Origin of the sequence: Gimibacter soli (genome assembly GCF_028463845.1) — a bacterium.
Taxonomy (GTDB): domain Bacteria; phylum Pseudomonadota; class Alphaproteobacteria; order Sphingomonadales; family Kordiimonadaceae; genus Gimibacter; species Gimibacter soli.
Window position 1 is genome coordinate 1,243,205 of the sequence record NZ_CP116805.1, and the last position, 115,343, is coordinate 1,358,547.

Annotated in this window: 91 protein-coding genes (2 of these 91 running past the window's edge); 58 read left to right on the forward strand and 33 right to left on the reverse strand. The window is 61.5% G+C overall.

The annotated features are described in order from the left end of the window. Positions 1-1,522: the 5' portion of a glycoside hydrolase family 3 N-terminal domain-containing protein gene (locus PH603_RS05905; protein WP_289505082.1), read on the reverse strand. The gene continues 872 nt to the left of window position 1, outside the view; the window shows 1,522 of its 2,394 coding nt (coding positions 1-1,522); it begins with the start codon at positions 1,520-1,522; its stop codon lies beyond the left edge, outside the window. 10 nt (positions 1,523-1,532) lie between these two features. Then, positions 1,533-3,938, reverse strand: a complete 2,406-nt coding sequence (locus PH603_RS05910; RefSeq protein WP_289505084.1) for a glycoside hydrolase family 3 N-terminal domain-containing protein — start codon at positions 3,936-3,938, stop codon at positions 1,533-1,535. Between the two features lie 208 nt (positions 3,939-4,146). Here PH603_RS05910 and PH603_RS05915 point away from each other — a divergent pair, with 208 nt between their 5' ends. The 4 genes from PH603_RS05915 (at position 4,147) to PH603_RS05930 (ending at position 10,805) form a co-directional block, all read left to right on the forward strand. Continuing rightward, positions 4,147-6,288: an alpha-glucuronidase family glycosyl hydrolase gene (locus tag PH603_RS05915; RefSeq protein ID WP_289505086.1), complete on the forward strand. Its 2,142-nt coding sequence runs from the start codon at positions 4,147-4,149 to the stop codon at positions 6,286-6,288. Between the two features lie 76 nt (positions 6,289-6,364). After that, positions 6,365-7,420 carry a LacI family DNA-binding transcriptional regulator gene (locus tag PH603_RS05920; protein ID WP_289505087.1) on the forward strand — a complete coding sequence of 352 codons (1,056 nt, stop codon included), beginning with the start codon at positions 6,365-6,367 and terminating at the stop codon, positions 7,418-7,420. A gap of 127 nt (positions 7,421-7,547) precedes the next feature. Next, on the forward strand, positions 7,548-8,960 hold the full coding sequence (locus PH603_RS05925) for a sugar porter family MFS transporter (RefSeq protein WP_289505088.1): 1,413 nt from the start codon (positions 7,548-7,550) through the stop codon (positions 8,958-8,960). 63 nt (positions 8,961-9,023) lie between these two features. After that, positions 9,024-10,805, forward strand: coding sequence for an IlvD/Edd family dehydratase (locus tag PH603_RS05930; RefSeq protein ID WP_289505089.1), 1,782 nt, complete (start codon positions 9,024-9,026; stop codon positions 10,803-10,805). Between the two features lie 47 nt (positions 10,806-10,852). Here the strand turns inward: PH603_RS05930 and PH603_RS05935 are convergent, their stop codons facing one another. Genes PH603_RS05935 through PH603_RS05950 form a run of 4 tightly spaced genes read right to left on the reverse strand, consistent with a single transcriptional unit; the run spans position 10,853 to position 15,139 of the window. After that, positions 10,853-11,746 (reverse strand): SMP-30/gluconolactonase/LRE family protein, encoded by an 894-nt coding sequence (locus PH603_RS05935; RefSeq protein ID WP_289505090.1) that lies wholly within the window; start codon positions 11,744-11,746, stop codon positions 10,853-10,855. 1 nt (position 11,747) lies between these two features. Then, the gene (gene xylB / locus PH603_RS05940) at positions 11,748-12,536 is read right to left on the reverse strand and encodes a D-xylose 1-dehydrogenase (protein WP_289505091.1); all 789 of its coding nucleotides are present in this window, start codon (positions 12,534-12,536) and stop codon (positions 11,748-11,750) included. Positions 12,537-12,540: 4 nt separating this feature from the next. Further along, complete coding sequence (locus PH603_RS05945) at positions 12,541-13,971, reverse strand: aldehyde dehydrogenase family protein (RefSeq protein WP_289505092.1); 1,431 nt, start codon at positions 13,969-13,971, stop codon at positions 12,541-12,543. Between the two features lie 22 nt (positions 13,972-13,993). Then, positions 13,994-15,139 carry a fumarylacetoacetate hydrolase family protein gene (locus PH603_RS05950; protein ID WP_289505093.1) on the reverse strand — a complete coding sequence of 382 codons (1,146 nt, stop codon included), beginning with the start codon at positions 15,137-15,139 and terminating at the stop codon, positions 13,994-13,996. A gap of 247 nt (positions 15,140-15,386) precedes the next feature. Here PH603_RS05950 and PH603_RS05955 point away from each other — a divergent pair, with 247 nt between their 5' ends. The 4 genes from PH603_RS05955 to PH603_RS05970 all read left to right on the forward strand — a co-directional run bounded on the left by PH603_RS05955 (position 15,387) and on the right by PH603_RS05970 (position 23,670). Beyond that, positions 15,387-17,924, forward strand: coding sequence for a glycoside hydrolase family 3 protein (locus PH603_RS05955; protein WP_289505094.1), 2,538 nt, complete (start codon positions 15,387-15,389; stop codon positions 17,922-17,924). A gap of 87 nt (positions 17,925-18,011) precedes the next feature. Beyond that, complete coding sequence (locus tag PH603_RS05960; RefSeq protein WP_289505095.1) at positions 18,012-19,178, forward strand: dipeptidase; 1,167 nt, start codon at positions 18,012-18,014, stop codon at positions 19,176-19,178. A gap of 158 nt (positions 19,179-19,336) precedes the next feature. Next, on the forward strand, positions 19,337-20,470 hold the full coding sequence (locus PH603_RS05965; RefSeq protein ID WP_289505096.1) for an efflux RND transporter periplasmic adaptor subunit: 1,134 nt from the start codon (positions 19,337-19,339) through the stop codon (positions 20,468-20,470). Positions 20,471-20,493: 23 nt separating this feature from the next. Further along, a complete protein-coding gene (locus tag PH603_RS05970; protein WP_289505097.1) occupies positions 20,494-23,670 on the forward strand; it encodes an efflux RND transporter permease subunit in 3,177 nt (1,058 codons plus the stop codon). Here the strand turns inward: PH603_RS05970 and PH603_RS05975 are convergent. The 3 genes from PH603_RS05975 to PH603_RS05985 form a co-directional block, all read right to left on the reverse strand. Next, positions 23,652-24,413: a sulfite exporter TauE/SafE family protein gene (locus tag PH603_RS05975; RefSeq protein WP_289505099.1), complete on the reverse strand. Its 762-nt coding sequence runs from the start codon at positions 24,411-24,413 to the stop codon at positions 23,652-23,654. The genes PH603_RS05970 and PH603_RS05975 overlap by 19 nt on opposite strands. Before the next feature lie 91 nt (positions 24,414-24,504). Next, complete coding sequence (locus tag PH603_RS05980; RefSeq protein ID WP_289505100.1) at positions 24,505-26,094, reverse strand: PAS domain-containing sensor histidine kinase; 1,590 nt, start codon at positions 26,092-26,094, stop codon at positions 24,505-24,507. Positions 26,095-26,123: 29 nt separating this feature from the next. After that, positions 26,124-26,837 carry a Crp/Fnr family transcriptional regulator gene (locus PH603_RS05985; RefSeq protein ID WP_289505101.1) on the reverse strand — a complete coding sequence of 238 codons (714 nt, stop codon included), beginning with the start codon at positions 26,835-26,837 and terminating at the stop codon, positions 26,124-26,126. A gap of 218 nt (positions 26,838-27,055) precedes the next feature. Here PH603_RS05985 and PH603_RS05990 point away from each other — a divergent pair, with 218 nt between their 5' ends. The 10 genes from PH603_RS05990 to PH603_RS06035 all read left to right on the forward strand — a co-directional run bounded on the left by PH603_RS05990 (position 27,056) and on the right by PH603_RS06035 (position 42,174). Beyond that, a complete protein-coding gene (locus tag PH603_RS05990; protein ID WP_289505102.1) occupies positions 27,056-27,697 on the forward strand; it encodes a TetR/AcrR family transcriptional regulator in 642 nt (213 codons plus the stop codon). A 92-nt stretch (positions 27,698-27,789) separates the two neighbouring features. Further along, a complete protein-coding gene (locus PH603_RS05995) occupies positions 27,790-30,156 on the forward strand; it encodes a TonB-dependent receptor (protein WP_289505103.1) in 2,367 nt (788 codons plus the stop codon). An 89-nt stretch (positions 30,157-30,245) separates the two neighbouring features. Further along, entirely contained in the window at positions 30,246-31,814 is a 1,569-nt protein-coding gene (locus tag PH603_RS06000; RefSeq protein ID WP_289505104.1) for a tetratricopeptide repeat-containing sulfotransferase family protein, read from the forward strand. Then, a complete protein-coding gene (locus PH603_RS06005; protein WP_289505105.1) occupies positions 31,811-33,415 on the forward strand; it encodes a serine hydrolase domain-containing protein in 1,605 nt (534 codons plus the stop codon). Before PH603_RS06000 ends, PH603_RS06005 begins: the two co-directional genes overlap by 4 nt. Beyond that, complete coding sequence (locus PH603_RS06010; protein WP_289505106.1) at positions 33,408-34,628, forward strand: MFS transporter; 1,221 nt, start codon at positions 33,408-33,410, stop codon at positions 34,626-34,628. The genes PH603_RS06005 and PH603_RS06010 overlap by 8 nt, the downstream gene beginning before the upstream one ends. Further along, entirely contained in the window at positions 34,625-35,476 is an 852-nt protein-coding gene (locus PH603_RS06015) for a carbon-nitrogen hydrolase family protein (RefSeq protein WP_289505107.1), read from the forward strand. The genes PH603_RS06010 and PH603_RS06015 overlap by 4 nt, the downstream gene beginning before the upstream one ends. 343 nt (positions 35,477-35,819) lie before the next feature. Beyond that, positions 35,820-38,804, forward strand: a complete 2,985-nt coding sequence (locus PH603_RS06020; protein WP_289505108.1) for a TonB-dependent receptor — start codon at positions 35,820-35,822, stop codon at positions 38,802-38,804. 114 nt (positions 38,805-38,918) lie between these two features. Next, positions 38,919-39,629: a SapC family protein gene (locus PH603_RS06025; RefSeq protein WP_289505110.1), complete on the forward strand. Its 711-nt coding sequence runs from the start codon at positions 38,919-38,921 to the stop codon at positions 39,627-39,629. A 7-nt stretch (positions 39,630-39,636) separates the two neighbouring features. Next, positions 39,637-40,650: a cupin-like domain-containing protein gene (locus PH603_RS06030; RefSeq protein WP_289505111.1), complete on the forward strand. Its 1,014-nt coding sequence runs from the start codon at positions 39,637-39,639 to the stop codon at positions 40,648-40,650. Between the two features lie 27 nt (positions 40,651-40,677). Next, positions 40,678-42,174 (forward strand): tryptophan halogenase family protein, encoded by a 1,497-nt coding sequence (locus PH603_RS06035; protein ID WP_289505112.1) that lies wholly within the window; start codon positions 40,678-40,680, stop codon positions 42,172-42,174. A gap of 10 nt (positions 42,175-42,184) precedes the next feature. On the opposite strand, the gene PH603_RS06040 is transcribed toward PH603_RS06035, so the two are convergent. Both PH603_RS06040 and PH603_RS06045 read right to left on the reverse strand, forming a co-directional pair. Next, complete coding sequence (locus tag PH603_RS06040) at positions 42,185-42,976, reverse strand: glycoside hydrolase family 16 protein (protein ID WP_289505113.1); 792 nt, start codon at positions 42,974-42,976, stop codon at positions 42,185-42,187. Further along, on the reverse strand, positions 42,973-44,337 hold the full coding sequence (locus PH603_RS06045; protein ID WP_289505115.1) for an MFS transporter: 1,365 nt from the start codon (positions 44,335-44,337) through the stop codon (positions 42,973-42,975). The genes PH603_RS06040 and PH603_RS06045 overlap by 4 nt, the downstream gene beginning before the upstream one ends. Before the next feature lie 134 nt (positions 44,338-44,471). On the opposite strand from PH603_RS06045, the gene PH603_RS06050 reads away from it, so the two are divergent. From PH603_RS06050 to PH603_RS06060, 3 genes are all read left to right on the forward strand, one after another. Further along, positions 44,472-45,497, forward strand: a complete 1,026-nt coding sequence (locus tag PH603_RS06050; RefSeq protein WP_289505116.1) for a LacI family DNA-binding transcriptional regulator — start codon at positions 44,472-44,474, stop codon at positions 45,495-45,497. A gap of 186 nt (positions 45,498-45,683) precedes the next feature. Further along, positions 45,684-48,221, forward strand: coding sequence for a glycoside hydrolase family 3 protein (locus PH603_RS06055; RefSeq protein WP_289505117.1), 2,538 nt, complete (start codon positions 45,684-45,686; stop codon positions 48,219-48,221). Positions 48,222-48,383: 162 nt separating this feature from the next. Then, a complete protein-coding gene (locus PH603_RS06060) occupies positions 48,384-49,406 on the forward strand; it encodes a LacI family DNA-binding transcriptional regulator (protein ID WP_289505118.1) in 1,023 nt (340 codons plus the stop codon). A gap of 6 nt (positions 49,407-49,412) precedes the next feature. Here the strand turns inward: PH603_RS06060 and PH603_RS06065 are convergent, their stop codons facing one another. From PH603_RS06065 to PH603_RS06075, 3 genes are read right to left on the reverse strand one after another with little or no spacing between them, the layout of a single operon-like run. Continuing rightward, positions 49,413-50,381 carry a carbohydrate kinase family protein gene (locus tag PH603_RS06065; RefSeq protein ID WP_289505120.1) on the reverse strand — a complete coding sequence of 323 codons (969 nt, stop codon included), beginning with the start codon at positions 50,379-50,381 and terminating at the stop codon, positions 49,413-49,415. Next, positions 50,381-51,634, reverse strand: coding sequence for a kynureninase (gene kynU / locus PH603_RS06070; protein WP_289505121.1), 1,254 nt, complete (start codon positions 51,632-51,634; stop codon positions 50,381-50,383). The genes PH603_RS06065 and kynU overlap by 1 nt, the downstream gene beginning before the upstream one ends. Positions 51,635-51,671: 37 nt before the next feature. Further along, complete coding sequence (locus PH603_RS06075; protein WP_289505122.1) at positions 51,672-52,754, reverse strand: dipeptide epimerase; 1,083 nt, start codon at positions 52,752-52,754, stop codon at positions 51,672-51,674. Positions 52,755-52,906: 152 nt separating this feature from the next. Here PH603_RS06075 and PH603_RS06080 point away from each other — a divergent pair, with 152 nt between their 5' ends. Together PH603_RS06080 and PH603_RS06085 are read left to right on the forward strand one after the other, a co-directional pair. Next, positions 52,907-54,316: a Na+/H+ antiporter NhaC family protein gene (locus PH603_RS06080; RefSeq protein WP_289505123.1), complete on the forward strand. Its 1,410-nt coding sequence runs from the start codon at positions 52,907-52,909 to the stop codon at positions 54,314-54,316. Then, positions 54,313-55,833 (forward strand): serine hydrolase, encoded by a 1,521-nt coding sequence (locus PH603_RS06085; protein WP_289505124.1) that lies wholly within the window; start codon positions 54,313-54,315, stop codon positions 55,831-55,833. The genes PH603_RS06080 and PH603_RS06085 overlap by 4 nt, the downstream gene beginning before the upstream one ends. On the opposite strand, the gene PH603_RS06090 is transcribed toward PH603_RS06085, so the two are convergent. The 6 genes from PH603_RS06090 to PH603_RS06115 form a co-directional block, all read right to left on the reverse strand. Beyond that, positions 55,830-56,627 (reverse strand): crotonase/enoyl-CoA hydratase family protein, encoded by a 798-nt coding sequence (locus tag PH603_RS06090; RefSeq protein ID WP_289505125.1) that lies wholly within the window; start codon positions 56,625-56,627, stop codon positions 55,830-55,832. The genes PH603_RS06085 and PH603_RS06090 overlap by 4 nt on opposite strands. Before the next feature lies 1 nt (position 56,628). Further along, positions 56,629-57,669 (reverse strand): Gfo/Idh/MocA family oxidoreductase, encoded by a 1,041-nt coding sequence (locus PH603_RS06095; protein WP_289505126.1) that lies wholly within the window; start codon positions 57,667-57,669, stop codon positions 56,629-56,631. 1 nt (position 57,670) lies between these two features. Next, positions 57,671-58,201, reverse strand: coding sequence for a molybdenum cofactor biosynthesis protein B (moaB, locus tag PH603_RS06100; RefSeq protein ID WP_289505127.1), 531 nt, complete (start codon positions 58,199-58,201; stop codon positions 57,671-57,673). A 9-nt stretch (positions 58,202-58,210) separates the two neighbouring features. Continuing rightward, positions 58,211-59,248: a GTP 3',8-cyclase MoaA gene (gene moaA / locus PH603_RS06105; RefSeq protein WP_289505129.1), complete on the reverse strand. Its 1,038-nt coding sequence runs from the start codon at positions 59,246-59,248 to the stop codon at positions 58,211-58,213. Between the two features lie 46 nt (positions 59,249-59,294). Further along, positions 59,295-61,310, reverse strand: a complete 2,016-nt coding sequence (locus PH603_RS06110) for a tetratricopeptide repeat-containing sulfotransferase family protein (RefSeq protein WP_289505130.1) — start codon at positions 61,308-61,310, stop codon at positions 59,295-59,297. Between the two features lie 69 nt (positions 61,311-61,379). After that, entirely contained in the window at positions 61,380-63,785 is a 2,406-nt protein-coding gene (locus tag PH603_RS06115; protein ID WP_289505132.1) for a TonB-dependent receptor, read from the reverse strand. Positions 63,786-64,014: 229 nt separating this feature from the next. Between PH603_RS06115 and PH603_RS06120 the strand changes: the two genes are divergently transcribed. Beyond that, complete coding sequence (locus PH603_RS06120) at positions 64,015-66,075, forward strand: S9 family peptidase (RefSeq protein ID WP_289505133.1); 2,061 nt, start codon at positions 64,015-64,017, stop codon at positions 66,073-66,075. Here the strand turns inward: PH603_RS06120 and PH603_RS06125 are convergent. The 4 genes from PH603_RS06125 to PH603_RS06140 are packed head-to-tail and all read right to left on the reverse strand — an operon-like array spanning position 66,072 to position 70,841. Continuing rightward, entirely contained in the window at positions 66,072-67,835 is a 1,764-nt protein-coding gene (locus PH603_RS06125) for a SulP family inorganic anion transporter (RefSeq protein WP_289505134.1), read from the reverse strand. The genes PH603_RS06120 and PH603_RS06125 overlap by 4 nt on opposite strands. Positions 67,836-67,869: 34 nt before the next feature. Continuing rightward, complete coding sequence (locus PH603_RS06130) at positions 67,870-69,615, reverse strand: bifunctional protein tyrosine phosphatase family protein/NAD(P)/FAD-dependent oxidoreductase (RefSeq protein ID WP_289505135.1); 1,746 nt, start codon at positions 69,613-69,615, stop codon at positions 67,870-67,872. 24 nt (positions 69,616-69,639) lie between these two features. After that, positions 69,640-70,503 carry an MBL fold metallo-hydrolase gene (locus PH603_RS06135; protein ID WP_289505136.1) on the reverse strand — a complete coding sequence of 288 codons (864 nt, stop codon included), beginning with the start codon at positions 70,501-70,503 and terminating at the stop codon, positions 69,640-69,642. Positions 70,504-70,517: 14 nt separating this feature from the next. Further along, entirely contained in the window at positions 70,518-70,841 is a 324-nt protein-coding gene (locus PH603_RS06140; protein ID WP_289505137.1) for an ArsR/SmtB family transcription factor, read from the reverse strand. 126 nt (positions 70,842-70,967) lie between these two features. On the opposite strand from PH603_RS06140, the gene PH603_RS06145 reads away from it, so the two are divergent. The 5 genes from PH603_RS06145 (at position 70,968) to PH603_RS06165 (ending at position 74,503) form a co-directional block, all read left to right on the forward strand. Continuing rightward, the gene (locus PH603_RS06145) at positions 70,968-71,396 is read left to right on the forward strand and encodes a YeeE/YedE family protein (RefSeq protein WP_289505138.1); all 429 of its coding nucleotides are present in this window, start codon (positions 70,968-70,970) and stop codon (positions 71,394-71,396) included. Continuing rightward, a complete protein-coding gene (locus PH603_RS06150) occupies positions 71,393-71,806 on the forward strand; it encodes a YeeE/YedE family protein (protein WP_289505140.1) in 414 nt (137 codons plus the stop codon). Before PH603_RS06145 ends, PH603_RS06150 begins: the two co-directional genes overlap by 4 nt. A gap of 97 nt (positions 71,807-71,903) precedes the next feature. Then, positions 71,904-72,413 carry a GAF domain-containing protein gene (locus PH603_RS06155; protein ID WP_289505141.1) on the forward strand — a complete coding sequence of 170 codons (510 nt, stop codon included), beginning with the start codon at positions 71,904-71,906 and terminating at the stop codon, positions 72,411-72,413. After that, positions 72,410-72,829 (forward strand): VOC family protein, encoded by a 420-nt coding sequence (locus tag PH603_RS06160; protein WP_289505142.1) that lies wholly within the window; start codon positions 72,410-72,412, stop codon positions 72,827-72,829. The genes PH603_RS06155 and PH603_RS06160 overlap by 4 nt, the downstream gene beginning before the upstream one ends. Before the next feature lie 87 nt (positions 72,830-72,916). Further along, positions 72,917-74,503, forward strand: a complete 1,587-nt coding sequence (locus PH603_RS06165; protein ID WP_289505143.1) for a sensor histidine kinase — start codon at positions 72,917-72,919, stop codon at positions 74,501-74,503. 73 nt (positions 74,504-74,576) lie between these two features. Here the strand turns inward: PH603_RS06165 and PH603_RS06170 are convergent, their stop codons facing one another. Next, positions 74,577-75,368, reverse strand: coding sequence for a 3-hydroxybutyrate dehydrogenase (locus PH603_RS06170; protein ID WP_289505144.1), 792 nt, complete (start codon positions 75,366-75,368; stop codon positions 74,577-74,579). 218 nt (positions 75,369-75,586) lie between these two features. Here PH603_RS06170 and PH603_RS06175 point away from each other — a divergent pair, with 218 nt between their 5' ends. Both PH603_RS06175 and PH603_RS06180 read left to right on the forward strand, forming a co-directional pair. Beyond that, positions 75,587-76,972 (forward strand): polyhydroxyalkanoate depolymerase, encoded by a 1,386-nt coding sequence (locus PH603_RS06175; RefSeq protein WP_289505145.1) that lies wholly within the window; start codon positions 75,587-75,589, stop codon positions 76,970-76,972. A gap of 113 nt (positions 76,973-77,085) precedes the next feature. After that, entirely contained in the window at positions 77,086-80,067 is a 2,982-nt protein-coding gene (locus tag PH603_RS06180; RefSeq protein ID WP_289505146.1) for a VCBS domain-containing protein, read from the forward strand. A gap of 71 nt (positions 80,068-80,138) precedes the next feature. Here PH603_RS06180 and PH603_RS06185 read toward each other — a convergent pair whose 3' ends face one another. Further along, positions 80,139-81,428, reverse strand: a complete 1,290-nt coding sequence (locus tag PH603_RS06185) for a cystathionine gamma-synthase family protein (protein WP_289505147.1) — start codon at positions 81,426-81,428, stop codon at positions 80,139-80,141. 116 nt (positions 81,429-81,544) lie between these two features. On the opposite strand from PH603_RS06185, the gene PH603_RS06190 reads away from it, so the two are divergent. The 4 genes from PH603_RS06190 (at position 81,545) to PH603_RS06205 (ending at position 86,349) form a co-directional block, all read left to right on the forward strand. Next, positions 81,545-82,768 (forward strand): MFS transporter, encoded by a 1,224-nt coding sequence (locus PH603_RS06190; RefSeq protein WP_289505148.1) that lies wholly within the window; start codon positions 81,545-81,547, stop codon positions 82,766-82,768. Further along, a complete protein-coding gene (yaaA, locus tag PH603_RS06195) occupies positions 82,753-83,535 on the forward strand; it encodes a peroxide stress protein YaaA (protein ID WP_289505150.1) in 783 nt (260 codons plus the stop codon). The genes PH603_RS06190 and yaaA overlap by 16 nt, the downstream gene beginning before the upstream one ends. An 88-nt stretch (positions 83,536-83,623) precedes the next feature. Further along, positions 83,624-84,091, forward strand: a complete 468-nt coding sequence (locus PH603_RS06200) for a (2Fe-2S)-binding protein (RefSeq protein ID WP_289505151.1) — start codon at positions 83,624-83,626, stop codon at positions 84,089-84,091. Continuing rightward, a complete protein-coding gene (locus tag PH603_RS06205) occupies positions 84,091-86,349 on the forward strand; it encodes a xanthine dehydrogenase family protein molybdopterin-binding subunit (RefSeq protein ID WP_289505152.1) in 2,259 nt (752 codons plus the stop codon). The genes PH603_RS06200 and PH603_RS06205 overlap by 1 nt, the downstream gene beginning before the upstream one ends. A 73-nt stretch (positions 86,350-86,422) precedes the next feature. On the opposite strand, the gene PH603_RS06210 is transcribed toward PH603_RS06205, so the two are convergent. After that, a complete protein-coding gene (locus PH603_RS06210) occupies positions 86,423-87,208 on the reverse strand; it encodes a PEPxxWA-CTERM sorting domain-containing protein (RefSeq protein ID WP_289505154.1) in 786 nt (261 codons plus the stop codon). A gap of 198 nt (positions 87,209-87,406) precedes the next feature. On the opposite strand from PH603_RS06210, the gene PH603_RS06215 reads away from it, so the two are divergent. Continuing rightward, the gene (locus PH603_RS06215) at positions 87,407-88,204 is read left to right on the forward strand and encodes a helix-turn-helix transcriptional regulator (protein ID WP_289505155.1); all 798 of its coding nucleotides are present in this window, start codon (positions 87,407-87,409) and stop codon (positions 88,202-88,204) included. 55 nt (positions 88,205-88,259) lie between these two features. Here the strand turns inward: PH603_RS06215 and PH603_RS06220 are convergent, their stop codons facing one another. Beyond that, entirely contained in the window at positions 88,260-89,273 is a 1,014-nt protein-coding gene (locus PH603_RS06220; protein ID WP_289505156.1) for a PEPxxWA-CTERM sorting domain-containing protein, read from the reverse strand. 448 nt (positions 89,274-89,721) lie between these two features. On the opposite strand from PH603_RS06220, the gene PH603_RS06225 reads away from it, so the two are divergent. From PH603_RS06225 to tolB, 12 genes are all read left to right on the forward strand, one after another. Continuing rightward, positions 89,722-91,533 (forward strand): ATP-binding cassette domain-containing protein, encoded by a 1,812-nt coding sequence (locus PH603_RS06225; protein WP_289505157.1) that lies wholly within the window; start codon positions 89,722-89,724, stop codon positions 91,531-91,533. Positions 91,534-91,668: 135 nt separating this feature from the next. After that, entirely contained in the window at positions 91,669-92,538 is an 870-nt protein-coding gene (locus PH603_RS06230; protein WP_289505159.1) for a hypothetical protein, read from the forward strand. A 6-nt stretch (positions 92,539-92,544) separates the two neighbouring features. Further along, positions 92,545-93,420, forward strand: a complete 876-nt coding sequence (locus PH603_RS06235) for a hypothetical protein (RefSeq protein ID WP_289505160.1) — start codon at positions 92,545-92,547, stop codon at positions 93,418-93,420. A gap of 214 nt (positions 93,421-93,634) precedes the next feature. Beyond that, the gene (locus PH603_RS06240) at positions 93,635-94,384 is read left to right on the forward strand and encodes a YebC/PmpR family DNA-binding transcriptional regulator (RefSeq protein ID WP_289505161.1); all 750 of its coding nucleotides are present in this window, start codon (positions 93,635-93,637) and stop codon (positions 94,382-94,384) included. Between the two features lie 65 nt (positions 94,385-94,449). Further along, the gene (gene ruvC, locus PH603_RS06245; RefSeq protein WP_289505162.1) at positions 94,450-94,971 is read left to right on the forward strand and encodes a crossover junction endodeoxyribonuclease RuvC; all 522 of its coding nucleotides are present in this window, start codon (positions 94,450-94,452) and stop codon (positions 94,969-94,971) included. Next, on the forward strand, positions 94,968-95,588 hold the full coding sequence (ruvA, locus tag PH603_RS06250) for a Holliday junction branch migration protein RuvA (protein WP_289505164.1): 621 nt from the start codon (positions 94,968-94,970) through the stop codon (positions 95,586-95,588). The genes ruvC and ruvA overlap by 4 nt, the downstream gene beginning before the upstream one ends. Next, complete coding sequence (gene ruvB / locus PH603_RS06255) at positions 95,585-96,628, forward strand: Holliday junction branch migration DNA helicase RuvB (protein WP_289505165.1); 1,044 nt, start codon at positions 95,585-95,587, stop codon at positions 96,626-96,628. Before ruvA ends, ruvB begins: the two co-directional genes overlap by 4 nt. After that, on the forward strand, positions 96,625-97,101 hold the full coding sequence (locus PH603_RS06260) for a hotdog domain-containing protein (RefSeq protein WP_353507372.1): 477 nt from the start codon (positions 96,625-96,627) through the stop codon (positions 97,099-97,101). The genes ruvB and PH603_RS06260 overlap by 4 nt, the downstream gene beginning before the upstream one ends. Positions 97,102-97,127: 26 nt before the next feature. After that, positions 97,128-97,856: a protein TolQ gene (tolQ, locus tag PH603_RS06265; RefSeq protein ID WP_289505167.1), complete on the forward strand. Its 729-nt coding sequence runs from the start codon at positions 97,128-97,130 to the stop codon at positions 97,854-97,856. Positions 97,857-97,858: 2 nt separating this feature from the next. Beyond that, a complete protein-coding gene (gene tolR, locus PH603_RS06270; RefSeq protein ID WP_289505168.1) occupies positions 97,859-98,302 on the forward strand; it encodes a protein TolR in 444 nt (147 codons plus the stop codon). Next, positions 98,280-99,188, forward strand: a complete 909-nt coding sequence (locus PH603_RS06275; protein ID WP_289505169.1) for a UCP034077 family protein — start codon at positions 98,280-98,282, stop codon at positions 99,186-99,188. Before tolR ends, PH603_RS06275 begins: the two co-directional genes overlap by 23 nt. 44 nt (positions 99,189-99,232) lie before the next feature. After that, entirely contained in the window at positions 99,233-100,582 is a 1,350-nt protein-coding gene (tolB, locus tag PH603_RS06280) for a Tol-Pal system beta propeller repeat protein TolB (protein WP_289505170.1), read from the forward strand. Positions 100,583-100,585: 3 nt separating this feature from the next. On the opposite strand, the gene PH603_RS06285 is transcribed toward tolB, so the two are convergent. The 4 genes from PH603_RS06285 to cysQ all read right to left on the reverse strand — a co-directional run bounded on the left by PH603_RS06285 (position 100,586) and on the right by cysQ (position 103,366). Continuing rightward, entirely contained in the window at positions 100,586-101,152 is a 567-nt protein-coding gene (locus PH603_RS06285) for an NnrU family protein (protein WP_289505171.1), read from the reverse strand. A 30-nt stretch (positions 101,153-101,182) separates the two neighbouring features. Then, positions 101,183-101,758 carry a PAS domain-containing protein gene (locus PH603_RS06290; protein ID WP_289505172.1) on the reverse strand — a complete coding sequence of 192 codons (576 nt, stop codon included), beginning with the start codon at positions 101,756-101,758 and terminating at the stop codon, positions 101,183-101,185. An 86-nt stretch (positions 101,759-101,844) separates the two neighbouring features. Then, entirely contained in the window at positions 101,845-102,474 is a 630-nt protein-coding gene (locus PH603_RS06295; protein ID WP_289505173.1) for a PAS domain-containing protein, read from the reverse strand. Positions 102,475-102,550: 76 nt separating this feature from the next. Next, the gene (gene cysQ, locus PH603_RS06300; protein ID WP_289505174.1) at positions 102,551-103,366 is read right to left on the reverse strand and encodes a 3'(2'),5'-bisphosphate nucleotidase CysQ; all 816 of its coding nucleotides are present in this window, start codon (positions 103,364-103,366) and stop codon (positions 102,551-102,553) included. A gap of 140 nt (positions 103,367-103,506) precedes the next feature. Between cysQ and PH603_RS06305 the strand changes: the two genes are divergently transcribed. The 7 genes from PH603_RS06305 to PH603_RS06335 all read left to right on the forward strand — a co-directional run bounded on the left by PH603_RS06305 (position 103,507) and on the right by PH603_RS06335 (position 111,378). Then, entirely contained in the window at positions 103,507-104,151 is a 645-nt protein-coding gene (locus tag PH603_RS06305) for a histidine phosphotransferase family protein (RefSeq protein ID WP_289505175.1), read from the forward strand. 156 nt (positions 104,152-104,307) lie between these two features. Beyond that, positions 104,308-107,403, forward strand: coding sequence for a chemotaxis protein CheW (locus PH603_RS06310; protein ID WP_289505177.1), 3,096 nt, complete (start codon positions 104,308-104,310; stop codon positions 107,401-107,403). Then, the gene (locus tag PH603_RS06315; RefSeq protein WP_289505178.1) at positions 107,400-107,888 is read left to right on the forward strand and encodes a chemotaxis protein CheW; all 489 of its coding nucleotides are present in this window, start codon (positions 107,400-107,402) and stop codon (positions 107,886-107,888) included. The genes PH603_RS06310 and PH603_RS06315 overlap by 4 nt, the downstream gene beginning before the upstream one ends. Positions 107,889-107,996: 108 nt before the next feature. After that, complete coding sequence (locus PH603_RS06320) at positions 107,997-108,362, forward strand: response regulator (RefSeq protein ID WP_289505179.1); 366 nt, start codon at positions 107,997-107,999, stop codon at positions 108,360-108,362. A gap of 109 nt (positions 108,363-108,471) precedes the next feature. Further along, positions 108,472-109,674 (forward strand): protein-glutamate methylesterase/protein-glutamine glutaminase, encoded by a 1,203-nt coding sequence (locus PH603_RS06325; protein ID WP_289505180.1) that lies wholly within the window; start codon positions 108,472-108,474, stop codon positions 109,672-109,674. Then, positions 109,674-110,513, forward strand: coding sequence for a CheR family methyltransferase (locus tag PH603_RS06330; protein ID WP_289505181.1), 840 nt, complete (start codon positions 109,674-109,676; stop codon positions 110,511-110,513). Before PH603_RS06325 ends, PH603_RS06330 begins: the two co-directional genes overlap by 1 nt. 7 nt (positions 110,514-110,520) lie before the next feature. Beyond that, complete coding sequence (locus PH603_RS06335; RefSeq protein ID WP_289505182.1) at positions 110,521-111,378, forward strand: hypothetical protein; 858 nt, start codon at positions 110,521-110,523, stop codon at positions 111,376-111,378. A 67-nt stretch (positions 111,379-111,445) separates the two neighbouring features. On the opposite strand, the gene ctrA is transcribed toward PH603_RS06335, so the two are convergent. Continuing rightward, positions 111,446-112,150 (reverse strand): response regulator transcription factor CtrA, encoded by a 705-nt coding sequence (gene ctrA, locus PH603_RS06340; protein ID WP_289505183.1) that lies wholly within the window; start codon positions 112,148-112,150, stop codon positions 111,446-111,448. 200 nt (positions 112,151-112,350) lie between these two features. Between ctrA and fliI the strand changes: the two genes are divergently transcribed. The 3 genes from fliI to PH603_RS06355 all read left to right on the forward strand — a co-directional run. After that, positions 112,351-113,721, forward strand: a complete 1,371-nt coding sequence (gene fliI / locus PH603_RS06345; protein WP_289505185.1) for a flagellar protein export ATPase FliI — start codon at positions 112,351-112,353, stop codon at positions 113,719-113,721. A 51-nt stretch (positions 113,722-113,772) separates the two neighbouring features. Then, positions 113,773-114,177, forward strand: a complete 405-nt coding sequence (locus tag PH603_RS06350; protein ID WP_289505186.1) for a flagellar export protein FliJ — start codon at positions 113,773-113,775, stop codon at positions 114,175-114,177. Positions 114,178-114,238: 61 nt separating this feature from the next. Then, positions 114,239-115,343 carry the 5' portion of an aminotransferase gene (locus PH603_RS06355; protein ID WP_289505187.1) on the forward strand. 320 nt of this gene lie beyond the right edge of the window, so only the first 1,105 of its 1,425 coding nucleotides appear in the window; its start codon is at positions 114,239-114,241; the stop codon falls past the right edge of the window.

Below are 115,343 nucleotides of genomic sequence, written 5' to 3' on the forward strand. Positions count from 1 at the left end.
TGGTGATCCGCACGCCCTGGGCAAAGGTGACCTTCGCTTTGCCCTCAAGCCGGTCGCGGATGGCATCAAGGAGCGTGACCGTCTGCCGGGGTTCGCTTGAATAGCCGCCAAGCCGGGCAATTGCCGCGTTGGGGCCGATCACCGCCACGGTTTTCAGCTTGCTGTCGTCAAGCGGCAGGGTGCCGTCGTTCGTCAGCAGGCACAGCGATTTGCGCGCGGCCTCCAGCGCCAGTGCGCGAGCCTCGGCGTTGCCGGTGATCGCATCGGCCTTGGCGAAATCGCCGAACGGGTTTTCAAAAAGCCCGGCACGGAATTTAAGGGCGAGCATGCGGCTGGCGGCGGCGTCGATTGCCGCTTCCGAAACCTTGCCGGCCTTCACCTGTGCCGTGAGCGTGCGGTAGCCAAGCCCGTCCGGCAATTCGCAGTCAACGGTGGCCGCCAACGCCTTGCGGGCGGCGTCTTCAAGGTCGGTCGCCACATGATGCAGACTATCAAGCTCCTGCACCGCCATATAGTCGCTGGCGATCACGCCATCAAAGCCCCATTCGCCGCGCAGTATATCTTTCAGGAGCCAGGTATTGGCGTGGCTCGGCACCCCGTCGATCTCGTTATAGGACGGCATGACGGCGCCTACCGACGTCCGTTCCACGATGGCCTTGAAGGGCGGGAAGAAGTTTTCGCGAAGCTCGCGCTCCGACAATTGGGCGGGGGCAACATTGTTGCCACTTTGGGGCTGGCCGTGGCCGGTCATATGCTTCAGCGTCGCATAGACCTTGCCGTCAGCAAGCTTCTCAAACTTGCCCTTGCCTTGCAGGCCTTCCACGGCGGCGACACCCATTTCTGTTACCAGATACGGGTCTTCCCCGAAGGTTTCCTCGATGCGGCCCCAGCGCGGGTCCCGCACGATATCAACAACGGGGGAGAGGACATAAGGCACACCGTGCGCGCGCACCTCGCGGGCGATCACACTGGAAACGCGTACCATCAGGCCGGTATCAAAACTGCCGGCCAGCGCAATCGCCTGCGGGAACATGGTGGCATTCGGCGCCATGTAACCGTGCAGCGATTCCTCATGGAACAGCACCGGAATACCAAGCCGGGTTTCGGTGGTGGCCCACACCTGCACGGCATTGATGAATTTCACCGTGTCCTTCGGCTCGCGCCAGCGCGCAGCCGTGCCGCCTGCGGCATTCGCCACATTTGGGCCGCCGCGCCGATCCGAAGGCCGGGTGATCTGGCCGATCCCGTGCGGATAGGCGCGCGCCGCCTTGCCCGGATTGAAATCGAGCCCGTCCATGATCTCCGCCTTGGTGGCCCAAAGTGCCACCATCTGGGCGACCTTTTCTTCAAGCGTCATGCGCGACAGAAGATCGGCGACCCGGTCCTTGACGGGGGCGGTGGCATCGCGGTAGCGCGGTTCGTGGTCGGCGTGGACAAGCGAAGCGGGCAGGGCGCCCGCCGCCACGGCAAGCGCGGAGGCGGAGCCCATCCAGGCGAGCAGGCGGCGGCGGGTGAGGTTCATGTCAGGCCTCTCAGTTCGTGATCGTCAGGGTCACGGTTTTGAGGTCAACCGAGTTTGCACCGGTCATGATGTCGATCTCGCCGGCTTCTACTACCCGCTCCATCTTGTCGTTCCACAGGCGGAATGATTTCGGCGTCAGGGTCAGTTCCACCGTTTGCTTCTCGCCCGGCTTCAGGGTGACGCGCTTGAAGCCTTTCAGTTCCTTCACCGGCTGGGTGACGGAGCTGACCTTGTCGCGAATATAAAGCTGCACAACTTCGTCGCCCGCTACCTTGCCGGTGTTGGTGACATCCACCGATACGGTCACGTTGCCATCCGTGGCGATGGAGGCAGCCGAAAGACGCGGTTCGGAAAGATCGAAGGTCGTGTAGCTGAGGCCATATCCGAAGGGATAGAGGGGATCGACCGTGTCGAACAGATAGCCCCGGTGGGCCGTCGGCTTGTGGTTATAGAACATCGGCAACTGGCCGACGCTGCGGGGCAGGGTGACAGGCAGCTTGCCGCCGGGGTTCACATCGCCCATCAGCACAGCGGCGAGCGCGGGGCCGCCCTGTTCGCCCGGATACCAGGCCTCGATGATGGCGTTGGCTTCCTCGGCGATTTTTACGGTGGAAGCAGGGCGCCCGTTGATCAGCACCACGGTGATCGGCTTGCCAAGCTTCTTGAGCGCGTCAAAAAGCTCCTGCTGCTCGCCCACAAGATCAAGGCTTGCCCTGTCGCCAAGGTGACTGTCGGCCCAGGCTTCGCGGCTGGTCTGTTCGGTATCGCCGAGGGTGAGGACGATCTGATCCGCGCCCTTCGCCACCTTCACGGCTTCGGCGATGCGCTTGCGGTTCTCGGCCGGGTCGGCGAGTTTCACTTCATCGGCCCACCAGTCGTCATTCTCGGTGATCTTCACGCCCTCGGCAAACACGACTCTCACGGAATCGCCGAGTCTCGCCTTCATGCCATCCAGGAGCGACACCGGATTGCGCGGCTCGCCGTAATAGCCGCCAAGGCGGGCAACGGCGGCGCTCGGCCCGATCACGGCAACCGTCGGCTTCGATTTGCCAAGCTTCAGGGGCAGCGTGCCATCGTTTTTGAGCAGGATCAGCGAACGCTCGGCTGCCTTGCGGGCAAGGGCCACGCCCTCGGCATTATTGGCCACAGCTTCGGCTTCATCAGCGTTTGCATAGGGGTTTTCAAAAAGCCCGGCGCGGAACTTGACCGACAGCATGCGGCGCACCGCATCGTCGATCATCGCCATCGTCACCTTGCCGTCCTTCAGGGCCTCCGGCAGCGTTGCGTAGCTTGTGCCGTCCGGCAGGTCGCTATCGACGCCGGCCTTGAGCGCGAGGACAGCCGCACTTTCAATATCGGGTGCCACATGGTGGATGCTGGCCATCTGGTCGATCGCCACATAGTCGCTGACAATGGCGCCCTTGAAGCCCCATTCGACGCGCAGCACATCGTGCAACAGCCAGGTGTTGGCGTGGCTCGGCACGCCGTCGATTTCATTGTAGGAGGGCATCACTGCCTCGATCCCGGTGCGGGTGACGACTTCCTCGAACGGCGGGAAGAAGTTTTCGCGCAGTTCGCGCTCGGACACCGGCGCCGGGCCGATGTTGGTGCCGCTTTCGGGCTGGCCGTGGCCGGTGAGGTGCTTCAGCGTGGCGAAGACCTTGCCGGGCGCCAGCGTACGGGCACGGTTGGTGCCCTGCAGGCCCTCGACCGCCGCCACACCCATTTCACCGACCAGATAGGGATCTTCCCCGAAGGTTTCCTCGAACCGGCCCCAGCGCGGGTCGCGGGCGATATCAACGACCGGCGACAGCGCGAGATGCGCGCCGCGCGCCCGCATTTCAAGCGCGGTCAGTTCGTTCACTTCGCGGATGAGATCAATGTCCCATGAGGACGCAAGGCCGATGGCCTGCGGGAAGCTGGTGGCATCCACGGCTGCATAGCCATGCAGGCCTTCTTCGTGGAACAGCATGGGGATGCCGAGCCGGGTTTCCTCGACCATATATTTCTGCAGCTTGTTGACAAGCGCCACGGTGCCGCGGGCATCAAGGCGTTTGGCAACGCGCGGCGACACGGCACCGGCCACGTCCGACGGGCGGGCATATTGCCCGATGCCGAGCGGATGGGTGGCCTTCAGCTTGGCAAGGTCTACCTCGCCCTTGGCGCCGACAAACTTGACCTTGCCGTCCCAGACGGTGGTCATCTGGACGATTTTCTCTTCCAGCGTCATGCGGGCCAGCAGGTCCTCGACCCGGGCTTCAACGCTGGCGGTAGCGTCCTTGTAAACGGGCAGGTCGGCAGCAACGGCAGTGCCTTCAAACCAGACGCTTGCGGCCCCGGTCAGTGCCGGTGCGGCAACCCCGAGTGCGAGCGCGATGCTGGTGCCCATTAGAAACTGATTCATGCGGATGTGCATGGGTCCCCTCCCTTGGAAAATTGCGAACCGCTCCTCCCCAGAAGCGGCGGAAACTATGGTCGGCGGCCATCGATATGCGGGAAAATTCCCATCGGACGGTAGCCAATGATAGCGGTAACATGATATAGGCTTGCAAAGTTTGTCAATGCCCGATGGGAGGGCATGGTGTCGATTTGGCCATGTGAGGGGCCATATGAGGGGAGGGCGTATGGCGAACCGGACCTTGCGGAGCCTTGTGTTCCTGCTGGTTATGGCGGCGGGGCTTTCTGCCCGTGTTTTTGCCGAAGATGGATATGACCTGTGGCTGCGCTACCAGCCGCTCGCAGCACCGGTGCAGGCCGAGCTTCGGCAGGCGGCGGCACATATCGTAGCCCCCGGTGCGCGGACACCGACATTGCAGGCGGCGGTGGATGAACTGGTGCGGGGGATCGGCGGGCTTGCAAGGCAGGTGCCAGCGATTCCTGAGTCTGCCGAGTCCGGCGCGATTCTCCTTGTGAAGCCGGATACCCTGCCGGGAAATCTGAAGGGCAAGGTCAGCTTCGACGGGCTGGGCCAAGAAGGCTACCGTCTGCTATCGCTCGGCGGCGCACAGACGCTGATTGCGGCCAACAGCGATATCGGCCTTCTTTACGGCAGCTTTGCCCTGCTGCGGCATTTGCAGACGGGTGGTGGCCTTCAGGGGCTTGATATCAGCGATAGCCCGCGCCTGCAGCGTCGCATGCTCAATCACTGGGACAATCCCGACCGCACGGTCGAGCGCGGCTATGCCGGCCAGTCGATCTGGGACTGGTGGAAGCTCCCCGATCATCTGGACGCGCGCTACACGGATTATGCCCGCGCCAATGCCTCTGTCGGCATCAATGGCACCGTGCTGAATAATGTGAATGCCAAGGCCGAAATGCTGACCCCCCGCTGGATCGAAAAGGCGGCGGCGGTGGCTGATGTGCTGCGCCCCTATGGCATCCGTGTCTATCTGTCGGCACGCTTTTCGGCGCCCTTCGAGCTTGGCGCTACCGCTACAGCCGACCCGCTTGACCCGGCCGTGCGCGACTGGTGGGCGAAAAAGGCGGACGAGATTTACGCCACCATCCCGGATTTCGGCGGCTTTCTGGTGAAGGCCAATTCCGAGGGCCAGCCCGGTCCGCAGGATTATGGTCGCAGCCATGCAGACGGCGCCAACATGCTGGCCGCAGCCTTGAAGCCGCATGGCGGTATCGTCCTGTGGCGGGCGTTTGTTTACAGCGAAACGGATGCGACCGATCGGGCGAAGCAGGCCTATGCCGAGTTCAAGCCGCTGGATGGCCAGTTCGCGGACAATGTGACCGTGCAGGTGAAAAACGGCCCCATCGATTTCCAGCCGCGCGAGCCCATCCATCCGCTGTTTGGTGCCATGCCCGAAACCTCGGTGACTGCCGAGTTCCAGATCACCAAGGAATATCTGGGCTTTGCCACCCACCTTGCCTATCTCGGGCCCATGTATGAGGAAGTGCTGAAAACCGACACTTTCCGGGGCGGCGAAGGCCAGACGGTCGCGAAGCTTCTAATGGCCGAGCCGCTATCCGGCATTGCCGGGGTCGCCAATATCGGCAGCGACAGAAACTGGAGCGGGTCGCACTTCGATCAGGCCAACTGGTACACCTTTGGCCGCCTTGCCTGGAGCCCGGAAGGCTCGGCCGCAGATATCGCCCGCGAATGGGCGGCGATGACCTTCAGTCGCGACCGCGAGGTGATCGACAAGATCACCGGCATGATGATGGCCTCGCGTGAGGCCGTGGTGGACTATATGACGCCCATGGGGCTCGCGCACCTGATGGGCACCGGCCACCATTATGGCCCGGCGCCGTGGGTCAATGATCTCGCCCGTCCCGAATGGAACCCGGCCTATTATCACCGGGCGGACGCGGGCGGCATCGGCTTTGACCGCACGGCCACCGGCAGCAATGCCGCCGTGCAATATGCCGCGCCGCACGCCGCACTTTACGGAAACCGGCAGACGGTGCCGCCTGAGCTCCTCCTCTGGTTCCACCGCGCGGGATGGGATGAGGCGCTGCCGTCCGGGCGTACCGTCTGGGCTGAGCTTGTCTATCATTATGATCGCGGTGTGGCGGCCGTTGGCACCATGCGGCGCACATGGGCGGGGCTTGAGGTGCGCGTTGATCCGGCCCGTTTCAGGGATGTCTCCGACTTTCTGGCAATACAGGAACAGGAAGCCATCTGGTGGCGGGATGCCTGCCTCGCCTATTTCGCCGCCGTATCGGGGCGCGCCTTGCCGCCGGGCACACGCCTGCCGGCGCATCCGCTTTCCTGGTATCAGGCGCAGCAGTTTCCCTATGCGCCGGGGCATCCCTGAGGCGGGCTGTATTAGTCCGTGACAGGGGGCGGTCGCTATGGCATGGAACACAAGGCGAGCAAGGGCAGGGTAACCGATGAGTATCAAACAGCAGCGACGCGGCACAGGCAGTGCGACCATCAGCGATGTGGCGCGCCTTGCCGGCTTTTCTCCGATGACCGTTTCCCGCGTGATCAACGGCGGCGGCAATGTGAAGGAAAGCACCCGCGATGCCATCAATGCCGCGATCAAGGAACTGAACTATTCGCCGAACCCGGCAGCACGCAGCCTTGCCGGTGTCGAGCCGATCCGGATCGGGCTTCTCTACAGCAACCCGTCTGCCGCCTATCTCAGCGAAGTGCTGGTGGGCAGCCTTGACCGCGCCAGCCGCATCGATGTGCAGCTTGTGGTCGCGCGCTGCGAGCCGCCGGAAAATTACCGCGAGGCGACCGAGCACCTGTTGGAGCGCGGCGTGCACGGCTTGATCCTCACCTCGCCGCTTTGCGACCTGCAGGAAGTGGTGGATGTGGTGACCGAAGGCGACCAGCCGGTTGTGGCGCTCGCCGGTGGCAAACCGTCGGATGACCTGATCACCATCAACGTCGATGATTTCGAAGCCGCCTATGCGATGACGAAGCATCTGATCGGGCTTGGGCACCAGCGTATCGGTTTCATCATCGGCAGCCCGTTGCAGGCCGCTTCCGGTCGCCGTCTTGAGGGCTACCGCGCGGCATTGGCCGAGGCCGGCATCCCGGTGGACGACGCATTGATCCAGCAGGGTCATTTCACCTACCGCTCAGGCCTTGCCGCTGCCGACAAGCTGATGGAACTGGCCGCTGCGCCGACCGCCATCTTCGCCTCGAACGATGACATGGCTGCTGCCGCTGTGGCGGTTGCCCACCGGCGCGGGCTTGATGTGCCGAACGACCTGACCGTTTGCGGGTTCGATGATACGGCCTTCGCCAGCTCGATCTGGCCGGAACTGACGACGATTCGCCAGCCGATTGCCGAAATGGCCCGTACCGCCGTTGACATGCTGACAGATGAAATTCTTGCCCACCGTGCCGGGAAATCGCTGCCGCGCGAACACCGGCTTGCCGCGTTCGAGCTGATCAAACGCCAGTCCGACGCGCCGCCGAAGAACAGCAAGTAATTCCGGCGCTTGACGCCAGATTTGACCGAAAGGTTGAAATTTCGGCTTCTCTTTGTAAAAGTTAGCGCTAACATGCGTGCATGACCCGTGGGGACGGGTGCGAGATTGACAGGGGAGAACCAGTTACATGTCAGAGGGTAATGCTGACCGCGTGAATATGGCATTCATCGCGGCAATCGTGGCTGTCGCTACCATCGGCGGCTTCATGTTCGGATACGATAGCGGGGTGATCAACGGCACCCAGGACGGGCTTGAGAAAGCCTTCGACCTGAGCGAACTCGGTACCGGGCTCAATGTGGGGGCGATCCTCCTTGGTTGCGCCACCGGTGCGTTCCTTGCTGGCCGCATGGCCGACCTGATCGGCCGCCGCAACGTGATGCTGATCGCGGCTGTGCTTTTCATCATCAGCGCCATTGCGGCTGGGGCCGCGGATTCGTCCGGCCTCTTCATCGTCGCCCGCTTCATCGGAGGCGTGGGTGTGGGGGCGGCAAGCGTGTTGTCGCCCGCTTACATCAGCGAGGTAACGCCAGCCAGCATTCGCGGGCGGCTGATCAGCGTGAACCAGGTGATGATCATCTCGGGCCTGACGGGCGCTTTCGTCGCGAACTATGCGCTGGCGAAACTCGCTGGCGGCTCGACGGCTGAATTCTGGCTCGGCTTCCCGGCATGGCGCTGGATGTTCTGGATGCAGATCATCCCGGCCACCATCTTCCTCGTCACGCTGACCATCATTCCGGAAAGCCCGCGCTTCCTGGTGGTGAAGGGGCGTGAAGCCGAGGCTGAAGCTGTGCTGACCCGCCTTTTCGGCCCGACGGCCGCCAAGTTCAAGGTGAACGAGATCCGCCAGTCGCTTGCCGCAGATCACCAGCCGCGCCTGTCGGACCTGATCGATCCGTCGACCGGCAAGGTGCGCAAGGTTGTCTGGGGTGGCATCATGCTCGCCGTATTCCAGCAGCTTGTTGGCATCAATATCGTTTTCTATTACGGCGCAGTCCTCTGGCAGGCCGTCGGCTTCAGCGAGAATGATGCGCTTCTGATCAACATCATGTCCGGCAGCCTCTCTATCGGCGCCTGCTTCGTTGCCATGGCCCTCATTGACCGGATCGGCCGCAAGCCACTGCTGCTCATCGGCTCGGCCGGGATGGCAGTCACGCTGGCGCTGATGGCGATTTCCTTCGCCACCGGTACGCTTGACGAGACCGGCAAGCTGCATCTTTCCGACAATTTCGGCCTGATCGCGCTTGTCAGCGCCAATGCATACGCGGCACTCTTCAACCTCAGCTGGGGGCCGGTGATGTGGACGATGCTTGGTGAAATGTTCCCGAACCAGATCCGTGGCTCCGGCCTTGCGGTTTCGGGCTTCGCGCAGTGGATCGCCAACTTCGCCATTGTTGTCAGCTTCCCGTGGCTCCTTACCGTGGTTGGCCTGCCGATCACCTATGGCTTCTATGCTGCGTGCGCCTTCATCTCCTTCTTCCTGGTGCGGTCGCTGATCCGCGAAACCAAGGGGCAGGAGCTTGAGGAAATGCTCGGCTCGTAAGAGCCCGATCTTATGCGGGGCCGGTAAGCCGGCCCCGTCTATGTTCCGTTTCAGGAGGTTCAGTTGAACGACAGGAACAAGGACCGCCGCTTCCGCTCGGAAGACTGGTTCGCCGATCCCGCCCGGTCCGACATGACGGCGCTTTATCTCGAGCGCTTCATGAATTACGGCATCACGCCCGAGGAGCTGCGCTCCGGCCGCCCGATCATCGGGATTGCGCAAACCGGCAGCGACCTTTCGCCCTGCAACCGTATCCATGTGGAACTGGCGCGCCGCGTGCGCGACGGGATCCGCGATGCGGGCGGGATAGCCATCGAGTTCCCGGTTCACCCGATTTTTGAAAACTGCCGCCGCCCGACCGCAGCGCTGGACCGCAACCTCGCCTACCTCGGCCTTGTCGAGGTGCTCTATGGTTATCCGATCGATGCCGTGGTGCTGACCACCGGCTGCGATAAGACGACCCCTTCAGGTATCATGGCAGCCTCGACCGTTGATATCCCGGCCATCGTCCTTTCGGGCGGGCCGATGCTCGATGGCTGGCACGAAGGCGACCTCGTGGGCTCCGGCACCGTCATCTGGCGCAGCCGCCGCAAGCTGGCGGCGGGCGAGATTACGGAAGAAGAATTCCTAGACCGCGCCTGCAAGAGCGCGCCGTCCGCCGGGCATTGCAACACGATGGGCACGGCCTCCACGATGAATGCCGTGGCGGAGGCCTTGGGGCTTTCGCTCACCGGCTGTGCGGCGATCCCGGCGCCTTACCGCGAGCGCGGCCAGATGGCCTATCTGACCGGCAAGCGGATTGTCGAGATGGCCTATGAAGACCTGAAACCTTCGGACATCCTGACCCGCGAAAGTTTCCTGAATGCCATCGCGGCGGTGAGCGCGCTTGGCGGTTCATCGAACGCACAGCCGCACATCATGGCGATGGCGCGGCATGCGGGCGTTGAACTGACGCCCGATGACTGGACGGCGCACGGATACGATATTCCGCTCCTGCTCAACATGCAGCCGGCGGGCAAATATCTGGGCGAACGCTTCCACAGGGCTGGCGGCGTGCCGGCGGTGCTGCATGAACTCTTGGACGCTGGCAAGCTGAACGGCGACTGCCACACGGTGACCGGTCGTTCAATGGCGGAAAACCTGTCCGGCAAACAATCACCCGACCGCGAAATGATCCGCCCCTATGCCGATCCGCTGATGCAGAAGGCGGGGTTCCTCGCGCTCAAGGGTAACCTTTTCGATTTCGCGATCCTGAAAACGTCGGTGATTTCGGACGAATTCCGCAACCGTTACCTCCGCCGCCCCGGTCATGAAGGCGTGTTCGAGGCGCGCGCCATCGTGTTCGACGGGTCGGACGATTATCACCACCGGATCAACGATCCGGCCCTGAATATTGATGAAAACTGCATCCTCGTGATCCGTGGTTCGGGCCCCATCGGCTGGCCCGGTTCGGCCGAGGTCGTGAACATGCAGCCGCCAGACGCACTGATCAAGCGTGGCATCCAGTGGTTGCCGACGCTTGGTGACGGCCGCCAGTCGGGCACGTCCGACAGTCCGTCGATCCTGAATATCTCGCCCGAAAGCGCGGTGGGCGGTGGCCTCGCGTGGCTCAAGACTGGCGACACGATCCGCATCGACCTGAATGAAGGCACCTGCAACGCGCTGGTGGACGAAGCCGAGATCGCCCGCCGCAAGGCCGAACCTGCACCACCGGTCCCTGCCAGCAACACGCCGTGGGAAGAACTGTACCGCGAAAAGACCGGCCAGATGGCCACGGGCGCAGCGCTCGAGTTTGCGGTCAAATACCGGGGCATCGCGGCAAAAACACCGCGCCACAATCACTAGGGCAAACTGTATCGAGTAAGGACGGGGCCATCAGGCCCCGTTTTGTTTTAAGTGCGGTCCGGCCAGGCGCTGATCGGTATCACCGTTTGCCCCGCCACATCGGCGCGGAAAGCGAAGAGGTTCCCGGCATCCGGCTGCATGCGTCGCTCGTCGGCTGACAGGCCCTTGGTGGCGGTGGTGGCGTAAACAGTCATCAGGTCGTCGCTCCCGAAGGCGAGCTTGGTGACATTCGCCACAGGGAAGCGCACGGTGCGGACAAACGTGCCATCAGGGGCATAGCAGCGCGCGCCCCATCCGGCGAAAAGCCCGGTCCAGACATTGCCTTCGGCGTCCACAATCGGGCCGTCAGGATAGCCGCCGCCCGCTTCGATCCGCGCAAAAAGGCGGGTGTTTGTGGGCCAGCCATCAGCGCCTACGTCGCTTGCATGGATCGTCTGGCCGAGTGTGTCGGTATGGTATAGCGTGCGGCCGTCGGGCGAGATCGCAGGGCCATTGGTGATGCAGACGGGCGCGAGGCCGCTATCGGCAATCAGCCCGTCCCGGAAGCGGTATATACGCCCGCTGTCGGCTTCCTCGGCGTCGTCCATCGAGCCGAACCACAGCGCGCCGTCCTTGTCGGTTGTCGCATCATTCAGCCGGTTGCCGGGCAGGTCGCCCTCCACCTTGCGGACAAGGGTGAAGAAGCCGCTGTCGGGATCAAAAAGATAGAGCCCGCCCTGCAGGCCGGTCATCAGCTTGCCGCCCTCCACGGGCAGCACCCAGCCGATCTGGGCGGGCGCGTCCCAGCTGTTCAGGCGGTGGCTGACGGGATCGAAGCAATGGAGCTTCCGGCCCTTGATATCAACGAACCAGAGCCGCTTTTCTTCGGGCAGCCACACCGGCCCCTCGCCGAGCGTGGCACCAACGGGGCAGACACTCGCCGGGGTCCAGAGGTCGGTCATGTCAGCGCCATCCACCATCCACGAAATAGGTATGGGCGGTACAATAACGCGCATTTTCGGTCGCGAGGAAGACAATCATCGCGGCCACATCCGCCGGCATCACCCGGCCGGGCAGGCACTGGGCTTCCATGATGCGGCGGGTTTCTTCCTCGTCATGCCAGAGGGCATCCTGACGCGGGGTCTTGATGGCGCCGGGGATGACCGCATTGACGCGGATATTGTGAGGGCCGAGGTCACGGGCAAGCGCCCGGGTCATGCCCTCGATGCCTGCTTTGGCGGTCTGGTACAGAACCAGATCGGGCAGGCCCAGATGCCAGCTGATGGAACCGAGATTGATGATGGAACCGCGCCCGCGGGCTTTCATGCCCGGCACCACGGCTTGCGCCGCGAAAAACAGGTGGCGCAGGTTCACGGCCAGCCGGTTATCCCAGTATTCCGGGGTCACGTCCTCGATCTTGTGGCGATCGTCATTCGCGGCGTTATTGACCAGGATGTCGATGCCGCCGAGGGCCTTGTCGGCTTCCGTCATGGCAGCGGCGAGATCGTCAAGATCGGTCAGGTCAGTGCGGCGGAAGGTCGGGGCGATTGCCGCCGTCGGCTTCAGCCGTGCGACCAGCGCTTCTGAATCTTTCGCTGCGATATCAAGGAACACGACGCGCGCGCCCTGTGCCACGAAGCCTTCAACAATCGCCTCGCCGATGCCCGAGCCGCCCCCGGTGATGACCACGCGCTTGCCGGCGAGGTCGGGGTAAACGGCGGCGCGGACGGCACTTTCTACATGCTTGTTCAAGGCCTCAGTCTCCGACATAGCAGGTCTTCACCTGCGTGTAGAATTCGACCGCCGCGAAGCCTTGTTCGCGGGGGCCGTAGCTCGATTTGCGGGTGCCGCCGAACGGGACGTGATAGTCCACGCCAGCGGTCGGCAGATTGATCATCACCATGCCGGCGCGCACGTTGCGGCGGAAATGGCGGGCATGCTTCAGCGAGCTGGTCACGATACCGGCCGACAGGCCGAACTGGCCACGGTTGGCCAGTGCCAAGGCTTCCTCGTAATCCTTCACGCGCACGGTGGAGACGACGGGGCCGAAAACTTCCTCGTTGTTGATGCGCATCTCGGGCGTGGTGTCGGCGATCAGCGCCGGGCTCATATAATAGCCGGGGGTCGAAAGCTTCAGTGCCTCGCCGCCGGTGACAAGCCGGCCGCCATCCTTGGTGGCAACATCCACATATTTAAGATTCTGCAGGAATTGCGCCTCGCTGGAGGCCGGGCCTACCTGCGTGGCGGCATCGAGGGCGGCACCCACCTTCAGCGCCTTGGCGCGTTCGGCGAGGGCTGCGACGAACTTGTCATGGATGCTGTCCTCAACGATGACACGGGAGGATGCCGTGCAGCGCTGGCCGGTCTGGAAGAAGCCGCCATCAAGCGCGATGGCAACCGCGCGGTCGAGGTCGGCGTCGCCCATCACGACAAGCGGGTTCTTGCCGCCCATCTCAAGCTGCACGCGGGCCTGCCGGGCGACGGCACCGGCCGCCACCTTGGCGCCAACGCCTTGCGAACCCGTGAAGCTGATCGCATCCACATCCGGGTGATCGACAATCGCCTGGCCGACTTCACCGCGCCCGAGGACGACGTTGAACACACCGGCAGGCGCACCGCATTCCTGAATGATATTGGCAAGCGCGCAGGCGGTGGCCGGGGTCACGTTCGCGGGCTTCAGCACCACGGTGTTGCCGAAGGCGAGGGCAGGGGCCGCTTTCCATGCCGGGATGGCAATCGGGAAGTTCCAGGGGGTGATCAGGCCGTATACGCCGACCGCTTCTCGGTGCGTGGAAACATCAAGGCCGGGGCGGGTGGATTCGAGCGTGAGGCCGTGGCGGCGGAGCGCCTCGCCCGCGAAATATTTGAAGATGCGGGCAGCCCGCATCACTTCGCCTGTGGCTTCCGCGCGGGTCTTGCCTTCCTCGCGGGCAAGCAGTTCGCCAAGCTCGCCAGCGCGGGCCATCAGCGTGGCGCCAACCTTGTCGAGAAGGTCTGAGCGCACTTCGGGCGATGCCATCGACCATGCCGGGAAAGCCGCACGGGCAGCCGCAACAGCGGCGTCCACTTCGGCCTGTCCGCCAGCTGGGAAGGTGGCGACAACGTCGTTAGTGTCGGAAGGGTTGAGGCTTTCAAGCGGCGCGTCTGCGGCGACCGCCTCGCCATTGATCAGGTGATTGAGTTTCATGGTCTTGTCCCGTCCATCAGGTCTAGAGCAAACCGCGCTTCGCGAGATTGCCCATGAGGTCGCGGATGCCGAAGGTCCATGCCGGGGCCGCCTTCGACGTGGTGACGCGGTTGACAAGATTGCCAAGCCGCGCCGATGAAATGGTGACGATATCGCCAACCTTGTGGGTGAAGCCCCGGCCCGGCTCGTCGCGGTCCTGTACCGGCGCGAAAAGAGTGCCAAGGAAAAGGGCATAGCCATCCGGGTAATGATGTTCGCTCATCGCCTGCGCGGCGAGATCGGTCGGGTCCCGGCTGATCTTCGACATATTGCTGGTGCCCTTGAGGGAATAGCCCTCGGGCCCGAGGATATCGAGGTCGACAGTGGCGCTGCGCACATCGTCCATCGTGAAGCTGGCGTCGAACACCCGGATCAAAGGCCCAAGCGCGCAGGAGGCGTTATTGTCCTTCGCTTTGCCAAGGAGGAGGGCGGAGCGCCCTTCGAAATCGCGCAGGTTCACATCATTGCCGAGCGTGGCGCCAAGCGGCTTGCCCTTGCTGTTCATCACAAGGACGATTTCGGGCTCGGGGTTGTTCCAGGTGGAATCGGACCGGATGCCGATATCGGTGCCCCAGCCGACGGTCGACAGCACCGGCGACTTGGTGAAAATCTCGGCGTCGGGGCCGATTGCGACTTCCAGATACTGGGACCACATGCCGTCTTCGATGAGGGCGGCCTTCAGGGCAGCGGCCTGTTCGGACCCCGGTTTCACCGACTGGATGCCGGAGCCGACCTTGTCCTCAAGGGCGGCGCGGATGGAAGCGGCCTTGGCATAGTCGCCGCGGGCGCGTTCCTCGATCACCCGTTCCACTGCCGATACTGCGAAAGTCACGCCGGCGGCTTTCACGCATTGCAGGTCAACGGGGGAGAGAAGACGCTTTTTCGCGCCCGGCGCGGCTGAAAGGCCGAGCGCCGCGATGTCGCCAAGCGGGCGCCCGGCGGAAGCATCAAACGCAGCTTTTTCAAAGAGGTCGGCAACGGTTGCTGCCACCGGTGTCATATCGTGAAGATTGCCGCCGGAAAGAAGCACCGGGGTCGGGCCTTCGCCCGTGTCGATACGGCCAACAAATGTGCCATTCCGCCAGTCCGCGGGCAAAGCCAGGGACGGATCGAAGTCGGTAGAAAACATGTAGGAAGCCCCTCCCAAGGCTTGCGTATTGATAGCGCTACCATCAGCATCCGGGCCCTCGTTGTCAAGCTTCTTGACGGGGTCTTCCGGGTGCAGCCGCGCAGCAGGGCGGGTTTGTGCCGTTTGCGAACATTCCGACAGGTTTTTCACGATTTCCGTTGAAATGGTAGCGCTAACGCATAATATGTGGAAACGCTACCATCTGAGGGGATGGTGTAAATATATTGGGGATACAAGGGGATAGGGGATGAAGCGTTTCATCGCACTTGGCGATTCTGTAGCGGTTTTTGCGCTGGTGGTGGCAGGCGCAGGCCTTCTGGCGGCCTGTTCGGACCAGAAAACCGCCACTCCGGGTGAGGCCAAGGCCCCGGAATCCGCTGAGTCAGCCACTATCCCGGCCGAGTCCCCTGTCAATCCCGCCGCATGGCCCGAAGCACGCAGCAAAGGGCTGATTGATGCGGCAACGGAAGCAAAGATCACCGAACTGATGGCGGCCATGAGCCTTGAGGAAAAGGTCGGCCAGCTGATCCAGGGTGATCTTTCAACCATCCGCCCCGAAGACCTGCGCGACGTGCCGGTTGGCAGCATCCTTGCCGGCGGCAGCAGCGCGCCGCTGGGTTACCCTGATCGCGCCCCCGCCGAAGCGTGGGTTGAAACGGCAAAGGCCTTCCGGGCGGTGGCGATGGAAAGCCGCGACGGGCACACGGCCATCCCGCTTCTCTTCGGGATCGATGCCGTGCACGGACACGGCAATGTGGTGGGGGCCGTGGTGTTCCCGCACAATGTGGGGCTCGGGGCGGCGAACGACCCGGATCTGGTGAAACGCATATCGGAGGTGACGGCCATCGAGGTGGCGGCTACCGGCATCAACTGGGCCTTCGCGCCCACGCTTGCCGTGCCGCAGGATGACCGCTGGGGAAGGACATACGAAGGCTATTCGGAATCGCCCGACCTTGTTGCCTCCTACGCCGCCGCCGCTGTGGAAGGCTTGCAGGGCAAAGCGGGGGAAATCCGCATTCAGGACGGTCATGTGGCAGGCTCGGCCAAGCATTTCCTCGGCGACGGCGGCACCGAAGGCGGGATCGATCAGGGGGACACGAAAGTCTCCGAGGCCGATCTCGCCCGCATTCACGGGGCAGGCTATCCCCCGGCTATCGATGCCGGTGTGATGACGGTGATGGCCTCCTACAACAGCTGGTACGGCGTGAAGATGCACGGCAACCGGTCGGTGCTGACCGATATCCTGAAGGGCCGCATGGGCTTTGACGGCTTCGTGGTTGGCGACTGGAACGGCCACGGCCAGATTCCGGGCTGCGTGCCGACCAATTGCCCCCATGCCTTCAATGCCGGGCTCGACATGGCAATGGCGCCCGACAGCTGGCGCGAGCTTTATGCCAATACGCTGGCGCAGGTGAAGGATGGCACCATTCCGCTCGCCCGTGTTGAAGATGCCGTACGGCGTATCCTGCGTGTCAAATTCCATCTGGGGCTGTTCGATCCCGCCCGCCCGTTTGAAGGGCGCACCGACCTTGTCGGCAGTGCGGCGCACCGTGCGGTGGCGCGCGAGGCCACGGCCAAATCGCTGGTGCTGCTGAAAAATGAAGGTGGCGCCCTGCCGGTGAAGGCTGGTGCCAACGTGCTGGTGGCGGGCGCTGCGGCCAATGACATGGGCCAGCAAACCGGTGGCTGGACGCTCAGCTGGCAAGGCGATGGCAACAGCCGCGCCGATTTCCCGAACGGGCAAACGATCCTTGAAGGCCTGCAGCAAACGATGGCAGCGGGCGGCGGCAGCGCCACCTTCTCGGCTGATGGCAGTTTCACCGACAAGCCGGATGTCGCCATCGTGGTGTTCGGCGAGCAACCCTATGCCGAAATGCGCGGCGACCTTCGCACGCTCGAATTCGAGCCGGGCGACAAGGCCTCGCTTGCCATCCTCAAGAAACTGAAGGCCGCCGGTGTGCCGGTCGTTTCCGTGTTCCTGTCGGGTCGCCCCATGTGGGTGAACCCGGAGCTGAACGCGTCCGATGCTTTTGTCGCCGCGTGGCTGCCGGGCAGCGAAGGTGGCGGCGTGGCCGACGTTCTGATCGGCGACAAAGATGGCAAGGCCCGCACCGATTTCACAGGCAAGCTCTCCTACAGTTGGCCGAAAAGCGCCGACCAGTTTGCGCTGAATGTGGGGCAGGAAGGCTATGACCCGCTCTTTGCCTTCGGCTACGGCCTGAAGGCAGGGGAGGCGAGCAGCCTGCCGATGCTTTCCGAAGAGCCGGGCATTGACGCCAGCGACTTCAACCGCACGCTCTTCTTCGCGCGCGGCGCCTTTGTGAAGCCCTATTCGGCAAGTTACGGCGAGGGCATCGCCCATGCGCATATCGATTCCGCCAACATGCAGGAAGGGGCCGTGAAGCTTGAGTGGGGCGGTGCGCCCGCCACTTTCGCCATCACCGGCCCCGAAATGGAAATGAGCCGCGAGACGAATGCCGATATGTCGCTTGCAGTCACCTACCGGGTGGATGCGGCACCCGAAGGCGAAGTCAGCATCGCGATGCCGACAACCCTTGGGGACACAGGGCTTGATGCCAAGCCGCTCTTCTCCGCAAACATTGGCGAATGGCGGACAGTGAAACTGTCACTCAGCTGTTTTGCCCGTGCAAACCCCGGCATGCAGCAGGTGGCGTCACCCCTTGTCATTACGGCAAGCGGGGCGTTCGGCATCAGCATTTCGGACGCGCGGATCGTGACCGACCCCGAAGGGACGGTCTGCCCGGATGGTAGCGCGGTTGACTGAGGCACCTAGCCTTTTGAAATGACTTGAAGCCCGGCAAGCTTGCCGCCACAGTCCCCGGATGTAGAACAAACGTTTGGGGGCAAGGCCATGCAGAGACGCGACTTTCTGAAAACGCTGGCGGGGTCGACAGCCGCGCTTTGGGCGCTAAAGGCGGGCGGCGCTGCGGCATTCGCGGGCGACGGCGCATGGCCGGGATACGACAAGGCGTTTGTCATCAACAATCTTGGCGGGCTCAGTGACCCCAACCTTCGGCTGAAGGATTACGAAGCCGAAGGGATCGACAAGAAGACCTTCGTCGTGTCCCCGCGCATTCTGGCGGACCTCAAGGCCTCGGGCATGACGGCGGTGAACCACACAATCGGCCATGTGATGGGGCCGGGCGACCCGTTCGAAATCTCGGTTGCCGATATCGCCTTCTGGAACCAGGTGGTGCGCCACAATGCCGATGCGCTGACGCTCGTGCGCTCGGTTGCCGATATCAAGGAAGCGAAGCAAAGCGGGCGCTGCGGCATCATTCTCGGCTTCCAGAATACAACGATGCTGGGCGACGACGCGGAGCGGGTGGATACCTTCGCCGGGCTTGGTGTGAAGATCATCCAGCTGACCTATAACGACCGCAACCGGGTCGGCGATGGCTCGATGGTCGCCGAAAACCGGGGCCTGACTGCCTTTGGCCGTGAGGTGGTGGAACGCCTGAACCATGTCCGTGTGCTCGTTGATCTCAGCCACTCGGGCGAACAGACCTGCCTAGATGCCGTGAAGGCCAGCAAGCGACCGATCTGGATTTCGCACACCGGCTGCCGGGCGCTCGCCGACACGCCGCGCAACAAGACGGACGTCGAACTCCGCGCCGTTGCCGAAAAGGGTGGCATGGTCGGCATCTATTTCATGCCGTTCCTTCGGGACGACAGCTTCGCGATGGCGGAGGACGCCGTCCGCCATATCGAGCATGCCATCGATATCTGCGGCGAGGATCATGTGGGCATCGGCACCGATGGCGGCACCACGGCGGTTGATGATGTGGATGCTTTCCGCGCCGTTATCGCCCGCGAGATCGAGGAGCGCCGCAAGGCCGGCATCTCGGCCAAGGGGGAAAAGCCCGGCGTCGTCACCTTCCTGCCTGACATGCAGGGGCCGGATCAGTTCCGCATGCTCGCGGCCATGCTTTCAAAGCGCGGGCATTCGACCGGCCGGATCGAGAAGATTCTGGGGCAAAACAGCCTCGCTTTCATGCGCGAGATCTGGGGCGCCTGATCAGGCGCCACTAATACCCAGATATAACTTCACCCTTTCGGGTGGCGGCGTTACTATCGGGCCTCGACGTTCCGATTATGTTGATCCATCGATTGTTGCCAACCTCACGCCGTGGCTGCGCTTTTTGCCCGTGTGCGTTTTTCCCATGAGGCCCGACAATGACCCGTTTTCCGCACCTTGCCGCACTCGCCCTTGCCCTGATCGCCAGCACAGCCGCCTCCGCGCAGGACAGGCCGCCCACCCCCGTGGATGTGGCGCAGCCTATTGTCCGCTCGGTGACCGAATATAACGAATATACGGGCCGGTTCGAGGCCGCCCAGCAGGTGGAAATCCGCGCCCGTGTGTCGGGCTATGTGCAGGAAATCCGCTTCAAGGACGGCGAGGATGTGAAGGCGGGCGATGTGCTGATCGTCATCGATCCGCGCCCCTACCGGGCGAATGTGGCGCGCGCCAAAGCGGACAAGAGCCACGCAGTTGCCATGCGGAAACTGGCGGAGCTTGAGGTTGCCCGGGGCGAAAAGCTGATCAAGAGCAACAATATCCCGGCAGACGAGCTCGACAAGCGCCGCGCCAACCTTTCGGCGGCGACGGCGACCGAGGAAGCCGCCCAAGCAGCGCTCACGAATGCGGAACTTGATCTGGAATTCACCGAGGTGAAGGCGCCCTTCGATGGCCGCCTGTCGCGCAAGCTTGTGGATATCGGCACGCTTGTCTCGGGCGGGTCGCCGCAATCGACGGTGCTTGTGAATATCGTCAGCCGCGGGCTCGCGCATTTCTGGTTCGACGCGCCGGAGGCCGACTATCTGCATTTCCTGCGGCTCGATAACCGGGGCGAGCGCACGTCGGCCCGGTTCGAGGTCAAGAAGGTGCAGGTGCGGCTCCTGGACGAACAGGAGTTTGTCCATGAAGGGTATCTCGATTTTCTCGATAACCGCATCAACGAAGGCACCGGCACGCTGCGGGCCCGGGCTGTGTTTGACGAGGGCGGCGAACTGCTGATCCCCGGTGCCTTCGGGCGCCTGCGCCTGCCGGCTTACGGCCCGCATGAAGTGATGCTGCTGCCGGATACGGCGATCCTTTCCGATCAGGGGCGGAAGCTCGTTTATGTGATTGGCGAAGGCAATGTGGTGGGGGTTCGCATGGTCGAAACCGGCCCGATTGCCGAGGGCATGCGGATCGTGCGGAGCGGCATCCAGCCGACCGACAAGGTGATCGTCAACGGCGGGGTGAAGGTCCGCCCCGGCATGCCTGTCGCCCCCAATCCGGTTGATCTTGCCGCCAGCGCCAGCTGACCCCAGCGAAGAAGGAAATCGCCATGCGCTTCTTCCAGAATTTCATCGACCGGCCGATTTTCGCGACGGTCATCTCCATTCTGATCGTCATTGTCGGGGCCGTCAGCTATATCGGCCTGCCGGTTTCGCAATATCCCGAAGTTGCCCCGCCGACCATTCAGGTGGTGGCCAACTATCCGGGTGCATCCGCCGAAACCGTGGCCGATACGGTGGCCACACCCATCGAGCAGGAAATCAACGGCGTTGAAGGCATGCTCTATATGCTGTCGCAGGCGACGGGGGACGGGCTGCTTACCATCACGGTGACCTTCGCGACGGGCACCGATCTGGATGACGCGCAGGTGCTGGTGCAGAACCGCGTGGCGATTGCCGAGCCGCGCCTGCCCGAGGAAGTGCGGCGCCTGGGCGTCATCACCCGCAAAAACTCGCCGGACCTGATGATGGTGATCCACCTCAGCTCCCCCGATGGCAGCCGCGACCAGCTTTATATCTCGAACTATGCCAAGACCCAGATCGTGGACCGGCTGGCGCGGATCGAAGGCGTGGGCGAAGCCCGCATCTTTGCCGAACGGGCCTATTCGATGCGGGTCTGGCTGGACCCTGACCGGATCGCCGCGCGGGAACTGACAGCAGGGGATGTGGTCAGTGCGCTTCGCCGCAACAACCTGCAGGTTGCCTCCGGCGTCATCAACCAGTTGCCGGTGAAGGATCAGGGCGCATTCGAGCTTGGCGTGCGCACACAAGGCCGGCTGACAGCACCCGAAGAGTTCGCCAACATCGTGGTGAAAACCGATACCGAAGGCCGCGTCACCCGTGTGCGGGATATCGGCCGGGTGGAACTGGGTGCGCAGGACTTTTCGAACAACGGTTACCTGAATGCCGATCCGGCCCTGCCGATCGCCATTTTCCAGCGGCCGGGGTCGAACGCGCTGGCAACGGCTGCCGAGATCATCGCGGCGATGGAGGATATCGCCTCCGAGTTTCCGGCGGGCATGGTGCATACGATTGCCTATAACCCGACCGATTATATTGAGCGCTCGGTCGATGCCGTTTACGACACGATCTTCGAGGCCATCTTGCTCGTCGTCATCGTGATTGCCGTGTTCCTGCAGTCATGGCGGGCGTCGCTGATTCCGGTGATCGCGATCCCTGTGTCGCTGATCGGCACCTTTGCGGTGATGGCGGCCTTCGGTTTCTCAATCAATAACCTGACCCTTTTCGGGCTGGTGCTAGCCGTGGGTATCGTGGTCGATGACGCGATTGTGGTGGTCGAGAATGTGGAACGCTACCTGAAGGCCGGGCTGCCGGCGCGGGAAGCGGCACGGAAGACGCTTTCCGAGGTCGGCGGCGCCCTGATCGCAATTGCGCTGGTGCTTGTCGCCGTGTTCGTGCCGGCGGCCTTCATCACCGGTATCAGCGGGCAGTTCTACCGCCAGTTCGCACTGACGATCGCGACCGCAACGGTGATTTCCGCCATCGTTTCGCTCACCCTTTCGCCAGCGCTTGCCGCGCTTCTCTTGAAGGCGCACGGCGAAGAGGGGGAGGAAGGCCATAAGGCGCGGCCATGGGACGCCTATGTGACCCGCTTCTCGGACGCCTTCAACAAGGGCTTCGACCGGCTGTCGGATCGTTACGGCGCCCTGACAGAGAAGCTCACTGGGCGTACGCTTGCCATGAGCGGTGTCTATGCCGGGCTGCTGCTAGCCACCGTCCTGGTGTTCGCGCGCGTTCCCACGGGGTTCATCCCGCAGCAGGATGTTGGTTATTTCATCACTGTGATCCAGTTGCCGCCGGGGTCGTCCCTGTCGCGGACTGACGAAGTGGTGCGCCGGGCCTCGGCCATCCTCGCCGAGCATCCGGCCATCGCCAATGCCGCTGCCTTTGCGGGCTTCGATGGTGCCACCTTCACGAATGCGCCGAACGCCGGTGCGATCTTCTCGCCACTCAAGCCGTTCGAGGAGCGCCTTTCGGATGGCTGGACCATCGACAAGGTGATGGGCGAAGTGCAGATGAAGTTTTTCGGCATCAAGGAAGCCATGATCTTCGTCGTGCAGCCGCCGCCGGTGAGCGGTATCGGCAGCGCGGGCGGCTGGAAACTTTACCTGCAGGATCGTGGCGGGCGCGGCAGTGCAATGCTCGCGGGGCAAGCCTACGGCCTGATGGGCGCGGCGAGCCAAAGCCCTGTGGTGCGCCAGCCCTTCACGCTCTTCAATACCGCAACGCCGCAGATATATGCGGATATCGACCGGGTGAAGGCGCAGATGCTGGGCGTGCCGCCTGAGCGGATTTTCGAGACGCTTGAGGTTTATCTCGGCTCTGCCTTCGTCAACGATTTCAACTTCCTTGGCCGCACCTACCGCGTAACCGCGCGGGCAGACGGTGAATTCCGTGATGACCCGAGCGATATTTCGGGCCTGCGCACACGGTCGGACAACGGCGAGATGGTGCCGATCGGCTCTGTCGCCACATTCGAGAACCAGACGGCCCCCTACCGGGTGTCGCGCTATAACCTCTATCCCGCCGCCGAATTGATCGGCGACGTGGCACCGGGCTATTCGACCGGCGATGCGATTGCCGAAATGGAGGGGATTGCCGCGAATGTGCTGCCCGACGGGTTCGCCATCGAGTGGACGGATCTTGCCTATCAGGAACTGACGCAGGGTGACACCAGCGTGGTCGCCTTCTCGCTGGCTGTTGTTTTCGTCTTCCTGCTCTTGGCCGCCCTTTATGAAAGCTGGATGCTGCCGCTCGCGGTGATCCTGATCGTGCCGATGTGTATTCTGGCCGCCATGATCGGCGTGTCGATGCGGGGAATGGACAATAATATCCTCACCCAGATCGGGCTTCTGGTGCTGATCGGCCTTGCCGCCAAGAATGCCATCCTGATCGTCGAGTTTGCCCGTCAGCTGGAAAACGAGGGCCGCACACGGTTTGAAGCCGCGGTCGAGGCCGCCCGTCTGCGCCTTCGGCCCATCCTGATGACATCCTTTGCCTTCATCTTCGGCGTGATCCCGCTCGCCATTGCCTCAGGGGCCGGGGCGGAGATGCGCCAGTCGCTGGGCACGGCGGTTTTCTCGGGGATGCTGGGCGTTACCTTCTTCGGGCTGATCTTCACACCGGTCTTCTATGTCATTTGCCGCACAGCCGGCGGCTGGTGGGAACGCCGGAGCGCACGTGAGGCTCAGGCAAAAGCGTCGTAAATGAGTTTGAGGCCCGAGAGGAACACAGCCGCATAAATGATGCGGTAAAAAAGCGCGTGCGACACACGGGCATTGAGCCACATGCCGAGCTTGAAACCGATGGGCACGAGCGGCGCCAGCACGGCGGCGGCAACAGCCGCCTTCAGGGTCAGTTGCCCGGCGAGGATATAGGCCGGCAGCTTGCCCGCATTCACCAGCGCGAAGAACCACACACCGGTGGCGGCAAACACGCCCGGCGCCAGCTTCTTGGGCAGCAGGTAGGTGTGGAAGGGCGGCGAACCCGCGTGGGCGATATAGCTTGTATAGCCCGCGACTGCGCCCCAGAACTGGCCGTCATTCGACGGGGCTTTCGGGCCGTTTTCTGCCTCCGCCGCTTTCCTTGGCCACCAGCTGTAAAGACAGAAGGCGACGGCGATGATGCCGACCATCAGCCGCACCATGTCGGCGCTGACCATACTGGCGGTCAGCCCGCCGATGATGATGCCGACCGCCGCGCCGGGCAGCAGTTTCTTCAGATGGCCCCAATCCGCCTGACCGCGCCAGGCGCGCACCCCGAAAAGGTCCATGAACAACAGAAGCGGCAGCATGATCGCCGCCGCTTCGGTTGGCGGCACGGCAAGCGACAACAGCGGCACAGCCAGAAGCGCAATGCCGCCGAACCCGCCTTTCGACACGCCGGTAATTACCACCGCCGGGATGGCGGCGGCATAAAACCAGGGGTCGGTCGGGATCATTTCAATCATCGGATTTCCTCTCGTCGGCGTGGCCACCATAACAGAGGAAAAGCGATTGTCGCGTCGCGAGTTTCGAAACGGCGTGTCGCTTCGAAAAGGTTCAGGACGCGGTATCGAGGGTGAGGCTTTTCTCTGCCACCATCGTGCGCTCGGGCGGGAAGTCGAGGATGACCGTGGTGCCGGCGCCGGGTGTGGAATCGATGGAAAGCTTGGCCTGATGCAGTTTCGATAGCGCGTCCACAATGGCGAGGCCAAGCCCGAGGCCGCTTTGCTTTTCGCTTGTCCACACCGAATGCAGCTTCGAGAAGCGCGCGACGGCACGAGAGACGTCGTCGGGGCTCATGCCGCAGCCGTTATCAGACACCGCAAGCCGGATGCCATGATCGCGCCGCACATAGGCCTCCATCGTTACCCACCCGCCGGGCTCGGTGAATTTGATGCTGTTGGTGACAAGATTGAGGATGACCTGCAGAAGCCGCAGCCTGTCTCCCCAAAGCTGGGGCATATCTTTCGCGCACTCGATATAAAGCCGGATATTCTTTTCCTTGGCGCGGGTCTGGGACATGGTCCGCACTTTCTCGAGCAAACTGCCGACCTCCAGCTCCTGCTCGCGCAGTTCCACAAGGCCAAGGTCAACGCGGGACATTTCAAGGATATCGCCGACAAGTTCATTGAGCAGCGATCCGGCGTGGCTGATATAGCCGGCATAGCCTTTCAGTCGCTCCTGATTGTCAGACGTGAAATCGAGGCTCTGGATAAGGCCCGCGTAGCCGATGATGGCGTTGAGCGGTGTGCGCAGTTCGTGGCTGAGGTTCGCCAGAAACTCCGTCTTGCTGCGGTTGGCTTCGGTTTCGCGCATCAGCGCTTCATTCATCTTGTCCTGCAGGTTGCTGACATCGGTGAAATCCTGCACCGATCCGATCACCAGGCGGGGGCGGCCAAGGTCGTTGCGCTCCACCCGGCCGATTTGGCGAACGACACGCACCTTGCGATCGCGCCGCATGATCCGGTGCTGGATATCATACTGGTCCAACTCGCCCGTCAACACCCGGTCCACGGCTTCTTTCACCTTGTCCCGGTCTTCAGGATGGATCATCCGGGCAACTTCGGTCATGCCCGGCGGCTGACTGGTGTTGTCGTACCCGCAGATTCGGTAAACCTCGTCCGACCAGTAAAGATCGCCGGTTGCGATGTTCCAGTCCCAGCTGCCCACATTGGCCAGTTGCTGCGCCATCAGGAAGCGGGCTTCGGCGTGGCGGAGGCGCGTGAGCGAGCTTTTCAGTTCCGCCTCGCGCTGCACCAGCAGCGAATGCGCCTGCTTCAGCGGGGTCATGTCGGTCATGATCACGCCGAACAAGAGTTCGCCGTTCGCGTCGCTTTTCACAATCGACGTGCCAACCGCACGGGTTTCGCCGTCCTTGGTCAGCATCGGCAGGGCGTCGCGCTGGCCCATCAGATAGATCGGCGCGCCGCTCCGGCTATGATCGTCGAAATAGCGGGTATGGTGCTGGCGAAGCTCGGTCGGGATCAGTTTTTCGAAGTGATCGCCGACGAGTTCTTCCTGCCCGTAGCCTGTCATCTCGGATGCGCCGGGATTGGCGTAGCGGATGATGCCGCCAGCGTCGATCAGGTAGAAGGCGTTGGGGGCCAGCCCCACAAGGCGCGCGATGATTTCTTCAACTTCGCTCATAATGACCTACCCCCTGAAGATCATCCGTCTCAAAACAGGCCCATGGCCTTGAAGTCCTGTAATGCTTCCCTGATCGGCTCAGGGTCGAGAATGGTGATGAGCCGGTCCGTCCGTACCAGTTTGCCGGCCTGCTCCAGCTCCCTGAATGTACGGCTGGTTTGTGCCTTCGATAGGCCGTTGATGAGGCCGATCTCGGTTTGGGTAATGCCCAGCGGGATGGCATCGCCCACTTTAGGCAGTTCATCGGGGCGGCTGCGCAGCCACAGTTCTGCCAGGAAGGCGACGAGCTTGGATTGTGCGTCCCCGAAGTTGGTGATTGTGCCCCGAAGCGAGCATTTCTGGATTGAACTCAGAAGTTCCTGCGTCAGCGCGGGATACAGCGATGGCCGTTCGTCCAGAAGGGCAAAAAGCTGTGCACGGGGCAGGGCTGTGGCTGTCACCTTGTTCAGTGCCATCAGGTTCACCCGGACGTCGCCATGCACCAGGACGCGGGCCGGCGCAAAATCGCCGGGGATGAAAAGCTGGGGGTAGAAAGTGCGGCCACAGGGCAAGTCGACATAGCAAACAGCACAGCCGCTGCGGATCAGATACACGGTCTCGAGCGGGGAACGGCAAGTTGCAATGACAGCGCGACGGTCAAAGGAGACTTCTTTGCCATGTGTGCATGCAATATTGGCCAAGTCATCGTGGGTCGGACATGACTGACGAACACTTGTCTCTTTTACACCTTCGGTTGCAAACAACGCCGGAATTCCCGTTAAGATCGGCCATTTTACCAACTCGGATACAAGGCTACAGGTTTATATAAAGGCCAAATCCTTGCACGCCCTCCATACAATTTTGGTTTCATTTGGAACATGCGTCCTGTTGCCGCGGGTTGTGCCGGGCTTGCATTTCATGGGCAATGCATCTAAATATTTTAGTCAGCTAAAAATATTGAGATTAGGTCCGGACTATCCCCATGACAGGCTTGCGTGAACAACAGAAGGCCCAGCGGCGTCGCCAGATCGAGGTGGCGGCTGCTGAACTCTTTGTCGAAAAAGGCTTTGCCGACGCCACCATCGAGGAAATCGCGCGTCGTGCGATGGTGTCCGCGCCGACCGTTTATAATTATTACGGCACGAAGGGTGACCTGCTGCTGGCGCTGGTGGCGCGCGGGGAAGAGGGGATTGCCGCCCATATGCCCGATTTCGAAGCACGGGCCGCAGTCGAGGAGCCGGTTGATCTGGTCACAGCCGTGATCGCCTCGAACGTGCGGGATACGCTTTCCGCCCTGTCGCGGGAACTCTGGGGGCATGTCGTCGCCTTCGTTGCGACCTCGCCGGACCCGGAAGTAGCGCCCAAGTATCTGAATACGATTGCGGAAGGGCTGGCAGCGGCCATTGAATCCGTACTGCGGGCCTATCAGGCATCGGGCCGGGTTATCGATGCGGTGAATGCCCGCGAGACCGCCTATATGCTGACCCGGCTGGAGCGCATCCATTTCCTGAATTTCGTCTATCTGAAATCCATGACGCTGGAAGCGCTGGAGGCGGCAATCGCTGCGGACGTGGCTGTCGTGATGGCGGGGATCACGCGCCCTGCTGCATCAGGACGGGCTTAAAAATTTATTAGCCAGCAAAATTAGTTTAGTTGACTATAAAAAAATAGCCTGCCATATTTTCTTCACGTGGGCACCTTACGGGAGGAAAAATCATGGCCATCAAGGCTCGTTATAAGCTCAGTCTCACGCTCGCCGGATCAACGGCGGCAATCGCACTTCTCGCCGGGGCGCCTGTCGTCCATGCGGACGATGATGTCACTTTCGAGGAAATCACGGTTACGGCGTCGCGCCGTGCCGAGCGTATCCAGGATATCCCCTATAATATCTCGGCTGTCACCGGCGGCACGATCGAACGCGCCAACATGCTGGATTCGGCCGAGCTTCTGCGCTCGGTTTCCGGTGTCACGGTCGCTGACCGCGGCCCGCGTAACGCCAGCGCCGTGAACAGCATCCGCATCCGCGGCCTCAACGTGGATAGCTCGGTACTTGGTGACTATGCAGTCTCTGCTGCAGCGTCCGTTTCCACCTACCTTGGCGACACGCCGCTTTTCGCGAACCTCCTGCTGAAGGATCTGGAGCGGGTCGAGGTGCTGCGTGGGCCGCAGGGCACGCTTTATGGCTCGGGCGCGCTCGGCGGTACGGTTCGCTATATCCCGAACAAGCCGGATACAGCTGAATTCACCGGCCAGGTGGCAGGCTCAATGAGCAAGGTGAAGGGCTCGGACAGTGTGGGCTGGACGGGTGACCTGACGCTCAACGTACCGCTTTCCGACAAGCTCGCCTTCCGCGCCACCGGCGCACGGCAGGATTTCCCCGGCCTCACCGACTATGTGAATGTGTATGAGCTGGACGGGAACGGGGCACCGGTCGCGCCGAACGGCATCCTGTCGCCGGATGCTTCCTACAAGAATGTCGAGGACGCCGACACCTATGATGTCTGGTTCGGTCGCGCTGCCCTGATGTTCAAGCCGTCCGATACAGTTGAAATCACCGCCAGCTATATGCGCCAGTCGGATGATATCGGTGGCCGCCGCGCTGAAACGGTTGGCAAGGATGGCTTCGGCAACACCTATGGCCGCTACGAAGTTGGCTCGGTGCAGCTTGAGCCCGCCGAAGCGGATGTCGAGATGATGGCACTTGAGGCCAGTATCGATCTCGGCTTCGCGACGCTCACATCATCGACCAGCCACTATGATGTGGATGGCTGGAGCACCAGCGAAAACACAGGCTTCTATGCACAGGCCGGCTGGCTGGGCTTCTATTATAACTTCGCGCGCCCGATGGCGACGGCTTACCGCACCTATTATGACAAGGCTTTCGTGCAGGAAGTGCGGCTGGTTTCTGAAGGGTCCGGCCCCATCCAGTATGTCGTCGGCCTTTACTATCAGGATCAGGACCGGCAATCGACGCAGCAGAGCTTCCTGCCCGGTGCCTTTGAATATCTGGACGCCCTTTACGGCCCCGGTATCACCTGGGCGAACCCGAACAATCAGGATTTCGAATATAGCCTGACCGAGAATTTCAAGCAGAAGGCCGTTTACGGCGAACTGACCTGGGCTCTCAGCGAAAACTTCGATGTGACGGGCGGTGTGCGCTGGTTTGATAACGACAGCACGTCGACCTCCTATATGGACCTGCCCTTCTATGTGGGGCTTTTCACCCCGCTGAACGGCGCGCCTATCGAGGGCGGTGAAAGCAAGGCGATCTTCAAGGCGAATGCCACCTATCACCTCAGTGACGACAGCCTCGTTTACGCGACCTTCAGCCAGGGCTATCGCCGCGGCGGCGTGAATGCGGTGCCGACAGCCGGTACTTTTGCCGAAAACCCTGCCTGGATCGTTTACGAGCCCGATACGGTCGATAACTACGAGCTTGGCTTCAAGGGCTCGGCCGATGGCCTGCGCTACACCGCCAGCGTCTTCTATGTCGACTGGTCCAACCCGCAGCTCAACACCTCGACCCCCAACTGGGGCTTCTTCGCGGTGGCAAACGGCGACAAGGCTTCAACCAAAGGGGTGGAGCTGGAACTTGAAGGCCAAATCGGCACCAGCCTCAACTATACGGTCGGCTATGCCTTTGCGGACGCCAAGCTGAAGGATGACTTCATCTCGCCGACCGGCGCCAACTATGCGCCCGATGGCACCCGGCTGCCGTCTTCGCCGAAGCATATGTTCAATGTGGCGCTGACAAATACCCACCCGATTTCCGAAAGCATGACGCTGATCAGCCGGGTGGACGGCTATATGCAGTCGAAGGTCAGAAACACCATCGGCACCACCAGCAGCCTGACCCGCGATATCGGCGGCTACGGCATCTGGAACGGCTCGGTGACGCTGGCGATGGAGGAAATTGATATCTCCATCTGGCTGAAGAATGCCTTCAATGCGCGGGGCGTGAGCGGTGTGTTCACCAATGCCTATATGGGCACGGCACCAAGCGAAGGCTATTACGGCAACGGCTCCAAGGAGCAGATCGCGCTGCCGCGTACCTTCGGCCTGTCGGCCACCTACCGCTTCTGAGGAAGCCGATATAAGACGGGTCTGCCGGCGCCGCTTGCCGGCGGCGGCCGATCCGTCTTTAATCAGGCAAACCGGAGCGAAAGCCAGCCATGCATCCTGCCCTCAAACCCATCGACGACATGCTTCGCCGCCGCGATATCGCGGGGGCAGCAGCCGGGCTTGAGGCTTTCATGGCCCGCTCGCCCGATGTCGCCGAAGCGCACTTGATGGCAGGGCGACTTGCGCAGATGCAGGCCGATTTCACCCGCATGCGGGATGCGGCGGGGCAGGCCGAACGGCTTGCCCCCGGCCACCCTGTCGCCAGCCTGATGGGGATCGAGGCGCGCATTCATCTGGGCGAGATTGCCGAGGCCGCAGAGCGGCTGGCGCAGATGGAAGTGGCGGCAGCCACCAACCCTGTGATGCTGCAGCATATTGCCGAGTTTTACACGCAGGCCGGGCGGCACGCAGACGCGGACCGCGTTTACAAGGCCGCTCTTGCGATCACGCCCGATGACCCGCGCCTTCTGTTCAACGCCGCGACGGCAGCCTTGTCGCTCGGTCAGATTGACGCGGCAGAAGCGCTGCTGGACCGCGCAATTGCGATCAACCCCGCCGACGGCGACGCCTGGTACAATCGCGCCACGCTCCGCACCTGGACGCACGAGAATAATCATATCGCCGCCCTTGAGGGCTGGCTCAAAACCGGCCCTGTAAAATCGCTTCGGGCCGTGCCCATCCATTATGCCCTCGCCAAGCAATATGAAGATACCGGCGACCATGCCGCCGCCTTCCGGCATCTGCAGGCGGGTGGTGACCTGCGGGCGGCCCATATGCGCTATTCAGTGCAGGCGGATACGGATGCGATGGCACTGATCGCCGGCACCTTTGACGCCGATTTTGCGGCAGGTGTTCCGGCCATGAGTGATGAACCCGGCCCGGTTTTCGTCCTCGGCCTGCCGCGCACGGGCACCACGCTGGTGGAGCGGATGCTGGCGGCGCATGACGAGGTCGAAAGCCTCGGCGAGATCAATGATTTTGCCTATGCCCTGATGGCGGAGGCCGGTCCCGCCAAGGGCAAGGCGGACCTTATCGCCCGTACGCGCGACATGGATCATGCTTCACTCGGCGCCCGGTATTTGCGCACCAGTGCGGGCAGGGGCGCGGGCAAGGCCTACCGGATCGACAAGACGCCGTCGAATTTCCTGTATCTCGGCCTCATCGCCAAGGCGCTGCCGACCGCGCGGATCATCCATCTGCGCCGCCATCCGATGGACAGCTGTTTCGCGATTTATAAAACGCTCTTCCGCATGGGATATCCGTGGAGCTACCGGCTCGCCGATATTGCCGAATATTATGTGGCATACAGCCGCCTGATGGATCACTGGCGGGCGGTGCTGCCGGGCCGGTTCCTTGATGTGGACTATGAAGCCCTTGTCGCCGACCCGGAAGGCGAAAGCCGCCGCCTCAGCGCCCATCTTGGGCTTGATTGGTCGCCTGCGGTTCTCGATTTCCACCGGAGCGACGCGCCGTCGACAACGGCCAGTGCCGTGCAGGTGCGTCGCCCGGTTTACAAAAGCTCGGTCGGCAAGTGGCAGCATTATGCGCGCGAACTGGCGCCCTTGGCTGAGCGGCTGCAGGCGGCGGGTATCGATATCGGCGTAGGGGCCGTGGCATGATCCGCGCGCTCACCTTTGCCCTGATGCTAGCGGCCGCCCCTGCCTTCGCCAACCAGCCCGCCGTTCGTGCCCTGCCGATGGATATCATGGGGATGGCGGGCGAGGCGCCGGTCCCCGAAACGCCGGTGACTGGCACCTTGCGGCTTGGCGCTATCTCTGGCGGTGGCTTCCAGAAGATCGTCGATCTTGAAGGCTCCGCTGACAATCCGGTCCTCGCTGTGCGGGCCTTGCCGGACATGGAAATAGCGCTTGTCTCGGATGGTCACGACCTGATCCCGCTCAATCGGGGTATTCGCACGACTACGCATCCTTACTGGGATTATATCGTCGAGCCCGGCAAAACATGGATGACGGACGAGGGCGAAACCGTCCTGTCGTTGCCTTTTGCGCTGATCGAAAAGAATGCCAACTGCATCCATAACGGCGTGCTGATGGCATGGACGGGTAAGGATGGTGCGCCTGCGCGTGCGCGGGTGCAGATCGCCAGCGAGACCTGCCTCTATTTCAAGTTTAACCTTTGGGCTGAAGCAGACGCCGCGTGGCAACCGGAAGTGCTGAATGGTGATGCTGCCATCGCGCGCTGGCACGCCGAACGGGCGACGGCCCTGCCGGTGCAGCCGGCATCCGCGCTTGCGGGTATCGATCTCGCGCAACCGGATATCATCCTGCCCGGCGACATGACGGCCTATGGCGCGGTCGTTGACGGTGTGCATTACACCAGCGGTTGCAATACCCGCTTTGGTGCGTACCCTTATTGCGACGTGATGCCGGTGCCGAGCTATTCCTTCGCCAAGACGTTTGTCGGTGGCCTTGGCCTCATGCGCCTTGAGGCCTTCGTGCCCGACGCGCGGGAGCGGCTGGTGGTAGACCTCGTCCCCGAATGTTCGGCCTATGAAGGTGTCACGCTCGGCCATCTTCTGGATATGGCGACGGGTCATTACCGGTCCGAAAAGGCGGAAGCGGATGAGGCTGCCGCCGACTATCTGCCCTTCTTCCTTGCCGCAAGCGCCAGCGAGAAGACGGCCTTTGCCTGCGGCCATTTCCCGCGTCGTGCCGCACCCGGCACCCGGTTCAGCTACCATACGTCCGATACCTGGCTTCTGGGTGTCGCCATGCAGGCGCTGTGGCGGCAGTATACGGGTGAACCGGATGCCGATTTCTATGCAGACCTGATGGTGCCCCTCTGGCGCAAGCTCGGCCTCAGTGCGCTTGCTGAAACCACACGGCGGCTGGATGGCATCCCCTTCACCGGATACGGCCTTGTGCTGCACACGGGCGATATCGCCAAACTCGCGCATCTGATGGCCGCGGGCGACAAGCGCCTTGCCCCGGCCTTGTCCAAGGGCGCTGGGCTGCCGGCGGGAGACAAGTCCCTGCGCTACTCAAGCGGCTTCTGGCAGTGGGATGCAGGCAGTGCCTTTGGCTGCGGTCAGCAGGTGTGGCTGCCGTTCCTGTCGGGTTATGGCGGGCTCAGCGCCGTGCTGCTGCCGGACGGGGGCGCCTATTATTATATCAGCGACAGCGGCGTGCATCGCTTCGCGGGGCCGGTGAAGGCGCTGGCAACGAAAGCTGAAATCTGTGGGGGGACAAAGAATGAGTGACGGTGTAACCCTGACGGCGCAGCCTTCGCTGTTCGCCGGGCCGCGCGCCAACCCGGATGGCTTCTGGGCAGCGATCATGCTGGCGTTTCTCACCACCGCCGGGCTTTTCTATGTGAACATCATGCCCGCCATCGTCTCCGGCCTTGTGGACGGGATGGGGGCATCGCCCGACCGCGCCGGCTATGTCGGGGCGGCCAATATGTATGGCTCTGCCGTTGGCGCGCTTGCCGCCGTTTTCGCGGCCTCCCGCTTGCCGTGGCGCAAGGCGGCCTTTGTGGCGCTCGTGCTGCTTGTCGGGATCGACGGGATATCGGCCCTGCAAACCAGCGTGACGCCCCTGATCGCCATCCGGGCGTGCCACGGCCTTGTCGGCGGCTTCCTGATCGGTGTCGGCTTCACGGTGATCGCCCGCACGGCTTCGCCCGACCGCAGCTTCGGCATGCTGCTTGTTGTGCAATATGGGCTCGGGGGGCTTGGCTTGCGCTTCCTGCCGGGACTCGTGCAAACCGGCGGTACGGCGGTGCTTTTCGAAGCATTGACGGCGTTCAGCCTTGTCACCTTGGTCATGCTGCCCTTCCTCGCGCCCTATCCGCCGCGCCCGAAAGCGATTGAAGGCGAGGCCGCCGCACCCGGTGTGCCGAAGTTGCCGGCGTTCCTCGCCCTTCTTGCTGTCTTCCTCTTTCAGGGCGGCAATATGGCGGTGATGGCCTATGTGATCGAGCTTGGCCGTGCCAAGGGGTTGGAGCTCGGCTGGATCAGCAACGCGCTTTCCGAGGCCAACTGGATCGCTATCCTTGGGGCTGTCGCCGTCTATGCGGTCGGCGCGCGGTTCGGCCGCATGAAGCCATTGATGATCGGCCTTGCCGTCACGCTTGTCGGCATGGGGCTTTTCTACCGGTCGGATGTCGCCGCCTTCTTCTATGCAGCGAATGTGGTGACGGGCCTGACCTGGGCCTTCCTGATCCCCTATCTCCTTGGCCAGTGCGCGGCTTTTGATACGCACGGCCAGATGGCCGCGCTTTCCGGTTTCTTCTCCAAGATGGGGCTGGCATCCGGCCCCATGATCGCGGCGCTCGTCGTGGGCGGCAGCGCGCACTATGAACCCATCCTCCATCTTGCCATCGTCGCCCTTGTGCTGTGCGCGGTGGCGGCCTTCCTGCCTGCCCGGTTGCTCGACCGCGCGGCGGCCTCCAGACAGGGAACTGAATCATGAGCCATTTCGCCATCGCAGGCTTGCAGCTCGATCTGCCGATTGCCGGCAACCTCGATCTTGTGCTGAAAAAAATACGGGTTACTGCGCTGCGCTATCCCTGGGTGCAGATGGTGGTGCTGTCCGAGCTCGCGATTTGCGGGCCTGTCACCGGCACCGCGACTGCATTGCCGTCACCCACCGAAGACACGCTGGCCTCTCTCGCGAAAGAGCTTGGCCTCTGGATCGTCAGCGGGTCGCTTTATGAAATGCACGAGGGCAAGGTCTATAACACTGCAAGCGTGATCAATCCGGACGGCGAAGTCGTCACCCGGTATCGCAAGATGTACCCCTTCTATCCCTATGAGGCCGGTGTTGCTGAAGGGCAGGAGATTTGCGTCTTCGACGTGCCGGGGGTAGGGCGCTTCGGCCTCTCGATCTGTTATGACATGTGGTTCCCCGAAACGACACGGGCGATGGTCACCCAGGGCGCCGAGGTGATCCTGCACCCGACGCTGACAAGCACGGCAGACCGCGATGTGGAGCACGCCATGGCGCGCGCCGCTGCCGCACAAAACCAGTGCTATGTGATCGACATCAACGGGGCGGGCGAGCAGGCCTACGGCTGTTCGATGATCATCGGGCCTGAGGGTGATGTGATCCACGCCGCCCGCCGGGCTGAGGAAATCATCGCGGTGGAGATTGATCTCGGCCGGGTGCGGCGCACGCGGGAACGCGGCCTGATGGGGCTTGGCCAGCCGCTCAAGAGCTTCCGGGATGCCGGGCACCGCTTCCCGCAGGAGGGGATGGCCAACCGGACAGCCTATCTGGATAGCCTTGGGCCGCTGGAGATGCCGAAACGGGGTGGTTGATCCCCGCACTCTCTCGTATGACAGCGCTGCCGTAAGAAGGGCCGATGAGAATCGGCCCTTTTTCTTGCCATTTTGCCTGTTTTCGGCAGCGCGGCGATCATTGGACAGATCCGCATTGTGGCTGTTTACTGCGCCTGCGAAGGCATTTTGCGGTGCCATGCCTGTTGATTTCTGCGGCTTTTCAGCTTTTCTGGTGTTAAAGAAAAATTTACTGACAGCGCTGTCAGTAAAATGTGGACAATATATGACATAGCTGCTATCCAAAATAAGACAGCGCTGTCATCTGCTGGGGAGTAGAGGCAAGCCTGCGAGGGGAAACGCTGTTTTCTGGAGGAGGGAAAACGTGAAATCGAAAGCAATGAGACTCGGCTCGGTCGCGAGCACGATGTCGCTTATCCTTGCGGCCGTTTCGGCCGGTTCGGCCGTGGCACAAGATGCAGGGGCCGGCGAGACTGAATTTGAAGAAATCACCGTCACTGGTATCCGCGGCAGCCTTCAGCGTGCCATGGATATCAAGCGGAGCAACGCAGGTGTCGTCGATGCCATTTCGGCTGAAGACATGGGCAAGTTCCCTGATACCAACCTGGCTGAATCGCTGCAGCGTATTACCGGCGTGTCAATCGACCGTGTGAACGGCGAAGGCTCGAAGGTAACGGTTCGCGGTTTCGGCCCGGATTTTAACCTTGTCACCCTGAACGGTCGCCAGATGCCGGTTTCGACGCTCGAAGAAACAACGGCTTCGTCGTCGCGTTCGTTCGACTTCGCGAACCTTGCTTCTGAAGGCATCGCAGGCGTTGAAGTATTTAAAACCGGCCGCGCCTCGATCCCCACGGGCGGTATCGGTTCGACGATCAATATCAAGACGACCCGTCCGCTTGACGCACCCGGCATGAAGGCCTCGATTGGTGCAAAGGCGCTGGCCGACACGTCGGAAATTGACGGTACGTCCTACAATCCGGAATTCTCGGGCATCTACAGCAACACATTCGCTGAAGACAAGTTTGGCGTCGCCGTTTCGGGTAGCTATCAGAAGCGCGAAAGCGGTTATGCCCAGGCAAGCACGCCGAGTGGCTGGCGCGGTGCCTATCTCGGTTCCGAGAACAACTGGGGCACACTGCCGCAGATTCCGGATGGAGGCACTGAAGAAGACATCAATGTCATCAACCGTCCGGGCCCGAACGATGTTTATGGCGTCCAGCAGAGCCTTGGCTATGTGTTCACGTCGATCGATCGTGAGCGCATCAACGGCCAGGCCACCATGCAGTTCCGCCCGGTGGATACCTTCACCGCAACGGTTGACTACACCTATTCGAAGCACAAGGTGAAAACCAACCGTAACGACGTTTCGGTCTGGTTCAACTTTGGCGATACATCGAGCGAATGGACCGATGGTCCGGTCGCAGGCCCGGTTCGCTACTCCGAATATTTCGCTGGCTCCAAAGACGTTTCGATGGGCGGCGGCAAGTTCGAAGTGAACACCGAGATGAACTCGATCGGCCTCAATCTCGATTGGCAGGCAACCGACCGCCTGCACCTCGAGCTTGATGTGCACGATTCGAGCTCGCTGTCGGACTCCGGTAGCCCCTATGGCACCAGCGCCGTAGTTAGTACTGCGGCCTTCCTCAGCGACTTCACCCAGTCGATCGACTACAGCCGCGACTTCCCGGTCCTGTCACTGGACGGCGTCTCGGGTGTAAGCCCTGCTGGACTGCTGACGACGGGTTCGAGCTTCCGCAACAGCCTGATGCGGACGGATATCAAACAGGCCCAGTTCAACGGCAGCTATGATTTCGATACCGATTTCATCAAGAGCGTCGATTTCGGCGCAAGCTACACCGAGAACAAGGTCCGTTCGGCCTTCTCGAATGCCCAGCGCGACACTTGGGGTGGCGTGGGTACGGCTGCGGATATCCCGGACGATATCTTCGTGCTGCAAACCATCTCTGACAAGTTTAGCCAGGTGGAAGGCCATGATGATCCGGCCCTCTTCAACGAGTTCTATTCGTTCGACTTCGACCGTATGGTTGGCCTGATTGACAGTCTCTATGATGCTTGCGGCGGCGACGGCGTCTGTATCGCAGACGACTTCACCACCGACCGCCGGACCGAGGAAAAGAGCTGGGCAGGTTATGTTCAGGTCAATTCCGAGTTCGATATCGTTGATCGTCCGGCTCGCCTTGTTGCCGGCATGCGCTACGAGAAAACCGACGTAGACAGCCGCGCACTCGTGCCGATTGCTGTGGGCACCCAGTGGGTGGCCAACAACGAGTTTGGCGTGATCTTCTCGGATGATCAGGATTTCACCGAACTCACCGGTTCGTATGAACACTGGCTGCCGTCGATCGACTTCGATGTCGAATTCTACGACAATATGGTGTTCCGTGCGTCCTACAGCGAGACCTTCACGCGCCCCGGCTACAACCATATCCAGGGTGGCCAGACGGTGAACCAGATCTTCCGTGTTGACGGTGGTGACGGCAGCCAGGGTGATCCGGGTCTTCTGCCCTTCTCGTCGAAGAATATCGATCTGTCGACCGAATGGTACTATGACGACGCGAGCTACTTCTCGGTTGGCTTCTTCCACAAGAAAGTCAGCAACTTCATCGCTTCGTCTGAAATTCAGGCTACGCCGTTCGATCTCGTCACGCCTTATGGCGGCAAGCGCTACAACGACGCCGTTGCAGCCCTTGGCGGCTCGACCGACCTGACTGCAATCCGCAACTGGATTTTCGCCAATGCTGATCCGAGCACGGTTGAAATCCTCGGGACGGACTCGTCGGGCAATACCATCGGCAATATCTTTGGTGTACCGGGTGAAGACCCGACCCTCACCTTCGATATCACTGTGCCGATCAACGAACGCAGCGCCAAGCTGCATGGTTGGGAATTCGCCCTGCAGCATACGTTCGGCGATACTGGCTTCGGCGCGATCCTGAACTATACCATCGTCCGCGGCGATGTTGATTTCGACATCACCCAACCCGCGAGCGTGGCGCAGTTCGCCCTTGTCGGTCTGTCCGATAGTGCCAACATCATCGGCTTCTACGACAAGAACGGTCTGCAGGTTCGTGTTGCCTATAACTGGCGCGACAAGTTCCTGAACTCGACGAGTTCGGCCGCCGGCCCGAACAACCCGCTCTTCACCGAGGCTTACGGGCAGTTCGACGTCAGCATGAGCTACGATGTCACCGAAGCTCTCACGGTCTTTGCCGAAGCTATCAACCTGACCAACAGCTACAACCGTGTGCATGGCCGCCATGTCAACGAGGTCAACTATCTGACCCAGACCGGCCCGCGCTACGCGATTGGTGCTCGCTACAAGTTCTGACGCTCAGGCGTTGGAGCACGTCACTAGGTAATGAGAAGGCCGTTGGAAACAGCGGCCTTCTTGTTCTAAGCTGACCCCGGTGCCGGCAAGCACCAAGCGACAAGAAGGACAGGTATGACCCGCCACGCGCTTCTCAATAACGGGGATCACCAGAACCTCCGTATCAACAACCGCCGCGCCGCTGACCTTGGCGACGGTGTGATGTATGTGCCCACTTTCCCGTTCGAATTTCGCGCCGTTCAGGCGCACTATCCGATCCTGTTTCATCAGGATGCGTCCACCGGTCGCTACCATGCGCTTGCCATGTTCGGGTTCGAGCGCGGCGAAAACCTGTTCCTGACAGACGCCGGCTGGGATGCCCATTATGTGCCGCTCGCCATCCAGCGCCAGCCCTTCCTGATCGGGCAGGACGGCCGGGGTGGTCAGGTTGTTCATATCGACCTTGATAGCCCGCGGGTGAGTGGAACGGAGGGTGAGCCGCTCTTTCAGGCGAACGGCGCCAGTACGCCGTATCTGGAGCATGTCGCCGCCGTCCTTGATGCCATGCACAGGGGGGGCGAGGAAGCTGCGGCCTTCACGGAAACGCTGGCTACACTTGGCCTTCTGGAAAGCCTCGCGCTCGATGTCGAACTCGCCGACGGCAGCAAGAACCGCCTGATGGGCTTTCATGTGATCAATGAAGAAAAGCTGATGGCGCTTGATGGCGCCACGCTTGTCGATCTCAATGCCCGTGGCTATCTCGCGGCAATCTATATGGTGCTCGCCTCACTTTCGCACATCCGTGATCTGATCGTGCGCAAGAATGCACGGCTCGGAGGCCAGTGACAGGCCCATGCGTGCCGCACCGAAAGCGATCAGGGAAATCACGGGCGTCCGGTCGGATGCCTTGCCGCTGGATATCCTGACCGGCAATGAACCCATCGTGTTCAAGGGGCTGGTTGCCAATTGGCCGCTCGTGAAGGCGGGCCGCGCCTCGGTGGCGGCGGCGCGGGACTATCTGAAAAGCTTCCACAACGGCGCCTCCGTTGCGGTCACGCTGGCGGCACCCGAGGAAGGCGGTCGGGTTTTCTATAACGACGACCTTTCCGGCCCGAATTTCGAGCAGCATATGGCGCGGCTCGATATCGTGCTCGACAAGATGGTCGCCGATATGGGCAACGCGCAAGCGCCGCTTGCCTATGTGGGCTCCACGACGATTGATGCCTGCCTGCCGGGCATGAGGGGTGAAAACGATATCGACCTCGGCGCCCGCGATGCGCTTGCCAGCATCTGGATCGGCGGCAAGTCGCGCATCCCGGCGCACTATGACCTGCCGGACAATGTGGCCTGCGTGGCCGTGGGCCGCCGCCGTTTCACGCTTTTCCCGCCCGAGCAGTTGCCGAACCTTTATGTCGGCCCGCTGGATGTCACTCCTGCGGGGCAGTCGGTAAGCGTGGTGGATATCACGAACCCCGACCTTGAGCGTTTCCCGCGCTTTGCAGAAGCCTGGGGTGCGGCGCAGGTGGCGGAGATGGAGCCGGGTGACGCGCTCTTCATCCCGTCCATGTGGTGGCATCATGTGGAAAGCCTTGATGGCTTCAACGTGCTTATCAATTACTGGTGGCGCCAGTCGCCCGCGCACATGGGGCCGCCGGTGAACGTGCTTTTCCACGCACTGATGGCGATCCGCGACCTGCCGCCGGCGCAGAAGGCGGTGTGGAAGGGCATCTTTGACCATTATGTTTTCGATCAGCCGGAAGGCAGCCTAGACCATATCCCGGAGGGGAGCCGGGGGGTGCTTGGGGCCATGGATGAAAGGAATGCGCAGCGTATCCGCGCTTTCCTCCAGAAGCGGCTGAGCCGGTAACAGGTTTTGAGAGGAAGAGGGATTCTCGTGGAACAGGCAGAAGGAAAAGTCCGGCGCGTTGTCATTGCCGGGGGCGGCACCGCCGGCTGGATGGCGGCGGCCATCATGTCCAAGGTGCTGGGCAAGGCGCTTGAAATCCGCCTGATCGAATCCGAGGAAATCGGCACAGTCGGCGTGGGCGAGGCGACGATCCCGACGCTTCTGACCTATAACCGACTTGCGCGGATTGACGAGCGCGAGTTCATGGCGGCCACCAAGGGCACCTTCAAACTTGGCATCGAGTTCGTGAACTGGCGCCAAAAGAACCACAGCTATATCCACTCTTTCGGCATCACCGGCAAGGATCACTGGACAGCCGGTTTCCAGCATTTCTGGCGGCGCGGCCTGCAGGAGGGGCAGGCGTCCGACTTCGGGGACTATTGCCTTGAGCTGAAAGCGGCCCTTGAAAACAAGTTCGCGCACCTGCCGGACCTCGGCCTGAACTATGCCTATCACCTTGATTCCAGCCTTTACGCCAAGTTCCTGCGCAAGATGGCGGAAGAATACGGCGTGGAGCGGATCGAGGGCAAGATTGTCTCGGTGCAGCAGGACGGTGAGACCGGCTTTGTGTCGTCTGTCACCATGATGTCGGGGCAGGTGGTGGAAGGTGATCTTTTCATCGATTGCTCGGGCTTCCGGGGCCTCCTCATCGAGCAGACCCTGCACACCGGCTATGACGACTGGACCCACTGGCTGCCGTGCGATAGCGCCGTGGCGGTGCAGACCGAAGCGGTCGAGGACCCGATCCCCTATACCCGTTCAACGGCCCACGATTCCGGCTGGCAGTGGCGTATCCCGCTGCAGCACCGGGTGGGTAACGGGCTCGTCTTCTGCAGCCGGTACCAAAGCGATGACGACGCCATCCGCCTGCTGATGGACAATGTGCAGGGCAAGGCCTTGGTCGAGCCGCGCGTGCTGAAGTTTCGCACCGGCACGCGGCGCAAGCACTGGAACCGCAACGTGGTGGCGCTGGGCCTCGCCAGCGGCTTTATCGAACCCCTGGAATCGACCAGCATCCATCTTATCCAGCGTGGCATCCTGCGCCTGATGCAGATGTTCCCCAATCAGGGTATCCGGCAGGAAGATGTGGACGAGTTCAACAAGCAGACCCGCGAGGAAACCGAAGGCATCCGCGACTTCATCATCCTGCACTATCATGTGACCGACCGGCGCGACACGCCCTTCTGGCGCCAGTGTGCCTCGATGGATATCCCGGAAACGCTGGCGCATCGCATCCGCCTGTTCCGCGAAACCGGACGGGTTTTCCGGAAGGCGGACGAGTTGTTTGCCGAAAACAGCTGGATCCAGGTGATGCTGGGGCAGGGTATCCTGCCCGAACGCTATCACCCGGTGGTCGACGTGATGGAGAAGAAGGAACTCGGCGAGTTCCTTGATATGGTGAAGATGAATGTGGCGAAGACGGTGGCAAGCCTGCCGAGCCACCAGCAATATATCCGCCAATATTGCCCCTCGAAAATGGACTGAGGCCGGCGCCTCAGTCTTTCTTCTGCCAGACACGTACCCAGTCGATCTCGTAACGAACCGGGAACGCCGTATCGTCCACACCTTGTGATCCGCCCCAGTCACCGCCGACGGCGAGATTGAGGATCAGGTGGAAGGGGTGGTCGAGCGGCCATTCGGGGTGACCGTCGCTGTCGGCTTTGGTCACGCTGTAATATTCGCGGCCGTCGATATACCAGCGGATGTCGGTTTCGGTCCATTCCGCCGAATATTCGTGGAAGTCTTCGGTCGCATATTCCACCACCATATTGCCGCCCTTCTGGGTGCCGATCCGGTGGTTATAGGCTTCGGTATGGATGGTGCCATGCACCCGGCCTTCGTCGTATCCCACATGCTCCATCAGGTCGATCTCGCCGGACTTGGGCCACGGGCCGTAAGACGCCTTGTCCGGCATCATCCAGAAGGCCGGCCAGGTGCCGCGCCCCTTCGGCAGTTTGGCGCGCATGGTGAAGCGGCCGTAGGTCCAGCCTTCGCGGTTCTGCGTGGTGATCTTGGCAGAGGTGAAATCCTTGCCTGCACCCTTCGCTTCGATGACCAGCACACCGTTTTCGATACGCAGGTTCTCAGACGCTTTGGTGTAGGTTTGCAGTTCGTTATTGCCGAAATAGCAATTCTGGGGGCAGCCATTGCCTTCGATGATGCGCCAGTCGCCCGTATTCAGTGCCGCACCGTCAAACTCGTCCGCCCAGACAAGCTGCCAGCTGTCGTCAGCCATGACAGGTGAGGAGGCGAGGAGGGTGGCAAGGCAAAGTGCGGTGCGGTTCATGATTTCATTTCCCTGAGCTTGGCGACAATCGCCGCGTGCGACTGTGCGGTAACCGGATAGAAAAGGATGACAAGGGCCGAGCCCAGAAGGGCTGTAGCCGGAATGAGCGTGAAGATATTGCGGATGCCGTCGGCGGTGGTCGATGCCACGTCTGCGCCCGCCTGATAGCCGATCATGTCCAGCAGGATGCCGGCCACGAAGGCGGATAGGCCGATGGTCACCTTCTGGAAGCTTGAGGCCATGCCGATCAGGAAGGATTCGATCTTTATGCCGGTCAGATACTGGCCGTATTCGATCGTGTCGGGGAGGGCGCTCCAGAAAAGCACCGCAAAGCTCGATAGCCCGATCACGATGACGATGACAGCACCATATGCCGCCATGATCGACCCGCTGCGGTCGAAATAGAGCATCATCAGGCCGGCAGCGCCCGTCAGGCAGCCGAGGATCCAGGCGAAACGCTTGCCGATCTTCAGCGCCACCAGCGCCCAAAGCGGGATGGTAATCAAGGGTGCCGCCCCCATGATGATGATCGCATTGTTGCCGGCCGTGCGGTTGCCAAGTGTGCTTTCGAAGAAATAGAGCATCGTCTGCCCGACGATGGAATTGGCGACAGTCACGAGCATGATGCCGCCGATCACCAGCATGAAGGGCCGGTTGCGCATCATGGCGGAAAGGCTTTCACCAAGGCCCGGCATCTCCTCGTCTGCCGGTTCCGGCTCTTCGTGGGTGTCGGTCAGCGCGAAGCAGGCGACAAGCACGATCACGGCCAGCACGCCAGCCGCGATGCCCATATGGCTGAAGGCCACAGCGTCGGGGTGTTCGGTCTGCAGATGCTTGGCGATGAAGCTGATGCTGACCCCACCCAGAAACCCGAAATACATGCGGATGCCGGCCAGCCGGGTGCGGCCATCGAAGTTTTGCGTGATGCGGGCGCCGAGCGTGGAATAGGGGATCGATACGATGGTGTAGGTGGTGCGAAACAGCAGGAGCACGATCAGCGTGTAAACAATCGTCATCCATTCTTCGGGAAAGCGGACGGGTGTGAACATCAGCGCAAACATGATGGCCAGCGGCACACAGCCGAACAGCAGATAGGGCCGGTAAGGCCCGAAACGGCTGCGGGTGCGCTCGGCAATGAAGCCCATGATGGGGTCGGTGACGGCGTCCCATATCGAGGCGATCAGGAAAAGCGTGCCAACGACGGTGCCCGAAAGGCCCACCACATTGGTTTCGAAAAAGAAGAGGAAGAAGCCGACACCCTGCCAGAAAAGATTGAGCGCATAGTCGCCAAGGCCAAAGCCGATAAAGGGTTTGAGCGGCGTCGCGCGGGCGTCGTTATCTGTCTGCAGTTGATCTGCCATACTGCCTTTTCCGGACCTCTTGCTGACAGCGCTATCATGTGAGCGTGACAGCAGCAACTTTCTTGTGATATGAGGCACTTGAGACCATGCGCTGTTCCGGCGGGTCTGTCCAGCTTCAGTGCCCGGGGGAACTGGTGGCCATCGCGAAATCGAAAACCGCAACCATGAGCGACGTGGCCCGGCTTGCCGGCGTCTCGATGAAGACCGTTTCACGCGTTTTCAACAACGAGAAATATGTCGCCAAGGACAAGAAGGACAAGGTCCTCGCTGTCGCGACCGAGCTCAACTATCACCCGTCGCTGCAGGCGCGGGGGCTGGCGGGCAGCAAAACCTATATCGTCGGTTTCTTCGTGGACGTGCCAAGCGGCGACTATATCAGCAAGGTGCTGCGCGGCCTTCTGTCGCGCGCGGAGGAAGCCGGCTGCCATCTGGTGGTTGAGGTACTCAAAGACCGCGGCGACGAAGTGAAGCTGAAGCAGGTTTTAAGCTCGATCCGCTTTGACGGCGTCGTCCTGTCGCCGCCGATCTGCGATGACGTGGTGGTGCTGAATGCCCTGCGCGCCATCGGCGTGCCTGCGGCCCGTATCGCGCCGGGTATTCCGGCCAAGGATATGTCCGAAGTCCATATCGACGATTATCAGGCTGCCTTCGACATGACCGAATTCCTGATCGGCAAGGGGCATCGCCGCATCGGCTTCATCAAGGGCAACCCGAACCACTCCTGTTCGCTGGACCGCGAGCGGGGCTATGTCCGTGCCATGCAAAGCCACGGGATCGAGGTCAGGAACGAGCTGGTGGTGCCCGGCATGTTCTCCTTCGCGAGCGGGAAGGAAGCCGCCGAGATACTGCTGTCGCGCACCGAAAAGCCGACCGCCATTTTCGCCTGTAACGACGAAATGGCGGCAGGCGTGCTGGCGGTCGCGCGCGAGAAGGGGCTGGCGGTGCCGGCGGACCTTTCGATTGTCGGTTTCGATGATGACGCCATCGCCACCATCGTGTCACCCGCCCTCACCACCATGCGCCAGCCGGTCGAGGCCATGGCCGCCGCGGCCTTCGACCTGATGATGCAAAGTGCGGATGACGAAAGCACCGCCGGTACGCGGGTCGAGCATGCCTATGTGCTGTGCGACCGGGAATCCGTGGCCGATCTCACCCAATAGTCCGGTTTTCTGCCCCTCAGGGTGGTGCCTGTCAGAAATATGACAGCGCTATCATGTTATTCATGGACAAAATCGCCATTTTTTGGCATTTGAATAAGACATCGCTGTCATATGCGATTCCCGGGCGGGCGGAATGGGGCCGCGCGATCCGGCAAGTTCAGACTTTCGGGGATTGGGGAGACCAGTATGTCCGCCTACCAGACCTTTGGCCGCACGGCCAAGGCCTTTGCCATTTCCGCCTTGATGATGAGCGTGGCGCCTGCGCCGCTGCTGGCTGCCGATGAAGGCGCTGCCAGCTGGCCGGTTGTCGCGTCTGCCGTGAAGGCCGATGCTGCCATCGAAGCGCGGGTGAGCGAAATCCTCGCCAAGATGAGTGTCGAGGAAAAGGTCGGGCAGGTGATGCAGGCCGAAATCCAGTTCGTGACGCCGGACGATATCCGCAAATATCATCTGGGCTCTGTCCTCAATGGCGGCGGCTCGCTGCCGAACAGGAACAAGCATGCGACACCCGGCGAGTGGCTGGCGCTTGCGGATTCCTTCTATGAGGCCTCTGTCGATACGGCAGATGGCGGTGTGGCTGTCCCGATCATCTGGGGATCGGATGCCGTGCACGGCCATAACAATGTGATCGGCGCCACGCTGTTCCCGCACAATATCGGCCTTGGCGCGATGCATGATCCGGCCCTGATCCGCAAGATCGGCGAAGTGACAGCGCGTGAAGTGCGCGCCACAGGCATCGACTGGACCTTCGCGCCGACCGTGGCGGTTGCTCGCAACGATCGCTGGGGCCGCACGTATGAAAGCTATTCTGAAGACCCGGCATTGGTGAAATCCTATGCCCGCGAAATGGTGCTTGGCCTGCAGGGCGAGCCCGGTACACCCGATTTCCTGAATGGCAACCATGTGATTGCCACCGCCAAACACTTCCTGGCGGACGGTGGCACCACGGCGGGGGACGATCAGGGCAATGCTGAAATGCCGGAGAAGGCCCTCCGCGATATCCACGCGCCCGGCTATTTCTCGGCGCTTGAGGCTGGCGCGCAAAGCGTGATGGCGAGCTTCTCGTCATGGAACGGCACCAAGATGCACGGCAACCCGTATCTCCTCTCCGATGTGCTGAAGGATCGCATGGGCTTTGACGGCTTCATCGTCGGGGATTGGAACGGTCATGGTCAGGTGCCGGGTTGCACCAACGTGTCGTGTGCGGCTTCAATCAATGCGGGGCTTGATCTTTTCATGGTGCCCGAGGACTGGAAAGGCCTTTACGAGCATACACTGACGCAGGTGAAGGCTGGCGATATCCCGATGCAGCGGCTGGATGATGCGGTTGCCCGCATGCTGCGCGTCAAGCTGCGCGCCGGGCTCTTCGATGGGGGCAAGCCCTCGACCCGCGGCGTTGCCGGGCGTGACGATGTGATCGGTTCGCCCGAACACCGCGCTGTAGCGCGGCAGGCTGTACGCCAGAGCCTTGTTCTCCTGAAAAATGCTGGCGGTGTGCTGCCGATCAAGCCGTCGGCCCGTATTCTTGTCACCGGCGACGGGGCCGACAATATCGGCAAGCAAAGCGGCGGCTGGACGATCAGCTGGCAGGGCACCGGCAATGTGAACAGTGATTTCCCGGGTGCTACCTCCATCTATGGCGGTATTGCTGACGCTGTGAAGGCTGCTGGCGGTATCGCCACACTTTCGGAAGACGGCTTCTACAAGGAAAAGCCCGATGTAGCCGTTGTGGTGTTCGGTGAAGAACCCTATGCCGAAGGGCAGGGCGACCGCGACACGCTCGAGTTCGAGCCCGGCAACAAGCGCGCCCTCGCCACGCTCAAGAAACTGAAGGCCGAGGGCATCCCGGTCGTATCCGTCTTCCTTTCCGGTCGTCCGATGTGGGTAAACCCGGAAATCAATGCGTCCGACGCCTTTGTCGCGGCCTGGCTGCCGGGCAGCGAGGGCGGCGGTTTGGCCGATGTGCTGGTTGCTGACGCACAGGGCAAGCCGCGTCATGATTTCACCGGCCGCCTTTCCTTCTCGTGGCCGAAAACGCCGATGCAGGACACGCTGAACAAGGGCCAGAAGGGTTATGACCCGCAGTTCGCGCTCGGCTATGGCCTCGACTATAAAGCCAAGGGCAAAGGTCCGGGCAAACTGGCCGAGGATGTGGAAGGCGTGAAAGCGCCGGGCATGGACGATATCCCGCTTTATGTGGGCCGTCCGCTCGCCCCGTGGCTTGTCTTCATCACCGACGATACCGCCGGCCAGCAGCTGAGCGGCGCCTATGCGGCGCTGCGCACCGGCACGGCGCGCGCCAATGTGGTCGACAAGAATGTGCAGGGCGACGCGCTGCTCGTCGAGTGGCTGACCGGCGACCGCGCGGCCCTCGCGCTGCGCGACGGACCGGTGCTTGACTGGTCCGGCTATTACACCGCCGGCGCCACGCTGACGTTCGAGCTGAAAACCGACAAGCTTGATGCCATGGCCGTTGGCTTCGGCTGCGGGGCGGATTGCGGCGGTGACGTTTCGCTCGCCAAAGTGCCGGATGTTGGCGCAGCGGATGCTGCCGGCTGGCGCAAGGTCAGCGTGCCGCTTGTCTGCCTTGCAGACAGCGCCGAAAACTTCAGCCATGTGACCGAACCCTTCCGTCTGTCCGCGACAGGCGTGATGAAGGCAACCGTTGCGAACATCACCATTGATCTCACCGAAGAGGGTGTGAAGGCCTGTCCCTTCCCTTGAGGCCTTCACGCTCCGGTGCCAAACGGGGAGGCTGCAACGGTTGCGGCCTCCCCGTTCCCTTTTTGGGCGGTCTTTTCGGGGGATAAGGGACTGGGGATGCTTGACACATTCCCTGAAAGCGTTTTCATATGACGGGCGAGTTTTCAGCCCCAAGGATACGGAATGGCACCGAAGTCGAAGCCGACAATCATTGATGTCGCCCGCGTGGCCGGTGTTTCCGTCACCACCGTCAGCCGCGTGCTGAATGGCGGCAAATATGTCAGCCCCGACAAACTCGCCGCCGTGCAGGAAGCCTTCGACAAGCTTGATTACCAGCCGAACCTGCACGCCCGCAGCCTTGCCGGTGAGCGCGCCTATCTGATCGGCCTGCTGTTCGATGACCCGCGCGGGGATTACTTGTCCGGCATGCAACGCGGCACGCTCCTCGCCGGCCAGAAGGCGGATTATCATGTGCTGGTGGAGCTTTTGGGGCGTACCGGCACACTTGCCCAGATGAAGCGACTGATCAGCCGGGTGCGGCTGTCGGGCGTGATCCTCACCCCGCCGGTGTGCGATCATACCTCGCTTCTCAACACATTGGTGCGGCACCATATTCCCGCGGTGCGCATTTCGCCGAGCAGTGATTTTCCCGGCATCCCATCGGTGAAGATCGATGACTATGCGGCGGCAACCGAAATGACCCGCCACCTGATCACGCTTGGTCACCGCAAGATCGGTTTCATCATCGGGGACCCCGAGCATGCCGACGCGCGCGAGCGCCAGCGCGCCTTCAATGATGCGCTGGCCAAGGCCGGTCTTGAAGCCAAGCCCGAATGGGTGGCGGAAGGCGGCTATCAGTTCTCGGGCGGCCTGACGGCGGCCCGCAAGATCCTGTCGCAGCCGGACAGGCCGACGGCCATTTTTGCCTCGAACGATGATATGGCGGCAGCGGTGATTGCCGTGGCCGATGAAATGGGCCTGCGGGTCCCGGCTGACCTGTCGGTCTCGGGCTTTGACGATACCTCGCTCGCCTCCGCCGTTTCACCCGCGCTTACCACCATCCGCCAGCCCGTGGAGCAGATGGCCATGAAGGCGGTTGAAATCCTCCTTGAGCGGATATCGGGCGAGAAGCCGGAAACCGAAACGCCGGTGATGATGGGCACGAAATTCGTGCGGCGTGGCTCCACCGGCCCGGCGCCGCAATAGGCTGCCTCAGTCAAACGGCCAGGCGGCCACATTCGTAAAGCACGGCATCGCTGGAAAGGCACCCTGCCGGGTGACCGCATGGGCACCGCAAGCCGCGGCAAAGGTCGTGATGCCCTGCAGCGTTTCCCGGTCCTCCGGCAGATGGCCGAGACGCGACAGCGCATATAGAAGCCCGCCGCAGAAGGCATCGCCCGCACCGGTCGTATCGACAGCTGCCACTTCGGGGCAGGGCACTTCAAAATCATGCGTCCGGCTTTTCACCCTTGCAGGCGCCGCGCCATCGGTGATGAAGACAAGCGACACGCCTGAAGACAGAAGGCTGTCCAGATAGGCGTCCGCTGACCCTTCCGCGAGAAATTCAAGCTCTTCCCGCGCCAGCTTCACGATATCGGCGCTGCGGGCGAAGGTGTCGACGCACGCACGATCAACCTTGCCATCCAGCCACAGGGCGGGGCGGAGGTTGGCGTCGAAACTGACAAGCGCGCCTGCCGCCTTCGCGCGGGCGACGGCATGGGCGCTAACGTCCGCAATCGCGACATCTGTCAGCATGTTGCTGCAATGATGGAAGAAAGCCGATTGGGCAGGCCAAAGCCTGTCGATATCGCTCGCGGTGATGGCCAAATCGGCGCTGCCGTCCCGGCGGAAGCTGAAGCTGCGCTCGCCACTGGCATCAAGTGATACGAAAGCAAGGCTGGTCGGCGCCGCCGCGTGCCGGGCGAGCGGGCTGGTATCAACGCCGTAACGGGCAAGCGCGTCCGCAAGGAAATCCCCGAACATATCGGTCCCCACTTGCCCCAGAAAAGCAGCCCGTCCGCCAAGGCGTGCCACGGCAACCGCCACATTGGCCGGGGCTCCGCCGGGATAGGGGGTGAAGGGGGCAAGGCTGCCGTCAGCGTTTCGCCCGCCCAGAAAATCGATCAGGCACTCGCCGTAACAGACGACTGCTTTGCCATCCGTGTCGGCAAGGGCAGCCATCAGGTGACGGCATCCTGTGCCCGGAAGCGGGCCTCGCGCCAGAGGCCGCTATCAAGGATATAGGCGAGCGTCTCGATGGCGTCCCACACATCGGTGTAGCGTGTGTAAAGCGGCGTGAAGCCGAAGCGCATGATATCGGGTGCCCGGAAATCGCCGATCACACCGCGTTCGATCAGTGCCTTGATGACCGGATAGCCGCCATCTGCAAAGGAAAGCGCCACCTGGCTGCCGCGCGCGTCCGCGTCGCGCGGGGTGGCGACCGTGACACCGAAACGGGCGAGGCGTTCGTCGGCGAGGTCGATGAAAAGCCCGGTCAGCGCCTGCGATTTTTTTCGGATAGCCGCCATGTCGGTTTTCAGGAAAACATCAAGCCCAGCTTCCACAAGGGCAAGGCTGGTGATCGGCTGGGTGCCGGTCAGGAATTTGGTGAGCGCGGGGGCAGGCGCATAGTCGCGCGTGAAATCGAACGGCGCCTTGTGGCTCCACCAGCCGGTCAGCGGCTGGCGGGCAGCTTCCTGATGGCGCTTGGCCACAAACAGGAAGGCCGGGGCACCGGGGCCGCCATTCAGATACTTATAGCCGCACCCGACCGCGAAATCGGCCTTGGCACCGTTCAGGTCCACCGGCAGCGCACCGGCGCTGTGGCACAGGTCCCAGATGGCAATCGCACCGGCCTTGTGGGCCTTTTCGGTGATGGCGGCCATGTCCAAAAGGTGGCCGGTTTTATAATGCACATGGGTAAGGCAGACCGCAGCGACCGTGTCGTCGATCGCGTCCATGATCTCGTCTTTCTCGGCGAAGCGGATTTCGTGGCCGCGCCCCAGAAAATCGACAAGGCCCTGCGCCATATAATTGTCGGTCGGGAAGTTGCTGCCTTCCATCACGATCACCCGACGCTCGGGGCGCAGGGCAAGGGCGGCGGCCAGCACCTTGAACAGGTTGACGCCGGTCGCATCCGTCACCAGCACTTCATCGTCGCCCGCACCGACAAGCGGGGCAAGCTTGTTGCCAAGCCGCCGGGGCAGTTCGTACCAGCCGGCGGTGTTCCAGCTTTTGATCAGGTCGGTCGCCCATTCCTGCCGGATCAGCCGCTCGGCCCGTGCCATCGCGGCCTTCGGGGCGGCGCCAAGCGAATTGCCATCAAGATAGATCACGCCTTCCGGCAGGTCGAATTCGTCGCGCAAGGGTGCCAGCGGATCGGCGGCATCCATGGCGGCAAGGGCATCGCGGGTGAGATTTCTGGTGTCGGTCATGCTGTTTTCGTCCCAAGGCTTGCGGCTTTGTCGCGCCTCAGTCGAGCCACGTCAAGCTCGCGACGGAGCTGATGCCAAGCCCCGGCGTTTCGTTGAGCCTGATGGACGGTCCCTCAAACCGGCTGCCGCCTTTGGCAGGGTCGTGGGTGCAAAGGGCGGGTCCGTCCAGATCGATCCGCGTGATCACGTCGCTTGCGGCGGCAGCCAGATGTGCGGCGGCGGCGGCGCTGATCGAGGATTCCATCATTGCCCCCATCATGCAGCTGGCACCGAAGGAGCGGACGGTATCGACAATCGCCAGCGCGCCCCGGATGCCACCGGCTTTCATCAGCTTGATATTGACGATATCGGCGGCCCCCATATCAAGCACGCGGCGGGCCTCGGTGGCGTTGAAGGCGCTTTCGTCCGCAAGCACCGGCACATGCGTGCGTTTCTTGACGAAGAGAAGCCCGTCAAGGTCTGCCGCCGGCACCGGCTGTTCGATCAGGTCAAGCTCGATCCCTGCGGTTTCGATGGCGTCCAGGAGCCGGACGGTTTCTTCCGCCGTCCAGCCCTGATTGGCATCAAGCCGGATGGCGGCACGGTCACCGGCTGCGGCATGCACGGCTTTCACGCGGGCGAGGTCCAGGTCCGCGTCGCGGCCGACCTTCACCTTCAGCATGCCGAAGCCTGCCTTGATGGCCGCGCGCGTATCCGCTTCCATCTTCTCCACACTATCAAGGCTGATGGTGATATCGGTCTCGATGCTCAGTGGGCCACCGCCCAGGAAGGCTGCAAGGTGCTTGCCCGCCGCCCGCGCCTGCAGGTCAAAAAGCGCGATTTCGGTCGCGGCCAGTGCGCTCGTATTGCCCGGCGGCAGGGCGCTGAAATCAGGCGGCTCGTCAACCGGACGGCCGACAAGGCCGGGCAGCAAATGGGTGCGCAGGGCCCGAAGGATGCTCTCGTGCGTTTCGCCGGTAATGGCCGCTGTCGGTGGCGCCTCGCCCCAGCCGCAGATGCCCGCGTCGGTTTCAAGCTTCAAGACGATATCTTCAACGGTATCGACACTGCGGAGCGCGGTCTTGAAGGGCGTGACGAGCGGAACCTTCAGGAGGCCAAGCCTGTAACCCGTAATCCGCATACCCGCTGATACTCCTGAAGTGATATTTCCGCCACCATTGCATGCCCCGGCGCGGGCGTAAATATTTTGTGCGGTGGGCGGCACCTGCCTTGCACCTCAGGCATTTGTCCGGCACCTTGGGCGGCCTGATCGACTGCTATTCCGGGGGAAGTATGGAAGGCTGGCTCACCGTTCTACCGCCATTATTGGTTCTGGCACTGGTATTGTGGAAGAAGGAGGTCCTTTCGGCGTTGCTGGTGGGTCTCTTTGTGTCGGAACTGCTGCTTCTGGTGTCGGGGGGCGCTGGTGGTCCGGTGGCGTCGGTGGGATTGGGGGCCTTGGCCACCATCGACCGGATCGTCGCCGTGGTGGCGGACGCCGATAATGCCCGGGTGCTGGTGTTCGCCCTCCTCATCGGGTCGCTCCTCGCCTTCATGTACCGCTCCGGCGGGGTGGCTGCGGTGATCGACCGGGTGGTCGGCATGGGGCTCGTGAAGTCCCGCCGGCAGGCGCTGGGGCTGACCGCGGTGACCGGCACGGTCATCTTTGTCGAATCCAACCTCAGCGTCCTGGCCTCGGGGCTCCTGTCGCGCGGGCTTTATGACCGCTACGGCCTCAGCCGGGCCCATCTCGCCTATATCGTCGACAGTACTTCGGCCCCCATCTGTATCCTCATTCTCCTGAATGGCTGGGGCGCCTTCGTGCTGGCGCTTCTGGGCGGTTATGACCTCGGGGTCAGTTCGGCCTCGGTCCTCTGGGGCAGCGTGCCCTTCAACTTCTATGCCCTCATCACCCTCGCCATCATCGTCTATTCGGTGGCAAGCGGGCGCTTCCATGGCCCCCTTGGCCGGGTGAAGGCCTCGGAAGGCCGCATCGGTCCCGACGCCCATGAGGCAACGGACGGCGGCCATGAATATGCCCCGACCCGCTCCCGCTTCATGATCCTGCCGCTGCTCGCCATGATCTTCGGGATGGTCGGCTTCATGCTCTGGACCGGGAACGGGAGCATCGCGGCGGGTAGCGGCTCACGCTCGATCCTTTATGCCACCGTGCTCGGCTGCCTTGTTGCCTATCTCCTTCTGGTCATCGACCGGCGCTTCGGTCACAAGGAACTGGTGGAGATCGGCCTCAAGGGCATGAATGACCTGATGCCGGTCGTTCTGATCCTCCTGATGTCGATCGCCTTCGGGGCCAGCCTCAAGGCGCTCGGCACCGGGGCCTTCATCGCCGGGATCGTCAGCGACGGCATGACGCCCATCCTGATCGCCCCGGCGCTCTTCATTGCGGGCGCGCTGATGTCCTTCTTCACCGGCACCTCGTGGGGCACCTTCGCGATCCTCGTGCCCATCGCCATGCCGATCGTGCAGACGCTCGGCCTGCCGCCTGCCTTCATCCTCTCGGCTGTTCTGGGCGGCGGGGTGTTCGGCGACCATTGCTCGCCGATCTCGGACACCACCATCGTCTCGTCGCTCGCCTCCGGCTGCGACCATCTCGAGCATGTCCGTACCCAGATCCCCTATGCCCTCACCGCAGCAGCCATCACCATCGTCGCGTACATCATCGCAGGGGCGGTGGTGCTGTGATCCTTTGGCGGTCAGCCCGGCTCGTCGCCCTTGCCGCTTGCCTCAGCCTGCCGGCAGTTGCCGGTGTGCCGGATGAAGCTGCGCTTGACGCGCTGGTGCCGAAGGCGCTCACCGCGTTCGATGTGCCGGGCATGGCCATAGCCGTCGTCAAGGACGGCGAGATACAGCTGATGAAGGGATACGGCCTGCGCGATGTTGCCGCCGGGCTGCCCGTGGATAGCCGCACCTATTTCCGGCTGGGGTCGACGACCAAGGCCTTCACGACAGCCGCACTTTCGCTGCTTGTCTCCGAAGGCAAGCTTGGCTGGAACGACAGGCTTGTCACCCACCTGCCGGCGTTCCGGCTGCATGATCCGGCGGTGACCGATATGTTCACCGTGAAAGACATGCTGACCCACCGGTCCGGCCTGCCGGCGAGTGCAGGGGACTTCATGCTGTGGCCGATGCCATCGGGCTTCAGCCGCGCCGAGGTGATCGCGAACCTGCATCGCTTTGCCCCGGTTGCGCCTTTCCGCGCCAAATATGCCTACAATAATGCCTTCTATGTGGTGGCGGGGGAGCTGGTCGCGGCGTTATCCGGCATGCCATACGAGGATTTTGTCGAGGCGCGGCTGATGAAGCCGCTCGGGATCGACTGTTACGCGGGCGAGGTGCCGAAAGCGGCCCTCGCCGACGCGGCAGAGCCCTATGTGCCCTATCAGGGCAAGCCCCTTCGGGTTGATCGCAACCGGCTCGGCACCGGTACACTTGTCATGGCAGCGGCGGGTGGTGTCGCCTGCAACGCCGAAGGCATGGCGCGCTGGATGACGGCTCTTCTGGATGGTGGTGCGGGTGTGATCGCGCCTGAACGGGTCGCTGAAATGTGGGCGGGCGTGACCCCGATGCCGGTTTCGGCGCGGGACAAGGAACGCGACGGCACCAGTGCGCGCAGTTATGCGCTCGGCTGGCGGGTGGCTGATGTGAAAGGGCATCAGACCGTGTCGCACACCGGCGCCCTTCTCGGCACTCAGTCGCAGGTGATGCTGGTGCCGGAAATCGGCCTTGGCATCACGCTCCTGAGCAACGGGACAAACAGCGGGCCGCAGTCCGCCGTGATGCAGGCGCTGTTGATGCAGTATCTGGCGCCCGAAGAGGCGGACAGGGACTGGATCGCCGCCTTCGCCCGCAAGCCCTTCACCCCGCCTCCGATGCCGGAAACCATGCCGCTCGCAGCACCTGAAGAAGCCTATATCGGAACCTACGCAGATGAATGGTACGGTAGCGTAATGATATCTCGCCGGGAAGATGGCAGCCTTGGTTTTGAAATGGCCCGCATGGCGGCCTTCAAGGGCAAGATGCGGCCCATCGCTGCCGATGAAACCCTGATCAAGTGGGATGACCCGACGGCGGACGCTGACTTTATCGCGAAGTTCGACATGGTGGGCGATAAGATCACCGGCTTCCGGCTGATCTATACCGCCGGCAGCAAGGGATCGGTCACCGATCTTGATGCGATGTATTTCCACCGGCTCGACTAGCCCTGGTCCGTGCCGTCACCAAACCTGCCGTGACGCCCGGCGCCGCCCGCAAAACGCTGCGCGCCGGAATGGGCTTCTGCTGCAAGAACAGGATATCCGCCTTTGCCCTCAGCCGTGAGGGCATCCCGGAAGCCAAGGTCCCATTGGCCGAGCGCCGAGGCGCGGTCGGCGCGCATGCACATCTCCGGGAAGGCGGCGATTTCCTTGGCGAGTGCGATGGCGGCGATGAGCGCCGTGCCATCCGCCACCACACGGTTGGCAAGGCCAAAAGTGAGAGCTTCATCCGCCTTCACCGGGCGTCCGGTGAGGATCATATCGAGCGCGCGCCCTTGGCCGACGATGCGCGGCAGGCGTACGGTGCCGCCGTCAATCAGTGGCACACCCCAGCGACGGCAGAAAACACCGAAGACAGCACTTTCCTCAGCAATGCGCAGATCGGCGAGGAGCGCGAGTTCCAGCCCGCCCGCCACGGCATAGCCGGCTATTGCTGCAATCAGGGGCTTTGAAAGTTCCATCCGGCTTGGCCCCATCGGGCCGGGACCGGTGCCGGTAGGTTCCACTTCGTTGCCGCGCTCGGGGTCGCCCACGCTTGCGAGATCGGCGCCCGCACAGAAATTGCCGCCGGCACCGGTGAGGACCGCGACCTTCAGGCTGTCGTCGGCCTCGAACGTCTCGAACGCGGCGCGCAGGGCATTCGCGGTGGGGCGGTCCACGGCGTTGCGTTTTTCCGGCCGGTTGATGGTGACGATGAAGATCGGGCCATCGCGTTCGGTCAGGACAAGCGCATCTTCCATGTCAGATATCCCTGAGGGTGGCGGGGACCGGCATTGTGCAGCCCTTTTCGCTGCTTTCCAAGGCAAGCTCGATCAGGCGGAGGCCGGCGAGTGCGTCACGGGGGCTTGCAGGCACCGGTGCGTCGTTCAGGATGGCGTCAGCGAGTGCGCGGTAGTAAAGCCGGTAATCCCCGGCCTTTGTTTCCACCGGGCAGCTGGCTGCGCCGTCATAGAGGAAGCCATAGTCTTCTGGCGTTTCCTTGCCCCAGCTATCGCCGATGGGCAGGCGGCCTTCCTTGCGGGCCGCTTCCTGCGGGTCGAGGCCATATTTGCGCCAGCTGCCCATTGTGCCATCAAGCGCGAAACGCAGGTTCGGCGCCGCCACAAACGGGCTCGCATGCAGGGAAACTTCCTTGTCGCCATAATGCAGCAGCAGGTGGAACCAGTCGGTCGCTTCGGTGTCCTCGCGTAAGGTCCGGCAGCGGGCGGTGATGGCGTCCGGCAAGCCGAACAGCACAAGTGCCTGATCAATCAGGTGTGGCCCGAGATCGAACAGGATACCGTTGCCAAGCCCTGCTGCCTCGCGCCAGCGTTTGGTGGCAACCGGGCGGAAACGGTCGAATCTGGATTCGAGACTCCGAACTTCACCGACGGCTCCTGATTGAACAAGCTCCACCAAGGTCATGAAATCGCCGTCGAAACGCCGGTTATGGAAAACGCTGAGGGTGAGTCCCTTGGCTTCGGCCAGTTTGATCAGGTCAGCGGCTTCGCGGGACCTGATCGCAATCGGCTTTTCCACAAGCACATGTTTACCGGCTTCAAGGGCGGCCCGGGCGAGAGGGAAGTGGCTGTCGTTCGGTGACGTGATGACGATGAGGTCGGCGTCCGTAGCCGCAATCAGGTCCGGCCCCGTCTCATAGTGATGGATATGGGGATGGTCGGTGCGGAGCTCCGCCTGCCGTGAGGAGACGGCGACAAGCTCGAAAGCCGGGTCAAGGTCGATGAAAGGCAGGTGGAAGATGCGTGCCGAGGCGCCATAGCCGATGACGGCGGTGCGGATCATCTCAGCGTTCCATCAGGCGGGGCATGATGTCGACAAGATTGCAGGGCCGGTAGCGCGCGTCGAGCTCGAACTTCAGGATATTGTCCCATGCGTCCTTCACCGCGCCGGTAGAGCCCGGCAGCAGGAAGATGAAGGTGCCGCGCACGAGGCCGGCAGAGGCCCGCGATTGCAGGGTGGAAAGGCCGACCGTCTGGTAGCTCACCTGATGGAAGATCACCGAGAAGCCCTCGATTTCCTTCTCGAAAAGCGGCCGAACGGCTTCAACCGTGACATCACGGCCGGTGAGGCCGGTGCCGCCGGTGGTGATGATCGCGTCCACCGCCGGGTCATTGATCCAGCGGGTGACGATGGCCTCCACCTCGGCCTTGTCGTCCTTTACGAGCGCGCGGTCGGCGAGGATATGGCCGTCTGCCTCGATCCGCGCGGCAAGCGTGCTGCCCGAAGTGTCGGTCTCCAGCGTGCGGGTGTCGGATACAGTCAGTACGGCGATGCGCACCGGTTTGAAGGTGAGGCTTTCATCGATCCCAGCCATAAAGTCTCCTCAGCCGCCGGTGACCGACATCTGCCTTGCGACGGCGGAATCGCGGTGGGTGGCGTCGATATGGAAATCATGGCCCTTCGGCTTGCGGCCGATGGCTTCGTCGATGGCGGCATCAAGGCCGGCGGCGTCGATGCCGGCACGCATCAGGGCGCGGAAATCGGCGGCGTCGTCCTGCCCCAGGCACATATAAAGCCGCCCGGTGCAGGTGAGGCGCACGCGGTTGCAGCCATCGCAGAAATTGTGGGTGAGCGGCGTGATGAAACCAAGGCGCCCGCCGGTTTCTTCCACCCGCACATAACGCGCCGGGCCGCCGGTGCGATGGGGAATGGGGGTAAGCCGCCATTTGGCTTCAAGCTGGCTGCGGACCTCTGAAAGGGGCAGATACTGGTCCATCCGGTCGCCATCAATTTCGCCCATCGGCATGGTCTCGATCAGTGTCAGGTCCATGCCGCGCCCGTGCGCCCATTCGATCAGCGCCGGGATTTCATGGGCATTATAGTCGCTGAGCGCGACCGTGTTGATCTTGATGGAAAGGCCAGCCGCCTGTGCCGCATCAAGCCCGGCGATCACGTCCGAAAGGACAGCCCGGCGCGTAAGGCGGGCGAAGGTGTCGGGGTCGAGTGTGTCGAGCGACACATTGATCCGTTTCACACCGGCCTTGGCGAGTGTTTCGGCGTGGGTGGCAAGCTGGGTGCCGTTCGTCGTGAGGGTCAGTTCATCAAGGTTGCCGGCTTTCACTTCCGCACCCAGCCGCTCGATCAGTGTTTCAATGCCGCGCCGCACCAGCGGTTCGCCGCCGGTGAGCCGGATTTTCCGCACCCCGCGCCGCATGAAGGCATGGATCAGGGTATCGAGTTCCTCAAGCGTCAGCAGTTCGGCCTTCGGCAGGAAGGTCATGGCCTGCGGCATGCAATAGGCGCAGCGGAGATCGCAGCGGTCGGTGACGGACACGCGCAGATAGGTGATCGTCCGCCCTAAGGGGTCGATCAGGGGGCGGTTGCCTGTGTCCGCGTCCGGCATATTGGTCAGAAGGTTCATGGCGCGACCTTAGCAACGCCCCATGGGGCCGTAAAGCCGCGCTGCATCACACCTTCGGGATATAACTTTCAAAGCGGGCAAGGGTGGCAGGCCCCAAGGCTTCGGCGAGCGGCTTCAGTTCAGCTTCCACCTGCTGCCATGCGGCCACGCTTTTCCGGTAGATCGGCTGGCGGACCTGTTCGCTGCTTGCGGTGCGCACGGCGCGGTCATTTTTGTGGAATTCAAGGCAGGCGGGCTCGAACGCCACCCCGACGTGATCGAGGACAGCGCGGACGGTGGCTTCAGTATCTGCCACCATTTCCTCATATTGCACGGTCAGCACACGGCCGGGCAGGGCCTTGGCCCAATGATCCATCAGTCGCAGATAGGCATTATAGTGCGCGCCGATATGGGCGAGGTCGTAGCTCCATTCATGGCCACCGGCGAAATGCTGCTTGAAGGCGCTGTAGCCCGTGTCCATCGGATGGCGGCGCGCATCGATGACGACGGCGCCGGGCAGGATTTTGTGGATGAGGCCGACACGTTCGAAATTCGGCGGCAGCTTGTCGATGAAATAGGGCTTTCCGGTGCGGAAAAGGGCCGTTTCCTCTATATAGGCGCGTCCAAAGGCCGCCAGTTCATCGGCTGTCAGCACGCCTATATTGGCCGGCCATTCGCCGCCCGCCTTCTGGCCCGCTGCAATCCGCATATGCCGTTCGATCTGTGGCAGCGTCGGCAGTTCCATCGTGCCTTCGATCTGGCTGTGGCTCGCCAGAATCTGCTCGATGAGCGTAGAACCTGACCGCGGCAGGCCGACTATGAAAATCGGGCGCGGCAGGGCCGAGTCGGCAGGCGCCGTCATAGCCAGATTGTCACGGCTGAAGGCGGATACCAGGCCGTTGATGACGGCATCATTTTCGCCCACGTCAAACCGGATATCGGGGCGGAGGCGGGCGCCTGTACTGTACCAGCGGAAGGCGGATTTGTGGTCGCCGTCATTTTCGAACGCCTTGCCGAGCCCGTAAGCGGCCTGCGAGCGCTGCTCGCCTTTCAGCGCTTCGTCCGTTGCCAGCGTTTCCATATGCTGGCGGTCTTCGGGCGAAAAACGATAGGTCTTCATATCAGCGAGCGCCCACCAGGCGGCGCCGTTGCCGGGCACAACCTTGGCGCTTTCCGTGTAGGCGGCGATGGCCTCGTCGCGCTGCCCGAGGATTTTCAGGATATGCCCACGCAGAAGGGCGATGCGGCCGCACTCTTCAGGATCGCCAGCCAGAGGCAGGGCGGCGTCATAGGCAGCAAGCGAGGCTTCATACTGCCCCGCATGACCATGCACCCGGCCAAGGGTCAGGTGGCTGCCCACATCGCCGGGCATCAGGTGGGTCAGTTTTTCGGCTTCAGCGATGGCGCCCTTATAGTCGCCCGCTTCCTCGAGCGAGACGATGAAGGCACGGCGGAGCGGTATGTCGGCAGGGTAAAGGGGCACGGCATAGCCAAGGATTTTCGGCGCTTCCTCAAGCGCCCCCACTTGCCCGGCCAGCGTGGCGAGCGTGCGGGCCGCGGGCGGATAACCGGGCTGGCGCGACAGGAGCGCGCGGGCGATGCGTTCGGCCTCGCCGTATCGTTCGGCTTTCATGGCATCTTCGATGGCGGCCCCGTCTTTGACGAAGGGATCGGTATTGAGGGCAGCGCGGTAGGCCGCGAAGGCGCGTTCCTTGTCATCCATTTCAAGATGCAGGCGCGCGAGGAAGCACCAGCCGGGATAGAAGCTGCGGTCCAGCCCCACGGCGCGCTCAAACGCTTCAATGGCTTTGTCATGCACGCCAGCCTGCATGGCAGCGAAGCCGAGGTCGGCGGCGGCATCGCGTGAGCGTGGATGGTGGCCCACGGCGCGCTCAAACGCGGCGAGTGCGGCCGGCATATCGCCCCCGCGCATCAGCGCAGTGCCATGAAGGCTGAGGAGAATTTCATCGGAAGGGTGGTCGGCGGCGAGCGGCGCCAGCTTTGCAGCAGCATCCAGCGGGCGGCCCTCACGGATCATCCGGGCAGCAGCATCAACTTCGGCAGCATAGGGGGGCAACGACATGAATATCCTTCCGGCGGAATAGAAAACGGCGGACCCGAAGGCCCGCCGTTATGGGTACGCTCAAATACCTTAGAAGGTAAAGTCGAGACGGAGCGAGACGGTGCGTTCAGCACCATAATAGAAGTATTTCTCGCCAAGCGCCCATTCGCTGCGATAGCGCGACCGCTTGTATTCGATGATCTCGGTATTGAGCAGGTTGTTCACATAGAGGCTGAGGCGAACATTCTCGTTCACATTCACCGAGCCCGAAACGTTGACAACCTCATAGCGCGGCGACGTATCGGAATCGAGGACGTCGAAGTGCGACTTGTAGCTGCCGTAGCCGGCAAGCTCTGCACGAACCGAAGCCTCTTTCGAGAAGAGATCGAACTCTTTGTCGAGGGCGATGTAATAGTTGTACTTCGGCACCATCGTCATGTCGTCGCCCTTCTCGGCACCGATAGCCGGTGCGTCGGAGGTCATCTTGCTGTCCGTGTAGGATGCGTTGACGCTGAGGGTCAGGCCTTCCATCAGGAGAGCCGTGCTCTCGAACTCCACGCCGCGGGAGCGGGCCGAAGCCGCGTTGGCGGTGTAGGAGAAGCCGCAAGTTGGCATGTAAACGCTGGTCTGTACGCCGGTCCAGTCGATCTGGTACACGGCGGACGAAACCTGCAGACGACGATCCATGAGGAAGCCCTTGAAGCCGACCTCGTAGTTCTTGATCTTGTCCGAATTGTAGCGGTTCACATACGAGCCGACGTTTTCGTCATTCCGGCAGTCTGCCGGCGGGGTCGGGCCGTTGTTGCCGCCCGGACGGTAGCCTTCCGAATAGATGGCGAAGATCGACATTTCATCCGAAGGCATCCACGATACACCGAATTTCTTGCGGGTGCCGTTTTCCTTGCCGTCCTCGCCACGAGTTTCGGATTCGCTCGGCTCGTCGCCGATCCAGATGCCCGAAACGATCGAATGCTCAGTGTCCTTCAGATCGTAGTAGCGCAGGCCCGCGGTGAATTCGAAGGCACCGGCAGCTTCGGTTTCAAGCCGGTAGCTTGCTTCGCCGAATACGGCCATCTCGCGGGATTTCAGCTCGATCTGATTGTAGTTGTAGTTCTTGGTGTCATCGCCATAGAGACGGGCACCGATTTCGCTCGGATCACCGAGGCCCCAATAATAGCCCCAGAGGTAAGCGGCGATCGCGCGGCTCTTGTTGTCGCTCGCATGATACTGCCACTGCCCGTCCGGGCGGTTGCCGTAATCGACCGAATCATAGAAGCCGCCGATGGTCCAGTCGAAGGCGCCTGCCGTGTTAGATTGCAGGCGGATCTCGTGGGTCCAGCGCTTGTGGCCATCGTCGTTGGTGATCCAGGTCTTGAACATGTCGTTCGCGTCCGAACGCGACCAGTTGTCGAGCGACTCATGATCGAAACGGCGCCACGAACCGGCATATACAAGGTCAGCACCCTTGAAGATGTTTTCCTTGTCAACGCGCAGCGTGACGAGGTCCATCATATTGTCGGTCCAAGGGTCCAGGCTTTCCCATACCGCGAACTTCGGATTGTAGTCCGGGTTGATACTGTCATTGACACCGCGGCATTCCGGCCGCTCGCCCGAGCAGGACGGGAAGTCGAGGGCCACGTCGTAGCCATAAAGCGCATCCGGGTTTTCGGTCAGGAGCGCTTCGTAATAATAGCCGGGACGCGAACGGTCGGCATATTCATAGCCCTTGGTCTTGCTGCGTTCATGAACATAGCCGAGGACGATTTCGGTCTCAGGGTTCGCCTGCCACAGCATCTGGGCGCGGACATACATGTCCTTTTCATAGCCATAGTCAGCCGTTTGCGTGTTCAGGATTTTGCCCGAGCGGTCGGCTACCTTGCCCGTTACGCGCGCGGCAAGCTTGTCGTCCATCAGGGGAACGTTCACACCGGCATAGACGGTGGTGCCGACATCGGGGCGGTTCTTCTCGTTTTCAAAGACCGCAGCACCGAAAGCTTCAACCTCGTTGAGGCGCGGCTTGTTGGTGATGATGCGTACCGTGCCGCCGATGGCGTTGGAGCCATAGAGCGTGCCCTGCGGGCCGCGCAGGACTTCAACACGTTCGATGTCGAAAAGGTCGTCGAAGTCGTACGGAATGTCATCCGTGAACGAGCTCGAGGTATTCGGAGTCGAGTCGTTGCCGCCCGAAAGGCCGCGCAGGATCAGCTCGCCGCGCGGATTGGCGGCACCCGCCACCGTGCGGTAAACGTCTTCCTTGTTGATAAGGTTCCGTTTCAGGATTTCCTTGGCGTTAACGGCCGTGATGTTCATCGGTACTTCGACGAGCATTTCCTGGCGTTTACGCGAGGTAACAACGATTTCTTCGAGGCTCAGTTCTTCACCGTCGCCAGAGGCTTCCTGCGCTGAGACGGTTGCGGTGCTGCCCATGACACTGGCGAGGGCAACGCCGCCGAGCAGCATGCGCGCATGCCGCCGGTAGGTAAGGTGATTGGTCATCTGCTTCCACTCCCTGTTAGGGGGCTGGCTGCTTTCTGGTTTCCGATCGTGATGTCGTTAATGCAGCCTTCGCCCATGAACTGTCCGGACCGTATGGTTTGGACTTTTTTACCTAAACTTCGGTTTGACGAGCTAAGCAGGAGTCTTGCCATCAGGCAAACAAAATGATCACAATTCCGTAATGCGAACGTCATGAGATGCTGCAGGGGCAGCGCATTGGGGGGAAATCGTGAAGACCAAAATGATCAGCACCGCAGCCTTGCTGCTGGGGGGAATGCTCGCGACAGGCGCATGGGCGGATACAGCGCCGCGCGTCCTGACCGTCGACGACACCATGAAACTCGAGGCCGTGGGAAGCCCGGCCATCAGCCCGGACGGCCGCTGGATCGCCTACCGCGTGTATGGCTATGACCTTGAAGGCGATCGTGGCGCCAGCCAGATCTGGATGGTCTCGGCGGACGGCAAGGAAAAGCTGCCGATGACGGCGCCTGCGACTTGCGCACGGTCCCCGCGCTGGTCGCCCGACGGGCGCTATCTTGCTTTTCTTGCCAACAAGGAAGGCGAAGGTGATGACGCCGGCACGCAGGTCTGGCTGCTGGACCGGCGGGGCGGCGAGGCCATCCAGCACACGAAAGTCAAGGGCGGCGTGGACGATTATCTGTGGTCGCCCGATGGCAGCCGCATGCTCCTGACCATCACCGACCGCGAGCCTGAAGCTGAAAAAGGCAAGGACGGCAAGGACAAGCCGAAGCCGTGGGTGATCGACCGGCTGCAGTTCAAGCAGGATGGCGTGGGCTATCTCGATCGTCGCCGCGCGCATCTTTATCTTTATGACGGCAAGGGCGAGCCCGAACAGATCACCTTTGGCGACTATGACGACGAGAGCCCGGCCTGGAGCCCGGACGGCAAAAGCATTGCCTTCGAGAGCAACCGGACGGCGGAACCCGACGGCAATGTGAACAGCGATGTGTGGATCGTGTCGGCCGAAGCTGGTTTGAAGGACCGCCCGCTGCGGCAGCTGACCAATCATCCGGGGCAGGACGGCAGCCCCGCCTGGAGCCCGGACGGCAAGAGCATCGCCTACACGACCGTCACAACGCTCGATAAAATCTGGTATGCCACCCAACATCTGGCCGTGATCCCGGCCGAGGGCGGCACGCCGAAGGTGTTGACGGCAGATTATGACCGTATGGTCTACAAGCCGGAATTCACGCCGAACGGCAAGGCCGTGCTGGCGGTTGCTGAAGACGCGGGCGAGTTTCCGCTGATTTCGGTCGACGTGAAATCGGGCAAGGTCACGCGGCTTGATCCGGCAGGCGGCGATACTGGCGATTTTGCCATCAGCAAGAAAGGCGAAGTGATCACGACGCGGGCCACGCCCGAACGCCCGGATGCGCTTGGCAAGCTTGGCAGCAAGGGCTGGGCCCTCCTTGATGACCGCAACGCCGAGCGCCTGGCCGGTATCACGCTCGCGAGCGTGCAGAAGATCACCGCGAAAAGCGCCGATGGCACCCCGGTTGAAGCCTATCTCTATCTTCCTCCGAACTATGTAGCGGGCACGAAGATGCCGCTGATCCTGCGGCCGCACGGCGGGCCTGTGGCCCAGCATTCGGTCGGCTTCGACAAGGAAATGCAGGTGCTGGCGGCGGCAGGCTATGCGGTGCTTGCCCCCAACCCGCGCGGATCGACCGGGCACGGTGAAGATTTCTCCGCCGCCATCTTTGCAGAATGGGGCGTGAAGGATTTCGCTGACGAAATGGCAGCGGTTGACGAAGCTATCGCCATGGGCGTGGCGGACGCGGACAAGCTCGGCGTCGGCGGTTGGTCCTATGGTGGTATCATGACCAATTACGTGATCACAAAATCGACACGCTTCAAGGCGGCGATTTCGGGTGCGAGCGAGGTCAATTACACCGCCAACTATGGCCACGATATCTATCAGCTGACATGGGAAGCCGAGCTCGGCCTGCCGTGGGAGAGCCGCGAGACGTGGGAGAAGATCAACCCCTTCAATGATGTCGGCAAGGTGACGACGCCGACACTGGTGATGGGCGGCAAGGAAGACTGGAACGTACCGATCCAGAACTCCGAGCAGCTGTATCAGGCGCTCAAACGCCGCGGTATCCCGACCGAACTGGTTGTTTACCCGGATGAAGATCACGGTATCGACCGGCCAAGCTTTGTGAAGGACCGCTACCAGCGCTATATCGCCTGGTACGACTGCTATGTTCTCGGCAAGTGTGAAGCCCGGACGGCGGGCGCGAAGAAAGACGAGAAGAAGGTGGACTAAATCCCCGCCCCTTCTTCCAGGGCCTCGTCCTCCTTCGTCATGCGGGGGGCGAGGTCCAAGACTGCCTGATACTGGCTGAGGTAAACCTTGCCGGTCAGGGCACCCAGAAAATGCGAGCGTTTCAGCCGGTCCATCACCGGGCCTTTCACCTCGCTCAGATGGAAGGTCACGCCGCTGTCTTTCAGGCGGTCGTTGATCGCTTCAAGGCTTTCCAGCGCGCTTGCATCAATCGCGTTGATCGCCGGGCACATCAGTACCACATGGCGAAGTGCGGGGTTGGCGGCGACCAGATCGTAGATCCGGTCCTCAAGAAACCGCGCGTTGGCGAAATAGAGGCTTTCATCGACCCGAAGCGTCAGGAGGCTTGGGCTCGTGACCACCTTGTGGCGGTTCACATTGCGGAAATGCTCGGTCCCCGGTACCAGCCCGACAATCGCCGTGTGCGGGTTGCTGGAACGGTAAAGAAGGATCACGACCGAAAGCACCACACCCGCCGCCACGCCGTTTTCAACGCCGGATAGCAGTGTGATCAGGATGGTGGCGGCCATCGCGGCAAAGTCGCCTTTCGAATAGATCCAGGTGCGGCGGATGGCGCCAAAGTCAACGAGCGACAGGACAGCCACAATGATGGTGGCGGCGAGTGTCGCCTTCGGCAGGAAATAGAGATACGGCGTCAGGAACAGGGTGGCGACGGCGATGCCAACCGCCGTGAAGGCGCCCGCCGCCGGGGTTTCGGCGCCCGCATCATAATTGACGACAGACCGCGCGAAGCCGCCGGTGACCGGATAGCCGCCGCTCATCGCCGAGCCGATGTTGGCCGCACCAAGCGCCGCCAGTTCCTGATTGGGATCGATCCGCTGGCGCCGTTTGGCGGCAAGTGTCTGTGCAACCGATACGGATTCGACAAAACCGATGAGGCTCAGAAGGGCGGCTGCGAGCCCGAGTTCGGCGACGAGGCCAAGGCTCGGGATCGGCAGCTGCAGGCCGGGCAGGCCCACTGGCACAGTGCCGACGATTTTCACGCCCTTGTCTTCCAGCGCCAAGCCGGCGGCCGCAATCGTGGTGGCGGTAACGGCCAGCACGGGGCCTGCCTTGGTGATAACGTCCGCGAGGCGCTTGCCCATCCCGAGCGCGATCAGCACGCTTTTCAGCCGCAAGCGGACGAAATAGAGGAAAGCCACGCTGAGCGCACCGATCACCAGCGTCGGCACGTTCGTTTCGCCCATTTGGCTGACAAGCCCGTCCAGCTGCTCCACGAGCGTATGCCCGCCCGCCTTGATGCCGAAAATGGTGCCAAGCTGGCTGACGGCGATCAGGATGCCCGAGGCTGTGATGAAGCCGGATATCACCGGATGGCTCAGGAAATTGGCGAGGAAGCCGAGGCGTAATGCGCTCATGCCAATGAGGAAAACACCAGACAGCACGGCAAGTGCTGTTGCGGTTTCCACATAGCCGATGGTGCCGGGTTCGGCGATGCGGCTGACAGCAGCGGCGGTCATCAGCGAGATGACGGCGACGGGGCCAACCGCCAGCGCCCGGCTGGTGCCGAAAAGGGCATAGAAAACAAGCGGCAGGATCGAGGCATAAAGCCCCACTTGCGGTGGCAGGCCGGCGAGCATGGCGTACGCGAGCGACTGGGGGATCAGCATGATCGTCACGATCACGGCGGCCGTCAGGTCGCTTGCCAGCTGGTCGCGGCTATATAACGGGGCCCAGCCAAGGATGGGCAGGACACGGGAGAGGCGAGGGAGCAACTTCATGGCCTGTCCTCCTTGGCTGGAAACTCTATCAAACTCAGCGGCTGCTGCTATCGAAATTGCAGGCGGCTTCCACCTCGAACGGACGCGGTGCGTGCGACAGGACGTTCGGTTCTGCCAGCCACTCACGGCCCTTCAGCATCAGGTCGAAATAGATGCCGGGCATCAGTTTCTCCTTCAGGAACCAGCCGAGGAAGGTCGGCTTCGTGCCGTCGATCATCCAGCGGGGCAGGGTCGGCTGCAGCTTGCCACCGTAACCGAACTCGGCGAGGACCACCTTGCCGCGCTCGACTGTGAGCGGACAGGAGCCATAGCCTTCATAGATGGCGCTCGGCGCCTTGCCGTCGAGGATTGCAAGGGTATTGAGCGCTACCACGGGCGCCTGCTTGCGCACGGCAGCGGCTGTTTTGGCGTTGGCAGCGGAGCAGCCATCGCCAAGGCCGAAGACATTGCCGTAACGCACATGCTGCAACGTGTCGTGATGGACCTCGACCCAACCGGCAGCGTCGCCGAGCGGGCTTTTCTTCATGAAATCGAGCGGCCCTTGCGGCGGGCATACATGGATCATGTCAAAAGGCCGGGTCTCGGTGCGGGTGACACCTTCATTGTCCGTCACTTCAAAGGTTGCGGTTTTGGCAGGGCCATCGACCGCGATCAGGCTTTCCTTGAAATGGAGATGGGCGTCGTAGGCTTTCACATAGTCCATCAGTGCGGGCACATAGTCGGCAACGCCGAACAGGACAGCACCCGCCGTGTGGAAATTCACATCGATATCGCCAAGCACGCCGAGGCGTTTCCAGGCGTCGCAGGCCAGATACATGGCCTTTTGCGGCGCGCCGGCGCATTTGATGGGCATCACCGGCTGGGTGAAAAGCGCGCGCCCGGATTTCAGCGTGCGAACAAGTTCCCACGTGTAGGGGGCAAGATCGAAACGATAGTTGGAGGTAACGCCGTTCTGGCCAAGCGTTTCCTTCAGCCCCTTGATCTTGTCCCAGTCAAGCTGCAGGCCGGGGGCGGCGATCAGCACCTTGTAATGGACGCTTTCCCCGTTTTCGAGCAGCACGGCGTTGTCTTCGGGGCGGAATTCGGCGACCGCCGCCTGAACCCATTTGGCGCCAAGCGGGATGACCGACGCCATCGGACGTTTGGTCTGGTCGCGGTTGAACACACCGCCGCCGACGAGCGTCCAGCCCGGCTGGTAATAGTGAATGTCGCGCGGTTCGATGACCGTGACACTGAGATGCGGGCGGCGTTTCAGGATGCTGGCGGCAACGGCAAGGCCGGCTGCCCCGCCACCGACAATGACAACGTCATGCGGACGTGTTTTGGGGAACTGCTTGCGCAGATTGTCGGTATCGCGACGGGCGGCGGTGCCCTGAAGGCGCTCGCGCTGGCCTGAAAGGTCGTAGCCTGCCTCGCTGGCGGTCGACAGGATGGCGTCGACCGACAGGTGGCCCGCTTCCGAAAGCGCCCAAAGGGTGGCTGAACGCGTGCCGGTGCGGCAGAAAGCGAGGACAGGCCCTTCAAGGTCGGCCAGTGCCGTGCGGAACGCGCCAACATCCTTGTCGGCAATCGCGCCGGAGACAACGGGGATATCGCGCCATTCCAAGCCGTGCCGCTCGGCCGCGGCTTTCAGCGCGGCTGCCGTCGGCTGGTCGTCTTCCTCGCCGTCCGGGCGGTTGCAGACGATACCCTTGAAGCCCTGTGCCGCGAGGATGCCGATTTCGGTTTCCATGATCTGCGGCGAGACGGAAAGGCCGGGGCCGATCTTGCGGATGTCCATTTGCGCGCTCCTCGATGCTTCGCGTTACAGGGCGTTAACCGGGATTTTCAGGTAGGTGACGCCGTTATCGTCCGGCGGCGGCATGTGCCCGGCCCGCATATTCACCTGCACCGACGGCAGGATGAGGCGCGGCATATCAAGCGTTGCGTCGCGCTTCTCGCGCATCGCCACGAAGGTGTCCTCCGCGACACCCTGATGGATATGGATATTGGCTGCCTTTTCTTCGCCGACCGTGGTTTCCCAGCGGTAATCTTCGCGGCCCGGCGCCTTGTAATCATGGCACATGAAAAGGCGGGTCTCTTCGGGCAGGGCAAAGAGCTTCTGCACAGATTTAAAAAGCGTGTGGGCGTTGCCGCCGGGGAAATCGCAGCGCGCGGTGCCATAGTCCGGCATGAAAAGCGTATCGCCAAGGAAGCCTGCGTCGCCGATCACATAGGTCATGCAGGCGGGCGTATGGCCGGGGGTGTGGATCGCCCTCGCTTCGATGCTGCCAACCTTGAAGGTTTCGCCGTCCTTGAACAGATGATCGAATTGGCTGCCATCGCGGGCGAAATCGGTGCCGGCATTGAACACCTTGCCGAACACATTCTGCACGACCGTGATGTTGAAGCCGATGCCCATGCGCCCACCAAGCTTTTCCTTCAAATAGGGCGCTGCCGAAAGGTGATCGGCATGGACGTGGGTTTCGAGGATCCAGTCGATGGTCAGGCCCTCGGCCTTCACGAAAGCGATAAGCTTGTCGGCCGTCTCGGTGCTGGTGCGGCCGGAATTCGGGTTATAGTCGAGGACTGAATCCACAATCGCGGCATGCTTCGTTGCCGGGTCAGCCACGACATAGCTGACGGTGAAGGTGGGCTCGTCGAAAAAGGCGGTGACAATCGGGTTCATCGGGGCACGTCCTTTCATTCGTTGGTGTCGGCGTCGGGGCCGAAAGCATTGCAGAGCGCGTCGATCAGCAGATTGATGCGGATATCTGCGATGCTGTAGTAGACCGTTTTCGAATCGCGGCGGGCGGTGACCAGCCCTTCTGCCCGCAGCCGGGCAAGATCGCGCGAGAGCGTGGGCTGTTTGACCCCCGTCTCGGCCTCGATCGTGCCCACCGATTTTTCGCCTTCGATCAGGGCACACACCGCCAGAAGGCGGTTCGGGTGCGACATCGTTTTCAGGAGGGCAGCGACGTCGCTGGCGCGTTCCCTGAGCTCGGGCAATTGATCGGGTTTAGGCATGGGCAAAAGGCTCCTTCTTCATCCTGGCATTGATTTCGGGCTTGCCGTTCTCTCTTCATATGACATATATCAGTTTTGTTAAATGTAAAGTGTCATGCGACCACTTGACGCAACAGGAGAAGGAAAATGACCGAATTTACGCCGGTTTCAGCCCTGATCGGCGGCGCGCTCATCGGGCTGTCGGTCGTCTTTTTCATGGCGACGATGGGCCGAATCGCCGGGATCAGCGGTATTGTCAGCGGCCTGATGGCGCCGAAAGGCAGCGATTTCGGCTGGAAACTCGCATTCGTCGCCGGGTTGATGGCGGCGCCTTTTGTTTACGCGATGGTGCGGCCTGAAGACGTTTCGGTCGCTTTCCCGCACAGCATCGGGTTCATCGTGGCGGGCGGCCTGCTGGTGGGTATCGGGTCGCGGCTTGGTAGCGGCTGCACCAGCGGCCACGGCATCTGCGGCATGGCGCGCCTGTCGCCGCGGTCGATCGTTGCCACGCTGACCTTCATGGCGACCGGCATCATCACCGTATTCGTCATCCGGATGATCGGGGGTGCAGCATGAAGATCGCGGCTTCTTTCATCAGCGGTGGCCTTTTCGGGCTCGGGCTTGTCATCTCCGGCATGTCGAACCCGGCCAAGGTGATCGGCTTTCTGGATATCGCCGGCAACTGGGACCCGAGCCTCGCTTTCGTGATGGCGGGTGGCCTTATTGTCACCGCCATCGGCTACCGGCTGGTTTTCCGGCGCACGGCGCCCGTGTGTGACAGCCAGTTTCATGTGCCGACAAACCGGGTGATCGATGCCCGGCTCATCGGCGGCGCTGCCATTTTCGGGATCGGCTGGGGGCTTGGCGGCTTCTGCCCCGGCCCCGGCATCGTCGCGACCGCACTAGGCCACATTGAGGCCATTGCCTTTGTGGCGGCGATGCTTGCCGGCATGTGGCTGAAGGACAGGCTTTTCGGCACTGCCTGAAACGTGATGGCAGGGGCGGGGCGCGTGCGATTGACAGGCCCCCGCCCCCCATGACAAGTTGCCCCGAAATTACCCACAAGAAGAAACGGGGACAGTCATGGCGGAAGCCATCAATATCGATCTCACCGCCTCGAAGGCGGACCGCTACCGCCAGACGCTTGAAAGCCTTGAGGCCGTGCTGGAAAGCGAGGGCAACCTGACCGCCCGCATGGCCACGGTTTCCTGCCTCCTTTCGGGCGCATTCCCTGAAACCTATTTCTGGACCGGCTTCTATATCGTCGATCCCGAAAAGCCGGCTGAACTGGTCGTCGGGCCTTATCAGGGCACGCTCGGTTGCCTGCGCATCCCGTTCGGCCGCGGGGTTTGCGGTACGGCGGCGGCTGAAGGCAAAACCCAGATCGTGGAAGACGTGCATGCTATCGCAAACCACATTGCCTGCGACAGCCGCAGCCAGTCGGAGATCGTGGTGCCGGTGACCGACGCCGAGGGACGGCTGATTGCCGTTTTCGACGTTGATTCGACTGAGCTTGCATCTTTTGATTCCATCGACCAGCTTTGGCTTGAGCTGATCATGAGCCGCATCTTTGGCCCGGGGAGGACTTCGTGAAGTTTCTGCATACGATGGTGCGCGTCACCGACCTTGACGCCTCGCTTGATTTTTATGTGAACCAATTGGGGCTTGTTGAAGTATCGCGCAAGGAAGTGCCAGCTGGCCGCTTCACGCTCGTTTATCTGGCGGCCCCCGGCGACAAGGGCGGCGAGATCGAGCTGACCTACAACTGGGACCCGGAAGAATACACGGGCGGGCGCAACTTCGGCCATGTGGCCTTCGCGGTTGATGACATCTACGAAAAGTGCGCGGCGCTCGCGAAGGGCGGGGTAACGATCAACCGTCCGCCGCGTGACGGCTATATGGCCTTTGTGCGCAGCCCCGACGGCATCTCCGTGGAACTGCTGCAAAAAGGCGGGCCGCTGCCGCCACAGGAGCCCTGGGCATCAATGCCGAACACCGGCACATGGTAAAGACGATTGCCATTGGGGATAGTTACGTTAAATTCGACGAATATTAACAATCCCTTCATCATTTTGGCGCTCAATATCAACTCCTGAATGAGTGGGCTTTCCGTGAAACTACATTGGGCTAACCGGATTTCCTTCAAGCTGGCGCGCACGGCGGTGATCATCGCCTTCACGCTGGGCATGGTGCTGTCTGCAGCCCAGGTCTATCTCGACTATCTTGAAGAAGGCGACAACCTCGACAACCGGGTGCTGAAGGCGCTTGAGGTGGTTGACAAGTCTGCGACCCGCGCGGTCTTGATCCTTGATAGCGATCTCGCGCAGGAGGTCGTCCTCGGCCTCATGGAATATGACTATATCACCGAAGCGGCGATCCTTGATGATAACCGCACCGTCCTTGCCGGCCGTCGCCGCGAGGAACGCCAGATGGATGGCGGGGTGCGCTATGCCCGCATGCTTATCAACGACATGGTACCGTTCGACTATCAGCTGACCCTGCCGGTCGCGATGGCGGAACGTCCGGGCAGCTTGCATGTGGTGGTCGATCGCGCGGTCGGCCTGCAGCCTTTCTTCTCGCGTGCCACGACGACCTTCCTTTCAGGCTTCGTCCGTAACTTCGTCCTCGTGGTTCTGCTGTATTACGCATTCCACCAGGGGCTGACGAAGCCGCTGCAGACGGTTGTGCAGAATATTTCACAGATCAATCCCGAGCATCCGGGTGAACAGCGCATTTCGGTGCCGAAAGCACACCAGAATGACGAGATCGGGCAGCTGGCCAGTCAAGTCAACCTGTCGCTCGATGCTGTGCAGGTGCTCTTGGATAACTTAAGGTCTACCAACCGTGCCCTGTCGGCGAGCGAGGAGGCCCTGCGCCGCCGCTCGTGGGAGCTGGAGCAGGAAGTGGATCGTACCAAGCAGGCGACCCGCGAACTGATCATCACCAAGGAACAGGCCGAGGCTGCCAACCGCGCGAAAAGCGTGTTCCTCGCGAACGTCAGCCACGAGCTGCGTACGCCCCTCAACGCCATCATCGGCTTCTCGTCGATCATGGCCGACCAGATGTTCGGCCCCATTGGCCACAATAAATACCGCGAATATCTGCATGATATCCGCTCCTCGAGCCAGCATCTCTCCGATGTGCTTGGCGAAGTGCTCGATCTGGCCAAGATCGAGGCCGGCCAGATGAAGATCGAGGAAGAAGTCGTCGACATGATCAAGCTGTGCGACGAAAGCCGCGCGCTTTGCAACGCGCAGGCTGCCGCCAAGGGCTTCTCGATTTCGCTCGCGCTGCCGGAAGACCTGCCGAAGGTGAAAGGCGACCGCCTGCGCATCAAGCAGTCGATCCTCAACCTGTTGTCGAACGCCGTGAAATTCACCGCGCAAGGTGCAGGCGATGTGGCGCTTAGCGCTGCCGTGGATACGAACGGTAATCTGACCGTGACCGTTGTTGACCATGGCATCGGCATTTCGGAAGAAGAACAGAGCCTGATCTTCTCGCCCTTCGTTCGCTCGGCAAGTGCCCTCAGTCGCAGCCACGAAGGCACGGGGCTTGGTCTGTCGCTCGTCAACGCCTTCATGGAAATGCATCAGGGCTGGGTGACGCTCGAAAGCGAGCTCGGCAAGGGCTCGGTCTTCACCCTGCATTTCCCGTCGGAACGCGTGGTTACCGCCCAGGCCTGAGCCAAAAGAACTTCAAAGGAAAAGGCCGGCGCTCGGGTGAGCTGCCGGCCTTTTCGTTTTCAGGATAGCTGTGTCAGCGTGCCGTCCAGGCCCCGTCCATCGTGAGGGACGAACCGGTGGTCGACCGACCGGCATCGGACGCGAGGAAGACGGCGAGGGCTGCCAGTTCTTCAACTTCCACAAAGCGTTTGTTGGGCTGCGAGGCGAGGATCACCCTCTTCACAACCTCTTCTTCCGACAGGCCATGCACTTTCGCCTGATCGGCAATCTGGCCGTCCACCAGCGGCGTGCGGACATAGCCGGGGCAAATGGCGTTGACGGTGAGATTCTGGTCTTCGGCGGTTTCGAGGGCTGCGGTTTTCGTGAAGCCGACAACGCCGTGCTTGGCCGCCACATAGGCCGACTTGAACGGCGAAGCGACAAGGCCGTGGACGCTCGCGATATTGATCACACGCCCGAAACCGCGCTTGCGCATGCCGGGCAGGGCGGCACGGGTGGCATAGAAGGTGGCGGAAAGATTGAGCGCGATGATCGCTTCCCACTTGTCGACGGGAAACTCGTCAATCGCGGCCACATGCTGGATACCGGCGTTGTTCACAAGGATATCGACAGCACCGAAGGCCGCCTCGGCCTCGGTCACCAGCCGGGTTGCTTCCTCGCCCTTCATCAGATCTGCCCCGATGAAGCCTGCTTCCACGCCGAAATCTGCCTTGATCGCCGCCTTGATGCGCTCGATCTCTGCCGGGTCGCCGAAACCGTTCAGGACCACACTCGCGCCTGCCTCGGCAAGGCCGCGGGCGATTCCAAGCCCGATTCCGCTCGTTGAGCCGGTGATGAGGGCAACTTTTCCGGACAATGGTTTCATGATTGAAACTCCTTGGATATGTTGCGCTGCACTATAAACCAAGGCCAGCCTTGGATGCGAGAGAAATGTCAGTCTGCCCTTTCAAGCATATGGAATATGAGTGCGATTGCTTATTGAAGCTTTAATCTTTGAGGGCTAGGCTCTTTGAAAATGCCGCATCGCACCATGAATGGGAGCGCTCGCATAGGTGGGCGTCGATCGCGGCGGAAGGGACCAGGATGCTTTATACCCTCTATGAAATGCAGCACGCAGCTTTTGCGCCCATCCGTTTCTGGGCCGATCAGGGGCAACGCTTCTTCAGTCACCCCTATAATCCGGTCAGCCGCACGCCTTATGGCAAGGTGATGGCCGCTAGCCTCGACATGGTCGAACTTCTCACCCGCCGCTACGGCAAGCCCAAGTTCGGCTTCGAGAAAGTCACCGTTGACGGTGTTGAGTGCCCGGTCGAAGAACAGATCCTGTCCCGCCGCGCCTTCGGGCAGCTGAAGCATTTCAAACGCGCCAACTGCAGCCACCGGAAGGACCCGCGTGTGCTGGTGGTCGCACCCATGTCCGGCCACTTCGCCACGCTCTTGCGCGGTACGGTCGAGGCACTGCTGCCGAACCACGAGGTCTATATCACCGACTGGCGCGATGCGCGCGATATCCCGATGGCGGATGGCAGCTTCGATCTTGATGACTATGTTGACTACCTGATCGACTGGCTGACCGACCTTGGCCCCAATACCCATATGCTGGCTGTGTGCCAGCCGAGCGTGCCGGTTTATGCTGCCCTCGCGCTGATGGAGGCCGAAGGGCATCCCTGCACGCCTCCGAGCGTGACCATGATGGGTGGCCCCATCGACACCCGCCGCAATCCGACCGAAGTGAACAAGCTGGCCATGACCCGGCCGCACAGCTGGTTCGAAGACAATGTCATCACCGTTGTGCCGCTGCCGAACGCCGGCTTCATGCGCAAGGTTTACCCCGGCTTCCTGCAGCTTGCGGGCTTCATGGCGATGAACCTTGGCGACCATTTCATGAAACACCATGAAATGTTCGAGCATCTGATCATCGGCGCCGACGAAGATGCGGAAAAAACCCGCGCCTTCTATGACGAATACAAGGCCGTGATGGACATGACGGCGGAATTTTACCTGCAGACCATCGATGTTGTGTTCCAGCGTCACCTGCTGCCGGATGGCAAATGGGTATCGAAGGGTCGGCTTGTTGATCCGAAAGCGATCAGGAATACGGCGCTGATGGCTGTGGAAGGCGAGTTCGACGATATTTCCGGTATCGGCCAGACGAAAGCCGCGCTCGATATCGCCGTCAATCTGCCGGAAGAGAAGAAAAAATACCTGCTGGCAAAAGGCGTTGGCCATTATGGCATCTTCAACGGCAGCCGCTGGCGCACCAATATCGCCCCGGTCGTGGCCGAGTTCATGCGCACCCATGATCATGTGATCGGAAAGCCGGTTGCCGGCGCTGCAGCCCCTGCGGCAACCCCCGTTGCGGAAGCCCCTGCCAAGGCGGCAAAGCCCCAGCCCAAGAAGGCGCCGTCGCGTACCGCCCGCCCGGCACGTGCCACAACGACGGCAACAAAACGCCGGACGAAAGCCTGATATCTCTATCTTTGTAGAATATTAGGAATTTCCGGCTATTTTGATTCAATATCGGGCGCCTTGAAGACAGAATGTCTGGGCGCCCTTGTTGTATGGATGCCGGGGGAGATTACGTGGCTGATCCTGTTGTAGAGTTTACATCGACCGACATCGAGTTCGCAGAAGGCAGTTTCGGGTCGATTGATTTCGGCGTCTTTTCGATCACCGACGTGGACGACAATATCTTCAAGATTGTCCTCAGCGTCAGCGACGGCTCGATCATCGCGAATGATGGCGATGGCCTGCAGGCGAGCGGCGTGACGATCCAGACCGATGATGCCCAGACCATCACCATCCTCGGCACCGGCACGGCCATCAGCAATTATATGAGCCTGCCTGACGTTTTCTCGTTCGATGTCGGCATACTGACCGCCGGGGACAATGCGGCAATTCTGACCATTACGGCCTTCGACGACACGGCAGGCGAGGTCGCCGACACGATCAATATCGATATCACCGCCCCCGATACGCCGGCCGTTGTTGCCGGTGACTTCACGGGCGACGTGATCGAAGGCAATATCGGTGACGGTGCCGTAACAGCCACAGGTCCCCTGTCGATTTCCGATGTGGATGTGGGCGACGACCCGGCCTTTGATGATGTGGCTACCACAGCGGGCGACAATGGCTACGGCACCTTCGAACTGACGTCCGGCACCTGGACCTATACGCTTGATCAGTCGAGCGTGCAGGATCTGGACGCGGGCGATACGGTCACCGATACCTACACCTTCACCGCAACCGACGGCACTACGCAGGCGATCACCGTCACGATCACTGGTGCGGCGGACGCTGCAGTGGTGAGTGGTACCTTTACGGGCGACGTGACCGAAGGCGACGAGGGCGATGCACCCGTTACCGCTTCCGGCGTGCTTTCGATCAGCGATGTGGACGGCGACGACAGCCCCGTGTTCAACGATGTGGCTTCCACGGCTGGCGACAACGGCTATGGCTATTTCGTCCTGTCGGGCGGCACCTGGACCTATACGCTCGATCAGTCGATCGTGCAGGATATGGACGCCGGCGACACGGTGACCGACACCTATACCTTTGTGGCGACCGATGGCACGCTGCAGGATGTTACGGTGACGATCACCGGCGCGAACGATATGGCCGTGGTCACCGGCACCTTCACGGGTGACGTGACCGAAGGCAACGAAGGGGACCCAGCTGTCACCGCGACCGGCAGCATCGCGATCAGCGATGTGGACGCCGACGATACCCCCGTTTTTAACGATGTGGCCTCCACGGCAGGTGATAATGGCTACGGCCATTTCGAACTGACCGGAGGCGACTGGACTTTCACGCTTGATCAAGCGGCGGTACAGGATCTGGATGCCGGGGACACGGTCAACGACACGATTACCTTCACCGCAGATGACGGCACGACGCAGCAGATCACCGTGACGATCAGCGGCACAAACGACAATGTCGTCGTATCGGGCGGTGACGCCAGTACGGTCACCGAAGGGAATGTCGGGGACCCGGACATGCTTGCCTCTGGCACGTTGACGATTGACGACCTTGATGATCTCGATGATCCGGTCTTCCTTGATGTAGCTGCCGCCAAAAAGACCTACGGCACCTACACGATGACGAACGGTACCTGGATCTACACGCTGGACCAGTCCAAGGTGCAGCATCTGAAGGCTGGCGAAACGGTCACCGATCCGCATACTTTCCTGGCGTCCGATGGCACCGAACACACCGTCACCGTGACAATCGTCGGCACGGATGATGCCCCGGTCGTCAAAGGCACCTTCACCGGCGAGCTGACCGAAGGCAATATTGGCGACCCGACATCGAGCGTTTCGGGGACGCTTTCGATCACCGATCTGGATGGCACGCCAACCTTTACCAATGTGGCTAGTGCCGCTGGCGCCTATGGCAGTTTCAAGCTTGCCGGCGGGCAATGGACCTATACGCTTGATCAGGCGAAGGTCCAGAATCTGAATACCGGCGACACCCGCACCGATAGCCACACCTTTGTGGCCTCGGATGGTACCGAGCAGACCGTGAGCGTGACGATCAAGGGTGCTGACGAGGCGCCGACTTCGGGTGGCAATACCGGCGAAACACCAGTCACGACGGTCCTTCTGCCTTCGGGTGGCGGCACCACCAACATTGCCTCGACGGTAACCGGTGCGACGGGGGGCTTTGGGACCGGCACGGGTACGGTGATCGTACAGGCGAGTTCGCCTTCCTCCATTATCACCGGCAATATTGGCGGCACGCTCAATGACGGTCATCAGGTTGTCGTCAGCCTCGGCAACGGCAACAACAATGTGTCGCTCACTGGCAACACGACGATTGCCAGCGGACTTTCCGATGTTCTGATCGGCGGCGGCACGCTTGATGACGTCACATCTGTCCTTGGTTCCACCGGCGGCGGTCTTGGTGGCGGTCTTGGCGGCGGCCTTGGCGGAGGGGGGCTCGGCGGTGGTTTCGGCAGCGGTGCGACGGTCGTTGTCGCGGGATCCGGTTCAGACAAGATCGATCTCAGCGGCCTTTCCGGCACGTCGGTCGTCGTTGGTGGCGCAGGTCGGGATTCGATCATCGGGGGCGCAGGTGACAGTATCCTTCTTGGCGGCACCGGCAGCGATTCGATCCTGGGCGGCGCAGGGAACGACCATATCCGGGGTGGTAGTGGCGACAATATATTGCTTGGTGGTGACGGGGATGACCGGCTGGTTGGCAGCGGCACCTTCGGTGGCGGCGCCGGCAACGATTACCTGACCCAGACCCACGGGGTGATGTTTGGCGAGGCCGGCAATGACACGTTCCGGCTGGCCCGGATCGATGGCGACGGCAGTGGCAAGCAGTCCATCATTGGTGATTTTGATGTGGGCGATGACACGCTGGATCTGCGCGCCATGGGGATCAAGACAGTTGATGATCTCGTAAATGCGCTGCAAGCCAGCAGCGGCGAGACGGCCCTGTTCAAGTTTGATAACGGGCAGGAACTTGTGATTGCGGTGCCCGAGTTCAGGGGGACCAGCAACCAGTTCGATGCCGAGGAATTCCATAGCTGGAATATCCTGTTCTCGACGGACACATAAAGCGACCGCCTGAGAAACAAAAAAGCCCCGCCGGAGCGATCCCGCGGGGCTTTTCTTGTGGGCAGACTGGCTCAGGCGTGGGAAAGCGCCTGGGCGAGATCGGCAATCAGGTCATCCGGGTTTTCGACACCAACCGAGATGCGCAGCATCGACGGCATGATGCCGAGCCGTTCCTTCACATCGTCTGGCACGTCCGAATGGGTCATGGAGTAGGGCGCTTCCATCAGGGTCTCCGTGCCGCCAAGGCTGACGGCAAGCTTGATGATGGTGAGGTTATCAAGCACCCGGAAGGCTGCAGCCTCATCGCCCTTGATATCGAAGGCGAAGGTCGAGCCGGCCGCAAGGCATTGTTCCTTGTAGATTTTGTAGGTCGGGTCGCTTTCCTCGAGGAAGCCTAAGTAATGCACTTTGGCGACCTTCGGGTGATCGCGCAGATATTCAGCGATCACGCGGGCATTTTCGGTGGAGGCCGTCATGCGGAGCTTGAGTGTCTCCAGGGACCGCATCAGGAGCCAGCAACTGTAGGGGTCGCACATGGTGCCAAGGATGGTGCGGAAACCCTGAATGGGCGTCAGCACGTCAGCAGCACCGACAACGGCACCTGCCACCACGTCCGAATGGCCGCCCACATATTTGGTCAGGCTGTAGATCACGATATCGGCGCCGTGGGCGAGCGGCTTTTGCCACAGGGGGCCGAGGAAAGTATTGTCGATCATGATGACCGGGCGGTGGCCTTGCGTCTTAGCCAGCTTGTCGGCCTCGTCGCGGGCGGTATGCAGGTCGATCAGGTCGTTCGTCGGGTTGGCCGGCGTTTCGCCGTAAATCACCGCGATACGGCCAAGCTTCTTCGCTTCCTCGATGGCAGGTGCCAGCGTCGGCGTGTCGCCGCCTGCTTCAAACTCCACCGATTTGATACCGAAGGACGGCAGGATATTGCGGATCAGATATTCGGTGCCGCCGTAAATAGGCGCCGAATGGACAATCACGTCGCCGGGGCGCAGGTAGGCGAGCAAGCTTGTCGCAATCGCCGCCATGCCGGACGAGAAGGACAGGCCCTTTTCGGCGTCTTCCCAAAGCGCCAGCCGGTCCTCGAGCATCTCGAGGTCAGGGTTGTTGATGCGGCTGTAGATGAGGCCGGGTTCTTCACCCTGTGCCCGTGCGCGCTTGCCATATGCGATCTCGAAAAAGTCTTTCCCGGCCTGCGCTGACTGGAAAACGAAGGTCGAGGTCATGAACAGCGGCGCTTTCAGCGCGCCTTCGGACAGCATGGGATCATAGCCGTAACCCATCATCTGGGTTTCGGGGCTGAGCTTGTGGTTGCCAATAGTCTTTTTGCGGTAATCGCGACGGCGATCAGTCATCGAAACATCCCTCCCGGTGTTTAGCCTAGCTTTTCGGGTAAGTTAGTTTCTATTGCAACCAAATTGTGTCGGGCCTTGCCAGCTGCCTGAAAAGACGGTCTAAAGGGGCGCAGCCGATGGAGTCCCCCGTGTCCATTCACCGTTTCAATGTCCCTTTGCTGATTCTGGCGCAGGCCTGTTTTCTGGCTTCTTCGATGACCAACATCGCCTTCGGCGGGTTGGCGGGCGGCATGCTGGCGGCGGACCCGGCGTGGGCAACACTCCCCGTATCGCTGACCGTGGTTTCAACCGCGCTTGTGACCGGGCGGCTGTCGGGCCTGATGCAGCGCACGTCGCGCCAATATGGCTTCCGGATCGGCGCTTTTTCCGGCCTTGCCGGCGCGCTTCTGGCGATGCTGGCCATTTATCTGCGTGACTATTGGCTTCTTTGCCTGTCGTCCCTGCTGTTCGGACCGTTCAACGCCAGCGCCCAATATTACCGGTTTGCCGCCAGCGAGAGCGTGACGCCTGCCGAGGCACCACGGGCGATGTCCTATGTCATGCTTGGCGGGATCGCGGCAGCCTTCGTGGTGCCGGCGGCCACTAGCTGGCTCAACGATGCCCTCATGCCCTACAGCTTTCTTGGTGCCTATCTGTTCATCGTTATCGTCACGCTGCTTGTTCAGGTGCCGATCGGCCTCATGAAACCGGTGGAGGCGACCGTCGCCGGGCACGAAAGTGGGGACGGCGAGGCAAGACCGCTTGGTGCCATCGTCCGCACCAGCGGCTTCATCGCCGCTTTCGTCAATTGCGCCACCGGCTATGCCATGATGTCTTTTGTGATGACGGCGACACCCCTTGCGATGGAAAGCTGTGGCCTCTTGCCCGGTCAAAGCGCCACGGTCATCCAGGGGCATGTCGTCGCCATGTTCCTGCCGAGCCTTTTCACGGGGCGCCTGATCGAACGCTTCGGGGTGACGGGTATCCTCTTTGCCGGGCACGCCTTTTTCGTGGCGGCCTTCCTGCTCGCGCTTGAAGGGATCGAGGTTTACAACTTCTCGCTCGCGCTTATCGCGCTTGGCATCGGCTGGAATTTCTGCTTCATCGGCGGCTCCAGCCTCTTGACGCATGTTCACCGTCCGTCCGAAAAAGGGCGGGTACAGGGTCTGAATGAAACGATGGTCTTCACCGTGACCGCCGTGGCGTCGCTTGGCGCCGGCATTGCGCTCAATACCATCGGCTGGGCTGGCATGAATATGCTGACGTTCGGCCTTCTGGCCGTGGCCTTTGCTGCCACCCTTTATCACGCGCTGAAGCGCACCAAACCATCGGAGACCGATCCCTCATGCTGTTCGTCCTGAGCCCCGCCAAGAAACTGGACTATGAGCGCGAGTCACTGGTAAGCGAGGCCACAGAGCCGCGTTTCCTGAAGGACACGGAAACGCTTGTGAAATCAGCCCGGCGGCTGAAGGCGCGGGACCTGAAAGCCATGATGGGCGTGTCGGACGCGATTGCCGAACTGAATGTGGCGCGCTTCAAGGCGTTCGAGCTGCCCTTCACCACCGCCAACGCACGCCCGGCCATCGATGCCTTCCGGGGTGACGTTTATGTGGGGCTCGATCCCGACAGCCTGTCGGACGATGACCGTGCCTTCGCGCAGGATAACGTGCGCATCCTTTCGGGGCTCTACGGCGTGCTGCGGCCGCTGGACCTGATGCAGGCCTACCGGCTGGAAATGGGCACGAAGTTCCACACCCGGCGCGGCGAAACGCTCTATGCCTTCTGGGGCGACAAGCTGGCCAAAAGCCTCGACGCCGATGTGAAGGCACATGATGCCCCGATCATCATTAATCTGGCTTCGACCGAATATTGGAAATCGGTGAACCGCAAGGCCCTGAAGGCACGGGTCATCACCCTGCATTTCAAGGAAGTGGAGCCGGACGGTCGGGCGCGGGTTATCTCGTTCCTCGCCAAAAAGGCACGCGGCATGATGGCGCGTTTCGCGGTCGATGGCCGCGTGACCGAGCCCGAAGCCCTGAAGGCGTTCGACCGCGAGGGCTATCGCTTCGATCCTGCCGTATCCACTGATGATGACTGGATTTTCAGCCGCCCGGCCGTTGGGCGATAATTGGTTCAGGTAACCGGTTTGTTAGTCGCCTCGGGCGGCGATCTCCCCTATACTTCGCGCACATTCACACGCTCGTGGGGGGATGACCATGCAATTCACGCTCAATGGGTCTGCCGTTTCGTATGACGGCGACGGCGAGATGCCGCTTCTGTGGTATCTGCGCGATCTGGCCGGCCTGACCGGCACCAAGTTTGGCTGCGGTGCCGCCCTTTGCGGCGCCTGCACCGTGCATGTGGACGGGGAAGCCGTGCGCTCCTGCCAGATGCCGATGGAAAGCCTCGACGGCGTTTCGGTGACAACCATTGAAGGCCTGGCGGACGGGGACAAACTGACCGCACTGCAGAAAGCATGGGACGAGTTCGGCGTGCCGCAGTGCGGCTACTGCCAGTCGGGCCAGATCATGCAGGCCGAAGCGCTTCTCAAGGAAACCCCGAAGCCCTCCGACGATGAGATTGACGCAGCCATGAGCGGGAATATCTGCCGCTGCGGCACTTATCCGCGCATCCGGGCCGCCATTCGTGCTGTGGCCGATGGCAAGATCAAGGGAGACATGTGATGGGTATCATCGAACGTATCTCCACGACCGAAGCCAGCCGCCGCGCCGTGCTGCGCGGGCTTGGCATCACGGGCGGGCTGGTGCTCGCCGCCCCGCTCGCCGGCGGGTCGCTGCAGGCGGTGCTGGCGGGTGCCGACAAGCCGCTTTCCCCCTCGGCCTATCTTGTGATCCAGCCCGATGGCACCGTCCATATCTTCATCCACCGGGTGGAGATGGGGCAGGGTAGCCGCACGGGCCTGCCGCAGATCGTGGCCGACGAACTGGATGCTGATTGGGAACGACTGGTGTTCGAGCCTGCTTATGGCGACACCAAGTTCGGTGACCAGAATACGGATGGCTCTACGTCGATCCGCAAATTCTATGATGCCTTCCGCGAAGCCGGCGCCACCGCGCGCATGCTGCTGGAAGCGGCGGCCGCCAAAAAATGGGGCGTTGCAGCGGCTGACGTGAAAACGGAAAAGCACCGGATCATCAACAAGAAATCCGGGGCTTCCGGCGACTTTGGCGAGTTTGTGGGGCTTGCTGCAGACCTGCCGATGCCGGACCCGAAAACGCTTGTTTACAAAACGAAATCGGCCCGCCGCTATATCGGCAAGCCGGTGCGCAACATCTATATGGATGCTTTCCAGCGCGGCACTTCCATCTTCGGGCAGGATGTGCGCCGGGATGGCATGCTGTTCGCCGTGACGGCCCGCCCGCCTGTGGTGGGCGGCACGGTGAAATCCTATGACGAAGCCGCCGCCAAGGCCGTACCCGGCGTGGTGGCCTTGGTTGAATTGCCCGCGCTTGAAGCGCCGTGGGTGTTCAAGCCGAAGGGCGGTATCGCGGTTGTCGCCACCAGCACATGGGCAGCGATGAAGGGACGTGACGCCCTGAATATCCAGTTCGAGGCCGGTGCCAACGGCAGCTACAACACGACGGACTATGAAGCCGGGCTCTGGAAATCGGTCGATGCGCCGACCAATGTGCGGCGCAAACGGGGCGACGCTGCCGCTGGCCTCAAGGATGCGGCCAAGGTGATGACAGGCGACTATTTCGTGCCTCACCTGCACCATGCCCCCATGGAGCCGCCTGCTGCGACCGCCGAATGGGTGGACGGCAAACTGCATATCTGGACAAGCTGTCAGGACCCGCAGTCGGTGCAGAATACGGTCGCACCCTTCGTGGGCGAAAAGCCGGAAGATATCCGCGCCACAGCCACGCTCCTGGGCGGTGCGTTCGGCCGCAAATCGAAGCCCGATTTCGCGGTCGAGGCGGCGCTTTGTGCCAAGGCCGTCGGCAAGCCGGTGAAGATGGTGTGGACGCGCGAAGATGACGTGCGCAACAGCTTTTACCACACGATTTCGGCCCAGCGTGTCTCCGTGGGGCTGGATGCCAAGGGCAAGGCCACGGCATGGCGCCATGTTGCGGCTTATCCCTCGATCAGCGCGACCTTCAATCCGGCGGCCAAGGAACCCTCAAGCGGCGAAATGGGGCTTGGCCTCACCGATCTGCCGTTTGACCTGCCGAACCTGTCGGTCGAGACGGGCGAGGCCGAAGCCCATGTGCGGATCGGCTGGATGCGGTCGGTGACCAATATCCAGCAGGCTTTCGCCATCGGCTCGATGGTTGATGAAGTGGCGGTGGCAACCGGCAAGCGCACCGACAAGGTGTGGCATGACCTTATCGGCGGCGACCGCCAGATCGACCCGTCGAAGGACGGGGCTGAATATGGCAACTACGGCGAGACGCTGGAGCGCCATCCGATCGATACCAAGCGCCTGAAAACCGTGCTCGACAAGGTCGTCAAAATGTCCGGCTACGGCAAGAAACTGCCGAAAGGCCGGGGCATGGGGATCAGCGTGCACCGTAGCTTTGTGTCCTATGTCGCCTGCGCCATCGAGGTTTCGGTGACGGACGGCTTGGCCAAGGCCGAGAAGGTGTGGATTGCCATCGATTGCGGCACTGCCGTGAACCCGGACCGGGTGAAGGCGCAAATGGAAGGTGCGGTGATCTTCGGCCTTTCCATCGCCCAGCACGGCGAGATCACGGCCGAGAATGGCGCCATTGTGCAGGGTAACTTCGATGATTATCCGGTGCTGCGGATCGATGAAGCCCCGCGTGAATTCCATGTGGAAATCATCCCGTCGGATGCCGTGCCCGGTGGTGTCGGCGAACCCGGTGTGCCGCCCGTTGCACCGGCCTTCACGAACGCGATCTTTGCGGCTACCGGCAAGCGTATCCGCCGCCTGCCGCTGAAAGACCAGCTGAACGCCTGACGGCAGCACCCATCAGAAACGCAAAGGCCGCCCCCGGAACCCCGCGGGCGGCCTTTCAGTTGCGGCCTAATTTTCAGGCAAGCCGCAACTGACGGCGCCGAGACGCCATACCAGCCAGGCCGAAGCCCATGATCATCATCAGCCAGGTTGCCGGCTCCGGAATGCCGCCGACCAGGCTCAGGTCCACGACATCGGTCAGCAGGATATTGCGCAGATTTGCGTATCCATAGTGAAGTCCGGTGAAATTGATGCTGCCATAGCCGCCTTCAGCGGTGCCGGCGGTGGCGATGGCATTGAACTCGCTCAGCCAGTCAAGGCCGAGGGTTGCAACGTCGGTCATCAGCAGATGATCGGTTTCAAAGGTGAGGCCGCTGATGGGGGATGAATAGCCGCCGCCAAGGGTGTAGAAGCTGAGGCTCGAAACGCCCACGCCGCCCTCTTCACCGTCCGAGACTGCACCAAAGACCCGGATCTGGTCGAACTGGTTGTTGAGGACCGTCCTGCAGGAGACCGTGCAATAGCGCCGGGTCCCGTCTGAAATGCCGTCCTGCAGGTAAAGGCCACCGCCCGAGGTGAAGGTCCAGCTGTCACCGCCCACAAAGATTTCAAGCTGCTGGTAGGTATGGGTCTGGGTGACGAGCGTGCCGCCAGTACCCGCACTTTCATATGTTGATCCCGCAGCGTCCGTGTCGATCGTCAGGACAGCGCTGAAAGTATCGGTGCCATTAAGATAGGCGATCGTATCCGCATAGCTGGAACTGATGTTACCGCTGAAATGAAATTCGGTGGCGGCGCTTGCCGTATGGGTGCCGGTCAGCAGGCAAGCTGCAACTGCCAAGGTCTTGCGATCGAAAAACATGTTTTCGTCTCCTTATCTGTGCGCTTCTCTGCCTGAAAGTACGAGTTTGGTTACTGCCCGAATTTCATAAAATTCTTATTGTTCCCATGCTAAGCCCCGGTGCAAAGGCCAGACAATCTATGAAAAATCATAGGTTTCGGCCTGATTGTGTTGCGTCCTATGTCTCGTTTCGTAAACTGGCGCGGGGAATGTTTGCGAGTGAGCAAGGCTGGTGGGATGGCCATTGAAAGGCTGAACGGGGCACTGGGGCGCTACCTCAGTCTCCTCATGGACGATCAGGCAGATGTGGATGCCCGGTTCCGCGGGCTGTGCGAGCTTGCGGCCAGTTTCGGCTTCGAGGTGACGAACCTTGGCATCGCCACGCGCGATATAAAGGGCGAGCAGCAGGCCGTCATCATGTCCAACATGTCGGACGACTGGATGGACGAATATAACGGCCGCCGCTTCGACAAGCTTGATTATGCCGTCGAGAAAATCCTGAAACCGGCAGAGCCCGGCGTCATCAACAGTATCCAGTGGGATGCCGTGCCCCTCAGCCGCGCCGATCATGTGGCTGAAGGCACGCAGGAAGTGCTGGCGGGTGCTGCAGATGCCGGCATGAAATTCGGCCTCGGCTTCGGGGTGCAGGCGGCGTCCGCCACCAACGGCATCGAAAGCTTTGTTGTCGCCTTCGGGGGCAACGAGAAAGGCGCGGGCTACACCGAGCGCAGCGAGCTCGCCGAATCCCTTCTGGTGACCGCAGCCCTTTCGCTGGCGCCGAGCCTTGAGCCTGTGGCAGCCCGCAAGCGCGATGGGGGCATCAGCCTCAGCCCGCGTGAGATGGATGTGCTTCTCTATATGGGGGTTGGCATGCGGGCGGACAGGATTGCCGAAAAGCTGGGTATCGCCAAGGTGACGGTCGATCTTCACGCCCGCCGTGCGCGCGAAAAGCTTGGTGCGCGGACCATGCCCGAAGCCATCGCCAAGGCCATTCGTTACGGCTTCATCACGCCCTGAGCCAAAGAAAAAGGGCCGCGCCCTTTGATTGGCACGGCCCTTCGGGGGAAAGTTTCTAGCGGGCGAGGGCGAGGCGACGGCGTGTTGCCATGCCAACAAGGCCAAAGCCCATGATCATCATCAGCCAGGTTGCAGGCTCAGGGATGCCACCTGTTGGCGGCGGCACGATCACGTCCCCGCCAACCCCAGCGAATGCGAAGATGAAGGTGTTGGTGGGATCACCCGAGGCAGTCGGCAGGCCAAGGCCGCCCGGATCATTGGCGGCTTGCCCGAACGAATAGACTTCCGCGCCGACGACGCCAAGGGCAGCGAGTGCAGCGGCTTCGGTGCCGGCCGCACCATAGAAGATGTCGAAGCTGTAGCTTTCGCCGGACAAGAGGCTACCGAAGCCGAAGTCAAACAGCGCGCCGTGGTCATATGCCCCGAAATCGGTGAAGTCACCCGGTGTGCCGCTTGGACCAGCCAGCGGATTGGCGCTGGCGAAACCGTCGTTGCTCGAGAAAAGCACAGCGGAAGCCGTTCCGGTCTCGACCGTCGAGTATTCGGTGAAGGTTGTGGGTTCCACATCCCAGTCGAAGACCCGGCGATAGCGCAGGTCGCCGACATCAGCGGTGCCTGTGTTTTCGATCTTCACATTCACACTATAAAGGCTCGAGGTAGCCGACGGGCTGAAATAGTGTGTGACGGTCAGTTGCTGCAGCCCGCTTGTGAGCGTGACAACGCTGGTGGCGGTTGATGCGGTTGAGCTGAAGCTCGAAAGCGACAGCCCGAAAGTGCCATATGCGTTGTTGGCAGAGCCGGTCATGCCGGTTGATGCATCAGCCACGCCCCAACCTTCGCAAAGGCAACCGTGCGAGGTGGATTCGTTGCCGGTCGGCATATAGCGCAGGCCGACATAGGTCGTGCCTGTGACCGGGCTCGGATCGCCGCCACGGACGTTGAGTTGCCCCATCGTGTCCACGCCCATCTGGATGGTGCCGTTGTCGATAATGGCCTGCCCCATGGCAGGTAGAGTGATAGACATCAGGCCGCCGGCGGCAATGCCGGCTGCTAGATATTTGCGAAACATGAGAGCCTCCTTGCAAACGTATTCTGTTTGGCGGTCCCCCTCCCGAGGTCACAGCCGTTTTCAAACATTCACACTAAACGGAACTCACACTGCCTGATCACGGTCATAGGCCGGGTTGATCCGGTGACCGACTAGAAAATGAACATGTCGCCAAAGGCGGTATGTTGCCGGACGACCTCTCCGGGTCGTTCTTGTTCAAGCAAGTTCATTCTACTCCATGCCGATATTATTAAAAAGTAAATAGTTGTTAACCATATTTTGTGGCAATTCTGACTATTCCCGGCTGCAGTGCGCGGTTGACGCTGCAACGTGTGGGCGAAACTGGACAGCAGGGGAAACTGACCGGCTCACAGCTGGATTCGATGATTCTCGCGGTCTTCAACGCTTGCTCCTTGAAGCGTCCATCGCCCGCCGCTATAAGCCCGGCGACTGCGACGGAGTGATTTTCATGGCGCCCCCCATTCTCAGCCTGCGCGATATCGGCCTCACATGGGGCGGTGCCCCTGTGCTTGACGCGCTCGAGATGCATATCGGTGCCGACGAACGGCTCTGCCTTCTGGGGCGCAACGGCACCGGCAAATCGACGCTGATGAAAATCATCGCGGGCATGATCGAGGCCGACCACGGCGAACGCTGGGTGCAGCCCGGTGCGCGCATCGCCTACCTGCCGCAGGAGCCTGATGCCAGCGGCTTCGCCACGCTCAAGGATTATATTGTCGGCGGTCTGCCGGAAACGCAGGCGGACGAAACCTACCGCGCCGATGTGCTGATCGACGAACTGAATGTGAATGGTAGCGCCGATCCGATGTCGGCCTCGGGCGGGGAATTGCGCCGGGCGGCACTCGCCCGCGCGCTGATCGGCGAACCTGAACTGCTGCTGCTTGACGAGCCGACAAACCATCTGGATATCGCGGCGATCGAATGGCTGGAGGCCTATCTGAAGGGCTGGCGCGGCGCCATGGTGCTGATCAGCCACGACCGAACTTTCCTGACGAACCTCGCCACCGCCTGTCTCTGGCTCGACCGCGGCGCCATCCGCCGGATGGATGCCGGGTTTGCCCGCTTCGAAGCCTGGCAGGATGAAGTGCTGGCGGACGAAGAGATGCAGGCCAAAAAGCTTGATAAATTTATCAAGACGGAAGGCAAATGGGCGGTTGAAGGCATCAGCGCGCGCCGCAAGCGCAATCAGGGCCGCCTGCGCCGCCTGCAGGACATGCGCGCCGAAAGCGCCAACCGCATCCGGGCCAAGGGATCCGTGAATATCACGCTGGCGAGTGGCGAAGGTTCGGGCACGCGGGTGGTCGAGGCCAAGGGGATCGCCAAGGCCTATGACGGTCGCACGCTGTTCAGCGATTTCAGTATCCGCATCAACCGGGGGGACCGGATCGGTGTGATCGGCCCGAACGGCGTTGGCAAATCGACGCTTCTGAAGGTGCTGACCGGTGAAATCCAGCCCGACGCGGGCGAGGTGAAGATCGGCACCAACCTGTTGCCCGTTTATATCGACCAGAAACGCGCGGCATTGAAGGATGAGGTCAGCGTGCAGGATGTGATCACCGGCGGCGGCGGCGACTATGTGCATGTGGGCGGCGAGCCACGGCATGTGATGAGCTATCTGAAGGATTTCCTGTTTGATCCCTCACAGGCGAAAACCCCGGTGGGGGCGCTTTCGGGTGGGGAACGCAACCGGCTCCTTATCGCCACCAATTTTGCGCGCCCTTCGAACCTCCTGATCCTCGACGAGCCGACGAACGATCTGGATATGGATACGCTCGATCTGCTGCAGGAAGTGCTGGCGGATTATGACGGCACCATCATTGTCGTGTCGCACGACCGGGATTTCCTCGACCGGGTTGTGACGTCGTCCATCGTGATGGAAGGCGATGGCACTGCGGTTGAATATGCAGGCGGCTACAGCGACTATCGCCATCAGAAAGCCCTGTCGGCGCCCGCCGAGGTGAAGACGGTCGCCAAGCCCAAGGCAAGCGTGACGCCGATTGCGGCGGCCCAGCCGAAGAAGGCTTCGAAGCTTTCCTACAAGGACCAGCGCGAGCTCGATAACTTGCCGGCAGAGATCGAGGCGCTGACGGATGAGATCGCCGAGATCGAAGCGCGGCTTGCCGATCCGGACCTTTACACGAAAGATCCGGCGAAGTTCGCTTCGCTTGGCAAAAAGCTGGAAGACAAGCGCGATTTCCTTGATGCCCGCGAGATGCGGTGGCTGGAGCTTGAGGAACTGCGCGAAAGCCTCGAGAAATGATCACCCGATACCCGGATAAGTGTTTCCTTTTCTTGACAAGCGCTTACCGTGAATGTTGATTCAAAACGGGGTCGAAAAAGGCAAGCTGGCAGGCTAGGTGAACCTTTGACGCAGGCGATTTTCAGGGTGGCTCTTATGTGGGCTGCAGCCGTGGGGCTGCTGTCTGCCGCCGCCCGTGGGCAGGAGGCGCTCGATTCTCGCCAACCCCTCGTCTGGTATATCTACGAACTTGATCCCTTCCATATCGTCAGCGGCCCGGATCGCGGGCAGGGTTACGGCGACAAGACGCTGGATGACGTTGAAAAGGCGATGCCCCAATATCGCTTCAACCGGCAGGTCGTACCTTTCACACGGCTTCTGGCCAACATGAAAACCGTGCCTAACAGCTGCACGCTGGGCCTTGTGCCCAATCCCGAGCGTGCTGAAAACTATCTATATTCAAAACCCTTCATCTGGACCCAGATAGCACAATTTGCGGTGCAGGAGAGCCGGGCGAACGAGGTGCGGGCTATCCTGACGCCCGATCATAATGTGCCGCTCTCGCGTGTTGATGACGCCGGCTTCCGCGATGGCGGGCTGGCCATCGAACATCATTTTGTTGCCGGGATCGACGCACATGTGAGCAAGGCGCGGGCTGATGGCCGGATGTTTGATATCGAGCGGGAAGACCTTGTGCTTGCCATGCTGGCGCGGGGTCGCTTCGACTATAGCTTCAGTGCGCCTGACGAGATCGGGTATTTCAACCTGCGCGCCCGCCGGGCGGGGCTGCGCGACCGGCTGATTTCCTTCCCCATCGAAGGGTCCCCCGATGTGGCAATCAGCCATCTTGTCTGCGCGCGGTCGGAGGTTGGCGCCGAGGTCATTGCAGCGGCGAACGCGCTTCTGGATAAAGAGGCAGTGCCGCCTTCATGGTTTCGGCACTATCTGCGCTGGATCGACCCGACCAATGCAGCGCTCTTTCACGAACGGGTTGTCAGGCACTTGCAGGAAAACAGGGTGAAATAGGCTGACATGCGCTTCCTCGCGGCTTTGATGTGCGGCCTTGTCTTCTGCGCTGGTGGCGCAGTTTTTGCCGAAAATAAGCCCCGGCAAGTGATCGGGTGGGTTAGTTATGACAATCATCCGATCCATATCGCTTCAGGCCCCTTCAAGGGCGAGGGATTTGGTGATCTGACACTTGATGATATCGAGCAGCTCATGCCCGCTTACCAGCTTGACCGGATGCAGGTGAGTGCTGCCCGCATGATGCGGCTTCTGGACGGAGACACGCCAGTTTGTGCCTCGGTATTGATGAAGACACCGGAGCGTGCTGCAAAATATCTATACTCGCCGCCGGTCCATGTAATCAGTGGCAATCACCTGATCGTGCGGGTGGAAGATGCTGCCCGCGCCAGGGCTGCGCTGGATGGGGATGTCATTGATGTCGCCAGACTGCCCGCTGCCGGCTTCGCCAGTATGGGTAAGGTCCGGACCCGTATGCTGGGGCCCGCAATCGATCCGTTTGTTGACGAGATGAAGGCTGCAGGCAGGGTGGTTGAGGTGAATAATCTGGCGGCCGTCCTGTCATTGCTGGCGCGCGAACGTGTAGACCATGCCTTTGGAAATCCTGAAGAAGTCGGGTATTTCGAACGAGCGGAGCCGGAAACCTATGCGGGGCGGCTGGTGGTTTTTCCGGTCAAGGGGGCAGCGAAGACTATCCTTGGCTATTTCGCCTGTGCCAAAACGTCTGTCACTGCGGCATTTTTAAGCGATCTCGGGCGTTTGATGGGCAGTTTCAGCGGACTGCCGCCCTGGTACGAATATTACCGGCAATGGGCCGGCCCCTATGCCGCGCCGGGCGATGAACTGATCCGCCGCGCCGATCCCGTGGCTGATCCCGAAAACTGACCGCGATCCCTTCATTTTTTGCCGTTTTCCCCCTGTTCAAGGCGGGAAAATTTGCTAATAAGGGGCGACAGTCGCTGCCTTCGGCGGCGATCATCCATTATAGGCGATGATCCGGTCATGCGTCTGGCCGGGCCTGGCCGCGGAAACGCGAAGCCGGGACCTCGGCGCAAGGCACGGGTCACGCAAAAAGTAAGGTCTGGAACAAGAGGATACCATGGCAGGCCATTCCCAGTTTAAGAACATCATGCACCGCAAGGGTGCGCAGGACGCCAAGCGTTCCAAAATCTTCTCGAAACTTTCGCGTGAAATCACCATGGCGGCCAAGCTTGGCGGTGCCGATATCGGCTCGAACGCCCGCCTGCGCCTGGCGATTTCCACGGCACGCGCCCAGTCGATGCCGAAAGACAATATCGAACGCGCCATTCAGAAAGCCTCGGGCGGCGACGCCGAGAACTATGACGAACTGCGCTACGAAGGCTACGGCCCCGGCGGCGTCGGCATCATCGTCGAAGCACTCACCGACAACCGCAACCGCACGGCATCCGACGTTCGCACCATCTTCTCGAAAGCTGGTGGCAACATGGGTGAAAGCGGCTCGGTTTCCTTCATGTTTGACCGCGTCGGCGAGATCGTTTTCAAGGCTGATGTGACGGACGCAGACACGATGTTTGAAGCAGCACTTGAAGCCGGTGCGGCGGAAGTGGAATCGGACGAGGACGGCCACGCCGTTTACACCGATCCGGCTGACCTGCATGCCGTTGCCTCGGCACTGAGCGACGCGCTGAAGGCCGAGCCCGAGAGCGCAAAGCTGATCTTCAAGCCGAAAGAGCCGACCGCGCTCGACAAGGAAGGCGCCGAGAAGCTGATGAAGCTTCTGGATGCGCTTGAGGACAATGACGACGTTCAAACCGTTTTCGGGGCCTACGATATTCCGGCCGATGTGCTGGCGAGCCTCGAAGGCTGATAACAACCGGGCGTCGGGGGCTTTCCCTCCGGCGCCTCTTTTCTCTGGGGGAACGGCGGCAGCCGATGAGAGTATTGGGTCTTGATCCGGGTTTGCAACGCACCGGCTGGGGTATCGTCGATGCCGTGGGGACCCGTCTTTCCCATGTCGCCAACGGCACCGTGACAACCGACCCGAAGGCGAGCCTTGCAGAACGGCTTGTGCAACTGGCCCATGGCCTGCGCACCGTCCTTGCCGACTGGAAACCCGAGGCCTGCGCGGTTGAGGAAACCTTCGTCAACAAGAACCCCACCTCTACGCTGAAGCTTGGCCAGGCGCGCGGCATCGCACTTTATGTGCCGGCGGAAGCTGGCCTTATTGTTGCCGAATATACCCCCAATCATGTCAAGAAGTCGGTGGTTGGAGTAGGCCATGCCGCCAAGGAACAGATTGACGCTATGGTCAACATGCTACTGCCAGGAGTGAAGATCACCGGGCCTGATGCCGCAGACGCGCTTGCCGTCGCCATCACGCATGCCCATCACCTGGCAACCGATGCCGCCCTGATGCGAAGGGCCCAGCCCCCGGCAAGGAGGGCAGCACCATGATCGCCAAGCTTTCCGGACTTGTGGATACTGTCGGCACCGATTTCTGCATCATCGATGTGGGCGGCGTGGGCTATCTGGTGCAGGGCTCGTCCCGCACGCTTGGCGCGTTGCCGGGGCAGGGCGAGGCCGCGCGGCTCCATATCGAAACGATTGTGCGCGAGGATGCCATCACGCTTTATGGCTTCGCGACCGTGGCAGAGCGGGACATGTACCGCCTGCTGACGTCGGTACAAGGCGTGGGCGCCAAGGTTGGCCTTGCGATCCTGTCGGCCCTCAGCCCCACCGAAGTTGAAAATTCGATCGCGGCGCAGGACGCCAAGTCGATCACCCGTGCGAACGGCGTGGGGCCGAAGCTCGCCCAGCGCATTGTCAACGAACTGAAAGACAAGGTCGCCGGTATCGTCGCCGCGTCGCCCAAGGGCGTGGCGGTCAATGGCGCGGCAGCCCCTGCGGCCTCGCAGGCCGGGATCATCGGCGATGCTGTGTCCGCACTCGTTAATCTCGGCTACCGACCGACCGACGCGCACGGCGCCGTTGTGAAGGCTGCGAAAGAACTGGGTGAAGAAGCGACCCTCGGCAAGCTTGTGCCCGCAGCCCTCCGGGAGCTTTCGGCATGAGCGACGAAAGCAGGCTGATGGACCGCGAGGAAAATGCAGGTGACGGTTACGATACCGCCCTCCGCCCGCAGACGCTTGGCGACTTCATCGGCCAGCAGCAGGCGCGCGAGAACCTGAAGGTCTTTATCGATGCAGCCCGCGCGCGCGGCGAGGCGATGGACCATGTGCTGTTCTTTGGCCCGCCGGGCCTTGGTAAAACGACGCTTGCGCAGATTGTGGCGCGCGAGCTGGGCGTCGGCTTCCGGGCAACGTCCGGCCCGGTCATCGCGAAGGCTGGCGATCTGGCCGCGATCCTCACGAACCTGCAGGAAAACGATGTCCTCTTCATCGATGAAATCCACCGGCTGAACCCGGCGGTGGAGGAAATCCTCTATCCCGCGATGGAGGATTTCCAGCTTGATCTGATCATCGGCGACGGCCCGGCTGCACGGTCGGTGCGGATCGACCTGCCGAAATTCACGCTTGTGGGCGCCACCACGCGCTCGGGCCTGATCACCAAGCCACTCCGCGACCGGTTCGGTATCCCGACCCGGCTTGAGTTTTATTCGACCGAAGAGCTGACCGAAGTGGTGCGGCGTGGTGCGCGGCTTCTTGGCCTCGCCATGACCGAAGACGGTGCCCGTGAAGTGGCGGCCCGCTCGCGCGGCACCCCGCGTATCGCTGGTCGCTTGCTGCGCCGGGTGCGCGATTTTGCACTGGTGGCGGAAAAGGATACTGTGGACGCCGTGGCGGCGGACGGTGCGCTGACGCGCCTCGCCGTCGACAAGCTCGGCCTTGACCTCATGGACCGGCGCTATCTTTCCTGCATCGGCGAAACCTATATGGGCGGCCCTGTGGGTATCGAAACGCTGGCAGCCGCGCTTTCCGAACCTCGCGACGCCATCGAGGATATCATCGAGCCTTATCTGATGCAGATCGGCCTTGTGGCGCGCACGCCGCGCGGGCGCATCCTGTCGCCCGATGGCTGGAAGCATCTGGGGCTCAATCCGCCTGCCGGCACTGGCGGGGCGCAGTTCGATCTTCTGGGAGGTGGCAAATGACCCTGATGCCCGCCTCTGGCGAATGGAGTGACGGTGTCTTCCGTTTCCCGATCCGCGTTTACTACGAGGATACGGATGTCGGCGGCATGGTCTATCACGGTCGCTATGTCAGCTTTTTCGAGCGGGTCCGGTCGGAAAGCATCCGGGGCAGTGCGGCAGACGTTGATGCGCTTTTCGATCTGCCTGCTGCCGAGGGCGGGCCGCTCACCTATGTCGTGTCGTCGATCAATGTGAAATATCACCGGCAGGCCAAGGTTGGTGATGTGCTGATCGGCCATTCGACCGTCACCCGCGTGCGCGGGGCAGCGGTTGAAATAAAGCAATGGATTGACCGCGAAGGCGAACGTGTCGCCGAAGCGGATCTGGTTGTCGCCATCGTCGGAAACGATGGCAGGCCGCGCCGCTGGCCCAAAGCGGTGGAAGAATGCTGGCGCAACTGGCAGGCCATCGAGGCCGGCCGGCAGGGCGCCTGATAACAACGAGGATCATAGAGGATCAGATGGATCAGACTCTCGAAGCAACCGAACTCGCGGGCAGCGTAGCCCAGCATGACTTTTCGATCATCGGCATGTTCATGCAGGCCGACTGGGTCGTCAAACTGGTGATGCTGATGCTGATCGGCGCCAGTATCTGGGGCTGGTCGATCATTTTCAACACCTGGAAGCGCATGAAGGAAGCTCGCGGCAAGGCCAACCAGTTCGAGGATGTGTTCTGGTCGGGCAATTCGCTGGATGACCTATATGCCCGGCTGAAGGCTGCGCCCGATCACCCGATGGCGGCGGTGTTTGTGGCGGCGATGCGCGAATGGCAGCGCAGCCTTACGGCCCGCACCTCATCGGCGCTGGACAAGGTGACCGTGTCGGACCGCATCTACAAGGTGATGCATGTCACCACCCAGCGCGAGATGGAACGCCTCGAAGGCCAGGTGGCGTACCTTGCCACCATCGGCTCGGCCTCGCCGTTTGTCGGTCTTTTCGGCACCGTCTGGGGGATCATGAACGCCTTCACCGGCATCGCGACCGCATCCGATACCTCGCTTGCCACCGTGGCGCCGGGTATCGCCGAAGCGCTGCTTGCGACCGCACTGGGCCTGATCGCTGCTATCCCCTCGGTTATCGCCTACAACAAACTGTCGAACGACCTTGGCCGGTATGGCATGCGCGTTGAAGGCTTTGCGGACGAGTTTGCCGCCATCCTGTCGCGTCAGCTTGACGAACGGAGCCACTGATCATGGGTGCGTCCGTCACTGGCAGCGACATCCGGGGCCGCAAGACCGGTCGCCGCCGTTACGCCCCGATGGCCGAAATCAACGTGACGCCCTTCGTGGACGTCATGCTGGTGCTTCTGATCATCTTCATGGTGGCAGCGCCGCTTCTCACCGCCGGTGTGGCGGTGGACCTGCCCAAGGCGAAAGCCAAGCCGCTGGCGCAGGACAGCAAGCCGCTTGAAGTTTCGATGGATCAAAAAGGCGCCATATTCCTCGCTGATACTGCCATCACGGTCGAAGAGCTGGGGCCGCGCCTCAAGGCAATCTCCGAAAACCGTATGGATACCCGCATCTATATCCGGGCTGACCGGACGCTGGATTACGGGGATGTCATGGAAGTTGTCGGCACCATCAACTCGGCTGGTTTTACCAAGGTGGCCCTGATTGCAGACCCGTCGAAGAAATGATGAAGACCGGCTTCTGCCGGTCTCTGAAAACAAGCCTGATCGTGCCGGCTGGCTCATGTCGGCGGCGCTGCATGTCGGCGTCGTGGGCGTTGTCATTTACGGACTGCCGAGCATCGAGCGACCGAATATCGCGCCGCCGCCGCCGATTGTGATCGAGTTCGACCAGATCGCTGAAAAAACCCAGCAGCTCGCCCCCGCGCCGGAGGAAAAGGCCGAGGAAGAAACTAAGCCCGAGGAAGAGCCGAAGTTTGCCCCGGCGCCGGAACCCGAGCCCGAGCAGGCGGAAAGCGTGCCGCTGCCGGAGCCGAAACCGGCCGAGCCCGAGAAGAAAGAAGAGAAGCCCGAACCCCCGAAGCCGAAGCCCGAGGAAATCGAGCGCAAGCAGGTGGTGGATAACGTGCGTCCGCAAGCCAAGCCGAAGCCGCCGAGCCGCTTCAGCGCCTCGCGCATTTCGGCCCTCATCGACAAGTCGATCAAGGAAGACCAGAAGCCCGAGACCGACAAGAAGGATGAGGAAAAGGCACCCGAGCAGGCGGTGAAGAAAGATACGTTCGCCGCCCTCCGTGGCCGGTTCGCCACCGCCTCGCTGAAGGATGCACTGAGCCAGAAACTGGCCGGTTGCTGGAACTTCCCGGGCGGGGCCAAGGATGTATCGAACTTCAACGTGACGGTGCGGATTTACCTGCGCCCGGACGGATCATTGTCCCGCCTGCCGCAATATGCGGAAGTGGGCGATCTTTCGGATGGTTTCTATCGTACCTTTGCGGAAAGCGCGCTTCGGGCGGTTCGCCAGTGTGAGCCCTTCAATGAGGCAAGCGAGTATATTCGTGAAGGCAACAGCTATATCGATTTCAATTTCAACGGGCGCGAGTTCGCCGGCGGCTGATCGCCGGGGTGCCCAGAACACGAGAAGACAAAGGACCGTTTGACATGCTGAGACTGTTTACCGGACTCATCCTGATTGTCGCGGCGACGGCAGGGGCCTCCGCCCAGATGCGCGTCGATGTGAACCGCGGGACGATGGACCCTGTGCCCATCGCGATCCCCGATTTCTTTGCGCCTGAAAACACGGAAACCGCCTCGGGGCGGCTTGCCGAGATCGGTGCCAGCATGTCGCAGGTCATCACCAACAACCTCGTCTCCACGGGGCTGTTCCGGGCTATTGACCCCAAGGCCTTCATCGAGAAACAACCGGCTGCGGGCGCGCGCCCCAAGTTCGCCTCGTGGCGACCGCTGGCGACCCAGGGCCTTGTCACCGGCACGATCCGCATGCTGCCGAACGGCAACCTGCGCGTCGAATTCCGCCTGTGGGACGTGGTGCAGGAAATCCAGATGGAAGGGGTTGGCTATTCCACGCCGGCCTCCAACTGGCGCCGCATCGCCCATGTGATCTCGGACCGTATCTATACCCGCCTCACCGGTGAGGAAGGCTATTTCGATACGCGGATCGTCTATATCGCTGAAACCGGCAAGGCAACGAGCCGCACCAAGCGCCTTGCGATCATGGATCAGGACGGTGCCAACCAGCAGCTCCTGACCGATGGCAGCTATCTGGTGCTGACCCCGCGCTTCTCGCCGAACCGCCAGGAAATCACCTTCCTCAGCTACTATAAGAACGAGCCGCGGGTTTACCTGTTCAACATCCTGTCGAACCGGTTTGAAATCCTTGGCGATTTCCCGAACATGACCTTCGCCCCGCGCTTCTCGCCCGACGGCAACAAGGTGATCATGACGCTCGCGGAAAAGGGCAACTCGGACATCTATACGATGGACCTGCGCACCCGCCGCGTGACGCGTCTGACGACCCATCCGGGTATCGATACGAGCCCGAGCTATTCGCCTGACGGATCGCGGATCGTCTTCAACTCGGACCGTGGCGGCAGCCAGCAGCTTTATGTGATGAATGCGGACGGCACCAACGTGCAGCGCATCTCATTCGGCAAAGGCCGTTATGCGACGCCCGTATGGTCGCCGCGTGGTGACCTTGTCGCCTTCACCAAGATGGGGGATTCCAAGTTCCGCATCGGCGTGATGAAGCCCGATGGCACCGGCGAGCGCCTGCTGACCGATGCCTATCAGGACGAAGGCCCGACGTGGGCGCCGAACGGCCGTGTGATCATGTATTTCCGAACCACGCCCTATGACCGCGCCGGCAATGGTGGCCGGGCATCGCTGTGGTCGGTTGACCTGACCGGTTATAACGAACGCCAGATCAAGACGCCGTTCGATGCGTCCGACCCGGCATGGTCGCCGCCGCTGCCGGTAACGACCCGCAACTGAGCCTTACACCGCCCTAATTGCCGTGGCGAACAGGGCGTCGTGGAACCAGTAAAGCCCGCCAAAAAGGGCAAGCCCGATAAGAGCCGTGACAATGTCGCGGCTCTTTGGCTGTGGGGCGGGCTTCACCCATTTGCCGTCGCGCCGGTTGATGCCGATGATCGACACAAGCGCCCAAAGGCCAAGCCCGCCAAACAGCAACACAGCCCGCGTCTCACCGTTCGCCAGCAGGTGCAGAAGCGCCCACAGGATGACACCTGTCAGCTGCGGATGACGCAGGACCCGTTTCAGGTTGGTCGGCGCGTTCCCGGCGATGAACAGGATCATGGCCAGCGGCATGATGAGCACGGTCACGATGCCCATGCCGCCGGTCGGTGTGTAGATCAGCCCGGTATCGGCCGACTTCCAGCCCGCCACGATCAGGGCAATGGAGCCAACGATCATGAGCGCGAAAATGCCCTGCCACGCCATGCCGCCCACCCGGTTCTTGATGCGGGCGCGCAAGGTAGGGGCGAAGACCGGCAAGAAATGGAGCCCGGCAAAGGCCGCTATCCCGAGACACAACAGAAGCATGCGATTTTCTCCCCCTTGGACTGTGGTTGGTCAGCGTGACTCCGGTAGCGGTGTACCGTAACCGATATCGAACCAGCCGCCGACGGCACCGTCAGCACCCACAAACACTTCGTCGCGGTTGCTGGATTGCCAGTCGATGATCTCGGCTGACTGGTAGAAGGCGATGAAATGGTCGATTTCGTCGCTCGTGTTTCCCTTCAGCGGCAGGTAAACCGCCAGTATCTGCTCGTGCGAGCCATTCGGGCGTTCAAGCCGGTAATAACTGAAATAGCCGCAGGGTGTGGTGGCTGACTGGTAGAGGCGTCGATTGAAAAGCGGCCAGATATCACGGCTCATGAAATCGAAGAGATTGAGGCCCACCGGGTTGCGTCCCATGCGCTCCATGACCGCTGCGGAGGCAAGACGGTAGGTCAGGCTGTCGTCGCCGCCATAATCGAGAAGCGAAACATGGGCCGCGAGGGAGCGAAGCTGGACAGGGCTGAAATCCTTGCGTCTCGGGATGCCGCCAGCGGCTTTCGCCAGCTCCTGCCAGATGCCGATCAGCTTCTGCAACGGACGCTGCTTGTCAGTTGGCAGCAGGCTCAGGAACTTGAAGTTTGCATCCATGGCATCGCAAAATCGGTCGTTGGAAACGCTGTCAGGGATTCTTGCAGCCTTCCGGCGCATCGGCAAGCGCGATCTCTGCTTTCGGCTTATTCGCTGTCGCTTGATCCTGCATTCATGAGTGCTGTGGACTGCTGCATTTCATCTGAAAACTCGGCAGGCAGGCCGTGGCCGAGGTCAAAGGCCGTGCCGAACGAACCCGCCTTGTCGACAAAGACCTCGTCACGGCTGTGCGGGCTCCAGTCGATCAGGTTTCCGATATATTCAACCCGCATATAATGGTCAGCCTTATCGGGCACGTCACCCGCCAGCGGCAGCATGATGGTGATCGACAGATGCTGGTCGCCTTTCGGATCCTGCACCAGATAGCAGGGCGCATACCCGCAGGGCTGGCTTGCGGCCAGTTGCAAGCGGCGCTCGATAGTGGGACGGAGGGCAGGGGAGAGAATGTCGAGGGAATTGAAGCCGATCGGGGCCTGCCGCAGGCGTGCAATGATATCGCGCGATGCCAGCCTGAAAATCAGCTTCGACTGGCCGTCATAATCGAAAAGCGAAACATATTCCGATATGCCGCGCAGCTGCGCCGGCCCCATATCCTGCCGGGTCGGCATACTTCCGCGTTTACGTGCGGCATCGAGCCAGGCATCAACCGACCGGGTGAGAAGCCGTTTGGCATCCCCTGGAATTCGCTCAAGAAAAACGGCGGTATCGATCAACACGCCTGAAGGTCCTCTGCCCGGGTTGCATTGGTCCCGATTGTGCCCTCGATAGCAGGGCGGGGCAATGGGGAAGCGGTCAGCCGCCGAGCGGGGGTACAGGCAGGGTGGGGTCGGCCGCGCACAGGAACCACGGGTTCAGGAAGGTTTTCGTATCTTTCCCGTAACGAAGGGCCGCGCCGCCATTCACGGTCACGCTGCCGCCGGCGGCTGCGAGCACGGCGTGTGCCGCGGCGGTATCCCATTCGCAGGTGGGCCCGAGGCGCGGGTAGAGGTCGGCCTCGCCCGCCGCCAACAGGCAGAACTTGAGCGACGAGCCGATGGAAACATGGTCCGCCGCCGGAAAGTGGGCGAGCCAGGCTTCAAGTTCTGGCGAGCGGTGCGATTTCGAGGCGACGATGACCATATTGGCGGCATCAGCCTTGCGGCAGGCAATGGCTTTTGCCTCACCGATGCGGCCACCCTTGACCTCAGCCATCCATGCGCCTTTGCCGACAATCCCCCAATATATCTTGCCAAGCGCCGGGGCATAGACGAAGCCCATGGTCGGAAGGCCGTCTTCAATGAGGCCGATATTGACCGTGAAATCGTTGCCGCGCTTGATGAATTCCTTGGTGCCATCGAGCGGGTCGACCAGCCAGAAGGTGCCGCCCGAAATGTCGGGGCATTTGCCCTCGGACTTCGCTTCCTCGCCCACCATCGGGATTTCGGGCGCGATCACTTTCAGCGCTGCTTCGATGATGGCCTCGCCGCGCCGGTCGGCTTCCGTCACCGGTGACTGGTCGGCCTTGCCATAGATTTCGAAGTCGCTTGCATAGACATCCATGACGGCGGCGCCGGCTTCAAGCATGACGGCAAGAAGGCTGTCGACGGGAAGTTGGCGGGATGTCGTCATGGCAGAAAGGATTCCTTGTCACTCGGTAGTGTTGTGGAGGGCGGCAAAAGGAGCGAAATTTGCATTCGCTGCTTGGCCTTGACCGCAAGCTTGGCTATGGTCCGTTAGCTGCGGGTATAACAGGTCAGGGAGGCCATGCCATGTCAAAATTGGATTTTGCGGCACTTCTGTGTTCGCGCCTTTGCCATGACCTGGTAAGCCCGGTGGGTGCGATCTCGAACGGGATCGAAATCCTGCAGGAAGAGCATGACGCGGCGATGCGCGAACAGGTGATCGACCTGCTGCAGAAATCGGCCCAGCAAACCAGCAACAAGCTGCAGTTTTTCCGCCTTGCCTTCGGGGCAGCCGGGGGCTTTTCCTCGCGGCTCGACATGCGCGAAGTGCAAAAAGCCCTGAGCGTATTTCTGGAAGGAACGCGCGTCACGCTTGACTGGAAAGCAAGCGTTGCCGACGCCCCCAAGGGTATCGTCAAGCTGATCCTCAATCTTTGCCTTGTGGCGTCCGAAACGCTTATCCGCGGCGGCGTGATGGAAGTGCGGATCGATCCCGTTGGTGACAATGCCATCGATATCGTCGTGGTCATCACCGGCGAACGCTTCATCATGCAGGAAGCGGTGCGCACCGCGCTCGTTGGCGAGGCCAACGAGGAAGAAGTTGAGCCGCGCTCTGCCCCTGCATGGCTTGCAGCCACAACCGCACGGGAACTGGGCGGTACGATCAGCGTGACCAGTGAGGATGGCGGTCGCCACCGTCTCGCCGTTCAGGTACGATCATCTGGTGATTGATCCCGGCCCTTCCGGCGCGTATCAATAGGGGTGGGTTTACTTAACGGACGCTTGTTTTACAGCTTCTTAACCGTTTTTAGCGATGGTGTGGGAGGCTTCGGGGCTAACAGCCCCGTCATACCTTCCGCCGACATATTCTAATGTGGGGACGACCCGATGGACGACTTGCTGAATGAATTCCTCACCGAAACAGCTGAAAGCATTGACGTTGTTGACGTCGAGCTGGTGAAGCTGGAGCAGGACCCGAACAACAAGGAAGTCCTCGACAATATTTTCCGCCTTGTCCACACGATCAAGGGGACCTGCGGCTTCCTCGGCCTGCCACGTCTCGAATCGGTGGCGCACGCGTCGGAAAACGTCCTTGGCAAATTCCGCGACGGCGAGCTTGAGGTTTCTGAGCATGCCGTGACCGTCATTCTGGAAAGCCTTGACCGGATCAAGGAAATCCTCGCAGGCCTTGAAGCAACGGAAGAAGAGCCCGTCGGCGACGATAGCGACCTGATCGGTCGTCTGGATGCGATTGCCGAAGGCGGTGTCGGCCCTGCCGCAGCACCCGAGCCCGAGCCTGATGTGATCGAGGGCGAGATTGTGGACCCCGGCCTTGGCCGCCCGCTCAAGCCCGGCGAAGTTTCGCTCGAGGAACTTGAAGCCGTCTTCAATTCGACCCCTGGTCCGGATGAAGCCGAGCCCGCCCCGGCCCCGAAGGCAGAGAAGAAATCGAAAAAAGCCGACCGCACCGGCCCGCTTTTCGACCGCGTTGGCGGCGAAGACGCGGTGGTCGTGGTTTCCCACCTGATGTCGGAGCGCCTGTCGACCGACAAGAAGCTCGGGAAATTCTTCCCCGCAACCGGCACCGAGCAGACCAAGGCCCGCATGACCGGCCTTCTGATGTCGCTCCTGAAGGACGATCTCGACAGTGCCGACGCCGTGGCGCGCCAGCTGGTGACGACGGGTGGTTTCGGTGAAGCCGAGTTTGATGCGCTGACGGCGCTGACGAAGGACATTTTCAAACAGTGTCAGGTCGATGCGGAAGCCAGCGACGAGGCAGTGATGACCTTCGAGCTGATCCGTGATGCTGTGGTCGCCTCCTCGAAGGCGCTGGCAGCACCCAAGGATGCCAAGGCGAAGGGCGCAACTGCTGCCGCTGCCGGTCGTGCTGACAAGGAAGACGGCGAAGGTGCAGGCGGTGGCCGTGCCAGCCAGTCGATCCGCGTGAGCGTTGACCTTCTGGAAGACCTGATGAACATGGTCTCGGAACTGGTGCTGACCCGGAACCAGCTGCTGCAGATTGTTCGCAATATGGACAATAGCGAGCTCGCCGTGCCGCTGCAGCGATTGTCGCAGTGCACGACCGAGCTGCAGGAAAACGTCATGAAGACGCGGATGCAGCCCATCGGCAATGCCTGGGCTAAGCTGCCGCGGATCGTGCGTGACCTTACCGTCGAACTCGACAAGAAGATCGAGCTCGAGATGCGCGGCGCGGAAACCGAGCTTGACCGCCAGGTCCTGGAGCTGATCAAGGACCCGCTGACCCACATGGTCCGGAACTCTGCCGATCACGGCATCGAGCGCCCGGCCGAGCGGATCGCTTCCGGCAAACCCGAGCATGGCACGATTGTCCTGAACGCCTATCACGAAGGCGGCCATATCATCATGGAAATCAAGGACGACGGCCGCGGCATTCCGGTGCAGAAGCTGAAGTCCAAAATTCTCGAGAAGAAGCTGGCGACGGAAGCCGAACTTGACGAGATGTCGGACAACCAGATCCAGAAATTCATCTTCCACCCCGGCTTCTCGACCGCTGAAAAGGTGACGAGCGTTTCGGGTCGCGGCGTGGGCATGGATGTGGTGCGTTCGAATATCGAGAAAATCGGTGGCACCATCGATATGATCTCGATCGAAGGCAAGGGTTCGACCTTCACGATCAAGATTCCGCTGACGCTGGCGATTGTCGCCGGCCTCATCGTTGAGGCTTCGGGCGAACGCTACGCCATCCCGCAGATCAGCGTTCTGGAGCTTGTTCGTGCGTCGGATGATAGCGAACACCGCATCGAGACGATCAAGGACACGCCGGTACTGCGCTTGCGGAACCGCCTGCTGCCGCTCGTTTATCTGAACGAAGTCCTGAAATTCCAGACCCGCGCCGAAATCGATGCCCGCGAAAACCAGGACGGCTTCATCGTGGTGACGCAGGTTGGCGCCTTCACCTTCGGTATCGTGGTCGACCAGGTGTTCGACACCGAGGAAATCGTGGTAAAGCCGGTCGCGCCCATCCTCAAGGATCTCGAGGTTTATTCGGGTAACACCATCCTTGGCGACGGCAGCGTGATCATGATCCTTGATCCGAACGGTATTGCTTCGGCTACCAGCCAGACGCAGGCCGAACAGCACGAGGAAACCGAAAGCAAGGCCCGCGCGGCCCGCACCGAAGGCGAGGAGCGCGAAAGCATGCTGCTGTTCCATGCCGGCGGCGAGCATCCCAAGGCCGTGCCGCTGTCGCTCATCGCGCGGCTTGAAGATATCCCGGTCGAGGAAATCGAAACTTCCGATGGCCGCCTGATGGTTCAATATCGTGGCAGCCTGATGCCGCTCATCATGGCCGATCAGGCTGTGAAGCTTGTCGAAAGCGGCCGCCAGCCGGTCCTCGTCTTCACCGACGGCGATTATACGATGGGCCTCGTGGTTGACCGCATCCTCGATATTGTCGAGGACAAGCTAGAAGTGCGTCTCGCCTCCGCCCGTCAGGGTGTGGTGGGTTCGGCCATCATCGCCGGTAATGCAACCGAAGTCATTGATGTGGCTTACTATCTGGACCTCGCCTTCGCGGGCTGGATGAAGAAGAAAGACAAGGGCACCGATGCGGCGGTGGTGACCGGCGCACGGGTGCTTCTCGTTGATGACAGCGATTTCTTCCGCAGCATGGTGAAGCCGGTGCTGGCCGTTGCCGGTTACAAGGTGAAAACCGCACGTGATGGCAAGCAGGCGCTCGCCGCCCTTGAAGACGACAAATATGACGTGATCATCTCGGATATCGAGATGCCGGTCATGGGCGGTCTGGAGTTCGCTCGTGCACTGCGCGCCGACAAGCGCTTCGCACATATCCCGCTTGTTGCCCTGTCGTCGCTCGCCACTGAACGCGATATCGCAAAGGGCCGTGACGCCGGGTTCGATGATTATGTCGCCAAGTTCGACAAGGAAACGCTGCTCAGAAGCCTTGCCCAGCAGCTCAAGGTGCATGGAGACGCCGCATGAACGACCTCGTGGTACGCAACGATCTGAATGTGATCGGCGGAACGGGCCGCCGTGACTTCGTGACCATCAAGCTTGCCGAACAGACGCTGGGCATCCCGGTGCTGGCTGTGCAGGATGTGCTTAATCCGCAGAAGATCACCAGGATCCCGCTGTCGCCCGAATGGGTGGCCGGTGTGCTGAACCTGCGGGGTCGGATCGTCACCGCGATTGACCTGCGCCGTCGCCTTGGCCTGCCGCCGCAGGATGAAGCGAAGCGCAGCATGTCGGTTGTCGTGGATTTCTACGGCGAGCCCTACAGCCTGCAGATCGATTCCGTGGGCGAAGTGCTCTCATTGGAAGACAGCCTTTTCGAGCGCAATCCCGTAACGCTGGACCAGCGCTGGCGGGATGTCAGCCGGGGCATCTACCGGCTGGAGAAAGAGCTTCTCGTGATCCTTGATGTCGAGAAGCTTCTGGGAAGTGCGGCTTCGACAAAAGCTGCCTGATCAGAATTGACAGGCCGTACGATAGTGCGGCCTGATATAAAATAATGGGGATGCCGGGACCTGGACGGGGTACCCGGCAGATAAGTGGACCGAGGGAGAGCCCGACCAATGAAATCCTGTCTTGTTGTCGATGACTCGAAAGTGATCCGCAAGGTTGCGCGACGCATCCTTGAGGAACTGCAGTTTGAGATCGGCGAAGCTGTCGATGGCAAGGACGCACTCGACCAGTGCATCGCCAAGATGCCTGATGTTGTGCTTCTCGACTGGAACATGCCGGTGATGAACGGGCTTGAGTTCCTTGTGGCGCTGCGCAGCCAGACCGGCGTGAAACAGCCGATTGTCGTTTTCTGCACCACCGAAAACGATATGGCGCATATCCGTCAGGCCATCGAAGCAGGCGCCGACGAATATATCATGAAGCCCTTCGACCGCGAGATCATCGAGGCGAAGTTCAACCAGGTCGGCTTGCTGTAATCCCTGCAGCTCCCCGCACCACCCGATTTTTCAGGCAATCAAAAAGACCGGCACGCCCATGCAGCAAAGCCCGACGAACCAATCGCAAGTCCGGAATCCCTACCGTGTCATGGTAGTGGATGACAGTGCGATCATTCGCGGGTTCCTGAGCCGCTATCTGGCTGACGATCCTTTCATCGATGTGGTGACAACCGCCAACAATGGCGTCATGGCCCTGCGCGCGCTGGATCATTACGATGTCGAGGCGATTGTCCTTGATATCGAAATGCCTGAAATGGACGGCATGACGGCCCTGCCGAAGCTTCTTGAGAAGAAGCCGGACGTGCAGATCGTGATGGCGTCCACGCTGACCCGCAAGAATGCCGAAATCTCGATGCGCGCGCTGCAGCTTGGCGCCGTTGACTATGTCCCGAAGCCGGAAACGGCGCGGTCAGTGAACGCGAGCATCGATTTCCGTCAGGAACTGGTGGAAAAGGTGAAGGCGTGGGCTGCACGTGGCCGCAAGAAGCGCAATGTTGACTTGCCGGAGCAGGGCGACGCACCAGCCGCACCAACAGCTGGCACTGGCCGCCTGAGTGCAGGCTTCGTGACAGCAGCACGCCCGGCCGCACGGCCGGTTGCCACGTTTGCGCGCCCGGCACGCGAAGTGCCCGCCGCTGCAGGCAAGGCAGAGCCAGCCATCCAGTCAGGTGCTGCAGGCGCCAAGCTCGCCTTGCGCCCGGGCTCGATGCGGCGACCGAAAATTCTGGCCATCGGGTCCTCCACCGGCGGCCCGCAGGCCCTGATGAAATTTTTCTCCCAGTTTACCAAGGCGCCTGAAGTGCCGGTGCTGATCACCCAGCATATGCCGGCGAACTTCACTGCGATCCTCGCCAAGCACCTCAGCCAGTCGACCGGCTGGCCTTCGAACGAGGGGCAGGACGGCGAAGTGGTGAAACCGGGGCATATCTATGTGGCGCCGGGCGGGCGGCACATGGAAGTGACGGAAGGCGAAGGTGCCGTACGCATCCGCCTGACCGACGAACCGCCCGAGAATTTCTGCCGTCCGGCTGTGGATCCGATGTTCCGTAGCCTTGCTCGCGTTTACGGCGATACCGTGCTTGCGGTGGTGCTGACCGGCATGGGGCATGATGGCATGAAGGGGGCCCGCGAACTGACGCGGGTCGGTGGTACAGTGATGGCGCAGGACGAAGCCACCAGCGTTGTCTGGGGGATGCCGGGGGCGGTTGCCACGGCCGGGCTTTGTACGGAAATTCTGCCGCTCCAGGACCTCGGGGTCCGGACGGCCAAACGACTGCAAGGAGTGGCCTGATGCGCACAGAAGATTTCACGTTTCTGGCCGATGCGCTGAAGCAGCGTTCGGGCCTGATGCTGACGGCGGACAAGGTTTATCTCCTTGAAAGTCGCCTGACACCGCTGGCACGCAAACGCGGCCTCGATACGCTTGATGCCCTTATCCAGAAGCTCCGGATCAGCCGTGACGAGGCCTTGTGGAAGGATGTCACGGAGGCGATGACGACGAACGAATCGTTCTTCTTCCGCGATACCACGCCGTTTGACCTGTTCCGTAACCATGTGCTGCCGGGCATGATGAAAGCCCGCGCCGCGACAAAACGCCTGCGCATCTGGTGTGCCGCTGCCTCGACAGGGCAGGAGCCTTATTCGCTCGCCATCATCCTGAAGGAAAATGCCGCGAAGCTCGCGGGCTGGAATGTCGAGATCGTGGGCACCGATATCTGCACCCAAGTGCTTGAAAAAGCACGGGCTGGCACCTACAGCCAGTTCGAGGTACAGCGCGGCCTGCCGATCCAGATGCTGATCAAATATTTCCGTCAGGACGGGGATGTGTGGCGGATCAACGACGATATCCGCTCGATGGTCAGTTACCGTCCGTTCAACCTGCTGCAAAGTTTTGCAGGCATGGGCACATTTGATGTCATTTATTGCCGCAATGTTCTGATCTACTTCGATCAACCCACCAAACGGGACGTGCTGGATCGCATGCGCCGGGTGTTGGGGAATGATGGTGCCCTTTTCCTGGGCGCTGCCGAGACCGTCCTTGGCATTACGGATGCCTTCCGCCCGGTTCGTGGCCAGCGGGGGCTCTATGTGCCTTCGGACGGCACAAGTGAACAACTGATGGGCCTTTGACCTCACCATGAAACGCCTTCAAGCGCTGACTGCGGCCTTCGTCGCCGCCCTTTTCCTTGCCACCCTGCCCGCAGCGGCCGATAATTCCGCAGCTCTCCGCAACCGTATCGCGGTTTCCGATATTGCCGATCGAACCGGCACGAAAACGCTGACCCCCGATTTCCTGAAATCGGGGCAGGAAGCTGTCGTTGCCCTGCTTGATCAGAAAAGCCGCTACCGCCCGTTGACGCGTGATCTGCTGCAAAGCGATCTGGACGATCCGTTCAGTCGTCTTGGCGCCGATGCCACAATCGGTATCGTGATCCAGGAGATCAACAAGACGAGCGAAGTCGACAAGGGTTTCCTGAAACGCAAGAAAACCGAAACTGCTTCGATCCGGGTTGAATTCACGGTTTCCGACGCGCAGACGGGCAGTGTCATCTATCAGGTGACGGCAGACGGCAACTCGCAGGCGGATTCGAAAACGATCCTCGGCCTCGGCAAGAAGGATGAAAAGCTCCTGACTATCGAGGACCGTGCCTTCAACGCTGCCCTCGAAGCTGTCTCGGGCCGTCTTCTTGAAAAGCTGGACGTGCGTCCGTGGCGCACCTCGATCCGCAATATCGATGGCGACCGGCTGCTGCTGTCGGCAGGTGACCGCGACGGACTGCAACTGGGTGACCGGCTGGCCGTTGTGCGGCGTGGCTTAGCCATGGGCGAAGGCCCGGCCCCGGTTGACTGGCTGGCGACGGTCGAGGTCGAAACCTTCAACTCGGATAGCCGCGCAGTGGCCCGACTGGTGGAAGACGGCATCGCCGGCGTCGGTGACTGGCGCACCTCGCAAGGGGTCTATGTTACCCGGCTTGATCCCTCGAAGCCCTTCTGAGCGACCAGATAGTCAAACGAAAAAGGCGGCCAGTGGCCGCCCTTTTTGCATTCAATGGTAACTCGGATCAGCTGGCAGCCGCTTCGGCGCCGCTCTCCGATCCGTCGCGCAGTACATAGCCGCGGCCCCAGACGGTTTCGATATAATTCTCGCCGCCGGTGGCGTTCGCGAGCTTCTTGCGAAGCTTGCAGATGAAGACGTCGATGATCTTCAGTTCAGGCTCGTCAATGCCGCCATACAGATGATTGAGGAACATTTCTTTCGTGAGCGTCGTGCCTTTCCGAAGGGAAAGCAGCTCGAGCATCGCATATTCCTTGCCGGTCAGATGTACGCGACCGCCAGCGGCCTCGACCGTTTTGGTGTCAAGGTTGACGGCAAGCTTGCCGGTGCGGATCACCGACTGCGAATGGCCTTTGGAGCGGCGCACGATGGCATGGATGCGGGCGACCATCTCTTCCTTGTGGAAGGGTTTGGTCAGGTAATCGTCGGCGCCGAAGCCGAGGCCTTTGACCTTGGCTTCCATTTCGGAAAGGCCCGAAAGAATGAGGATCGGCGTATTGACCTTGGCGGTGCGCAGCTTTTTCAGCACGTCGTAGCCGTGCATGTCCGGCAGGTTGAGGTCAAGAAGGATGATGTCATAGTCATAGAGCTTGCCGAGGTCGAGGCCCTCTTCCCCGAGGTCGGTGCTGTAGACATTGAAACCTTCCGCAGTCAGCATCAGTTCGATGCTGCGGGTCATGGTCGGATCATCTTCGATCAGTAGTACGCGCATCCTGGTTTCTCCTGGTGCCGCCCGCTATATTCATTAATGTTAATCAAGGTTAACAGAAAAGTCTAAGTAAAATCTTAGAGACCATGGTCGAATGTTCCAAAAACAGCAGCCGGTTGCATCTCATCTTGCAACGAAAGCCTAGCGGGGGGAGAATGCACCAAGCCGCCCTTGTGCTTTCGCGGCGCCGGAGTTTTAAGACCATGCAGTCGCTTGTTCAGGAAATCAGCCGCATCCAGACGGTCAGCCATTATGGGCGGATCACCGGGGTGCGCGGCCTGCTCGTCGAAGTCGGCGGGATCGAGCAGCATGTGGCGGTCGGCTCCCGGCTCAAGGTGGAAACGCGTGACGGTCGCCTCGTTCCAGTTGAAATTGTAGGCTTTCAGCGCGGGGTTGCGCTTGGCATGCCCTACGGTGCCGTTGAAGGCATCGGTGTCGGCTGCAAGGCGGTGCTGGCGCAAAGCGACCCGGTGGCTTATCCGAGCGATGCCTGGCTTGGCCGCGTCCTCAATGCATTCGGTGAGCCGATCGATGGCAAAGGCCCTGTGGCGATGGGGCCGCGGCCCTATATGCTGAAGGCCAATCCGCCGGCCGCCCACAGCCGCCAGCGGGTGGGGCCGAAGATCGATCTTGGGGTGCGGTCACTGAACAGCTTCATCAGCTGCTGTCAGGGCCAGCGCATGGGTATCTTCGCGGGTTCGGGTGTCGGCAAGTCGGTTCTCATGTCGATGATCGCGCGCTATTCGAGCGCCGATGTCAACGTGATCGGCCTTGTGGGTGAACGGGGCCGCGAGGTGCAGGAATTTATCGAGGATGATCTCGGGGAAGACGGTCTCGCCCGGTCGGTCGTGATTGTGGCGACAAGCGACGAATCCGCCCTCATGCGCCGTCAGGCCGCCTATATGACCATGACGGTGGCCGAATATTTCCGCGACCGGCAGGCCGAGGTCATGTGCCTGATGGACAGCGTGACCCGCTTCGCGATGGCGCAGCGCGAGATCGGCCTCGCAGGTGGCGAGCCGCCAACCTCGAAGGGCTATACGCCGACCGTGTTCAACGAATTGCCGCGCCTTCTGGAGCGTGCTGGGCCGGGGCCGAAGGGGCTTGGCAATATTACCGGGCTTTTCACCGTGCTGGTGGAAGGCGATGACCATAACGAGCCGGTGGCGGATGCCGTGCGCGGTATTCTGGACGGCCATATCGTGATGGAGCGGGCGATTGCCGAACGGGGTCGCTATCCTGCCATCAATGTGCTGAAATCGATCAGCCGGACCATGCCCCGCTGCAATACCGAGTTTGAAAACCTGCTGGTGCGCGAGGCCAAACGCTATATGGCGGCCTATTCCGACATGGAAGAGATGATCCGCCTTGGCGCCTACCGGCCGGGATCGAACGCCGAAGTGGATGCGGCAATCCAGTATTTTCCTTTCCTGGAGGAATATCTCAGCCAGTGGAAGGACGACCACACACCTTTACTTGAAGGCTATGAGCGCTTGCGCGAAATTCTGGAAACTGGACCGGCGGCGATGGCCATTCGCCAGTTCGAAAGTGGCCAGGGTCTTGCAAGGGGCTAGGGGCATCGGGATTAACCCGATGGTGACACTTTTCGGATAGAAAGGACCGTCATGAGCAGGCTCGATCATATTATCCGTCTCCGTAAATGGGAGCTCGACGAAAAGCGCCGCGTCCTCAGTGACTTGCAGCGTGAAAGCGATGAGCTTCAGGGGGCGCTTGACCGCCTTGGCGCCGAAATTGCCGCTGAAAGCCGGCGGCCGGCCGGTGAGTTCGAGGCGGTCACTTTTGCCGCCTACCTCGAAGGAGCCCGGCAGCGCCGGCAACTTCTGCACGACCGTATCGACCGCAAGGAAGAAGAAATCACCCGCCAGCAGGATGCTGTCTCCGAAGCCTTCAAGGAATTGAAGACCTTCGAGGTTGCCCGCGACCGCGAAGCGGAGCGCGAGGTACGCCTTGAGGCACGCCTTGAGCAGCAGCGGCTGGATGAGCAAGGCCTAAGGGCCTTCGTCGGCTAGGCATTTCCGGATTTTATTCGCCCGAACCTTCTGCTAAGCATAGGCGGAAGGGAGCCTTGCTGTGTCATCAGATCATCGCACGCGATCATCCGGGCGCATGCCGCCGCCAACGCCAGAGGCGCTGAGGGCAGCCCTCGCACGCGTGCAGCGGCTGGATCAGCGCCATCATATGCATCCCTTCACCGACCCGCGCGCCTTGGTGCAGGCGCCGCCCTTTGTGATGGATGCCGCCCAGGGCTGCTATGTGATGGGGCAGGGCCTTCGCCTGCTTGATGCGATGGCGGGGCTTGGCTGCGTCAATATCGGCTATGGCCGGCCGGAGCTTGCCGAGGTCGCGGCCGAAACGATGAAGCAGATGAGCTTCTATCACAGCTTCGCCGGCGTCACGAACCCGCCAGCCGCTGAACTCGCCGCCCGCATCGCGGCGCTCGCCCCCGGGGCGCTCAACCGGGTCTTTTTCGCGAACTCAGGGTCCGAAGCCAACGAGACGGCGATCAAGCTGATCAATCTTTACTGGCGGCGGCGCGGCCAGCCCGGACGACGGCTCCTGATTTCCCGCGATTTCGCCTATCATGGCAGCACGGTGGCGACGAGTGCGCTCAATGGCCTCACCGCCATGCACAAGCCTTTCGGCATCCGCACCGTGGGGCATGTGGCGCATGTGGCCTCGCCCTTCTGGTATCGCTTCGGCGGCGACCTGACGCCGGAAGAATTTGGCAAACGCGCGGCGGATGCCATCGAGCACAAGATCATGGAAGTGGGCCCGCAGAATGTGGCCGCAGTGTTTGCCGAACCCATCCAGTGCACGCTTGGCGCCATCATCCCGCCCGAAAGCTATTGGCCCCGGGTCGAGGCCATTTGCCGCAAGCACGAAATCCTGCTCGTTGCCGATGAGGTGGTGACAGGCTTTGGTCGCACAGGCCGCTGGTTCGCGCAGGAAACCTTTGGCTTCCAGGCCGATCTCATGACGCTCGCCAAGGGGCTTTCATCGGGCTACCAGCCGATTTCAGCGCTGGTGATGAGCGACGATTTCTCCGATGTGATTGGCGAGCAATCGGAAGTGCTGCAGCATGGCTTCACCACGTCGGCCCATCCGGTGGCGACTGCAGTGGCGCTCAAGAACCTGCAGATTCTGGAAGAAGAAAAGCTTGTCACCCGGATTGCGG

Bases quoted from the DNA above. Each gene is read 5' to 3' on its own strand.
- PH603_RS05910 (WP_289505084.1), bottom strand. From the start codon at position 3,938: ATGCACATCCGCATGAATCAGTTTCTAATGGGCACCAGCATCGCGCTC.
- PH603_RS05915 (WP_289505086.1), top strand. From the start codon at position 4,147: ATGGCGAACCGGACCTTGCGGAGCCTTGTGTTCCTGCTGGTTATGGCG.
- PH603_RS05920 (WP_289505087.1), top strand. From the start codon at position 6,365: ATGAGTATCAAACAGCAGCGACGCGGCACAGGCAGTGCGACCATCAGC.
- PH603_RS05925 (WP_289505088.1), top strand. From the start codon at position 7,548: ATGTCAGAGGGTAATGCTGACCGCGTGAATATGGCATTCATCGCGGCA.
- PH603_RS05935 (WP_289505090.1), bottom strand. From the start codon at position 11,746: ATGACCGACCTCTGGACCCCGGCGAGTGTCTGCCCCGTTGGTGCCACG.
- PH603_RS05945 (WP_289505092.1), bottom strand. From the start codon at position 13,971: ATGAAACTCAATCACCTGATCAATGGCGAGGCGGTCGCCGCAGACGCG.
- PH603_RS05950 (WP_289505093.1), bottom strand. From the start codon at position 15,139: ATGTTTTCTACCGACTTCGATCCGTCCCTGGCTTTGCCCGCGGACTGG.
- PH603_RS05955 (WP_289505094.1), top strand. From the start codon at position 15,387: ATGAAGCGTTTCATCGCACTTGGCGATTCTGTAGCGGTTTTTGCGCTG.
- PH603_RS05960 (WP_289505095.1), top strand. From the start codon at position 18,012: ATGCAGAGACGCGACTTTCTGAAAACGCTGGCGGGGTCGACAGCCGCG.
- PH603_RS05965 (WP_289505096.1), top strand. From the start codon at position 19,337: ATGACCCGTTTTCCGCACCTTGCCGCACTCGCCCTTGCCCTGATCGCC.
- PH603_RS05970 (WP_289505097.1), top strand. From the start codon at position 20,494: ATGCGCTTCTTCCAGAATTTCATCGACCGGCCGATTTTCGCGACGGTC.
- PH603_RS05975 (WP_289505099.1), bottom strand. From the start codon at position 24,413: ATGATTGAAATGATCCCGACCGACCCCTGGTTTTATGCCGCCGCCATC.
- PH603_RS05980 (WP_289505100.1), bottom strand. From the start codon at position 26,094: ATGAGCGAAGTTGAAGAAATCATCGCGCGCCTTGTGGGGCTGGCCCCC.
- PH603_RS05990 (WP_289505102.1), top strand. From the start codon at position 27,056: ATGACAGGCTTGCGTGAACAACAGAAGGCCCAGCGGCGTCGCCAGATC.
- PH603_RS05995 (WP_289505103.1), top strand. From the start codon at position 27,790: ATGGCCATCAAGGCTCGTTATAAGCTCAGTCTCACGCTCGCCGGATCA.
- PH603_RS06000 (WP_289505104.1), top strand. From the start codon at position 30,246: ATGCATCCTGCCCTCAAACCCATCGACGACATGCTTCGCCGCCGCGAT.
- PH603_RS06005 (WP_289505105.1), top strand. From the start codon at position 31,811: ATGATCCGCGCGCTCACCTTTGCCCTGATGCTAGCGGCCGCCCCTGCC.
- PH603_RS06010 (WP_289505106.1), top strand. From the start codon at position 33,408: ATGAGTGACGGTGTAACCCTGACGGCGCAGCCTTCGCTGTTCGCCGGG.
- PH603_RS06015 (WP_289505107.1), top strand. From the start codon at position 34,625: ATGAGCCATTTCGCCATCGCAGGCTTGCAGCTCGATCTGCCGATTGCC.
- PH603_RS06025 (WP_289505110.1), top strand. From the start codon at position 38,919: ATGACCCGCCACGCGCTTCTCAATAACGGGGATCACCAGAACCTCCGT.
- PH603_RS06030 (WP_289505111.1), top strand. From the start codon at position 39,637: ATGCGTGCCGCACCGAAAGCGATCAGGGAAATCACGGGCGTCCGGTCG.
- PH603_RS06040 (WP_289505113.1), bottom strand. From the start codon at position 42,976: ATGAACCGCACCGCACTTTGCCTTGCCACCCTCCTCGCCTCCTCACCT.
- PH603_RS06045 (WP_289505115.1), bottom strand. From the start codon at position 44,337: ATGGCAGATCAACTGCAGACAGATAACGACGCCCGCGCGACGCCGCTC.
- PH603_RS06055 (WP_289505117.1), top strand. From the start codon at position 45,684: ATGTCCGCCTACCAGACCTTTGGCCGCACGGCCAAGGCCTTTGCCATT.
- PH603_RS06060 (WP_289505118.1), top strand. From the start codon at position 48,384: ATGGCACCGAAGTCGAAGCCGACAATCATTGATGTCGCCCGCGTGGCC.
- PH603_RS06065 (WP_289505120.1), bottom strand. From the start codon at position 50,381: ATGGCTGCCCTTGCCGACACGGATGGCAAAGCAGTCGTCTGTTACGGC.
- kynU (WP_289505121.1), bottom strand. From the start codon at position 51,634: ATGACCGACACCAGAAATCTCACCCGCGATGCCCTTGCCGCCATGGAT.
- PH603_RS06075 (WP_289505122.1), bottom strand. From the start codon at position 52,754: ATGCGGATTACGGGTTACAGGCTTGGCCTCCTGAAGGTTCCGCTCGTC.
- PH603_RS06080 (WP_289505123.1), top strand. From the start codon at position 52,907: ATGGAAGGCTGGCTCACCGTTCTACCGCCATTATTGGTTCTGGCACTG.
- PH603_RS06090 (WP_289505125.1), bottom strand. From the start codon at position 56,627: ATGGAAGATGCGCTTGTCCTGACCGAACGCGATGGCCCGATCTTCATC.
- PH603_RS06095 (WP_289505126.1), bottom strand. From the start codon at position 57,669: ATGATCCGCACCGCCGTCATCGGCTATGGCGCCTCGGCACGCATCTTC.
- moaB (WP_289505127.1), bottom strand. From the start codon at position 58,201: ATGGCTGGGATCGATGAAAGCCTCACCTTCAAACCGGTGCGCATCGCC.
- moaA (WP_289505129.1), bottom strand. From the start codon at position 59,248: ATGAACCTTCTGACCAATATGCCGGACGCGGACACAGGCAACCGCCCC.
- PH603_RS06110 (WP_289505130.1), bottom strand. From the start codon at position 61,310: ATGTCGTTGCCCCCCTATGCTGCCGAAGTTGATGCTGCTGCCCGGATG.
- PH603_RS06115 (WP_289505132.1), bottom strand. From the start codon at position 63,785: ATGACCAATCACCTTACCTACCGGCGGCATGCGCGCATGCTGCTCGGC.
- PH603_RS06125 (WP_289505134.1), bottom strand. From the start codon at position 67,835: ATGAAGTTGCTCCCTCGCCTCTCCCGTGTCCTGCCCATCCTTGGCTGG.
- PH603_RS06130 (WP_289505135.1), bottom strand. From the start codon at position 69,615: ATGGACATCCGCAAGATCGGCCCCGGCCTTTCCGTCTCGCCGCAGATC.
- PH603_RS06135 (WP_289505136.1), bottom strand. From the start codon at position 70,503: ATGAACCCGATTGTCACCGCCTTTTTCGACGAGCCCACCTTCACCGTC.
- PH603_RS06140 (WP_289505137.1), bottom strand. From the start codon at position 70,841: ATGCCTAAACCCGATCAATTGCCCGAGCTCAGGGAACGCGCCAGCGAC.
- PH603_RS06145 (WP_289505138.1), top strand. From the start codon at position 70,968: ATGACCGAATTTACGCCGGTTTCAGCCCTGATCGGCGGCGCGCTCATC.
- PH603_RS06150 (WP_289505140.1), top strand. From the start codon at position 71,393: ATGAAGATCGCGGCTTCTTTCATCAGCGGTGGCCTTTTCGGGCTCGGG.
- PH603_RS06155 (WP_289505141.1), top strand. From the start codon at position 71,904: ATGGCGGAAGCCATCAATATCGATCTCACCGCCTCGAAGGCGGACCGC.
- PH603_RS06165 (WP_289505143.1), top strand. From the start codon at position 72,917: ATGAGTGGGCTTTCCGTGAAACTACATTGGGCTAACCGGATTTCCTTC.
- PH603_RS06170 (WP_289505144.1), bottom strand. From the start codon at position 75,368: ATGAAACCATTGTCCGGAAAAGTTGCCCTCATCACCGGCTCAACGAGC.
- PH603_RS06175 (WP_289505145.1), top strand. From the start codon at position 75,587: ATGCTTTATACCCTCTATGAAATGCAGCACGCAGCTTTTGCGCCCATC.
- PH603_RS06185 (WP_289505147.1), bottom strand. From the start codon at position 81,428: ATGACTGATCGCCGTCGCGATTACCGCAAAAAGACTATTGGCAACCAC.
- PH603_RS06190 (WP_289505148.1), top strand. From the start codon at position 81,545: ATGGAGTCCCCCGTGTCCATTCACCGTTTCAATGTCCCTTTGCTGATT.
- yaaA (WP_289505150.1), top strand. From the start codon at position 82,753: ATGCTGTTCGTCCTGAGCCCCGCCAAGAAACTGGACTATGAGCGCGAG.
- PH603_RS06200 (WP_289505151.1), top strand. From the start codon at position 83,624: ATGCAATTCACGCTCAATGGGTCTGCCGTTTCGTATGACGGCGACGGC.
- PH603_RS06205 (WP_289505152.1), top strand. From the start codon at position 84,091: ATGGGTATCATCGAACGTATCTCCACGACCGAAGCCAGCCGCCGCGCC.
- PH603_RS06210 (WP_289505154.1), bottom strand. From the start codon at position 87,208: ATGTTTTTCGATCGCAAGACCTTGGCAGTTGCAGCTTGCCTGCTGACC.
- PH603_RS06220 (WP_289505156.1), bottom strand. From the start codon at position 89,273: ATGTTTCGCAAATATCTAGCAGCCGGCATTGCCGCCGGCGGCCTGATG.
- PH603_RS06225 (WP_289505157.1), top strand. From the start codon at position 89,722: ATGGCGCCCCCCATTCTCAGCCTGCGCGATATCGGCCTCACATGGGGC.
- PH603_RS06230 (WP_289505159.1), top strand. From the start codon at position 91,669: ATGTGGGCTGCAGCCGTGGGGCTGCTGTCTGCCGCCGCCCGTGGGCAG.
- PH603_RS06235 (WP_289505160.1), top strand. From the start codon at position 92,545: ATGCGCTTCCTCGCGGCTTTGATGTGCGGCCTTGTCTTCTGCGCTGGT.
- PH603_RS06240 (WP_289505161.1), top strand. From the start codon at position 93,635: ATGGCAGGCCATTCCCAGTTTAAGAACATCATGCACCGCAAGGGTGCG.
- ruvC (WP_289505162.1), top strand. From the start codon at position 94,450: ATGAGAGTATTGGGTCTTGATCCGGGTTTGCAACGCACCGGCTGGGGT.
- ruvA (WP_289505164.1), top strand. From the start codon at position 94,968: ATGATCGCCAAGCTTTCCGGACTTGTGGATACTGTCGGCACCGATTTC.
- ruvB (WP_289505165.1), top strand. From the start codon at position 95,585: ATGAGCGACGAAAGCAGGCTGATGGACCGCGAGGAAAATGCAGGTGAC.
- PH603_RS06260 (WP_353507372.1), top strand. From the start codon at position 96,625: ATGACCCTGATGCCCGCCTCTGGCGAATGGAGTGACGGTGTCTTCCGT.
- tolQ (WP_289505167.1), top strand. From the start codon at position 97,128: ATGGATCAGACTCTCGAAGCAACCGAACTCGCGGGCAGCGTAGCCCAG.
- tolR (WP_289505168.1), top strand. From the start codon at position 97,859: ATGGGTGCGTCCGTCACTGGCAGCGACATCCGGGGCCGCAAGACCGGT.
- tolB (WP_289505170.1), top strand. From the start codon at position 99,233: ATGCTGAGACTGTTTACCGGACTCATCCTGATTGTCGCGGCGACGGCA.
- PH603_RS06285 (WP_289505171.1), bottom strand. From the start codon at position 101,152: ATGCTTCTGTTGTGTCTCGGGATAGCGGCCTTTGCCGGGCTCCATTTC.
- PH603_RS06290 (WP_289505172.1), bottom strand. From the start codon at position 101,758: ATGGATGCAAACTTCAAGTTCCTGAGCCTGCTGCCAACTGACAAGCAG.
- cysQ (WP_289505174.1), bottom strand. From the start codon at position 103,366: ATGACGACATCCCGCCAACTTCCCGTCGACAGCCTTCTTGCCGTCATG.
- PH603_RS06305 (WP_289505175.1), top strand. From the start codon at position 103,507: ATGTCAAAATTGGATTTTGCGGCACTTCTGTGTTCGCGCCTTTGCCAT.
- PH603_RS06310 (WP_289505177.1), top strand. From the start codon at position 104,308: ATGGACGACTTGCTGAATGAATTCCTCACCGAAACAGCTGAAAGCATT.
- PH603_RS06315 (WP_289505178.1), top strand. From the start codon at position 107,400: ATGAACGACCTCGTGGTACGCAACGATCTGAATGTGATCGGCGGAACG.
- PH603_RS06320 (WP_289505179.1), top strand. From the start codon at position 107,997: ATGAAATCCTGTCTTGTTGTCGATGACTCGAAAGTGATCCGCAAGGTT.
- PH603_RS06325 (WP_289505180.1), top strand. From the start codon at position 108,472: ATGGTAGTGGATGACAGTGCGATCATTCGCGGGTTCCTGAGCCGCTAT.
- PH603_RS06330 (WP_289505181.1), top strand. From the start codon at position 109,674: ATGCGCACAGAAGATTTCACGTTTCTGGCCGATGCGCTGAAGCAGCGT.
- PH603_RS06335 (WP_289505182.1), top strand. From the start codon at position 110,521: ATGAAACGCCTTCAAGCGCTGACTGCGGCCTTCGTCGCCGCCCTTTTC.
- ctrA (WP_289505183.1), bottom strand. From the start codon at position 112,150: ATGCGCGTACTACTGATCGAAGATGATCCGACCATGACCCGCAGCATC.
- fliI (WP_289505185.1), top strand. From the start codon at position 112,351: ATGCAGTCGCTTGTTCAGGAAATCAGCCGCATCCAGACGGTCAGCCAT.
- PH603_RS06350 (WP_289505186.1), top strand. From the start codon at position 113,773: ATGAGCAGGCTCGATCATATTATCCGTCTCCGTAAATGGGAGCTCGAC.